The organism is uncultured Alcanivorax sp. (assembly GCF_947258575.1).
Taxonomy (GTDB): Bacteria; Pseudomonadota; Gammaproteobacteria; order Pseudomonadales; family Alcanivoracaceae; genus Alcanivorax.
Window position 1 is genome coordinate 395215 of the sequence record NZ_CAMYIV010000012.1, and the last position, 109823, is coordinate 505037.

113 protein-coding genes, 1 tRNA gene, 2 pseudogenes and 1 riboswitch (2 of these 117 only partly in view) are annotated in these 109823 nt (G+C 59.5%); of the genes and pseudogenes, 40 read left to right on the plus strand and 76 right to left on the minus strand.

Translation table 11 applies throughout. The features are described from left to right. On the plus strand, positions 1-38 hold the end of the coding sequence (locus Q0Y02_RS15300) for a DUF2214 family protein (RefSeq protein ID WP_297770366.1). The gene continues 421 nt to the left of window position 1, outside the view; 38 of the gene's 459 nt are visible here — the last part of the coding sequence; its start codon lies beyond the left edge, outside the window; its stop codon occupies positions 36-38. Continuing rightward, positions 35-637 (plus strand): flavin prenyltransferase UbiX, encoded by a 603-nt coding sequence (locus Q0Y02_RS15305; RefSeq protein ID WP_297770369.1) that lies wholly within the window; start codon positions 35-37, stop codon positions 635-637. The genes Q0Y02_RS15300 and Q0Y02_RS15305 overlap by 4 nt, the downstream gene beginning before the upstream one ends. Before the next feature lie 181 nt (positions 638-818). Here Q0Y02_RS15305 and Q0Y02_RS15310 read toward each other — a convergent pair whose 3' ends face one another. The 23 genes from Q0Y02_RS15310 to Q0Y02_RS15420 form a co-directional block, all read right to left on the minus strand. Further along, positions 819-1538 (minus strand): divalent cation transporter, encoded by a 720-nt coding sequence (locus Q0Y02_RS15310; protein ID WP_297770372.1) that lies wholly within the window; start codon positions 1536-1538, stop codon positions 819-821. 114 nt (positions 1539-1652) lie between these two features. Beyond that, on the minus strand, positions 1653-2387 hold the full coding sequence (locus Q0Y02_RS15315) for an energy transducer TonB (protein WP_297770375.1): 735 nt from the start codon (positions 2385-2387) through the stop codon (positions 1653-1655). Further along, complete coding sequence (locus Q0Y02_RS15320; RefSeq protein WP_297770839.1) at positions 2384-2794, minus strand: biopolymer transporter ExbD; 411 nt, start codon at positions 2792-2794, stop codon at positions 2384-2386. Before Q0Y02_RS15320 ends, Q0Y02_RS15315 begins: the two co-directional genes overlap by 4 nt. After that, positions 2794-3174 (minus strand): biopolymer transporter ExbD, encoded by a 381-nt coding sequence (locus Q0Y02_RS15325; protein ID WP_035250138.1) that lies wholly within the window; start codon positions 3172-3174, stop codon positions 2794-2796. Before Q0Y02_RS15325 ends, Q0Y02_RS15320 begins: the two co-directional genes overlap by 1 nt. Beyond that, positions 3164-3835, minus strand: a complete 672-nt coding sequence (locus Q0Y02_RS15330; RefSeq protein ID WP_272974393.1) for a MotA/TolQ/ExbB proton channel family protein — start codon at positions 3833-3835, stop codon at positions 3164-3166. Before Q0Y02_RS15330 ends, Q0Y02_RS15325 begins: the two co-directional genes overlap by 11 nt. Before the next feature lie 374 nt (positions 3836-4209). Continuing rightward, positions 4210-4647, minus strand: a complete 438-nt coding sequence (locus Q0Y02_RS15335) for a copper resistance protein NlpE (protein WP_297770380.1) — start codon at positions 4645-4647, stop codon at positions 4210-4212. A gap of 331 nt (positions 4648-4978) precedes the next feature. Continuing rightward, entirely contained in the window at positions 4979-5644 is a 666-nt protein-coding gene (locus tag Q0Y02_RS15340; protein ID WP_297770383.1) for a class I SAM-dependent methyltransferase, read from the minus strand. An 8-nt stretch (positions 5645-5652) separates the two neighbouring features. Continuing rightward, the gene (locus tag Q0Y02_RS15345) at positions 5653-6321 is read right to left on the minus strand and encodes a glutathione S-transferase (protein ID WP_297770385.1); all 669 of its coding nucleotides are present in this window, start codon (positions 6319-6321) and stop codon (positions 5653-5655) included. Between the two features lie 151 nt (positions 6322-6472). Further along, the gene (dacB, locus tag Q0Y02_RS15350) at positions 6473-7981 is read right to left on the minus strand and encodes a D-alanyl-D-alanine carboxypeptidase/D-alanyl-D-alanine-endopeptidase (RefSeq protein ID WP_297770387.1); all 1509 of its coding nucleotides are present in this window, start codon (positions 7979-7981) and stop codon (positions 6473-6475) included. 149 nt (positions 7982-8130) lie between these two features. Further along, positions 8131-9111, minus strand: a complete 981-nt coding sequence (gene lipA, locus Q0Y02_RS15355; RefSeq protein WP_297770390.1) for a lipoyl synthase — start codon at positions 9109-9111, stop codon at positions 8131-8133. A 16-nt stretch (positions 9112-9127) separates the two neighbouring features. Beyond that, positions 9128-9817: a lipoyl(octanoyl) transferase LipB gene (lipB, locus tag Q0Y02_RS15360; RefSeq protein WP_297770393.1), complete on the minus strand. Its 690-nt coding sequence runs from the start codon at positions 9815-9817 to the stop codon at positions 9128-9130. Positions 9818-10304: 487 nt separating this feature from the next. Then, a complete protein-coding gene (locus tag Q0Y02_RS15365; RefSeq protein ID WP_297770397.1) occupies positions 10305-10607 on the minus strand; it encodes a hypothetical protein in 303 nt (100 codons plus the stop codon). Positions 10608-10839: 232 nt separating this feature from the next. Next, the gene (locus Q0Y02_RS15370) at positions 10840-11109 is read right to left on the minus strand and encodes a DUF493 domain-containing protein (protein ID WP_297770400.1); all 270 of its coding nucleotides are present in this window, start codon (positions 11107-11109) and stop codon (positions 10840-10842) included. A 3-nt stretch (positions 11110-11112) separates the two neighbouring features. Then, positions 11113-11985, minus strand: a complete 873-nt coding sequence (locus Q0Y02_RS15375) for a D-amino acid aminotransferase (protein ID WP_297770403.1) — start codon at positions 11983-11985, stop codon at positions 11113-11115. Between the two features lie 70 nt (positions 11986-12055). After that, positions 12056-13216 (minus strand): D-alanyl-D-alanine carboxypeptidase family protein, encoded by a 1161-nt coding sequence (locus Q0Y02_RS15380; RefSeq protein WP_297770406.1) that lies wholly within the window; start codon positions 13214-13216, stop codon positions 12056-12058. 184 nt (positions 13217-13400) lie between these two features. Continuing rightward, on the minus strand, positions 13401-14273 hold the full coding sequence (locus tag Q0Y02_RS15385) for a septal ring lytic transglycosylase RlpA family protein (protein WP_297770408.1): 873 nt from the start codon (positions 14271-14273) through the stop codon (positions 13401-13403). Then, positions 14270-15316: a lytic murein transglycosylase B gene (mltB, locus tag Q0Y02_RS15390; RefSeq protein WP_297770411.1), complete on the minus strand. Its 1047-nt coding sequence runs from the start codon at positions 15314-15316 to the stop codon at positions 14270-14272. The genes Q0Y02_RS15385 and mltB overlap by 4 nt, the downstream gene beginning before the upstream one ends. 142 nt (positions 15317-15458) lie before the next feature. Then, complete coding sequence (gene rodA, locus Q0Y02_RS15395; protein WP_297770413.1) at positions 15459-16604, minus strand: rod shape-determining protein RodA; 1146 nt, start codon at positions 16602-16604, stop codon at positions 15459-15461. Further along, entirely contained in the window at positions 16601-18487 is a 1887-nt protein-coding gene (gene mrdA / locus Q0Y02_RS15400; RefSeq protein WP_297770416.1) for a penicillin-binding protein 2, read from the minus strand. Before mrdA ends, rodA begins: the two co-directional genes overlap by 4 nt. A gap of 27 nt (positions 18488-18514) precedes the next feature. Continuing rightward, positions 18515-18985, minus strand: a complete 471-nt coding sequence (gene rlmH / locus Q0Y02_RS15405; protein WP_297770418.1) for a 23S rRNA (pseudouridine(1915)-N(3))-methyltransferase RlmH — start codon at positions 18983-18985, stop codon at positions 18515-18517. Next, on the minus strand, positions 18985-19341 hold the full coding sequence (gene rsfS / locus Q0Y02_RS15410) for a ribosome silencing factor (RefSeq protein ID WP_035250109.1): 357 nt from the start codon (positions 19339-19341) through the stop codon (positions 18985-18987). The genes rlmH and rsfS overlap by 1 nt, the downstream gene beginning before the upstream one ends. Continuing rightward, a complete protein-coding gene (nadD, locus tag Q0Y02_RS15415; RefSeq protein WP_297770419.1) occupies positions 19331-20014 on the minus strand; it encodes a nicotinate-nucleotide adenylyltransferase in 684 nt (227 codons plus the stop codon). The genes rsfS and nadD overlap by 11 nt, the downstream gene beginning before the upstream one ends. Continuing rightward, positions 20014-21270, minus strand: a complete 1257-nt coding sequence (locus Q0Y02_RS15420; protein WP_297770421.1) for a glutamate-5-semialdehyde dehydrogenase — start codon at positions 21268-21270, stop codon at positions 20014-20016. The genes nadD and Q0Y02_RS15420 overlap by 1 nt, the downstream gene beginning before the upstream one ends. A 496-nt stretch (positions 21271-21766) precedes the next feature. Here Q0Y02_RS15420 and Q0Y02_RS15425 point away from each other — a divergent pair, with 496 nt between their 5' ends. Then, positions 21767-23056, plus strand: a complete 1290-nt coding sequence (locus Q0Y02_RS15425) for an alpha/beta hydrolase (RefSeq protein ID WP_297770423.1) — start codon at positions 21767-21769, stop codon at positions 23054-23056. Positions 23057-23212: 156 nt separating this feature from the next. On the opposite strand, the gene Q0Y02_RS15430 is transcribed toward Q0Y02_RS15425, so the two are convergent. The 4 genes from Q0Y02_RS15430 to leuS form a co-directional block, all read right to left on the minus strand. Next, positions 23213-24073: a class I SAM-dependent methyltransferase gene (locus tag Q0Y02_RS15430; protein WP_297770425.1), complete on the minus strand. Its 861-nt coding sequence runs from the start codon at positions 24071-24073 to the stop codon at positions 23213-23215. Positions 24074-24441: 368 nt separating this feature from the next. Beyond that, on the minus strand, positions 24442-25443 hold the full coding sequence (gene holA, locus Q0Y02_RS15435) for a DNA polymerase III subunit delta (RefSeq protein ID WP_297770428.1): 1002 nt from the start codon (positions 25441-25443) through the stop codon (positions 24442-24444). Next, positions 25443-25952: an LPS assembly lipoprotein LptE gene (gene lptE / locus Q0Y02_RS15440; RefSeq protein ID WP_297770432.1), complete on the minus strand. Its 510-nt coding sequence runs from the start codon at positions 25950-25952 to the stop codon at positions 25443-25445. The genes holA and lptE overlap by 1 nt, the downstream gene beginning before the upstream one ends. Positions 25953-25961: 9 nt before the next feature. Further along, on the minus strand, positions 25962-28409 hold the full coding sequence (gene leuS / locus Q0Y02_RS15445; RefSeq protein WP_297770434.1) for a leucine--tRNA ligase: 2448 nt from the start codon (positions 28407-28409) through the stop codon (positions 25962-25964). Between the two features lie 140 nt (positions 28410-28549). Here leuS and Q0Y02_RS15450 point away from each other — a divergent pair, with 140 nt between their 5' ends. Further along, positions 28550-29164 carry a YdcF family protein gene (locus tag Q0Y02_RS15450; RefSeq protein WP_297770436.1) on the plus strand — a complete coding sequence of 205 codons (615 nt, stop codon included), beginning with the start codon at positions 28550-28552 and terminating at the stop codon, positions 29162-29164. A gap of 123 nt (positions 29165-29287) precedes the next feature. Here the strand turns inward: Q0Y02_RS15450 and sulP (Q0Y02_RS15455) are convergent, their stop codons facing one another. The 6 genes from sulP (Q0Y02_RS15455) to lnt all read right to left on the minus strand — a co-directional run bounded on the left by sulP (Q0Y02_RS15455) (position 29288) and on the right by lnt (position 36960). Then, complete coding sequence (sulP, locus tag Q0Y02_RS15455) at positions 29288-31033, minus strand: sulfate permease (protein WP_297770438.1); 1746 nt, start codon at positions 31031-31033, stop codon at positions 29288-29290. A 2-nt stretch (positions 31034-31035) separates the two neighbouring features. Next, entirely contained in the window at positions 31036-31464 is a 429-nt protein-coding gene (locus Q0Y02_RS15460; protein WP_297770440.1) for a TIGR01244 family sulfur transferase, read from the minus strand. A gap of 37 nt (positions 31465-31501) precedes the next feature. Beyond that, complete coding sequence (gene sulP / locus Q0Y02_RS15465) at positions 31502-33250, minus strand: sulfate permease (RefSeq protein ID WP_297770442.1); 1749 nt, start codon at positions 33248-33250, stop codon at positions 31502-31504. Positions 33251-33276: 26 nt separating this feature from the next. After that, positions 33277-34500, minus strand: coding sequence for an FAD/NAD(P)-binding oxidoreductase (locus Q0Y02_RS15470; RefSeq protein ID WP_366516929.1), 1224 nt, complete (start codon positions 34498-34500; stop codon positions 33277-33279). 12 nt (positions 34501-34512) lie between these two features. Further along, positions 34513-35379: an MBL fold metallo-hydrolase gene (locus tag Q0Y02_RS15475; protein ID WP_297770446.1), complete on the minus strand. Its 867-nt coding sequence runs from the start codon at positions 35377-35379 to the stop codon at positions 34513-34515. Between the two features lie 93 nt (positions 35380-35472). Then, positions 35473-36960 carry an apolipoprotein N-acyltransferase gene (gene lnt, locus Q0Y02_RS15480; protein ID WP_297770448.1) on the minus strand — a complete coding sequence of 496 codons (1488 nt, stop codon included), beginning with the start codon at positions 36958-36960 and terminating at the stop codon, positions 35473-35475. Between the two features lie 186 nt (positions 36961-37146). On the opposite strand from lnt, the gene Q0Y02_RS15485 reads away from it, so the two are divergent. Next, positions 37147-38523, plus strand: coding sequence for a B-box zinc finger protein (locus Q0Y02_RS15485; RefSeq protein ID WP_297770450.1), 1377 nt, complete (start codon positions 37147-37149; stop codon positions 38521-38523). Positions 38524-38887: 364 nt separating this feature from the next. Here the strand turns inward: Q0Y02_RS15485 and Q0Y02_RS15490 are convergent, their stop codons facing one another. From Q0Y02_RS15490 to Q0Y02_RS15505, 4 genes are read right to left on the minus strand one after another with little or no spacing between them, the layout of a single operon-like run. Beyond that, a complete protein-coding gene (locus tag Q0Y02_RS15490) occupies positions 38888-40201 on the minus strand; it encodes a rhomboid family intramembrane serine protease (RefSeq protein ID WP_297770454.1) in 1314 nt (437 codons plus the stop codon). Between the two features lie 40 nt (positions 40202-40241). After that, positions 40242-41123: a transporter associated domain-containing protein gene (locus Q0Y02_RS15495; protein WP_035249251.1), complete on the minus strand. Its 882-nt coding sequence runs from the start codon at positions 41121-41123 to the stop codon at positions 40242-40244. Continuing rightward, a complete protein-coding gene (ybeY, locus tag Q0Y02_RS15500; protein WP_297770456.1) occupies positions 41123-41632 on the minus strand; it encodes an rRNA maturation RNase YbeY in 510 nt (169 codons plus the stop codon). The genes Q0Y02_RS15495 and ybeY overlap by 1 nt, the downstream gene beginning before the upstream one ends. Further along, on the minus strand, positions 41604-42608 hold the full coding sequence (locus tag Q0Y02_RS15505; protein ID WP_297770457.1) for a PhoH family protein: 1005 nt from the start codon (positions 42606-42608) through the stop codon (positions 41604-41606). The genes ybeY and Q0Y02_RS15505 overlap by 29 nt, the downstream gene beginning before the upstream one ends. Positions 42609-42904: 296 nt before the next feature. Between Q0Y02_RS15505 and Q0Y02_RS15510 the strand changes: the two genes are divergently transcribed. The 3 genes from Q0Y02_RS15510 (at position 42905) to Q0Y02_RS15520 (ending at position 46276) form a co-directional block, all read left to right on the plus strand. Next, on the plus strand, positions 42905-44905 hold the full coding sequence (locus Q0Y02_RS15510) for a hypothetical protein (protein WP_297770459.1): 2001 nt from the start codon (positions 42905-42907) through the stop codon (positions 44903-44905). 130 nt (positions 44906-45035) lie between these two features. Then, entirely contained in the window at positions 45036-45590 is a 555-nt protein-coding gene (locus Q0Y02_RS15515) for a sigma-70 family RNA polymerase sigma factor (protein WP_297770461.1), read from the plus strand. Further along, entirely contained in the window at positions 45587-46276 is a 690-nt protein-coding gene (locus tag Q0Y02_RS15520) for an anti-sigma factor (RefSeq protein WP_297770465.1), read from the plus strand. Before Q0Y02_RS15515 ends, Q0Y02_RS15520 begins: the two co-directional genes overlap by 4 nt. A 22-nt stretch (positions 46277-46298) precedes the next feature. Here Q0Y02_RS15520 and miaB read toward each other — a convergent pair whose 3' ends face one another. Beyond that, positions 46299-47636: a tRNA (N6-isopentenyl adenosine(37)-C2)-methylthiotransferase MiaB gene (gene miaB, locus Q0Y02_RS15525; protein WP_297770468.1), complete on the minus strand. Its 1338-nt coding sequence runs from the start codon at positions 47634-47636 to the stop codon at positions 46299-46301. A gap of 91 nt (positions 47637-47727) precedes the next feature. On the opposite strand from miaB, the gene Q0Y02_RS15530 reads away from it, so the two are divergent. From Q0Y02_RS15530 to Q0Y02_RS15550, 5 genes are all read left to right on the plus strand, one after another. Then, positions 47728-48294, plus strand: coding sequence for an SCO family protein (locus Q0Y02_RS15530; RefSeq protein WP_297770470.1), 567 nt, complete (start codon positions 47728-47730; stop codon positions 48292-48294). Beyond that, positions 48275-48721 carry a copper chaperone PCu(A)C gene (locus Q0Y02_RS15535; protein ID WP_297770474.1) on the plus strand — a complete coding sequence of 149 codons (447 nt, stop codon included), beginning with the start codon at positions 48275-48277 and terminating at the stop codon, positions 48719-48721. The genes Q0Y02_RS15530 and Q0Y02_RS15535 overlap by 20 nt, the downstream gene beginning before the upstream one ends. Positions 48722-48804: 83 nt before the next feature. After that, positions 48805-50043, plus strand: coding sequence for a hypothetical protein (locus tag Q0Y02_RS15540; RefSeq protein ID WP_297770476.1), 1239 nt, complete (start codon positions 48805-48807; stop codon positions 50041-50043). Between the two features lie 12 nt (positions 50044-50055). Then, on the plus strand, positions 50056-50463 hold the full coding sequence (locus tag Q0Y02_RS15545) for a hypothetical protein (protein WP_297770478.1): 408 nt from the start codon (positions 50056-50058) through the stop codon (positions 50461-50463). A 138-nt stretch (positions 50464-50601) separates the two neighbouring features. Then, positions 50602-51540: an endonuclease/exonuclease/phosphatase family protein gene (locus Q0Y02_RS15550; RefSeq protein WP_297770480.1), complete on the plus strand. Its 939-nt coding sequence runs from the start codon at positions 50602-50604 to the stop codon at positions 51538-51540. 148 nt (positions 51541-51688) lie between these two features. On the opposite strand, the gene Q0Y02_RS15555 is transcribed toward Q0Y02_RS15550, so the two are convergent. From Q0Y02_RS15555 to Q0Y02_RS15565, 3 genes are all read right to left on the minus strand, one after another. Beyond that, positions 51689-52363: a TorF family putative porin gene (locus tag Q0Y02_RS15555; protein WP_272963317.1), complete on the minus strand. Its 675-nt coding sequence runs from the start codon at positions 52361-52363 to the stop codon at positions 51689-51691. Between the two features lie 217 nt (positions 52364-52580). Beyond that, the gene (locus Q0Y02_RS15560; RefSeq protein ID WP_297770483.1) at positions 52581-53051 is read right to left on the minus strand and encodes a hypothetical protein; all 471 of its coding nucleotides are present in this window, start codon (positions 53049-53051) and stop codon (positions 52581-52583) included. Positions 53052-53197: 146 nt separating this feature from the next. Beyond that, positions 53198-54244: a M14 family zinc carboxypeptidase gene (locus tag Q0Y02_RS15565; protein ID WP_297770485.1), complete on the minus strand. Its 1047-nt coding sequence runs from the start codon at positions 54242-54244 to the stop codon at positions 53198-53200. A 464-nt stretch (positions 54245-54708) separates the two neighbouring features. Here Q0Y02_RS15565 and Q0Y02_RS15570 point away from each other — a divergent pair, with 464 nt between their 5' ends. Beyond that, complete coding sequence (locus Q0Y02_RS15570; RefSeq protein WP_297770489.1) at positions 54709-55455, plus strand: YiiX/YebB-like N1pC/P60 family cysteine hydrolase; 747 nt, start codon at positions 54709-54711, stop codon at positions 55453-55455. On the opposite strand, the pseudogene Q0Y02_RS15575 reads toward Q0Y02_RS15570, so the two are convergent. Then, positions 55430-55792 (minus strand): annotated as a pseudogene (locus Q0Y02_RS15575) (methyltransferase); the annotation flags it as partial. The gene Q0Y02_RS15570 and the pseudogene Q0Y02_RS15575 sit on opposite strands and share 26 nt — an antisense overlap. Before the next feature lie 326 nt (positions 55793-56118). Between Q0Y02_RS15575 and Q0Y02_RS15580 the strand changes: the two are divergent. After that, positions 56119-57585 carry a PhoH family protein gene (locus Q0Y02_RS15580; protein ID WP_297770492.1) on the plus strand — a complete coding sequence of 489 codons (1467 nt, stop codon included), beginning with the start codon at positions 56119-56121 and terminating at the stop codon, positions 57583-57585. Positions 57586-57731: 146 nt separating this feature from the next. Here the strand turns inward: Q0Y02_RS15580 and Q0Y02_RS15585 are convergent, their stop codons facing one another. Further along, entirely contained in the window at positions 57732-58742 is a 1011-nt protein-coding gene (locus tag Q0Y02_RS15585; RefSeq protein WP_297770495.1) for a hypothetical protein, read from the minus strand. 141 nt (positions 58743-58883) lie between these two features. Here Q0Y02_RS15585 and Q0Y02_RS15590 point away from each other — a divergent pair, with 141 nt between their 5' ends. Both Q0Y02_RS15590 and Q0Y02_RS15595 read left to right on the plus strand, forming a co-directional pair. Further along, positions 58884-59378: an OmpW family outer membrane protein gene (locus tag Q0Y02_RS15590; protein WP_297770498.1), complete on the plus strand. Its 495-nt coding sequence runs from the start codon at positions 58884-58886 to the stop codon at positions 59376-59378. A 4-nt stretch (positions 59379-59382) separates the two neighbouring features. Continuing rightward, positions 59383-59568 carry an OmpW family outer membrane protein gene (locus Q0Y02_RS15595; protein ID WP_297770501.1) on the plus strand — a complete coding sequence of 62 codons (186 nt, stop codon included), beginning with the start codon at positions 59383-59385 and terminating at the stop codon, positions 59566-59568. A gap of 153 nt (positions 59569-59721) precedes the next feature. Here Q0Y02_RS15595 and glpE read toward each other — a convergent pair whose 3' ends face one another. Together glpE and rhlB are read right to left on the minus strand one after the other, a co-directional pair. Next, a complete protein-coding gene (glpE, locus tag Q0Y02_RS15600; protein ID WP_297770504.1) occupies positions 59722-60042 on the minus strand; it encodes a thiosulfate sulfurtransferase GlpE in 321 nt (106 codons plus the stop codon). Next, on the minus strand, positions 60017-61273 hold the full coding sequence (gene rhlB, locus Q0Y02_RS15605; protein WP_297770507.1) for an ATP-dependent RNA helicase RhlB: 1257 nt from the start codon (positions 61271-61273) through the stop codon (positions 60017-60019). Before rhlB ends, glpE begins: the two co-directional genes overlap by 26 nt. A 111-nt stretch (positions 61274-61384) precedes the next feature. Between rhlB and Q0Y02_RS15610 the strand changes: the two genes are divergently transcribed. Next, on the plus strand, positions 61385-61645 hold the full coding sequence (locus Q0Y02_RS15610; protein WP_052042996.1) for a DUF1145 domain-containing protein: 261 nt from the start codon (positions 61385-61387) through the stop codon (positions 61643-61645). 8 nt (positions 61646-61653) lie between these two features. Here the strand turns inward: Q0Y02_RS15610 and Q0Y02_RS15615 are convergent, their stop codons facing one another. The 4 genes from Q0Y02_RS15615 to Q0Y02_RS15630 all read right to left on the minus strand — a co-directional run bounded on the left by Q0Y02_RS15615 (position 61654) and on the right by Q0Y02_RS15630 (position 64932). Beyond that, positions 61654-62244, minus strand: coding sequence for a DUF938 domain-containing protein (locus tag Q0Y02_RS15615; RefSeq protein ID WP_297770512.1), 591 nt, complete (start codon positions 62242-62244; stop codon positions 61654-61656). Then, the gene (locus tag Q0Y02_RS15620) at positions 62244-63083 is read right to left on the minus strand and encodes an SDR family NAD(P)-dependent oxidoreductase (RefSeq protein ID WP_297770514.1); all 840 of its coding nucleotides are present in this window, start codon (positions 63081-63083) and stop codon (positions 62244-62246) included. Before Q0Y02_RS15620 ends, Q0Y02_RS15615 begins: the two co-directional genes overlap by 1 nt. Before the next feature lie 301 nt (positions 63084-63384). Next, positions 63385-64128 (minus strand): lysophospholipid acyltransferase family protein, encoded by a 744-nt coding sequence (locus Q0Y02_RS15625; RefSeq protein ID WP_297770516.1) that lies wholly within the window; start codon positions 64126-64128, stop codon positions 63385-63387. Between the two features lie 96 nt (positions 64129-64224). After that, the gene (locus Q0Y02_RS15630; RefSeq protein ID WP_297770519.1) at positions 64225-64932 is read right to left on the minus strand and encodes an START domain-containing protein; all 708 of its coding nucleotides are present in this window, start codon (positions 64930-64932) and stop codon (positions 64225-64227) included. 244 nt (positions 64933-65176) lie between these two features. Between Q0Y02_RS15630 and Q0Y02_RS15635 the strand changes: the two genes are divergently transcribed. Both Q0Y02_RS15635 and Q0Y02_RS15640 read left to right on the plus strand, forming a co-directional pair. Continuing rightward, positions 65177-66472, plus strand: a complete 1296-nt coding sequence (locus Q0Y02_RS15635; protein WP_297770521.1) for a sialidase family protein — start codon at positions 65177-65179, stop codon at positions 66470-66472. Next, positions 66462-67112 carry a hypothetical protein gene (locus Q0Y02_RS15640; RefSeq protein ID WP_297770524.1) on the plus strand — a complete coding sequence of 217 codons (651 nt, stop codon included), beginning with the start codon at positions 66462-66464 and terminating at the stop codon, positions 67110-67112. The genes Q0Y02_RS15635 and Q0Y02_RS15640 overlap by 11 nt, the downstream gene beginning before the upstream one ends. On the opposite strand, the gene Q0Y02_RS15645 is transcribed toward Q0Y02_RS15640, so the two are convergent. Together Q0Y02_RS15645 and Q0Y02_RS15650 are read right to left on the minus strand one after the other, a co-directional pair. Then, a complete protein-coding gene (locus Q0Y02_RS15645) occupies positions 67064-68608 on the minus strand; it encodes a sodium:solute symporter (RefSeq protein ID WP_297770526.1) in 1545 nt (514 codons plus the stop codon). The genes Q0Y02_RS15640 and Q0Y02_RS15645 overlap by 49 nt on opposite strands. Positions 68609-68684: 76 nt before the next feature. Beyond that, positions 68685-69281, minus strand: coding sequence for a cold-shock protein (locus Q0Y02_RS15650; RefSeq protein WP_297770529.1), 597 nt, complete (start codon positions 69279-69281; stop codon positions 68685-68687). A 268-nt stretch (positions 69282-69549) separates the two neighbouring features. Here Q0Y02_RS15650 and Q0Y02_RS15655 point away from each other — a divergent pair, with 268 nt between their 5' ends. Beyond that, complete coding sequence (locus tag Q0Y02_RS15655) at positions 69550-70596, plus strand: GNAT family N-acetyltransferase (protein ID WP_297770531.1); 1047 nt, start codon at positions 69550-69552, stop codon at positions 70594-70596. Between the two features lie 340 nt (positions 70597-70936). On the opposite strand, the gene Q0Y02_RS15660 is transcribed toward Q0Y02_RS15655, so the two are convergent. The 8 genes from Q0Y02_RS15660 to Q0Y02_RS15695 all read right to left on the minus strand — a co-directional run bounded on the left by Q0Y02_RS15660 (position 70937) and on the right by Q0Y02_RS15695 (position 78430). Then, positions 70937-71302 carry a hypothetical protein gene (locus tag Q0Y02_RS15660; RefSeq protein ID WP_297770533.1) on the minus strand — a complete coding sequence of 122 codons (366 nt, stop codon included), beginning with the start codon at positions 71300-71302 and terminating at the stop codon, positions 70937-70939. A gap of 194 nt (positions 71303-71496) precedes the next feature. Further along, positions 71497-73404 carry a M48 family metallopeptidase gene (locus Q0Y02_RS15665; RefSeq protein WP_297770536.1) on the minus strand — a complete coding sequence of 636 codons (1908 nt, stop codon included), beginning with the start codon at positions 73402-73404 and terminating at the stop codon, positions 71497-71499. A 10-nt stretch (positions 73405-73414) separates the two neighbouring features. Then, positions 73415-74002, minus strand: a complete 588-nt coding sequence (locus tag Q0Y02_RS15670) for a LemA family protein (protein ID WP_290510005.1) — start codon at positions 74000-74002, stop codon at positions 73415-73417. Positions 74003-74377: 375 nt separating this feature from the next. Further along, positions 74378-74833: an Mpo1-like protein gene (locus Q0Y02_RS15675; RefSeq protein WP_297770540.1), complete on the minus strand. Its 456-nt coding sequence runs from the start codon at positions 74831-74833 to the stop codon at positions 74378-74380. A gap of 229 nt (positions 74834-75062) precedes the next feature. After that, positions 75063-75974 (minus strand): heme o synthase, encoded by a 912-nt coding sequence (cyoE, locus tag Q0Y02_RS15680; RefSeq protein WP_297770543.1) that lies wholly within the window; start codon positions 75972-75974, stop codon positions 75063-75065. Positions 75975-75976: 2 nt separating this feature from the next. Next, entirely contained in the window at positions 75977-77047 is a 1071-nt protein-coding gene (locus tag Q0Y02_RS15685) for a COX15/CtaA family protein (protein WP_297770547.1), read from the minus strand. A gap of 13 nt (positions 77048-77060) precedes the next feature. After that, positions 77061-77675, minus strand: coding sequence for a hypothetical protein (locus Q0Y02_RS15690; protein WP_297770550.1), 615 nt, complete (start codon positions 77673-77675; stop codon positions 77061-77063). Continuing rightward, positions 77675-78430, minus strand: coding sequence for an SURF1 family protein (locus tag Q0Y02_RS15695; protein ID WP_297770553.1), 756 nt, complete (start codon positions 78428-78430; stop codon positions 77675-77677). Before Q0Y02_RS15695 ends, Q0Y02_RS15690 begins: the two co-directional genes overlap by 1 nt. A 161-nt stretch (positions 78431-78591) precedes the next feature. Between Q0Y02_RS15695 and Q0Y02_RS15700 the strand changes: the two genes are divergently transcribed. Continuing rightward, on the plus strand, positions 78592-78849 hold the full coding sequence (locus tag Q0Y02_RS15700) for a twin transmembrane helix small protein (protein WP_052042991.1): 258 nt from the start codon (positions 78592-78594) through the stop codon (positions 78847-78849). Positions 78850-79322: 473 nt separating this feature from the next. Here Q0Y02_RS15700 and Q0Y02_RS15705 read toward each other — a convergent pair whose 3' ends face one another. Further along, positions 79323-79652, minus strand: coding sequence for a DUF1820 family protein (locus Q0Y02_RS15705; RefSeq protein ID WP_297770556.1), 330 nt, complete (start codon positions 79650-79652; stop codon positions 79323-79325). A gap of 400 nt (positions 79653-80052) precedes the next feature. On the opposite strand from Q0Y02_RS15705, the gene coxB reads away from it, so the two are divergent. The 4 genes from coxB to Q0Y02_RS15725 are packed head-to-tail and all read left to right on the plus strand — an operon-like array spanning position 80053 to position 84394. Then, positions 80053-81261: a cytochrome c oxidase subunit II gene (gene coxB / locus Q0Y02_RS15710; RefSeq protein ID WP_297770559.1), complete on the plus strand. Its 1209-nt coding sequence runs from the start codon at positions 80053-80055 to the stop codon at positions 81259-81261. 14 nt (positions 81262-81275) lie between these two features. Beyond that, positions 81276-82883 carry a cytochrome c oxidase subunit I gene (gene ctaD / locus Q0Y02_RS15715; RefSeq protein ID WP_035249166.1) on the plus strand — a complete coding sequence of 536 codons (1608 nt, stop codon included), beginning with the start codon at positions 81276-81278 and terminating at the stop codon, positions 82881-82883. 27 nt (positions 82884-82910) lie between these two features. Continuing rightward, on the plus strand, positions 82911-83486 hold the full coding sequence (locus Q0Y02_RS15720) for a cytochrome c oxidase assembly protein (RefSeq protein ID WP_277673012.1): 576 nt from the start codon (positions 82911-82913) through the stop codon (positions 83484-83486). Between the two features lie 29 nt (positions 83487-83515). Then, positions 83516-84394: a cytochrome c oxidase subunit 3 gene (locus tag Q0Y02_RS15725; protein WP_035249161.1), complete on the plus strand. Its 879-nt coding sequence runs from the start codon at positions 83516-83518 to the stop codon at positions 84392-84394. 238 nt (positions 84395-84632) lie between these two features. Here the strand turns inward: Q0Y02_RS15725 and Q0Y02_RS15730 are convergent, their stop codons facing one another. The 4 genes from Q0Y02_RS15730 to Q0Y02_RS15745 all read right to left on the minus strand — a co-directional run bounded on the left by Q0Y02_RS15730 (position 84633) and on the right by Q0Y02_RS15745 (position 90031). After that, positions 84633-85112: a hypothetical protein gene (locus Q0Y02_RS15730; RefSeq protein WP_297770568.1), complete on the minus strand. Its 480-nt coding sequence runs from the start codon at positions 85110-85112 to the stop codon at positions 84633-84635. Positions 85113-85367: 255 nt separating this feature from the next. Next, on the minus strand, positions 85368-86027 hold the full coding sequence (locus Q0Y02_RS15735) for a dienelactone hydrolase family protein (RefSeq protein ID WP_297770570.1): 660 nt from the start codon (positions 86025-86027) through the stop codon (positions 85368-85370). 250 nt (positions 86028-86277) lie between these two features. After that, positions 86278-89181, minus strand: a complete 2904-nt coding sequence (gene rapA, locus Q0Y02_RS15740; protein WP_297770573.1) for an RNA polymerase-associated protein RapA — start codon at positions 89179-89181, stop codon at positions 86278-86280. Between the two features lie 64 nt (positions 89182-89245). Beyond that, positions 89246-90031: a helix-turn-helix transcriptional regulator gene (locus Q0Y02_RS15745; RefSeq protein WP_297770576.1), complete on the minus strand. Its 786-nt coding sequence runs from the start codon at positions 90029-90031 to the stop codon at positions 89246-89248. 195 nt (positions 90032-90226) lie between these two features. On the opposite strand from Q0Y02_RS15745, the gene Q0Y02_RS15750 reads away from it, so the two are divergent. Genes Q0Y02_RS15750 through Q0Y02_RS15760 form a run of 3 tightly spaced genes read left to right on the plus strand, consistent with a single transcriptional unit; the run spans position 90227 to position 91017 of the window. Beyond that, on the plus strand, positions 90227-90574 hold the full coding sequence (locus Q0Y02_RS15750; RefSeq protein WP_297770579.1) for a DUF4345 family protein: 348 nt from the start codon (positions 90227-90229) through the stop codon (positions 90572-90574). A 51-nt stretch (positions 90575-90625) separates the two neighbouring features. Beyond that, on the plus strand, positions 90626-90805 hold the full coding sequence (locus Q0Y02_RS15755) for a hypothetical protein (RefSeq protein WP_035249151.1): 180 nt from the start codon (positions 90626-90628) through the stop codon (positions 90803-90805). A 20-nt stretch (positions 90806-90825) separates the two neighbouring features. Then, entirely contained in the window at positions 90826-91017 is a 192-nt protein-coding gene (locus tag Q0Y02_RS15760) for a DUF1272 domain-containing protein (RefSeq protein ID WP_297770585.1), read from the plus strand. A gap of 109 nt (positions 91018-91126) precedes the next feature. Here Q0Y02_RS15760 and uca read toward each other — a convergent pair whose 3' ends face one another. From uca to Q0Y02_RS15815, 11 genes are all read right to left on the minus strand, one after another. Continuing rightward, positions 91127-94717, minus strand: a complete 3591-nt coding sequence (uca, locus tag Q0Y02_RS15765) for an urea carboxylase (RefSeq protein WP_297770841.1) — start codon at positions 94715-94717, stop codon at positions 91127-91129. An 85-nt stretch (positions 94718-94802) separates the two neighbouring features. After that, positions 94803-95444: an urea amidolyase associated protein UAAP2 gene (locus tag Q0Y02_RS15770; RefSeq protein ID WP_297770588.1), complete on the minus strand. Its 642-nt coding sequence runs from the start codon at positions 95442-95444 to the stop codon at positions 94803-94805. A gap of 46 nt (positions 95445-95490) precedes the next feature. Further along, the gene (locus tag Q0Y02_RS15775) at positions 95491-96207 is read right to left on the minus strand and encodes an urea amidolyase associated protein UAAP1 (protein ID WP_297770591.1); all 717 of its coding nucleotides are present in this window, start codon (positions 96205-96207) and stop codon (positions 95491-95493) included. Between the two features lie 10 nt (positions 96208-96217). Beyond that, positions 96218-97009, minus strand: coding sequence for an ABC transporter ATP-binding protein (locus Q0Y02_RS15780; protein ID WP_035249140.1), 792 nt, complete (start codon positions 97007-97009; stop codon positions 96218-96220). 15 nt (positions 97010-97024) lie between these two features. Further along, on the minus strand, positions 97025-97843 hold the full coding sequence (locus Q0Y02_RS15785) for an ABC transporter permease subunit (RefSeq protein ID WP_035249136.1): 819 nt from the start codon (positions 97841-97843) through the stop codon (positions 97025-97027). Positions 97844-97927: 84 nt separating this feature from the next. After that, positions 97928-98992: a putative urea ABC transporter substrate-binding protein gene (locus Q0Y02_RS15790; RefSeq protein WP_297770597.1), complete on the minus strand. Its 1065-nt coding sequence runs from the start codon at positions 98990-98992 to the stop codon at positions 97928-97930. A gap of 56 nt (positions 98993-99048) precedes the next feature. Beyond that, a riboswitch (guanidine-I (ykkC/yxkD leader) is annotated at positions 99049-99191 on the minus strand. Positions 99192-99434: 243 nt separating this feature from the next. Then, entirely contained in the window at positions 99435-100220 is a 786-nt protein-coding gene (locus Q0Y02_RS15795) for a dienelactone hydrolase family protein (protein WP_297770599.1), read from the minus strand. Positions 100221-100243: 23 nt separating this feature from the next. Further along, positions 100244-100558 (minus strand): hypothetical protein, encoded by a 315-nt coding sequence (locus tag Q0Y02_RS15800; protein WP_297770602.1) that lies wholly within the window; start codon positions 100556-100558, stop codon positions 100244-100246. 78 nt (positions 100559-100636) lie between these two features. Beyond that, positions 100637-101179 carry a glutathione peroxidase gene (locus Q0Y02_RS15805; RefSeq protein WP_297770605.1) on the minus strand — a complete coding sequence of 181 codons (543 nt, stop codon included), beginning with the start codon at positions 101177-101179 and terminating at the stop codon, positions 100637-100639. Between the two features lie 71 nt (positions 101180-101250). Continuing rightward, positions 101251-101613, minus strand: coding sequence for a HopJ type III effector protein (locus Q0Y02_RS15810; protein ID WP_297770607.1), 363 nt, complete (start codon positions 101611-101613; stop codon positions 101251-101253). Positions 101614-101744: 131 nt separating this feature from the next. Beyond that, on the minus strand, positions 101745-102140 hold the full coding sequence (locus Q0Y02_RS15815; RefSeq protein WP_297770610.1) for a hypothetical protein: 396 nt from the start codon (positions 102138-102140) through the stop codon (positions 101745-101747). Between the two features lie 69 nt (positions 102141-102209). Between Q0Y02_RS15815 and Q0Y02_RS15820 the strand changes: the two genes are divergently transcribed. The 10 genes and pseudogenes from Q0Y02_RS15820 (at position 102210) to Q0Y02_RS15865 (ending at position 109216) form a co-directional block, all read left to right on the plus strand. After that, positions 102210-102530, plus strand: a complete 321-nt coding sequence (locus tag Q0Y02_RS15820) for a GIY-YIG nuclease family protein (RefSeq protein ID WP_297770613.1) — start codon at positions 102210-102212, stop codon at positions 102528-102530. Beyond that, positions 102514-103104 (plus strand): LemA family protein, encoded by a 591-nt coding sequence (locus Q0Y02_RS15825; protein ID WP_297770616.1) that lies wholly within the window; start codon positions 102514-102516, stop codon positions 103102-103104. Before Q0Y02_RS15820 ends, Q0Y02_RS15825 begins: the two co-directional genes overlap by 17 nt. Positions 103105-103370: 266 nt before the next feature. Beyond that, positions 103371-104084 carry a YgcG family protein gene (locus Q0Y02_RS15830; RefSeq protein WP_297770618.1) on the plus strand — a complete coding sequence of 238 codons (714 nt, stop codon included), beginning with the start codon at positions 103371-103373 and terminating at the stop codon, positions 104082-104084. Next, positions 104084-104695, plus strand: a complete 612-nt coding sequence (locus Q0Y02_RS15835; protein ID WP_297770621.1) for a TPM domain-containing protein — start codon at positions 104084-104086, stop codon at positions 104693-104695. Before Q0Y02_RS15830 ends, Q0Y02_RS15835 begins: the two co-directional genes overlap by 1 nt. 280 nt (positions 104696-104975) lie before the next feature. Continuing rightward, positions 104976-105188: a hypothetical protein gene (locus Q0Y02_RS15840; protein ID WP_035249117.1), complete on the plus strand. Its 213-nt coding sequence runs from the start codon at positions 104976-104978 to the stop codon at positions 105186-105188. 164 nt (positions 105189-105352) lie between these two features. Next, the gene (locus Q0Y02_RS15845; RefSeq protein WP_297770624.1) at positions 105353-105880 is read left to right on the plus strand and encodes a hypothetical protein; all 528 of its coding nucleotides are present in this window, start codon (positions 105353-105355) and stop codon (positions 105878-105880) included. Positions 105881-106771: 891 nt separating this feature from the next. Further along, positions 106772-107011, plus strand: coding sequence for a helix-turn-helix transcriptional regulator (locus tag Q0Y02_RS15850; protein WP_297770627.1), 240 nt, complete (start codon positions 106772-106774; stop codon positions 107009-107011). Beyond that, complete coding sequence (locus Q0Y02_RS15855; protein WP_297770630.1) at positions 107004-108242, plus strand: type II toxin-antitoxin system HipA family toxin; 1239 nt, start codon at positions 107004-107006, stop codon at positions 108240-108242. The genes Q0Y02_RS15850 and Q0Y02_RS15855 overlap by 8 nt, the downstream gene beginning before the upstream one ends. 50 nt (positions 108243-108292) lie before the next feature. Continuing rightward, positions 108293-108472: pseudogene (locus Q0Y02_RS15860) on the plus strand (tyrosine-type recombinase/integrase); the annotation flags it as partial. Between the two features lie 21 nt (positions 108473-108493). Then, the gene (locus Q0Y02_RS15865) at positions 108494-109216 is read left to right on the plus strand and encodes a hypothetical protein (protein ID WP_297770633.1); all 723 of its coding nucleotides are present in this window, start codon (positions 108494-108496) and stop codon (positions 109214-109216) included. Between the two features lie 80 nt (positions 109217-109296). Here Q0Y02_RS15865 and Q0Y02_RS15870 read toward each other — a convergent pair. Continuing rightward, positions 109297-109373, minus strand: a tRNA-Met gene (locus tag Q0Y02_RS15870). A 215-nt stretch (positions 109374-109588) separates the two neighbouring features. On the opposite strand from Q0Y02_RS15870, the gene iscR reads away from it, so the two are divergent. Continuing rightward, on the plus strand, positions 109589-109823 hold the 5' portion of the coding sequence (gene iscR / locus Q0Y02_RS15875; protein WP_297770636.1) for a Fe-S cluster assembly transcriptional regulator IscR. 230 nt of this gene lie beyond the right edge of the window; the window shows 235 of its 465 coding nt (coding positions 1-235); its start codon is at positions 109589-109591; its stop codon lies off the right edge, out of view.

Consider the following 109823-nt stretch of genomic DNA (forward strand, 5'->3'; position numbering starts at 1 on the left):
CGGCGTTGATGGCCCGTGGTGTAGGAATGGGTGTATGAGCAAACGAATAACCCTGGCTTTTACCGGCGCCTCAGGGGCGCCCTATGGACTGCGCCTGCTGCAGTGCCTTCTGCAAGCGGATTGCGAAGTGTTCGTGATTCTCTCCAAGGCGGCGCGGGTGGTGATCGGCATGGAAACCGAGCTGAAGCTGCCGGCCGGCACCGGTAAGGCCGAACAGGCCCTGCGCGACTGGGTGCAGACTGGCCGTGGCACCCTGGTAGTGTGCGGGCTGGAGCAGTGGACCGCTGCGGTGGCATCCGGCAGTGGTGCACCTGCCGCCATGGTGGTGTGCCCGTGCTCCACTGGCACCCTGTCCGCCATCGCCTGTGGCGCCAGTGACAATCTGATCGAGCGGGCGGCGGACGTGGCCATCAAGGAAGGGCGCAAGCTGATTCTAGTGCCCCGGGAAGCGCCGTTCTCCCCCCTTCATCTTGAGAACATGCTCAAGCTGTCCCGCCTGGGCGTGACCATCATGCCCGCAGCGCCGGGCTTCTATCACCAGCCGCAGACGGTACAGGATCTGGTGGATTTCATCGTCGCCCGGTTGCTGGATCATCTGGGGGTAGAACAGACGCTGGTAAAGCGCTGGGGGGAGTAACCCTCCGCACCGATGAATGCCCCTGTAGGAGCTATGCTTGCATGGCGAACGGTAACGTTCACAGTCTGCCAGCCAGTTTTCTGGAACCTGTCGATCACTGAAAGTCCTGATCACCCTGCGGGCGATTTCCGCGCAAGCGCGGTTCGCCATGCAAGCATAGCTCCTACAGCGCCGTTACCCCTCAATGCACCAGAAGATGCCCCACCAACCCCAGCGCAAAGCCGGCCACTGCGCCCTGGGCGGGCGCCCAGTGTTTCTTCAGGGGCACCTGTGGGGCGATGTCCTGGAACACCAGATAGAGAATCCCGCCGCTGGCAAACAGCATGATGCCGCCCAGAATCAGGGGGCTATCCACCAGCACCAGAAAACCGAGGGCGGCGCTGGCCGGGCCGAGCAAGGCCAGGGCGGCGAACGCCAGGATGATCTTGCCAGAAGAGAGAGTGTTGCTCTTGCTGTTGCGGATTTCCCGGTAGGCGTTAAAGCCTTCCGGCAGGTTCTGCATGCCGATCAGGAATGCCAGCAGGTAAGCCTGGCCGCCACCCACTGCCAGTGCTGCCCCCAGGGCGATGGCTTCCGGGATAAAGTCCAGCAGCATGGCCAGCAGTTGGGACATGGCACTGCCATGGGCCGCCAGGGCTCGATCCACCACCATGAAAGCAACGCCGCCGCCAACAAACAGCAGGGTGGCGGATAGGGGGTTATGGTGCTGGGCGCCTTCCGGCACCAGCACCAGGGCCACCGCCGCCAGCAGGGCGCCGCCGCCGAAGGCGATAACCGTATGGCGGACTTCCTGTTCCAGCCAGCCCCGGGCGATGTGTTGTTTGACGCCGATAAGGGCGCCGATGGCCATGCTCAGGCCAGCGGCCAGACTGAGCAGTAACGCGAGGCTCAGAGGGCTCATGGGGGGAATCCTTTCTGTAGAAGTGGGGCAGGAAAGGGAGGCCTGCCATTGGTTCAACCTGATCCGTGTGGCAATCACCGGTCAGGTTGAACATAAGGGCTGGCAGAGCAGGGATCAACTATTGCTGAGGTCGTAATCCACTGGGGCGAGGATTTCCACCGGGATGCTGTCCAGATTTTTGGGTGGGGCATCAAAGCGCAGACGGGAGACAAGCTCCTGGGTCGCCCGATCCAGGATACGACTGCCGGAGCTTTCTACCACGGCCACTTTTTCCGCCCGCCCGGCGGCGTTGATCCAGAACGACACTTTTACCGTGCCCTCCTGGCGACGCATGCGGGCGCGGTGCGGATACTGCTTGTTGTAGTCGATGGTATCGCGAACCTTGGCCAGGTACTTGTTCAGGGCGTTTTCCGTGTCTCCGGATTGATGCACCCCTTCGCCCGGATCACCGGCCATGCCCTTGGCGCCTACGGGCTGCGTTTGGCTGGCGGCCTGCTCACTCTCGGTGTCTTCCTGGGTGTCCTGTTCCTCTACGACGTCGCTCTTGGCCACCACAGGCTCGGGCTCGGGCTCCGGCTTTGGCTCCGGTTTGGGTTTCGCCACCGGTTTCGGTTTTGGCTTCACCTTGGGCTTGGGTTTCGGCTCGGGTTTGGGGGCCGGATCCGGTTTCGCCGGAGCGGGCGGCGCAGCAGGCTTTTCCGCTGGCGGCGCAGACAGGTTCACTACCATTTCGGTGACGCCGGGTTTACTCGGGCGTCCGCCGGCCAGGGTCAGTGCGCCTACGGTGACCAGCACGCTGGCATGAATCAGGGCAGAGGCGACCCAGGCAAACAGGGTACGGGATGTCATTGGCCTCCCCCGTCATTACGGGTCACCAGGCGCACCTGTTCCACGCCCAGGCCCTGCAGGGTTTCCAGACGTTTGCGAAGGGTGGTCATGGTGACACCGGCATCCGCTTGCAGACGCACTTGCGCACCCTCCTGGCGTTCACTCAGGTACTCCTGCAGGGTGGCTTTGGTGAGTGCGGTGTCGTTATCTTCGGCGAACCACTGGCCATCCTGCTGCAACACCAGCAGCAGTTTGTCACGGGCTTCGGGGCCATTGGCGCTCTGGCTCAGTGGGGTATCCACAGACACGGTGGGGCTCTTGGCCAGCTGGCCGGCCAGCATGAAGAAGATCAACAGCAGAAACACCACATTGATCAGCGGCAGCACCGGTTCCAGCGGCGGGCGACGGGAAGAGGTTTCCATGATCATCACGGCAACAGCTCCAGTTGTACGTCCTTGACGCCGGCGGCCTTGATGGCGTCCACGGCGGCCAGGGCCTGCTGCAGGGTGGCGTCGGCGCTGACGGTGACCCACACCTTGCTTTTCTGGGTGTCGAGTCGATCGGCTACCGCATCAGGGGTAAAGCTGACACCGTTCAGGTTCAGGTCGCCATCGGCTTCCACTTCGATCACCAGCCACTTGTCATCGGGTTTGTTGATGCTGTCTGCGGGCTGTACGTTCACCGGCAGGTCGTAGAACTGCCCGAAGCGGGTGGCCAGCATAAAGAACACCAACAGAATAAATACTACATCAATCAGTGGTGTCAGGCTGATAAAGGGCGTGCGGTGACGCTCCGGTTCAATATGCATGCGCCACCGATGGGTCGCGGTCCTCTTCCAGGGGCTCGGATTCCGCGTGATTGTTGCGCAGTACCTTGAGACGGGACAGACGGTCCTGCATTTTCTCCCGGCACAGTTCAAGACTGCGATCCGCCCAATGGAAGGCGGCCAGCGTGGGAATGGCTACGGTCAGACCGGCAGCGGTGGTCAGCAGGGCTTCCCAGATACCGCCAGAGAGGATAGAGGGGTCGACCTGAGAACCGGCGGTTTCCAGGGCCTGGAAGGCGCCGATCATGCCGAATACGGTGCCCAGAAGGCCGAGCAGGGGTGCCACGGCGCTGATCACTTCGAGGATACGCAGGCCCCCGCGCAGGTTATCCAGTGAGCTGCGTGCCAGGCGCAGGCTTTCTTCCTGCCAGGCGGCTTCTTCCAGCTTGCTGTTCTGCCAGCATTGCCATACCACCTGGTCGATGGGGCTGGTCAGTTTGCCGGGTTTGCCGGGCTGCTGACCCTTGGCCAGGGCGTCCAGCAGACGGTCTGCCTGACGAGCACTGCCTGGGCGGACGCGGGCGAATTGCAGAATCTTGGAGATCAGAGTGGCCAGGGCAATGACGGACATGAAGGCGAGGACCCACATGGTGGCGCCGCCGCTGACAAACCAGTCGGGCAGGTGCAGGGAAATCGGGGGCATGGAAACACTCCTGCTGCGGGCGAATCAGTTGAAGGCCCGGTCATTAATACAAAAAAGCGTGCGTAGAGTCTGGCACGCGGTTGTGGCATCCCGGTGACTGAGAAAGGAACCGGGAAACACAGACTTGTGGCCCTCAGCGCGAAGGCCCGAATTCGGTTCGCAATAATAGGTTCATAGGCTTCTTAATGCAAGTCATTCCTATTTGCGGTCTATTCACGGTAATGGCCCTGCGCACTAGCGAACAGTGGGTTTTGGTTACTGGGGGTAAGGGTAATTACAAGGGCAGAAAGCAGGTGTGGTGGGGCAGGATATTGGTTGGCAGGCGGGTAGCGCTTGCCCGGCATGGCAGAGGGCGCCGAAGCGCCCTCGCAGGCTTACTTGAGCAGCAAGCGATAGTTCATGTTGGATTCGATGCGGTTACCGCTCTGGTCCAGTTGTTCAATGGCGTTGACGGCATCCTTGATGTACTGGCGATCGGCATCCGGGTCGTCAGGATTGATCGTGTAGACGTCGTATTCCATGTTGCCTTGCAGGCGCTTTTCGGATTCCCAGCTGCCTCGCTCCGAGGCGCTCAGCTCCACCTTGGATCCGCTCAGGTATTCTTCGCGCAGTTCAAAGCGGGAGGGGTTGTCGTACTGATCCCGATACAGCGTCAGGGTGGTGCGGATACCTGAGCAGTCAGCGCAGGGCAGCATGCCGCTGTAAATGATTTTCTGGGCAGTGGGGTTAATGGGTTCTTCCGGTTGCTGGCTCTGGCAGCCGGTAACGAGGACGGCACTACCCAAGATGGCGGCGGCGAGATAAGTTTTCATGTCGTTTACTCCCTGACAGCTCCTGTAAAGATACTGCTTAGAATAAAGATTTTGTGTTTGGTTCGCCGTTTTAACAGTTTTTGATAATTCTATCGTGTGTTTGCGCGTTGTTCTGTAGACAGGATGCTCTCGGCGCCAGCCGCTGAAGAGAGACTGTGACGAGCGTCGATCCGGCGAAAAACCCACTGCATGATTGCAAGAAAGAAAACAAACACAATCAGGAAATAAAGAAGAATCATGCCTCATCCACCCTGTTTTTGTTGTGCCAACAGGCTAGGGCTGGATCCTGGTTTCAACCAGCAACACTTTGTTATCAGTTGTTGGTTTACTGTTATTGATGGTCGGCGACAGCGTGAAAGATCACCGATACCGGCAGCTTTTGTTGCGGGTCCAGGGGTTCTTCCAGGTTGACCCGGTAGCCCGCGCGCTGAAACAGGGCGAGCCAGTTTTCCAGAGTCCGAAAATACCAGGGTGGAGCTGCACCGAAATCGCTGCCGGACCCGGGCCAGCGGGTTTCCCGCCAGCCACTCCGGTAGTCCCCATCACAGGCCATCAACGGGTGCAGGGTTTGTACCAGTAGCACCCCGCTGGGGGTCAATCGTGTCTTCAGGGTGGCAAGCAACTGCTCCACGGATCGTTCGCCGAACAGGGAGAAGTTGCAGACAACCACACCGAAGGATTCGGTGAGGCCGGTGTCCAGTTCGCTGAATGACAGACAGCGGTAATCCCCGTCCGGGTGTTGCTGGCGGGCGCTGTCCACCAGTGAGGGGACGGCATCAATGCCGGTGGTGTGAATGCCCCGGGCGGCCAGGCGGCGGCAAAGCCAGCCTTCGCCGCACCCCACATCCAGAACCCGGTCTGTCTGCCGGGCGATGATGGCCCGTTCAATGGCCGGATCGCTGGTGCGGCGGCTGGCAATGCCCTGTTGCTGTATCAGACGAATCCAGGGCAGGGCATTGTCATGCCAGCTGGCAAGGATGCGTTGTTCCGGTGTCATGGTGCCTGTTAGCGCATTGGGGTCAGTGGGCCTGCCCGTTCCACGGCGCGCTGGTAGGCGGGGCGAGCCTCCATCTGTTGCAGAAAACGCTGTATGGCGGGTAATTGGCTGAGGTCTGCACGGGCGGAGGCCGCCTGCAGCGGGAAGCTCATGATGATATCCGCTGCGCTGGGGGTGTCGCCGGTAAACCAGCTCTGGGTGCCCAGGTGTGCCTCGATAATGGCCAGCTGGGTTTCCAGTTGCGGGTCGATAAAGGTGCCGATGACCTTGCCGCTGATGCCCTTGGCAACCGGGCGGGCGATAAAGGGCATGGGCGATTTGGGAATGCGGCTGAATATCAGCTTCATCACCAGCAGGGGCATCAGCGAGCCTTCTGCATAGTGTAGCCAGTATCGCTCCTGCACCCAGCGTGGATCGTCGGCGCTGATTTTCCAGCTGTCGTTGCCGTATCGCTGTATCAGATATTCGATGATGGCGCCGGACTCAGGCACGGTGATGTCACCGTCGGTGATCACCGGGGATTTGCCCAGGGGATGCACTTGTTTGAGTTCCGGCGGTGCCAGCATGGTTTTGCTGTCGCGGGCGTAGTGGCGAATTTCGTAGTCCAGCCCCAATTCTTCCAGTAGCCAGACGATGCGCAGGGAGCGGGAATTTTCCAGGTGGTGAAGGGTGATCATGGGCTGCCTCGCTAATACGATGTTGCCGGGCAGCATAGCAGACTTGGAAAGAAAGGAGCGTTTGGTGCCGTAGCCCGAGCGTCTGGCTGAAAACGTGCGCAGGGTGCGGTTTCGTGTTCATTGCACCCTGGACAGATTATAGGGGGATATTTTAATGCCCGGCTGTATCGATACTGGGTGGGCGTGCTGCCAGATGCACCTGTTCGATCACCGAGTCGAGAATGGTTTCCGTACGCCAGGCCTGACTGTGGTTGACCATGGCTACCACAGCCCAGGTGGTGTTGTTTTCGTCACGGGTGAAGCCGGCAATGGAGCGAACATCCCTGAGCGATCCGGTTTTTATATGGCCCATGCCGGCCATGCCCGCCTTGCCAAGCCGGCGGCGCATGGTGCCATCCATAGCCACCAGCGGCAGGGATGCAATCAGCTCGGCGGCAAAGCGGCTTTCCCAGGCTTGCTGCAACAGGCTGGCCATCTGACGTGCGGAAATGCGTTCTATCCGGGAAAGGCCGGAACCGTTTTCGAAAACGATACCCTGGCTGTTGATCCCCTTGGTTTCCAGCCACTCCCGGATGGTTCTTTCCGCTGCGGCCAGATCATCCCGGTCGCCGGGTTGGCGGTGTTTGGCGCCCAGGCTGAGGAACAACTGACGCACCATCACGTTATTGCTCCACTTGTTGATGTCGCGAACCATGGTCACCAGGTCCCGTGAGGACGTGGTGGCCAGCAGTTCTGTGCTGGTGTCGCGGGGGCGCAGGCCCTGGCGGATCTGACCGGTGAGAGTGCCACCCAGCTGCTGCCACAGGCTGGTGAGCAGGGCGCCGGTGTAGTCGCCCTGATCCATGACAGACAGGTAGCTGCTGGTGGAGCAGCCCTTGGGCAGAACGCCGGTGAGCGTGATGCGGGTATGGCCGCTATCGGTAATCGTCGGTTGGTAGTCAAACTGGTAGCGGCGCGGGCAGTGACCATAGTCCTTGAAGACCATACGGTTATCGATGTCCACACCGTTGAGGGAGGGTTCGGTCCAGGTATGAATGCCACGCTCATCGGCCCGGGATCGGATACGCAGTACGTTCAGGTTAGTGAGCAGGGCATGGGGCTCCACCAGAAATGGCGCGTTGGGGTTGTCGCCGTCGTCGTCGAAATCGGGGATGCCGTTAGGTAAATTGAAGGCGCTGGCATCCAGCACCAAGTCCCCCTGGATGTGGGCAATGCCCATGGCGCGCAACTCGCGCATCAGCAGCCAGAGTCGCTCTTCAGTCAGTTTCGGGTCGCCACTGCCAACAAAGTAAAGATTGCCGTGCAAGGTGCTGCCACTGATCTTGCCATCAGTGTACAGGCGGGTATGCCACTGGTAGGTGGGGCCGAGCAGTTCCAGCGCCGCATAGGTGGTCACTACCTTCATGATCGAGCCGGGATTGAAAGGCATATCCGCATTCAGGAAGCGGGCTTCCCCAGGGCCGTTCAGGGGGATGGCGGTGACTGCCAGATGCTCGTCGGCCAGTTTCAGGTTTCTGGCGGCCTCCAGTACCGGCGCCAGCAAGGGCGTGGGCGCACCGGCATGGAGCGGCGTGACGGCCACGGCACCCAGCAGGATGAGGCATGACAGAGCGGGGAAGAACTGGAGAAAGCGCGCCCTGGAGGCAACTGGGTGAGACATTAGCGGACCTGGCCACGCAGTGGCAGAAAGTAGAACAATACGAAAAATAATTGCGTCTAGACTAAACCAAAGCCGTGGCCGGGTCAGTGGGGAGAGCAGCGATGAAATGTAAATTTCATCGCCTGTTGCGTACTCGTGATGGTGAGGGATCAGCCGGGCTTATGCATGCCGACATCAATACCCTTGTGTTGCAGGTCCGCATGGTAGGAGCTGCGCACCATGGGGCCGGAGGCTACGGAGCGAAAACCCAGCTCGTTGGCGACACGGGCATAGTCGCGGAATTCGTCCGGGTGGACGAAACGGTCCACCGGAGCATGGTGTTTGCTGGGCTGCAGGTACTGGCCGATGGTCAGCATGTCCACATCGTGGGCGCGCAGGTCCTTGATGGTGTTGATGACCTGCTCGTAGGTCTCGCCCAGGCCCACCATGATGCCGCTTTTGGTACTCACGTCCGGGCGCCGTGCCTTGTAGCGCTGCAGCAGGTCCAGCGAATGCTGGTAGCGGGCGCCGGGGCGGATGTGTTTGTACAACTCCGGAACGGTCTCGATGTTGTGGTTGAACACGTCCGGGGCAGTCTCCACCAGAATATCCACGGCAGTATCCAGGCAGGGACGGAAATCCGGGGTGAGGATTTCGATCTTGGTCTGCGGGGTGCGGGCGCGAACCTGGCGAATGCATTCGGCAAAGTGCTCGGCGCCACCGTCGGCCAGGTCGTCCCGGTCCACGGAGGTAATCACCACATACTTGAGGCCAAGGTTGTCCACGGATTCTGCCAGATGCAGCGGCTCTTCCGGGTCCAGCGTGTTGGGGCGGCCGAAGCCCACATCACAGAAAGCGCAACGACGGGTACAGATGTCACCCATGATCATGAAGGTGGCGGTGCCGCCACCGAAACACTCTGGCAGGTTGGGACAGGCGGCTTCCTCGCAGACCGTATGCAGCTTCTGTTCGCGCAGCATCGACTTGATGCGCTGGATTTCGCCGTTGGCGGGAACGCGTACGCGAATCCAGTCCGGTTTACGCTGGTAGCCGGTCTCATCATTGACCATGGGAATGGTGCGTACCTTGTCCGCGCCACGCAGCTTGTCGCCGATCTGAACCTTGCGCTTGGCCTGTGCCTGCTCGCTCATGGGGTGTCCGTTACTGTCAGGGTGCCGGGCTGTGTTGGGCCGGCGGAAATTCGGAAATGTCATTGTACCAGTCGGGCGCGGGCGCTGTCCGTGGCATCAGGCCCAGACGTTTGGCTAATAACGTCACCAGTTGCTGTTCCATGGTGTGGCGATCCAGCACCACGCCCTGCTCGCTGAGGGTGGTCATGGGTTGGCCCACATGGCCGCAGGGGTTGATGCGCTGCCAGGGTGACAGATCCATGTCCCGGTTGATGGCCAGGCCATGGTAGCTGGCTCCCCGGCGGATGCGCAGCCCCAGAGAGGCGATCTTGGCACCGTTGACGTAGACACCGGGAGCATCGTCCCGGTTCGCGGCGTTGATGCCGTGGCTGGCAAGAAAATCGATGATGCCCTGTTCGATGGCGCTGACCAGCCCCCGACTACCGAGCCCCAGGCGTTTGATGTCCAGCATCAGGTAGACCACCGTCTGCCCGGGGCCGTGGTAGGTCACCTGTCCGCCCCGGTCGCTGTTGACCACCGGGATATCCCCGGCATTGAGCACATGTTCCGGCTTGCCGGCCTGACCCAGGGTGAACACGGGGGGATGTTCGAGCACCCAGAGCTCGTCGGCAGTGTCGACGGTACGGCCATCGGTCAGCGTGCGCATGGCCTGCCAGCAGGGTGTGTAATCCACCCGGGGGAAATAGCGAATCAAGGCGTCGTTCATGGGGGAAGTATAAAGGCAGCTACAAGCTACAAGCTACGCTTGTTGGATAGGGAAAGGCCTGAACCTCGGCATTTCTGCGAAGCCGCTGTAGGAACGGAGCGTAGCGGAGTAACGCACGTAGTTCCGTGCGGCCCGAAGGGTGAGCGCAGCGAATAACACCTCTTGAGGTGCGAACCGCGCTTGCGCGGAAATCGACCGGAGGGCGATCAGGAATTTCAGAGCTCGGCAGGTTTCAGAAAAGAATGGAGTAACCCGTGTCTCTCTTGCCTCGCTGCGCTCGGTTCGTCCCTCAAGAGGAACTCCTACAGATGGCTTTCATGCTGGCAGTGCGGTGTCCTGTGGGAATTCATGAGGCACAGGAGCTTCTTCGCGTTGCAGCTTGACGCTTGTCGCTTGTCGCTTGAAGCTAACATAAAAAAAGCCCGGCAAAGCCGGGCTTAAGGCAGACCCCTTACGGGGTAACAACGATCGAACCAGAATAACTAGCCTATATCAGGCGATTCCCTGTCCTCTGGTTTACCAGATGCAGATTCAGTTCCTGAACACTGATGCCGAACTCGATACCGTCCTGGTCCTGCTCGCGGAGTTTGATGGTTTCAAAGGCGTCGAAATGAACGGGGGTGCCATGCACGCTTTGCTGGATGTGCGGGCTGCGCGGCATGGTCGGAATAATGTCCGCAGAATTGGGCATGGTGGAGGTATGGACAACCTGGGAGGTGTGGCTCGGTAGATCAGCTGCGACCAGAATAAGCAAGCAACTGCACAAGCACAGCAAGGTCAGCATTTTCATTTTTGTGATCCCGTTACGTTCTTCTTATAAGAATCACGATACGGGCACGCAGGTGCCAAACCAATGGTGGCTTGGTGAGGCTTGCGTGTCGGGCTGTGACCGAGGGTTAATTTGTGTAATGAGGACGATGGCCAGTCACAGGTAAAAAGGAGCGAGAAGCGAGTAGCGGGTGACAGGTAACGCCGTCATGGCTTGCACCCGCTCTTTCAGGAATGGCTATCGTTTGCCGGAATCAGAGGCTCATCTTCACATGGGGGCACTCATTGAGCGCTTTATAAATCGCTTCCACCTGTTCGCGGTTGCGCATGGTCACCTGGGCGGTGATCGAGACAAAGTTGCCTTTACTGCTGGGTTTGCTCGCCAGATGTTTGTCGGCGTCAAAATCCTCCAGATGCATTTCGAGAATCTCGATCACTGCGGTTTCCAGCGGTGAGTCCGTCAGGCCCATGACCTTGAGCTGCATGTCGTGGGGAAATTCCCAGAGGTGTTCCTGAATCGCCATTGGTTACTCCTGCTCCAGGCCGCACAGGCGGCGTTTGAAATCCACATAGTGGCGGGCCACTGTTTTCCACATGGCGCCAGGCTTGCCATCGCCAACCGCCGCCTCGTTCAGTTGTGTGATCGGTACGACTTCCCGGGTGGAGCTGGTAATCCAGATCTCATCCGCCTGACGCAGTTCTGCCTCGGTGATTTCCCTTTCCGCGAAGGGCAGGGCATGTTGTCCGCACAATTCTACTATCAGGTCGCGGGTGATGCCGCCCAGAATGGCATGATTTTTTGGTGGGGTAACGATCACACCGTCGTGCACGATGAAGACATTGCTGGCGGAGCCTTCGGTGACGAAACCATCGTGCAGCAGAATGGCTTCCATGGCGCCGGCCGACACGGCCTGTTGACGCAGCAGGCTGTTGGGCAACAGCGAGATGGATTTGATGTCACAGCGGGCCCAACGGGTGTCATCCCGGGTGATTGCCTTGCCCCCGCTGGCGGTGTCCGGGCTGTCGGCGGCGGGCACGGCAATGGGACTGGTCATCATGAAAACGGTGGGGGCAACAGGCGGCTCGGGAAAGGCATGATCGCGTTTTGTGGCGGCGCCCCGAGTGATCTGTAGATACACAGACAGGTTGCCGCCGCCATTGCGTGCAATCAGTTCCTCGCACAGAACCTGCCACTGCTGGCGGTCATGGGGATTACTGATTTCCACTTCCCGCAAGGAGCGTTCCAGGCGTTCCAGGTGTTCGTCAAAACGGAACAGTACGCTGTTGTAGGCCGGAACCACTTCGTAAATGCCGTCCGCAAACAAAAAGCCCCGATCCATTGGGGAGATCCGTGCCTCTTCCAGCGCCATGAAAGCGCCATTGAGATAGACCTGGGACATGTCGTTTCCTTTGACGAGTCTGACACCCGGCGCCGCCAGCGGGGTGTCAGGCGTCGAGCGTCAGGCGTGCTTAAAACAACCCCTTGAAGAACAGCAGAACATGATGCCAGAGCTTGGTAAAGATGCCGGCTTCTTCGATGTTCTCCAGGGCCACCAGCGGCTTCTCCATCAGTACATCATTGTTCTGGCGTACCGTCACGGTGCCGTACTGCTGACCTTGCGCGATGGGGGCTTTCAGTTGCGGGTTCACGGTGATTTCCGCTTTCAGACTTTCATGGCTGTCACGGGGAATGGTCAGAACCAGGTCTTCGGCCAGGCCCAGGCGCAGCTGTTTGCTCTCGCCCATCCAGACATCCACGGTGTCGAGGATGTCTCCGGCACTGTAGGCCTTGTAGGTCTCAAAGAAGCGGAAACCGTAGGTGAGCAGTTTCTGGGATTCCCGTGCGCGGGCGGATTCGGAGTCGGTGCCCATGACCACGGTAATCAGACGCATGCCGTCTTTCTTGGCGGAAGACACCAGGCAATAACCGGCTTCCTCGGTATGGCCGGTTTTCAGGCCGTCCACACTGGGGTCACGCCATAGCAGCAGGTTACGGTTCTGCTGGGTGATCCCGTTGTAGGTATATTCCTTTTCCGCGTAGATGTCGTAGTGTTCGGGAAAGTCGCGAGTAATGGCGCGAGCCAGAAGGGCCATGTCGCGGGCGGTGGTGTAATGGTTCTCGGCGGGCCAGCCGGTGGAATTGACGAAGTGGCTGTCATTCATACCCAGGCGACGGGCGTGCTGGTTCATCAGATCGGCGAAGGCATCCTCTGAGCCGGCGATGAACTCCGCCATGGCCACGCTGGCATCGTTGCCGGACTGGATAATGATGCCGCGCAGCAGCTCGCCTACGGACACCCGGGTGCCTTCGCGGACAAACATCCGGGAGCCGCCCATTTTCCAGGCCTGCACGCTGATGGGCGCCATATCCTGTTCGGAAATGTTGCCTTTCTGCAGTTCTGCTTCGGCAATATAGGCGGTCATCATCTTGGTCAGACTGGCCGGGGGCAGGCGCTGGTCGGCATTGTGCTCGACGATGATGTTGCCACTGGCGGCATCCATCAGCAGATAGCCACGGGCATCAATCTGCGGTGCGCGAGGCACGGTGTTTGCCTGAGCCTGCACGGAAATCAGGGTGCCGATGAGGGCAAATACGATAAAGAAGGTGGAGCGAAACGACTGGGGGCGCATGGATTTCCTGCCTGTTGTGTCCTTGTCGGCCTGAAAATTCAGGGATTTGTGAGTCGGGGGGAAGCCCTGAGCGTCTTAGACAGAGATAAGGGCAAAAAGTCCCCTGACATCACGGGATGGCTGCATTCTAGAGGAGCGCAACCGAGCTGTTAACCGGAGGAACGGCTTAGTTTGCGTAAACCGATCAGGGCGTGACCGGCACGGGCCGCTCAAAACCGGCGTCGGCCATGCTCTGGCGCACCTGTTGGCGCTGCTGATCGTCTGCATAGGGGCCGATCCAGACCCGGTGTAGCTCGTTGATTGAGCGAATTTCACTGCCTAGCCCCAACTGTTCAAGCAGGGTCTGCTGCATCCGCTCGGCGGCAGCACGGTCCTGAAAGGCCCCCGCTTGCAGAAATAGCCGGGTAGTACTGGCGGCGTTCGGAGGCGGGCTGTCCACGGCGGCGCGGACCGCGGTGGGAACCTTGCTGGAGGGTGTGTTGGGGGCCGGTGTGGCACTGATGGTCTCCACCCTGACTCGGCCGGTGCCGGCGTCTTCTATGCCCAGCCGCACGGCCGCCGCCCAGGACAGATCGATGATGCGATCTTCATGGAAGGGGCCTCGATCGTTGATCCGGACCACCAGGCTTTTGCCGTTATCCAGGTTTGTGACGCGGGCATAGGTGGGTAGCGGCAGGCTGCGATGGGCGGCGGTGAACCGGTACATGTCGAAAGATTCCCCGCTGGAGGTGCGGTGTCCATGGAATTTTTGTCCATACCAGGAGGCCAGACCTTCCGCGTGGTACCCCTCGGCGCTGGGCAGTACCCGATAGGTCTTGCCCCAGACACTGTAGGTGTCCGGGTTGCCGTAACGGCTGCGTGGCTCGTCCCTGGGTACCGGTTCCGGCAGTTGCGAGATGTCGCGCCGTTCTTCGGGCGGGGTGTCCTGGGCCATGCTGTAACGGTCCGAGCCCGGCGCACCGTTATTAACCGGGCCTCCGGACGAGGATGGCCCGGGGCTGGTGGCGCAGGCGCCCAGCAGGGCGCAGGTGGCTACGGCACAAGCCAGTCGCATCATTGTGGGCTCTCCAGGGCTGCCGCGATGTCTCGGGACAGTTGTAGCACGGCCATGGCATACAGGCGACTGTGGTTATAGCGGGTAATCACATAGAAATTATCAGTGGCCAGCCAGAACTCGGTGCCCTGCAGGCCCTCCAGGTCCAACAGGGCGACGCGGGTGTCTCCTGGCAGATCAAAACAGTATTCGCTGATCACGCCACTGCCCTGACAGCTGATTGCCGTCACACCCGCCTGGCCAGCGCGGTCCAGATTGAAGGAGGGCTTGTAGCCTTTTTTCGCCAGTGGCTGATAACCGTTCCCTTCCACCCGGGCGCGGGCGGCCACGGGGTGACCCGGCTGCCAGCGATGCTCATGGAAATAGTTGGCCACCGAGCCGATAGCATCCACCGGGTTGTTGACCAGATCGGTGATCCCGTCATTGTCGAAATCTACCGCATAGGCCTGGTAGCTGGTGGGAATGAACTGTCCGTAACCCATGGCGCCAGCATAGGAGCCGGTAATGGTGTCGGCGTCGATATGGGCCTGCTGTTCCAGTTCGAACAGGGCTTTCAGCTGCTTGCGGAAGAAGCTGGCCCGGGGCGGATAGTCAAACCCCAGGGTGGCCAGGGCGTCGACAACACGATAGGTGCCCATGTGCTGACCGTAGCGGGTTTCCACCCCGATGATGGCGAGAATAATTTCCCGGGGGACGCCGTAGGTTTGTTCTGCACGGGCCAGGGTGTCTGCGTGCTGGCGGGAAAATTCCACCGCCTTTTGCACGCGGCTCTCTTGCAGAAAGATTTTCTGATAGGTGGCCCAGGTATGGGTTCTTTCTGCCGGGCGAGCGATGGATTCCAGGATCTTGGGCTGGCACTGGGCGCTGCCCAGCACCTGGCGGATGCGCGCTTCATCGCCACCCTCGGAAACCAGCTCGCGGATCATGGTCTTGGCCAGATCTCGCTGCAGGTAATCATTGTTTTCCGGGCAGGTGTGCTCTGCCAGGGCTGGCAGGGACGTGAATGACAGTGCTGCGGCCAGAATGGCCTGGTAGGAACGACGCAAAGGGTGATCTCCTGTTTTCATTATTCCCATAGACCGTGTCAGAGCGGTTTGGTGCCCGGCTGAATGCAAAAGGCGAGAAACGCGTTGCCAGTTGAAAGCAGCGAAGAGCAAAACCATCTTTTTTAGGGTTTGCTCCTCGCGGCTAGTAACTCATCAGCCGCCGATGGGTGTGGATCGACATCAGCATGCCGAAGCTGGCCAGCAGGGTAACGATGGAGGTGCCGCCATAGCTGATCAGGGGTAACGGTACCCCCACCACGGGCAAGAGTCCGGACACCATGCCTATATTCACAAAAATATAAATAAAAAATGTCATCGTCAGGCTGGAGGCAAGCAGGCGTGAAAAGGTCTCCTGTGCCTGCCAACTGATAAAGAAGCCTCGCCCGACAATCACCAGGTAGATCATCAGCAGAACGCTGACACCCACCAGGCCGAATTCTTCGCTCAGTACTGCCAGGATAAAGTCGGTGGAGGACTCCGGCAGGAAGTCCAGACGCGATTGGGTACCGTCCAGCCAGCCCTTGCCATCCACGCCACCAGAGCCAATAGCGGTTTTTGACTGGATGATGTTCCAGCCGGTTCCGCGCGGGTCTGCTTCCGGGTTGAGGAAGGTATCGACCCGGTTGCGCTGGTAGTCGTGCATGACAAAGAAATACATCAGCGGTGCGGCGGTTACTACCAGAAGTACCGCCACGGCAATCAGTCGCCAGGACAACCCGGCCATGAACAGCACCACCAGTCCGCTGGCGGCAATCAAAATGGCGGTGCCGAGATCCGGTTGCATGCCGATCAGTGCTGCCGGTACACCGAGTAGCGCCAGGGCAACCAGCACGTCCAGCAGTTTGGGGGGCAGGGTGCGCTCACTGAAATACCAGGCCACCATAGCGGGTACGGCCAGCTTCATGGCTTCTGCTGGCTGGAAACGGCCGATGCCGGGAATACTGAGCCAGCGCTGGGCGCCTTTGGCCTCGGTGCCGGCAATCAACACCAGCACCAGCAGGCCCAGCCCTCCGCAATAAAGGAAAGGAGCCCAGAAGCGGTAACTGCGCGGCGGAATCTGGGCCAGCAGGAACAGAGCGGTCAGCCCTGCGCTGAAACGAACGCACTGGCGAATGACCATTTCCAGGCTTTCGCCGCCGGCGCTGTACAGCACCGCCAGCCCACCCAGCATCAGCACGAACAGGCCGGCCAGCAGAGGCGCATCCAGGTGCAGGCGCATGGCCAGCCCCGGGGAGAGGGTGGCGCCGGTCTGGCCTGGCATCTGACGGAGGTATTCGCGCTGACTCATGGACTGACCTCGGCGGGAGGTGCGGGGTGTTCTTCAAACACCGGCGGGACCTCCAGCTCTCCGTTTTCATTCAGCAGCCAGGCATCCATGACCTGGCGGGCCACGGGACCGGCGGTGGAGCCGCCGTGGCGGCCGTTTTCCACCAATACGCCCACAGCGATGGCGGGCTGTTCAGCAGGGCCGAAGGAGACCATCAGGGCATGGTCGAGCATTCGCTCGGCCAGTTCGTCCTCGTTGTAGGTTTCGTCCTGCCCTACGGAGAAGACCTGGGCGGTGCCGGATTTGGCGGCAATGGCATATTGGGCGTCTACGGCCATTACCCTGGCGGTCCCTCTGGGGCCTGTGACGGCGACCATGGCGTCGGTCATTTTTTCCCAGTTGCTTTCATCATTCAGTGTGATGCCGGTGCGTTCCACCGATTGTTTTTCACCGGCAATAGACGGCACCACCTTCTTGCCATGGCTGGCGGTAATGGCGGTGGCGGTGGCCAGCTGCAACGGTGTGGTGAGCACGAAACCCTGGCCGATGCTGGCGTTAATGGTATCGCCATGAAACCAGGGCCGGTTGCGATAGGCGCGCTTCCATTGCTTCGAGGGCATGATACCGCTGGATTCGTTATACAGGTCGATGCCGGTCGGTGCCCCCAGGGAAAACTGACTCATGTACTCATGCATGCGGGCAATGCCCAGCTTGAAACCCATATCGTAGAAGTAGGTGTCGCAGGATTGAACCACCGCTTTGTGCAGATCGACGCGGCCATGGCCCCAGCGTTTCCAGTCCCGGTAGCGGTGCGGATCGTTTTCCAACTGGTAATAGCCGGGGTCCGAGATGGTGCGTTGCCAGTTGGTGACGCCGGCATCCAGGCCGGCAATGCCCAGCATCGGCTTGATAGTGGAGCCGGGTGGGTAACGGCCCTGCAGGGCGCGGTTAAACAGCGGGTTGTCAGGGTCGCTCTGGTAGGCGGAGTAATCCTTGTAGGAAATGCCGGTGACTAACAGATTGGGATCGAAACCGGGACGGCTGACAAAGGCCAGTACGCTGCCATCGCGTGGGTCGATAGCCACCACGGCGCCACGCCGATCGCCCAGCGCATCGTAGGCCGCCTTTTGTACGCGCATGGACAGGCGCAGGCGCAGGTCTTCGCCCGGCACCGGGGGTTGTTCTTCGAGGACACGCAAGATGCGCCCCCGGGCATTGGTCTCCACTTGGCGATAGCCCACCTGGCCGTGGAGCTGGTCCTCGTAGAAACGCTCGATACCGGAGCGACCGTAGAAGTGGGTGCCGGCGTAGTCGCGCTGTTCGTCCAGGGTCATGGCCTCCAGATCCTGGGCGTTGATCCGGTTTACATAGCCCAATACGTGGGAGAACAAAATGCCATGGGGGTAATGACGGATCGGATCGGCGGAAATGCGGATGCCGGGAAGGCGATGCTGGTTGACGACCAGTCGGGCGATTTCCTCTTCGCTGAGACGGCCGCGCAGTGGCACCGGTTCCCAGGGACGGCGCGCTGTCAGGCGGCGTTTCTGGAAGCGTTCCAGATCGCCCTCGTCCAGCTCGATCAATTTGCCCAGCTCGCCGATAAGCTGGTCCAGCTCACCGGCCTGCTCAATGATCAACTCCAGGGAAAAGTCGGGCCGGTTTTCGGCCAGAATAACGCCGTCCCGGTCGGTGATCAGCCCCCGCGGTGGTGATACCGCCAGGGTCTGTACCCGGTTGTTATCACTGAGGGTGGTATAGCGGCTGTGCTGGATCACCTGCAGCCAGATCATCCGGCTGATCAGAATCAGGGTCAGCAGCAACACCAGAAAGACAGCCACGACCAGGCGCACGCTGAAGATACGCTGTTCGTGGTGGTGGTCTTTCAGTGTTAACGGTCGGCGCATGGTGGCGTCTGTGTCAGGGGGCGAAGGTCAGCGATGATAGGGGTGCCCGGTGAGCAGCGTCCAGCCCCGGTACAGCTGTTCGGCCAACAGCACCCGCACCAGCGGGTGGGGCAGGGTCAGGGTCGACAGGCTCCAGCGCTCGTGGGCGCTGGCGGACAATTGCGGGCACAGGCCGTCTGGCCCCCCTACCAACAGGACCAGATCCTGACCCAGATCTTTCAGTTCGCCCAGTTTACGGCTGAGTGCTGGGGTGTCCAGCGCTCGCCCGTTAACTTCCAGTGCCACGATTTTGGCGCCGGGGTACTTTTCCAGGCGTTTGCGGATGGCGTCAGCCTCGCTGCGAACCTGGCTGGCGGTATCCCCCTTGCTCCGTTTCGGCAGGGGGATTTCTTCCAGTTCCAGACGCATGTCCGGGGGCATGCGTTTCTGGTATTCGGCAAAGCCCTCGGTGATCCAGGCGGGCATGCGGGTGCCCACCGCCAGCAGGAAAAGACGCATTACTCTTTGCTTTCACGGTCCGGGTGATGCTGGGGATTGCGCCACAGGCGCTCCAGGTCATAGAACTCGCGGGTGGCGGGCAGCATCAGGTGCACGATGACATCGCCCAGGTCCACCAGAATCCACTCGCCGGTGTCCTGGCCTTCGCTGCCCAGAGGCTCGTGACCCGCTTCTTTTGCGGTTTCCAATACATTGTCTGCCAACGCTTTCACGTGGCGATTGGAGGTGCCGCTGGCAATGACCATGTTGTCGGCCACACTGGTGATTTCACGCACGTCCAGTTGGGTAATGTTCTGGGCTTTGACTTCTTCCAGTGCGTCAATAACCAGTTGCAGTAGCGGGGTGTCAGCGCTCATGAGGCCTCGTGTCTGATTCGGGGGAAGAGGATTTCGCCACATTATACAGATGGTGGCGGTGAATATGGGCAACAACTGCCGGCTCCAGGGCCGGGCAATCGCCTTTTTCTGCCAGCGCCTGACGAATGGCGGTGGCGGACACATCCAGAAACGGCCCATGCAGCATCAGGCGCAGACCGTTGGCGTGACGCATCAGGCGCTCGGGTTGCGTTTCCGGGAAGGTGGCCAGCACCGTGTCTGTTGCCTGCGGGCTATCCGGGCGCGGTACCACCGCCAGGTGGCACAGGCCTGCATAGTCCTGCCAGCGGTGCCAGTGATGCAGGCTGGCAAAGCTGTCGGCGCCGATCATGAAAACCAGCGGACGATTACCGATCTGCGCACGGTAGTGTTGCAGAGTCAGCAGGCTGTAACTGGGGCCGGATTGTTGCAGTTCCCAGTCGTCGGGAATCAGGCAGGGGTGGTCCGCGCAGGCCAGCTCCAGCATGGCCAGACGCTGTTCACCATCGGCCAGGGGTTGCGGGCGATGCGGCGGCACCGCGTTGGGGAGCAAATGCACGGGGGCATTGCCGAGCACCCGGGACACCGACCGGGCCGCACTGATGTGGGCCCGATGGACGGGGTCGAAGGTGCCGCCGAACAGCACCAGCGGTGTGGTGTCGTGAGTGGCGCGCACTACTGGCGGATGTGGCCGTCGCCCAGCACCACCCACTTCTGGCTGGTCAGGCCTTCCAGTCCCACCGGTCCACGGGCGTGGATCTTGTCCGTGGAGATACCGATTTCCGCGCCCAGCCCGTATTCGAAACCGTCTGCGAAACGGGTGGAGGCATTCACCATCACTGAGCTGGAATCCACCTCGGTGAGGAACTGCCGCGCCCGGGTGTAGTTTTCGGTGACGATGGCTTCGGTGTGGCCGGAGCTGTAACGGTTGATATGATCAATCGCCTCGTCCAGATCCTTGACCAGCTTCACCGCCAGAATCGGCGCCAGGTATTCCTCGCCCCAGTCGGCCTCGGTGGCTTCCTGGATACCCTCGACAATGCTGCGAACGTTCTCGCAACCGCGTAGCTCCACACCGGCATCGCGGTATTTGGCAGCCAGTTCGGGCAGTACCTGCTGGGCGATGGCGTTGGCCACCAGCAGCGTTTCGGTGGTATTGCAGGTGCCGTAGCGCTGGGTTTTGGCGTTGTAGGCCACGTTGATGGCCTTGGTAATATCCGCCTGGTCATCAATATAGGTGTGGCAGTTGCCATCCAGATGCTTGATCACCGGTACCCGCGCCTCATTGCTGATGCGCTCGATCAGGCCCTTGCCGCCTCGCGGTACGATAACGTCCACATACTCGGGGTGGGTGATCAATTCGCCCACCGCTGCCCGGTCGGTGGTTTCCACTACCTGTACCGCAGTATCCGGCAGTCCGGCTTCGCGCAGGCCCACACGGATGCACTCGGCGATGGCCTGGTTGGCGTTGATGGCTTCGGAGCCGCCACGCAGGATGGCCGCATTCCCGGATTTCAGGCACAGAGCTGCCGCATCAATGGTCACATTGGGGCGTGACTCGTAAATAATGCCGATGACACCCAGCGGCACACGCATTTTGCCAACCTGAATCCCCGACGGGCGATAGGCCAGGTCGGTTATCACACCCACTGGGTCGGCCAGAGCAATGATCTGTTCCAGGCCTTCCACCATGGCGTCAAAACGAGCCGGTGTCAGTTCAAGGCGATCAAGCAGGGCGGCATCCAGGCCGCTTTCGCGTCCCTTATCCAGATCCTGCTGGTTGGCTTGCAGTACCGCATTGCGGTGGCTGCGCAGGGCGCCGGCGATGGCAGCCAGGGCCTTGTCCTTGTCACCGGAACTGGCCCGGGCCATGGCGCGAGAGGCCGTACGGGCCTGTTCGCCAAGACGTTGCATGTATTGCTGGATATCCATAATTCTCAAAGCTGAAAGTGGTTAAAGAGCCTGTTTGCGATCTACACACCGCTGCGCCGGAGACCATTTTTTCGTCAGGTTGTGGCGCCGCAGATGCAGTGTAGTCCTTCTACATCAATCACCGGCAACGCAGGCTGGCGGAAAATGGTCCCGGCCCTTCGGGTTGCGCTGCAAATGGCGTCAGGCGGTGTTGCGGCCCTTGAGCTTGGCCCACCAGGCCCTGCGGCCCGCGCCTAGCCTGACGCCATTTTCAGCGGCAACGCAGTGGTGTCTAGACCACAAGCAGGCTCTGAAAGGTGGATTATAACGACAACCGGCTCTTTACGCTTGCACACAAATGGTGAAGAATTGAAAACCTTTGCTACACAATAGGGCCTAAATCCTTGATTTTGTGGTACGAATGTACTGTTTGTGTGGCGCAACACGGACTGCCTCATCCTGACGGGTAAAGGGTAGCCGATACAACAAGAAAAAACTTGAACGGAGCCAGACACTTATGGCCATTCGCTACCAGGAATATACCCGCTCCGCCATTAAAGCCGCCCCGTTTCAGCTCTGGGTAGGTCAGTGGCGTATTGATTACCTGGCGTTCTCGCATCCGGACAATGCCCACAAACCGCCGTTGCTGGTGGTGGGTGGTGCCTTCCAGAATTTTACCTCCTACAAATATTGTGTCGAACGCATCTACCAGGATTTTCCGGTGGTGCTGGTGGACTTGCCATCCCTGGGCAACAACACACAGATCGCCCCGGACCTCAGCATGGAGGATCTGGCAGACCTGCTTTACGAATTCACCTGCCAAACCGGCTTGAAAAAAGTGCACCTCATGGGGCTGTCGCTGGGCTCTGCGGTGGCCAGTACTTTTGCCTACAAGTATCCCGAGGCCACCGATAAGCTGATCGTGGCAGGTATCGTCACCCGGCCGCGCAAAAGCTGGCGCATGCTGGTGGAGGAATCTGTGCGAGTCCTGGAACAGGGTCGCATGGATGAGTTCAGTCAGGCAGTGGTGCTCTATCTGGTCAACTACGACAAGATGAAGGAAACCGGTATTACGCCCACCGCCCGCAAGCTGTTCTATCGGCAGATGAAGCGGCTTTCCGACAACGAGCGCGAGCGCTACAAGATCAATGGCCGCCGGCTGTTGTCCGTGGAAGGTCTGCTGGGCTATCCGGAGTGCGATACGCTGGTCACCACCGGTGAGTTCGACAGTTTTACCCTGCCCTGGGAAAACGCCTCTTTCGCTGAAAAATGTCCCAATGCCCAGTTCACGCTGATCAAGGGAGCGGATCATTTGCCGCAGCTGGAAAAGCGGGAAGTGTCCCTGGATCTGTTCTCCACTTTCCTGCGCGGCGAATCACTGGACACCGTGCAAGGTATCCGTCGTTTCGGCAAAGGCGAGTACAACCGCATCGAGCGGCGCCGTGCCGAGCGGTTGGTGCCATGCAACAATCATGGCCACGTGACCAGCGAATCCCGGGTGGGCGACCGCTTCCGGTTCAACAAGCCGGTGCAGGTGGTAGATATCAACTTCTTCGGCTGCCTGATCAAACTCAGCGAGCCGGGCTTCTCCATTGCCGACCACGCCCGTGACTGCACGCTCTACATGGAGAGTCCGGAGCTGAAACTGGAGCTGCTGGTATTCGATTACGATGGTGCCGGCTACCTGCGCTGCCTGTTCAAGCACGGCAACATCCAGGCGGCAGAACGTTTCACCGAGCTGCTGAAAAACGGCGAGTATTTTCTGCGTCAGGACAACGAGGGGAATGTGCATCGGATCTACGGATAAGAGGGAAGCAGTGAACAGTGAACAGTTAATAGTTAACAGCTAAAAAAGATAAAAACGAAATAGGCCGCACCCAAAGCATGGGCGCGGCCTATTTGTTGTTGGCTATGAAGAAACCAGCTCGCGAGCTGTTAACTGTTCACTATTAACTGTTCACTATTAACTGTTAACTGCCCCAACAGTTCCTTCCATGATCCTAACCATCGGATTGCCCCGCGTCTTCGGTATCGGTAGCTGGTCGTAGTAGTCGGTCGGGTTGTGGATGGTCAGGCTGTGAAAGCCAAGGCTATGGAAATGATCCACGGCTTCCATGTCGGAGTGGAAGTGAAAGCCGACCTGGCTGCGGGACACGGTGCCCAGCATGTTCCCCAGCACCTTGAGGGTCCGGTAGAAGGGCATGCCTTTGTAGAGTGGGTAGTTATCTGTCAGGTAGGTGCCTTGGGGGAATGCTTCCAGGGCGCTGGCCAGTTTGCGCCAGAAGTCGGAAATCACCGCCAGCGGGAAGTAATTCACCAGCCCTTCGGTAATCACTACCACAGGTTTGCTCTGATCCAGCTGGGCCAGCACATGATCCAGACTGAGTTCCCCGTCTTCGGCGAAGATGTTGATAGGCTGTACGCGATGGCGCTCGCTCAGCACGCCGTGTTCTTTCAACAGTTGCTGCTTGCGCAGGGCCATGTCCGGCAGGTCGGTTTCGATGTAGGTAAGTTGCGGGTACTGCTCACAGAAACGGTGTCCCCGGGGTGACAGGCCGCAGGCGATTTCCACCACCTGGGTCACGCCGTCGTCGATCAGTTGATGCAGCCGGTGGTCGATCAGGTGGTGGCGCTGCAACAGAAAGGTGCGGATGTTGCCACCGACGATATGCCGGCCCACGTACTCGAAGGGGGCCAGGGCGCCATACAGGAAGGCACCGCCTTTGGTGCGGAAGAAGGGCGCGGAGATGCCGTCACGGGTCCACACGTGGCCGGTGTAGAGGGCGGTAAAACTGATCGATGAAGTATCCCGGGGTTCACTCATTGTTGTTCTGGCTGGTTGTGACTGAGGCCTGACAGGCTAGCAGAATTATGCCATTGGGTGATGGCAATTTGTGCCAAATTGCCGGTGGGGGCGATGCGGGGGTTGGGGTATTCGCGGTCGAACGACCGCTCCCACTGTGGTGGTGGATATCACTGCGGAAATCGACCGCAGGGCGATCAGGAATTACCGAACTCGACAGGTTTGGCTGATCGGCAAATACGCACCCGGAACAGGCGCCTGAATCGCGCCGCGAGCGACGCTCCTACGCCGACTTTCGGGGTACAGTGCTATTGGTTGGCACGACTTCCCTGTCTTGTGTTGCCGTTTTTTCCGCTATTCACTGTTAATTATTAACTATTCACTGCTTTTCATCGTTCCATGCTACGCGGTAGCGGATGCCCTGCAAGGCGCAGTGCCAACGAGGTGATGTACTGCCAGGGGTCACCTTTGGCCATGCCTTTGACGCACTGGTCGGCGCGGATGGCGCTGGCCTGGGCGGCCTTCAGGTGTTGCGGGTTGAGGCGCTGGGCCTGGGCCTGCATGGCGCGTACCCGCTGGGGGGGCAGGCGCGGTGGCGGGCCGCCGCTGAGCATGCCGTCGAGGATACGGATGTCGCGGCTCAAGGCCCATAACAGGACGGGCGGTTCCACCCCTTCAGCACGCAGGGTCTGGATGATGTGCAGCACCCGCTGGGCGTTGCCCTGGGCAGTGGCTTCGGTAAGGTCGAAGGGCGAGTAGCGGCTGGAGTCGCCCACCGCCTGTTGTACGTCTTCCGGGCCTACCTGACCGTCTTCCACCAGCAGGGTCAGTTTGTCCACTTCCTGGGCGGCGGCCAGCAGATTACCTTCGCTGCGTTCGATCAGCAGGGCCAGGGCGTCTTCGCTGGCACTGAGTCCGCGGCTGGCCAGGCGGTCCTGCAGCCAGTTGCGCAGGCCGGCGCCTTCCACCGGCCAGACTTCGATGACTGCACCGACCTCATCCAGGGCTTTGACCCAGGCGCTGTTCCAGTCCTTGCGACGGTCGAGTTTGGAGCAGCGGATCAGCAGCAGGGTGTCATCGGCGGGGCTGGCCAGAATGTCGCGAAGGATCTGGCTGCCGGCCTTGTCCGGGCGCTTGTCGTTGAGTACCAGTTCGAGAATCCGCCGACCACCGAACAGGCTCATGCTCTGGGATTCGTTGAGCAGGGAGTTCCAGTCGATACCGGTGTCGGAAGAGAAGCGATGACGTTCGTCAAAGCCCTGATCGCGGGCGGCGCGGCGCAGGTCGTCGAGCAGCTCGCCCTGTTGCAGCGGCTCATCACCGGCCACCAGGTAGGCGGGCAGCAGGCGATCCGCCAGGTGTTTGCCGAGCTGCTCCGGGCGCAGACGCATCAGTAGGTCTCCCAGCCCTCGGAGGCAGCGGCGATCTGGTTGATCAGCCGGTAGGCCATGTCCAGAAACAGGTCGTCACGGACCAGTTGCTCCTCGTCGGAGGAGGCGGTGGCGTTTTCCGGGTACCAGGGCAGGTTGCGCAGGGTCATCATGCGCGTTGGCGTGGTCAGCAGGGCGCCGCTTTTGCGGTCCTTGATGTGCCAGCGCAGGGTGTAGCGCAGTTCGATTTCCGCCTGGCGACCCTGGGCATCCACCGCCGAGGTGCGGCGCATCCAGTCTTCGTCATCGATGACCAGGATGTAGGGCGCCTCGTTGTGTACCAGCACGCCCTGGTCTTCCAGCTCGTCTTCCAGGGTGTAGCGCAGCTCCGTGGAGGCGCCACTGACCGTCAGGGTTTCCATGGACGGTGTGCTGGTGGTGCCACGCAGTTGCCAGCCGCAGGCACTGAGGACAAACCCCAGCACCAGCAGCAGGGTCAGACGGGATGTGGCGCGCAAGCTGGATGTCATAACCGCCTCTCAGTTGGCAACGATGTTGACCAGTTTACCCGGCACAACGATCACCTTGCGGATGGTTTTGCCGTCGGTGAATTTCTGCACATTGGGCTCGGTCTTGGCCAGGTTTTCCACGGTGTCCTTGTCGGCGTTGGCGGGGACCTCGAGCTTGGCGCGTACCTTGCCGTTTACCTGTACCACCAGTTCGAGACTGTCCTTCACCAGCGCGCTTTCATCCACCTGGGGCCAGGCGGCGTTCAATGCCGCCTCGTCGTGACCCAGGGATTGCCACAGGCTGTGGGAAGCATGGGGGGTAATTGGCGACAGTAGCAATACGGCGGCTTCCAGGGCTTCCTGGCGTACGGCGGCGGCCTGATCGCCCTGAGCGTCAAAGCGGCTCACCTCGTTGATCAGTTCCATCACCGCGGCGATGGCAGTGTTGAAGGTGTGGCGGCGATGGAAATCGTCGCTGACCTTCTGGATGGTTTCGTGGGTCTTGCGACGCAGGGCCTTGCCGGCGTCATCCAGAGAGGCCGGATCCAGGGTGCCCGCATTGCCAGCTTCCACGTGCTCGGCCACCAGGCGCCACAGGCGCTTGAGGAAACGGAAGGCGCCTTCCACACCGGAGTCGTTCCACTCCAGGGATTGCTCCGGCGGCGCCGCAAACATCATGAACAGGCGTACGGTATCGGCACCGTATTCCTCGATCATTTCCTGGGGGTCCACGGTGTTGCCCTTGGACTTGGACATCTTGGCGCCGTCTTTGAGCACCATGCCCTGACACAGCAGTTGCTTGAAGGGCTCGTCGGATTCCACCAGGCCGGTGTCGCGCAGCAGCTTGTGGAAGAAGCGCGAGTAGAGCAGGTGCAGGATGGCGTGTTCAATGCCGCCCACGTATTGATCGACGGGCAGCCAGTAGTTGGCGGCTGCCGGGTCCAGCATGGCCTGGTCGTTCTGCGGGCAGCAGTAACGGGCGTAGTACCAGCTCGATTCCATGAAGGTGTCGAAGGTGTCGGTTTCGCGCAGGGCGGGTTGACCGTCAAAGGTGGTCTTGGCCCACTCCGGGTCAGCCTTGATGGGGCTTTTCACGCCGTCCATCTCTACCTCGGTGGGTAGCACGACAGGCAACTGGTCTTCCGGGGTGGGGTGCAGTTCACCGTCTTCGGTTTCCACCATGGGAATGGGGGCGCCCCAGTAGCGCTGTCGGGAGACACCCCAGTCGCGCAGTCGATAATTCACTTTCTTCTCGCCCAGGTTGCGCTCGCTCAACCAGGTGGCGATGGCGTCAAAGGCCTCGGCGGAGGTCTTGCCGGTGAATTCCCCGGAGTTCACCAGTTTGCCTTTTTCGGTGAAGGCTTCGCTGTCCAGATCAATGGACTCACCATTGGCCGGTTCAATTACCTGCTTGATGGGCAGGCCGTATTTGCGGGCAAATTCGTAATCCCGCTGGTCATGGGCGGGCACGGCCATGACGGCACCGGTGCCGTAGCTCATCAGCACGAAGTTGGCTACCCAGACCGGGACCTGTTCGCCGCTGATCGGGTGAGTGGCGGTAAGGCCGGTGTAGATGCCTTTCTTTTCCATGGTGGCCATATCGGCTTCGGCCACCTTGTTGTGCAGGCACTCTTCCACAAAGTCCGCCACTTCGTGGTTGGCGGCAGCGGCTTTTTTCGCCAGCGGGTGAGCGGCGGCCACGGCCACGTAGCTGACGCCCATGAGAGTGTCCGGGCGGGTGGTGTAGACGCGCAGGGACTCTTCGCCCTGTATCGCGAATTCCATCTCCACCCCTTCGGAGCGGCCGATCCAGTTGCGCTGCATGGTCTTGACCTGTTCCGGCCAGCCATCCAGTTGATCCAGGTCGTTGAGCAATTCATCAGCGTAGTCGGTGATCTTGATGAACCACTGGGGAATCTCTTTCTGTTCCACCAGGGCACCGGAACGCCAGCCGCGGCCATCAATGACCTGCTCGTTGGCCAGTACGGTCTGATCGATCGGGTCCCAGTTCACCGTGGACATCTTGCGATACACCAGGCCCTTCTCGTAGAGCCTGGTGAAGAACCACTGTTCCCAGCGATAGTATTCCGGGGTGCAGGTGGCCAGCTCACGATCCCAGTCGTAGCCGAAGCCCAGGCGCTGCAGCTGCCCGCGCATGTAGTCGATGTTCTCGAAAGTCCACTTGGCCGGCGCCACCTTGTTCTTGATGGCGGCGTTCTCGGCGGGCAGGCCGAAGGCGTCCCAGCCCATGGGCTGCAGCACATTCTTGCCCAGCATGCGCTGGTAGCGGCTGATCACATCGCCGATGCTGTAATTGCGCACGTGGCCCATGTGCAGTCGCCCGGACGGGTAGGGGAACATGCTCAGGCAATAGAACTTTTCCTTGCCGGGCTCTTCGTTGACCTTGAAGCTTTGGTTATCCTCCCAGTACTGCTGGGCTTGGGCTTCGACTTGATCGGGGCGATACTGTGCGTCCATCGGCTCTCTACTGATCAAAAAAACTTACGGGAACATCGCGGTTGCGAAGGGGACATAGGATACATGAGCTCAGCCCGGATTTCTCACTGGTCTGCACCGCGAAAGTGTTGGCTGAATAATCACCGCAAACGGGAGTGCCGATGGCGTTGACCTACCTGGTGCTGCTGGTGCTGGTGGGGGGAACCCTGCCGGCAGTGGTCCGCAGCCTGTTGCCGCCCCTGCCGCGACGCAATACCGGGATTACTCCCCAGGCGGTAGTGGTACTGGGGGCCGGGCGGCGACAGCGTGATGGTCAGTTTTCCCTGACCACCCGTGGCCTGCGGCGGTTGCAGCTGGCCGCGGAGCTGGCCCATGAGCATGGTTTGCCGCTGCTGGTCAGTGGTGGCATCAGCACCACTCCCCATGCCGATAATGAGCCTTCCGAAGCACAGTTGATGGCGGACCTGGTGCGCCGACGCTGGCCGACCATGACGGTGCTTGAGGAAGGGCAAAGCCGTAATACCTGGGAAAATGCGGTGCACAGCGGCGAGCTGCTGGCCCAGCGTGGCATCGACGAGATCATGCTGGTCAGCGACCGGGCTCACCTGCCACGGGCTCTGCTGTGTTTTCAGAGCCAGGGGGTGCTGGCCCAGGCTGCCTGGCGCAAGCGACTGCCAAAACAGGAATGGGTGCCTTCTGCGGGGGCGTTATCCATGGTGCCGGAGATCTGGTACGAGTGGCTGGCGCTGGTGTGGTACCACCTGCGGTATCTATAGGGCGCCTGACGGAAAATCCTTGTGGGAAGCGATGCCTGCATCGCGAAGAAGACCCGCCTGAGCAACATCTTCGCGATGCAGGCATCGCTTCCCACAAAAGAATACAACTTTGGACGCGGGGCATCAGGTGTCAGGCTCTTCCTCCCGTAAACTCTCCGGCGCCAGTACTTCCATAGCCTGATAATGGCTCAGATATACCCTGCCGGTCAGCACCTTCTGAAAGTCGGTTTTTATCAGTACGTCCATCACCGGGCCCTTTACGTTAGACAGGTTTAGCGTCACCCCGGCGTTTTTCAATCGTTCGTTCAGGCTTTCCAGACTTTCCACGGCGCTGGCATCCAGATGATTGATGCCGGAGCAGTGCAGCACCACGTGCTGAATCTGCGGGTGGGCCTGGGCGTCGTCGTAGATGCGGTCTTCCAGGGTGCGGGCATTGCCGAAATAGAGGGATTCGTCCACCCGGATGGACAGCACCTCCTCGGTGAGTTCAACGCTATGGCGATCCATGTTGCGAAAATGATGGGTGCCGGGAATGCGGCCCAGCTCGGCCACATGAGGCTGGCTGGTGCGCCACATGAACAAGGCCACGGAAAGCACCACCCCCAGCAATAAGCCACTCTGCACATTGATCAGCAGCACTCCGGCCAGGGTGGCAGCCATTGCCAGGGCATCCGGGCGACTGAATGCCCACAGATGTTTCAGCTCCGCCAGATTGATCAGTGGCAGGATGCCGACCACGATGATGGCAGCCAGGGCCGCCAGTGGCAGGTACTGGAACCAGCCGGTGAAAAACAGGGCCACCAGAGAGATGCCGATACCGGTGAGCAGGCCGGCCATGGGGGTGCGTGCACCGGCCTCGTAATTCACCGTGGTGCGCGAAAAGCTGCCGGTAACAGCGAACGCGCCGGACAGGCCGCTGCCGATGTTGGCCAGACCCAGCCCCATCAGTTCCCGGTTGGCATCCACCCGCTCGCGCCGTTTTGCCGCCAGGGCCTGGGCCAGGGAAATGGATTCCACAAAGCCGATCAATGCCAGCAGCGCCGCCGGGGTAATCAGGTTTTGCCAGTGTTCGCGGCCCAGCCCGGGCAGGGTGAAATGGGGCAACCCTGCGGGGATCGCCCCGACCACGGCAAGGCCACGGCTATCCAGCGACAGGGACACAGTGAGCAGGGTGGTGACCAGTACGGCCAGAATTGGCCCGCACTTGCTGATAAAGGCCACCAGCCAGCCGGGTAGTCGGGTGGCCTTGAGCGGGGTGGCCAGATATTTCGGGATCAGCAGGCAGGTAATGGCGACCAGGCTGATACCCAGTGTCAGCCAGTGGGTCCGGGGCAGGTGTTGCCCCAGTGTCTGCGCCAGGCTCATCAGCTCATCCCCGGAGGCGTCGATGCGTAACAGGTACTTGAGCTGACTGGTGGCAATGAGAATGGCACAGCCGCTGATGAAACCGGTGATCACCGGGTGGCTGAGCAGGTTGGTGAGCCAGCCCAGTCGCAATATGGCCATGGCCACCAGAAACAGCCCGGACAGCAGCCCCATGCCGATGGCGGCCTGGATAAACAGTTGCGGGTCGCCCTGGGCCAGGGTGCCGGCAGCGGAGGCAGTAATCAGTGAAGTGAGGGCGGCGGGGCCCACGGACAGGGTGCGACTGGTGCCGAACAGAGCGTAGAGAATCAGTGGCAGGATGCTGGCATAGAGGCCGGTTTGTGGCGGCATGCCAGCGAGCATGGCATAGGCCAGGCCCTGGGGAACCAGCAGGATGGTGACAATGATGGCGGCCAGCACATCTCCGGCCGCCTGCTCACGGTTGTAGGTGGCGAGCCAGTCACTGGCCGGCAGCCAGCGGAACCGGCGGCCGGCATCTGCCACGGCTACTGACCCCGACGCTGGTCGAGTCGGCCGGCAAGCTGGCTTAGGTCATAGCCGGCCTGTTCAGCGGTGGCCAGGATGCTGGCATTGTCCTGCTCGTCCGCCTGGGTCAGGGCCCACAGGGTGGTGCAGCGGGTGCCGGTGCGACAGAAGGCCAGTACCGGTTGTTCTGCCAGGGAAACGATGGCATCAAAGCCGTCGATGTCCACGTCGCTGATGTTGTTACCCACGACCGGTTGATGGGCGTACTCGAGACCGGCGGCTTCTGCGGCGGCAGCCAGCTCGGCGCTGCTGGGCTGGTCTTCACTTTCGCCATCGGGGCGGTTGTTGAGGACGGTCTTGAACCCGGCCCTGGCCAGTTCGGCCATGTCTTCTGGCAGCAGTTGCGGTGCCACTGACAGGCTTTCGGTAAGGCGATTGATGGTAGCCATGAAAACTCCTTGCGAATGAACGCTCAGCTTAACCTTGTCAGACAGGGCTGCAAGGGGGAGCGGGATTTTCCTCAATGCTTTCCGGGGCCAGAGCGCGTATGGCCTGATACTGGGTGAGAAAGATCTGGCCGGTCAGTAATGCCGGCAGGGTGGTGTGCTGCAGCTGGTCCATGACCGGCCCCTTGATTTCGGAAAGGTGCAGCCGGATACCGGCATCGTCCAGACGCTGGTTCAGACTCAGCAGGCTGTCCACGGCACTGGCATCCAGATGGTTGATGGCGGTTCCCATCAGTACCACGTGCTCCGTTTGTGGGCGCAGCAGGGCGGCATCGTAAATCCGGTCTTCCAGGCCCCGGGCATTGGCAAAATACAGGGATTCGTCGATACGTATGCTCAGCACCCGGGGAGAGACGCGCACCTGGTGGCGCTGCACATTACGGAAATGCTCGGTGCCTGGCACCTGGCCCACTTCGGCCACATGGGGCTGATTGGTTCGCCATAGATAGAGCGCCAGGGAGGTGACCACCCCGGCCAGCACCCCGGCTTCCACGCCCCAACCCAGAACCCCGATCATGGTGATGGCCATGGCGGTGAAATCCAGCCGGGAAAAATGCCAGGTGTGTTTCAGCGCCGGCAGGTCCACCAGCGATAGCACAGCGACCACAATGGTGGCGGCCAGGGTTGCCTTGGGCAGGTAGGTGAAAGCGCCGGTAAAAAACAGCGCGGTGAGGGCAATGCCTATGGCAGTGAATACGCCGGCCATGGGGGTCTGTGCGCCGGCATCGAAATTCACCACGGAGCGGGAGAAGCCTCCGGTCACCGGAAAGCCGCCGCTGAAGGCGCTGGCCAGGTTTGCGCCGCCCAGCCCCATCAGTTCCTGGTTGGCATTGATGCGCTGGCGACGTTTGGCCGCCAGGGTCTGAGCAACAGAAATGGATTCCACAAAGCCGATCAGGCTGATCAGCAGAGCGGGCAGCAGTAGTGCCTGCCAGAGGTCAGCGTCAAATACAGGTAATGACAATGCGGGCAGGCCTTCGGGAATGTGACCGACAATCGCCATGCCGCGGCTATCCAGTTCCAGCATGGCCACGGCCAGGGTGGAACCCAGCACGGCGATGACAGGTCCTGCTTTACTCACCAGGTCGGACCAGAAGGCATTGAAGCCGAGTTTTTGCAGCAGCGGCTTGAGCGCCTTGCGCACCCAGAACAGGAAGGTCGTAACCAGCGCGCCGAGCACCACTGTGGGCCAATGGGTTTCAGGGAAATGCTGTGCCAGGGAGTGGCCAAGCTCTACCAGGTTATGGCCCGACAGGGGGATTCCCAGCAGATGCTTGAGCTGACTGGCGGCAATCAGCAGGCCGGAGGCACTGATAAAGCCGCTCACCACAGGGTGCGATAACAGATTGGCAATCCAGCCCAGTCGAAGCAGAGCCATCACCAGAAGAATGGTGCCGGACAGAAAAGCCAGAATAATAGTGGCTGCCAGGTATTGTTGACTGCCGGCCGTGGCTACCTGACTGGCCGCAGCAACAGTCATCAGCGAGGCTACTGCCACCGGGCCCACCGCCAGGGTACGGCTGGAACCGAGCAGGGCATAGACAACCAGTGGCAGGATGCTGGCGTAGAGACCGACTTCCGGCGGCAGCCCGGCGAGCATGGCGTAGGCCAGGCTCTGGGGAATCAGCATGATGGTGACGATCACCGCTGCCACGCTATCCCGGGCAGCGGTCTCGCGGTTGTAGTGGGGCAGCCACTGGGCGGCGCCCAACCAGGCGGGCAGTTTCATCTTGCCATCCCTTATTGTGTCACGCGTCAGAGTTTGCCTGGCCTGGCCAGCCACTCATGGCCCTTTAGCATCAGCTCGAAGTAGATCTTTGGCATGGCATGACGTTTCAGCCACCACATACTCCGGCGCGGTACGGTGGGATCGAGCGGGAAGCTGGGTTGCAGTTTGCCCTGATAGCCAAATTCGGCCAGCACGACCTTGCCTTTTTCCACGGTCAGCGGGCAGGCGCCATAGCCTTCATAGCGAGCTGTCGGCGCACGATTTTCCAGCACGGCGCAGAGGTTCTCGGCCACCACCGGCGCCTGCTTTCGCACGGCGGCGGCGGTTTTGGCATTGCTGGCCCCGCAGGCATCGCCCAGGCTGAATACATTGGCAAAACGGGGGTGCTGCAGGGTGGCTTCGTCCACGGCGACCCAGCCGGCCTCGTTGGCCAGCTCGCTGTCGCGCACAAACTGTGGGGCCCGTTGCGGCGGTACCACATGCAGCATGTCGAAGGGCTCGGTGTCATCGGTGCTGGTGCCATCGCCATTGGTACGCCGGAAGGTGGCTTCGCGGGCCGGGCCATCCACGGCGATCAGGGTGCTATTGAAATTCAGATTGGCGTTGTAGCGCTTCACATATTCCATCAGTGGCGGCACAAAATCCGCCACGCCGAACAGTACGGCGCCGGCATTATGGAACTGCACATCAATGTTGCCCAGGGTGCCGGTTTCTTCCCAGTGGTGGCAGGACAGGTACATGGCCTTCTGCGGCGCGCCGGCACACTTGATAGGCATGGGCGGTTGGGTGAACAGAGCTCGGCCACGCTGCAGGTTTCGCACGCATTCCCAAGTATAGGACGCCAGTTCAAAGAGATAGTTGCTGGTAACCCCGTGCTTGCCAAGGCTGCTTTCCAGGCCCTCGATGGCGCCCAGGTTCAGCTCCAGTCCCGGCGCAACCACCAGAAACTGGTAATTCAGTGACTGGCCGTCTTCCAGAGTTACCCGGTTGTGCGTCGGCTCCATTTCAGTCACCCGGCTGCGCAACCACTTGGCACCGTTTGGGATCAGCTTGCCGGTGGCTTTGCAGGTATTGGCCGGGTTGAAACAGCCGCCACCCACCAGGGTCCAGGCGGGCTGATAGAAGTGGCGGTCGCTGGGCTCCACGATGGCCACGGACAGGTGCGGCTTGCGCTTGAGGATACTGGCGGCCACCGCAATGCCGGCGGCACCGCCGCCGATCACCACTACATCCCACAGAGTCGGTGTCATGGTCATCGCCTCTTACAGTGCGTTCAGCGGAATTTTCAGGTAGCTAATGCCATTGTCTTCCTCGGGAGGAAGGTGGCCGGCGCGCATATTGATCTGCACCGAAGGCAGAATCAGTCGCGGCATATCCAGGGTGGCATCGCGTTTTTCGCGCATGCTGACGAACTCCTGCTCGGAAACGCCTTCGTGCACGTGGATATTGTGGCGACGCTGATCGCCCACGGTGGTTTCCCACTGGTATTCGCTGCGGCTTTCCGGCAGATAGTCGTGGCAGAGGAACATGCGGGTGTCGTCCGGCAGGGCCAGCAGCTTTTGCACGGACTGGTACAGGGTGCGGGCATCACCGCCGGGGAAGTCGCAGCGGGCGGTGCCATAATCCGGCATGAACAGGGTGTCGCCCACAAACACCGCATCGCCGATCACATGGCTCATGCAGGCCGGGGTATGCCCCGGAGTGTGAATGGCCCGCGCCTCAATGTTGCCGATCTTGTAGGTGTCGCCATCGGCAAACAGATGATCGAACTGACGGCCGTCACGAGCGAACTCGGTGCCGGCGTTGAAGACCTTGCCGAAGGTGTCCTGCACGGTGCGTATATGCTCGCCGATGGCCAGCTTGCCGCCCACTTGTTGCTGGATCCAGGGTGCGGCGGAAAGATGATCCGCATGCACATGGGTTTCCAGCAACCAGTCTACGGTAAGGCCTTCCTGTTTGACGTAGGCCACAATCTGGCGGGCACTGTCATGGTGGGTACGTCCAGCTTTGGGGTCGTAGTCCAGCACCGAATCGACAATGGCGCAGTGCCGGGTTTGCGGGTCTGTCACCACATAGCTGACGGTGTTGGTGTCGTTGTCGAAAAAGGCTTTGACGGTTGGACGAGACATGCTTGTTCCCTCCTGTGACTGGGCAGCGTTCATGCACAGTTATAGAAGGGTATCAGGGTAAAGTCAAATTAGTAATAAGCTTATACTTAAAAGTTATATAAAGGGTTGCTTCTTCTTCCTTCCCAGCATTGCGGGCAGCAACAACAGCACCGAGAGCACCAGCCAGGGCCAGACGCCCAGAGCCATAAAGGGTGTGATGCCGGTACGTGGCTGGTACTGGCTGTAAAGCACATCACGCTCGAACTGGGGCAGGGCGTCCACGATCCGGCCCTGGTGGTCGATCACGGCGGTGACCCCATTGTTGGTGCCGCGCAGCAGCCAGCGCCCGGTTTCCAGGGCCCGCAAACGGGCCATCTGGAAATGCTGAAGCGGCCCGGCGGAGGTGCCGAACCAGGCGTCGTTGCTGATGGTCACCAGCACATCGGCATCATGACTGCGGCTGGCCACCAGTTGCGGGTAGAGGATCTCGTAGCAGATAAAGGGGGCCACGGTATGGCCCATGGCCTGCAGGTTGGGCTGACTGGGGTCCCCCGGCGTAAAGCCGGACATGGGCAAGTCGAAGAAGGGGATCAGGCCGCGAATCAGCGATTGCATGGGGACGTATTCACCAAAGGGCACCAGCTTCTGCTTGTGGTAAACCCGCTCGCTGCCGTTCTCATTATCGCGAAGCGGAATGGCAGCGATGCTGTTGCGATAGGTAATGCCGGCGTCGCCGACGCTGCGCCAGGGAATGCCGGTAATCAGGGCGCCGTTTCGGTCTGCCAGTTGCTTGCCCTCATCCTCGATAAAATCGGTAATGCTCTGGTAGAACTCGGTCATGGCCGATTCCGGCCACAGCACCAGGGTGTCGGCGGGAATCTCCCGGGTCAGCTCGTGATAGATACGGCGCGTCTCGTCGCGCATGGAAATCTGCCACTTCAGGTCCTGGGGAATATTGCCCTGCACCAGCGCCACTTTCTGTTCCGGGCCGTTGGCGTGGGTGAACGTGAGGAAATGGCCAGCAGTGGCGGTGATCAGCACCAGCACTGACAGGCCGGCGGCTACCCAGCGGAGGGTGCCCGGCTGGCGAAGCTGAATCAGGGTGGCGCTGAGCAGCACCGTGGCCAGGGTCAGCAGCCAGACCCCGCCCAGTGGCGCCAGGCTGGCCAGGGGGGTATCAATCAGTGCGTACCCGGCATACAGCCAGGGGAAACCAGTGAGCAGCCAGCCGCGCAGCCAGTCCAGCAGCAGCCAGATACCGGTGAACACCAGTGCCGAGCGCCCCAGTCGCCAGCTCAGGGAAAACGTCAGGCCGTAGAACAGGGCCAGAAAGGCGGCGAAAATCGCCGTAAAGGGAATCGCCATCCATAGCGGCATGAAGCCATAGTCATGCATGGAGACATGCACCCAGGACACGCCGAAGCCGAACATGCCCAGGCCATAGAGCCAGCCGCGCAGGAAGGCTTCCTTGCCGGAGCCGGCCTGCTGCTGGCACCAGAAGCCGGCGGCGACACTGACAAATAGCAGCGGCCACAGGTCATAGGGGGCGAAGGCAAGGGGGAAAAGCAGGCCGGCAAACAGGGCCAGCAGACGGTGGCGCATGGAATTCCTCGTTTCATGATGGCGAGCAGGCCGCCTGGCTGATACGGCTAGAGTCGCTGCAAAAATACGAATAAAGTATCAATCACAACCAATAATCAAACCCGCCCTGCCAGTCGTTGGATGCGGGGCGCCGGTAGGGGGCCGTCAGGGTTGGCCGCTACCTTGTGAATGCTTGGGGGCATCATAGTGAATCGCTATTGCAAGTACCATCCGGGGACGCAAGCGCTGTGGTATTGCAGCCATGATGGATTGCATCTGTGTCAGCAATGTGTGGATGGCCGCAATGACAGCCTGATAGAGGCCCGTTGCCTGCTCTGCAACCAGGAACTGGAAAGCAGTGAGCAGGGACAGGGTGGCCCTCTGTGGCGGCAACTGGATCGTTACCTGCGCTACCCGTTTACCCCTGTGCTGTTACCGCTGCTGGTGGTGTGGGCGTTGTTGGCGTCGCTGGTGCCACCCTTGCCGGTAATGGTGCCGGTGGTGGTGTTGGCAGGGCTGCCGGCCTGGGGCTTTGCCCGGGCGGTGATGACCTTGCGCAGCCATCCCGGTAAAGCCCGCAAAAGTCATACTCCAGGCTGGGATTGTCTGTCTGATATGGCGGGCTGGAAGGCAGCGTTGTTGCAGGCTTTGCCGGCCCTGCTGGTGATGGTGCCGGCCGGGTTTGTGTTGGTGATGGTGTCGGAGCCGGTGGGGTTGCTGATCGGTGCTGTCGGCCTGTTGTTGGTGCCGGCTTTCTGGCTCGCCATTCAGGCCCAGGGACCGGAACCTGGCTCCTATGCGGCGGCACTGACCTATATCTTCTCCGCACCTCGTGATTATGCGGTGGCTGCTGTTCTGGCATCAGTGGGGTGGCTGTTGGGCGTGGCGCTGATTGCCGTGGCCGTGGATGTGATGCCGCTACCTCTTGCCCAGGGGCTGGCCGGGGCGTTAGCGGCACTCTGGTGGCTGGCCCTGGCCTGCCTGTGCGGTGATATCCTGGCCCGTCATGGCCATCTTTGGGGACTGGATCAGGGAGGCAAGAAAGTCACCGCGTCGCTGGAAGAGCGGCGCCAGCGGGTACAGCTTTGTGCCGGGCGCTTTGACAAGGTGTTGCTGAGCACAGCCAAAACCCTGAAGAACAAAAAGGCCACTGTGGCGGACTGGCAACGTTATGACCGGCTGCTGGATATTACCGACCGGGAGGATGAGCGCCGCACCGCCGCGCCGTCCTATCTGGAAATGCTGGTGGTGTCCGGTGCCTGGGCCGAGGCGCTGGCGTTGCTGGCCCGTCAGCGGGAGGTGGAACCAACCTGGTTACCCGCATCGCCCTCTCTGCGTCTGGCCCTGGCCCAGGGTATCCATGAACAGGAGCCGAAAGTTGCCGTGGGGCTGCTCAAGGATCTGCATGATCGGCACCCGGATTTCAGCGAGTTGGGTGACGCCTATCTGTTACTGGCAAAGATTCTTGCCGAGCAATTCGGACTGGCCGGCAAGGCGGAGCAGTACCTGCGCTTTGTGGAAAGCCAGTGCCGGGATGCGAAACTGCGCAAGCAGGTGGCGGACTACCGGGCCGCGTGGGGGTAGGGGCGAGCTACTCTCGTGGGATAGAGAAAGGTCCGAAAGTTCCCAACCTCCGAGTTTTCTTCGAAGCCGCTGTAGGAGTACCTCTCGAGGTGCGAACCTTGCGGAGCAAGGAAATCGCCCGCAGGGCGATCAGGCATTTCAGACCTCGACAGGTTTCAGAAAGAACGGCTGCCCCCCCCCCTCTGTTGCCTCGCTACGCTCGGTTCGCCATGCAAGCATAGCTCCTACATAAAGGAGAAACCCTCGCCAAGGCTCGAATCGCGCCGCCAGCGACGCTCCTACAGATCGGATTGTTGCGTTAAACGCGGGCAGGGCGTTATTCGACCATCACGGCCCAGTCCGCGTTTCAGCTTGGGGCTTGCCGCTACACTTCCAGCGCCTTGGCCCGGTGACCCAAACCTTCCCGATGGAGTGCATCGCGCAGGGCCTGCAGGGCAGGCTTGCGAGTGTCGTGGTGATCCAGACTGATGGCCAGTGCTTCTGCCTGGGCAAATTCACCGGCCCGGGTCAGGGTGGTTACCAGATGCCAACCAACGGAAGAGGGTAATTCGGCGCCCTGCTGCTGGCGGAACTGCTGCCAGCAACCGACAACTTGTTGGGCTTGTCCCTTTTCGCTGGCCGGGTGGGCAAACAGGCGATGGGCGATGTCGATCCAGCCGTTGCTGTCCTGGTTCATGCGGCGGGCATTGAAGAGGCCGGTCAGGGCATCAAAGTGATCCGGCTGCCGGTCCAGTACTTGCTGAAAGGCGTCGCTGGCAGCGTCCGCCTGCAGCTGGGCGAGGGCATCCCAGCCCCATTGCAGCCCCTGTTGATCCTGTGGATTCGCAGGCGTGGCTGTTTCGGTGTTCACGGACGGCTCCGCCGGGCGCATGAGCTGGATCAGCAGGGTGCCACCGGCCAGGGCCAGTACGCCGGCGGCCAGATTGGCCATGGCTGGCTGGGCTTGCCAGGCCAGTAACCCCAGTAGTGCCAGCGGCATTGCCGCCAGGGCCGGGGTGGGCAGGGTGATCGATATCCACGCCTTGCCGGGTAACCAGACCGGCAGGGAAGTGCGCCAGCCCTGCAGGCCGAGGAAGGCTCCATACCAGACCATGAGCGGTGCGACGGCGCCATGAAACGGCAGCTGCCCGCTGCGAGCCACCAGCATGTAGCCGGCACCGGCCAGCAGGCAGCCTAGCAGCCACAGAGTCAGTACCCGGCCATGGCCAAGCTGACGCTCCAGGGGGAATGCCAGTGGCACCAGCAGAAACACGGTGAGAACGGTTAGCCACAGGGAGCCACCTGCAAAGGGGGAGGTAAAGAAACGGGCCGGGCGGGGGCTGCTGTCTGGTAGCCCCCAGCGGTACAAGTTGCTGGCGGCGAGTTGATCCTGTGTTTGCTGGCGCAGGGCTTTCCACTTTTCTATCTGGGTTGCTGACCAGAAGTCCCGGGCGCGCAGGTCACTGTCTTTGACGAAGCTGGGCGACAGCAGCGCCGCGCTGTAAGCGTGGGTATCGCCGCTGGCGAGCTGTTGTTCCAGCTGGCCAGCCAGTTCGCCACGCCCGTTAAAGCGTAGCCAGGACAGGTAGTTGTCCCATTCCAGGGTTTTCAGGCCACCATCCACGTACCAGCCAAGTACTGGCTGGGGCGCGTTAGCCGGGTTGAGCAAGGCGCCGAGCAACAGGGCAACGGCAATCACGGCCGTCACCCACGGTGCTTTTAACAGGGCGGAGATGGTGTCAGCTTTCGACCTCTGTGGCAGTGGCATCCTGGTTTTCCCCCGGCGGTGTAACCCGCAGCAATCTTATTGTTCTGCCGTCGGCGCTGAGCACGGTGAAGAGATAGCCATCCAGTTCCACGCTTTCATCGCGGCCGGGTAAGCGGCCGAACTTCTGCATCACCAGCCCGCCGATGGTGTCGAATTCCTCATCGCTGAACTGGCAGTGGAAGTGCTCGTTGAAATCATCGATGGGTGTCAGCGCCTTGACGGTGTACTCCTGATCATCCAGATCCTTGATCAGGTAGTCCTCTTCTTCTACGTCGTGTTCGTCTTCAATTTCCCCGACGATCTGTTCCAGCACATCTTCAATGGTGACCAGCCCGGCCACGCCGCCATATTCGTTGACCACGATGGCCATGTGATTGCGGCTGATACGGAATTCGCGCAGCAGTGAGTCGAGCCGTTTGGACTCGGGTACCACCATAGCAGAGCGGATATGATCCTTGATGGCGAAACGGTCCATGCGGGCCGGATCGAGGATTAACGGTAGCAGGTCCTTGGCCAGCAGGATGCCGATCACTTCATCCGGGTCGTCGCCGAGTACCGGGAAACGGGAGTGAGCGCAATCAATGATGGTGGGCAGGAAATCCCGCGGGTCGGAGCTGGCCTTGATGCTGACCATCTGGGAGCGCGGAATCATGATCTCGCGTACCTGCATGTCGGCGACACAGACGGCGCCTTCGATAATTCCCAGGGTGTCCCCGTCGATAATGTGGGAATCGCGCATGGAGCGCATCAGGTCCAGCAGTTCACTCCGGTCGCCGGGCGTGGAGGAGAAAAACTGGCCGACACGCTCCAACCAACTTCGGCTGGTACCGTTATCCGAATAGTCGTCCGACATCAGGGGTGAAGCTCCATATTGGTGTGTGGCTCAATGTTGTAAGGGTCGGCAAAACCCTGTTCGTTAAGGGCGCGGATTTCCATGGCTTCCATGATCTGCGCGTCCTCGTCATCAATGTGATCGTAGCCCAGCAGGTGCAGTACACCATGGGTGACCATGTGGGCCCAGTGGGCCTGCAGGGTCTTGTTCTGTTCAGCGGCCTCCCGGCGTACCACCGGGGCACAGAGAATGATGTCGCCGAGCAGCGGCTCCATGGCATCTTCGGGAAGGCCTTCTGGCATTTCAAACGGGAAGGACAGCACATTGGTGGGCTTGTCCTTGTCGCGGTAGTCCCGGTTGAGGGTGCGGATTTCGTCTTCATCGACGATACGCAGGGTGATGTCGCCGACCACGCCGCCGGCTACCTGGGCGGCATGGCGCACCCAGTCGCATAACCGGGATTCGTCGGGGGCGTCCGGGGCGTCGCTGGCCCACTGGATATCAACGCTGGGTGTCGGTATCCCGTTCATGGCGGTCGTAGGCCTCTACAATACGTTGTACCAGCGGGTGGCGAACCACGTCGCGGCTGTCGAATCGGGTCACGCCAATCCCTTTTACGCCGTCCAGCACTTCCAGTGTATTCACCAGGCCGGAGCGTTGATGGCGGGGCAGATCCACCTGGGTTACGTCCCCGGTGATCACGGCGCGGGTCCCGAACCCGATACGGGTGAGGAACATCTTCATTTGTTCCGGGGTGGTGTTCTGGGCTTCATCCAGAATCACGAAACTGTTATTCAGGGTTCGCCCGCGCATGTAGGCCAGCGGTGCCACTTCAATCACCATACGATCCATCAGCTTGGCCACGGTTTCAAAGCCGAGCATTTCGTAAAGGGCATCGTAGAGAGGGCGTAAATAGGGGTCGATTTTTTCTGCCAGGTCGCCGGGCAGAAAACCCAGCTTTTCGCCGGCCTCAACCGCCGGTCGTACCAGCAGGATCCGTTGAATTTCCGCTTTTTCCAGCGCATCCACGGCGCAGGCTACGGCCAGCCAGGTTTTGCCGGTGCCGGCCGGGCCGACGCCGAAATTGATGTCGTGTTTGCGGATCTGTTTCACATACTCGCGCTGGTGAGCGCCACGGGGCTTGATGCGAACCCGCTTGGTACGAACGACAACGTCATCGCTGGGGAACGCCACGGTGTTGTCAGTGCTTTTTGCTGCGCTATGGTCGGCCACGTTGGACTGTTGCAGCTGCAGATGCACCATTTCCGGCGTCAGGTCTGTGCCATCGCGGGTCTGATCATAGAGCTCGTAGAGGATTGACCCGGCGGCGTCCACGGAGGCGGATGGCCCTGCCAGATGAAACTGGTTACCACGATTGTGGATATCCACATGCAGGCGCTGGGCTATCTGCTTGATGTGCTCGTCCAGATGGCCGCAGAGACTGGCCAGGCGACGGGAATCGTTGGGTTCGAGGCTGATGTGCTGAGAAGCGAGTGGTGTGTCCAAGATGGAAAACGTGGCCCCTCGGGCTGTTGCGGAGAGTTTCAGAATACCCCGAAGCGTGTTTTCGGGGAAGAAAAATTACCCGCGCAGCCTAGCCCCGGAGGGTGGCGGGCCGCAAGCGTTGATGGCGGGGTGTCGGACAACCGGTAGGGCGGCACGATTCCTGTGGCTGATACATTTCAAACGAGAATTATTACGCGCTGTTACATCCGTTTCTGTGCGGCGGCGGTATCAGCAGTAGGACGCATTGTCCTGACTGACCGGCGGAAAGCCGGCATCGCTATCCAAGGAGAGATGAGATGAATGTGAATGGCAAAGGTTTGCTGTGGCTGTCGCCACTGGCCGTTGCGGTAACGCTGGCAGCCTGTGGGGGTAATGGCAGCGACCGATCCCTGATCAATTCCCCTGGTGTGGCCCAGGGGCCGTCATTGCTGGTGATGCACAATGGTAGTGGTAATGCCGGCCAGATCGACCGCCTGAATGCTGGCCTGGAAGTGCAAGGGACTTTCAATGCGGATGCCAATGAAGGCATTGCGCTGGACCTGCTGGGCAATCTCTACGCCGCCAACGACAGTGCCGGGGCTCCCAGCACGTTACAGGTTCTGCACCAGCTGGCTGAGCGAACCGACGGCTCTGCGGCGGTGCCCACTCTGGACCGTAGTGTTGCGGCACCGGGTTCCATGACGCTGAAAGGGATTGCCATCGCCCATGAAGCCGGGCTGGTAATGGCAGCCAATATCGGCGGCAATAGTGTCGAAGTCTACGGCACTGCAGCGGGAGAAAGTGCCACGCCCCTGGCCAGTACCGCCCTGTCAGGCAATACCTGGGATCTGGCCTACGACGAAGCGGCGGACCGTTTGTTCCTGGCCATGACCAATGGCACCGTGATGGTGGTGGATGACTATGTCGCGGGAGGTTTTATGTCGACCCCCGCCCGGGTGATTACCCCGGATACGGCAGGTACCGTCTCCAATATGCATGGAATCGCCTATCGGGCTGACTCTGACACCCTGGTGGTCAGTGATGTGGGTGATGCTGCGGTGGCGGATGATGGCCAGCTGTATGTGATCGAGAATGCGTCCACTGCCGATGGCACAGTGACGCCTGCACGGACCCTGGCCGGCCCGGCGACCAAACTGGGCAACCCGGTGGACCTGGTGCTGGATGGCAACACGGTTTACATCGCGGAAAAATCCAACGATGCCATTCTGGTGTACCGCAACGTGTTTTCCGGCGGTTCAGGGGACATCGCGCCGAACCGGGTCGTCGATAGTATCAAACCGGAATCCCTGGCCATTATTAATGGGTCCGATTTGCAGCCGGGCCTTTCCGATATCGATATCGCCGGGACCACCTTCACCGGTGTTGCGGTAACCAGCAATCCGCCGGCCGCTCCAGGCGACCCGGATGTGGTGGTACTGGACCTGGATCTGGGCGCCATGCAGCGCGGCTTTTCCACAAATCAGGATCGCGAAAGCCTGGCATTCAACCAGTTGGGCGATGCCTATATTACCTACGACTCTGGCCTGGCTGTGATCAACCGTCTGGCTACGGATCGCGATGGCGAGATGTTCTCTGTGAGTCGTGACCGGGTGATTGAAGGCGCGAGCACCGGCCTGATGGCACCGAAAGGCTTTGATGTGGCGGACTCGCTGGGCTGGGTGCTGGTCACCGATAACGGTAACCCGTCCGTGCGGGTGTTCGGCGCCCAGGCCGGTGGCGATGCCGCTCCCTTGTTCACCACCAGCCTGTCCGTGGCGCCCTGGGATCTGGATTACGACCCGGATTCCGATCAGCTCTTCGTGGCCCTCACCGATGGCACGGTAGCGGTCTTTGACAGCTACAGCACGGCGCGTGGCAGCGCTGGCCCTGACCGGGTGATTACGCCTGCCGAGGCGGGTGTGGCGTTTACCGCCCCGACCAACCTGCATGGCATTGTCTATGTGGCGGAAACCGACCAGCTGATCCTGTCGGATGTGGGTAGCGGCGCTAACCCTACCGACGGCAAGCTGTATGTGCTGGACAACGGCTCCACCGCTGACGGCATCACCGATGTCACCGTGAATATCGATAACGGCGACAACAGTACGGTGGGCAACACCCAGCTCGGTAATCCGGTGGATATCGCCTTTGATGGTGAGCACCTGTATGTGGCGGAGAAATCCCAGGGCATGGTGCTGCGCTTTGACAATATCCTTGATTCTGCCGGTGGTGACGTAACGCCTTCGCAGACCTGGATGCAGTCGTCGCCGGAATCGGTGTCGCTGATTGCGGATTATCTTGGCCGCGCGCCGGAGTAAGCACGGGGGAGCGCTTTTACGGCTCCCTGTACCGGGCCGCTTCGGCGGCCCGGTTTTCCTCTTGTTGACACATTCTTCTCGTACTCTGGTGAATCATCTTCATTCTGCTTCTTACTGGATACGCAGGTTCATGGACGATTCACGCGCTGAGCTGGAAGAAGGCAATGCCCTGGTACGGGCATGTGCCAGTGGCGACCGACAGGCATTTCATCAGCTTTATCTCAATGAAGCGCCACGCATGCTGGCGTTGGCGCGCCGATTTACCGGCGAGTCATCACTGGCTGAGGATGCGTTGCAGGATACCTTTATTCAGGTCTGGGAAAATGCCAGGCGCTTTCAAAGCCAGCGAGGTTGCGCGCGGGCCTGGCTGTTCGGATTATTGCGATACCGCTTGATCAACCAACACCACCGCTCCCGACGGGATGCGTTCGAGCCCCTGCCAGGGGATCAATGGCCTGATCCGGGCCCCTCCCCAGAGCAATGCTCCGTGGAGCAGGATCAGCGACGCGCCATCGTCGACTGTCTGCAAGGTCTGCAAATGGATCGCCGCCGCCCCATTCTCATGGCGTTCTATCATGGGTTTACCTACGAACAGATTGCCGAAACCCTGGCCGTTCCTCTGGGGACGATCAAGAGCCGGGTTCGATCAGGCTTGAAAGGGCTGCAGGAGTGTCTGCGACTATGATTCCGGAACAGCCTGAAGCACAGAGTCTGTTGATTGCCGAGTATGTCCTGGGTCTGCATTCCCGTGAGCAGTCGGCAGAGATTGAGCAGTGGCTGGAACAGGACGAGGACGCTGCGCAACTGGCCGGCCACTGGCGGGAGCATTGGCTGGGGGCGGCAGAGCTGCTGGAACCGGTACCGTTGCCGCCGCGAGTATGGCGCGAGATTTCCCGGCAAACCGCTTCGGCGGATGTCCGCGGCCGGTTTGACTGGCAGTGGTTGTGGCAGAGCCTGACGCTCTGGCGCACCGTCAGTGTTGCCTTGCTGGTGGCGGTGGTATTGCTGCTGGGGCCACTGCGGGTGCCGGCGCCGGTTTATACCGTGGTGCTGCAGGCACCGGGTGAGGCCGCCAGCCCGGGCTGGAGAGTGACCGTGTCTGCGCAGGGGGACTTGCAGCTGACGCCGCTGTCGGAGAGTCAGTACCCGGCAAATCGCAGTGTCCAGTTCTGGACCCTGGCAGACCCGGCACTGGGCCCTCGTTCCCTGGGCCTGGTGCAGCCCGGCGAGCCGTTGGTGTTACCGGCCAGCCGCGTGGGCGGGGTGGAGAGTGGCCAGCTGTTCGAGCTGACGCTGGAGCCGCCGGGTGGCTCTCCCGCTGATCGACCCACCGGGCCGGTTCTGTTCATTGGTCGGGCGGTGGCGCTATAGCAGGCAAAGTCGCAACCCGGGGTCAGCCCGGGTTGCGCGGGTCGCTGCCGAGCAGGGAGTTGCTGTAGGCCTGATCGATGGTGATGTCCACGAATTTGCCGATCAGGTCGGTATCATCACTGCGGAAGTTAACCACCCGATTGTTCTCCGTGCGGCCCTTGAGCTGGCCCGGGTCTTTCTTGGAGAAACCATCCACCAGAATTCGCTGGGTGCTGCCCACCATCTTGCGGGAAATGTCCTGCACATTCTGGGTGATGCGCTGTTGCAGAATCGCCAGGCGCTGTTTCTTCACCTCCATGGGCACATCATCGGGCAGGTCTGCCGCCGGGGTGCCGGGGCGGGCGCTGTAGATGAAGCTGAAGGACATGTCGAAGCCGATGTCGTGGATCAGATTCATGGTGTCTTCGAAGTCCCGGTCGGTTTCCCCGGGGAAGCCGATGATGAAATCGGAGCTGAACGAGATGTCCGGGCGGATGCGCTTGAGCTTGCGCAGCTTGCTTTTGTATTCCAGCACCATGTGGTTGCGCTTCATCATCGCCAGGATGCGGTCGGAGCCGGACTGCACCGGCAGGTGCAGGTGATTGACCAGTTCTGGCACGTCTTCATAGACCTGGATCAGCGCATCGGAGAACTCCACCGGGTGGCTGGTGGTGTAACGGATGCGATCAATACCGTCGATGTCGCGGATCAGCCGGATCAGGTCGGCCAGGTCCAGGATGTCGCCGTCGGCGCCCACACCCCGGTAGGCATTCACGTTCTGACCCAGCAGGTTCACCTCGCGCACGCCCATTTCTGCCAAGTGCTCCACTTCTTTCAGCACGGGCTGCACCGGGCGACTGACTTCCTCACCGCGGGTGTAGGGCACCACACAGAAGGTGCAGTATTTGGAGCAGCCTTCCATGATCGACACGAAGGCACTGGGGCCGTCCACGCTGGGTTCCGGCAGGTTGTCGAACTTTTCCACTTCCGGGAAGGTCACATCGATGGCCAGTTTCCGGGTAGTGGCGGCCTGGGTGATCAGGCCGGGCAGACGGTGCAGGGTCTGCGGGCCGAACACTACGTCCACATAGGGGGCCCGGTCACGAATGGCATCGCCTTCCTGACTGGCCACGCAGCCGCCTACCGCGATCACCATGTCCGGTTTGGCGTCCTTGAGCTTTTTCCAGCGACCCAGCTGGTGGAATACTTTTTCCTGGGCCTTTTCGCGGATCGAGCAGGTGTTGAGCAGCAATACGTCTGCTTCTGCCGGATTGTCGGTGGGCTCCAGGCCGTGGCTGGATTCGAGCAGGTCCACCATGCGAGTGGAATCGTACTCGTTCATCTGGCAGCCGTGGGTCTGAATGAAAAGCTTGCGTGCCATGGGTTGCCTAACCGTTGAATAGAGTGAAAATGGGCGCGGCTGCAATTAGAGTCCGCTTAAATGGGCGCGGATTATACCAACCGGAGAGATCATGCGAAAACTGCCGTACATCCTGCCAGTGCTTCTGGCCCTTCTGGTTGCCGGCTGTGGCAAGCAGGAAAGCGACTTGCCAGTCAATACAAGGCTGGGTGGTGAGTTTACACTAACTGACCACAACGGCGAGCCTTTCAGCCAGGCACAGCTCAAGGGCAAGGTTTCCATCCTGTTCTTCGGTTACACCCATTGTCCTGACATCTGCCCGGCAGTGTTGGCCCGAGTGGCCCAGGTGTATCGGCAGTTGCAAGAGGCCGGTGAAGCAGGCCAGGTACAGCCTGTGTTTATTACCTTCGACCCGGAGCGAGATACAGCGGAGCACCTGAAGGAGTATTTGCCCTGGTTCAAGGCGGACATCATCGGCCTGACCGGCAGCCTGGCGGAAATCCGCGAGGTGGCAACGCAATACGGGGTGGTGTTTATCAAGGATCAGGCGGAACAGGACTACCTGTTCACTCACAGTGACTATATTTATCTACTGGACGACCAGGGTCGGGTGCGCAAACTGTACCCGGCGGATTTCACCATTGACGAGGTGGTAACTGATGCCAAAAGCCTGCTTTAACGCTCTGTTGGCAGGCGCCGTGCTGGCCCTTGCCGTGCCTGCTCACGCGGAGCTGACGTTTTCCGACCCCTGGTTACGTGCGGTGCCACCGGTGTCGCCGACCATGGCGGGTTATGCCACGTTGAACAATACCGGCGAGGATACCGTGATCATTACCGGTGTCAGCACCCCCGTTGCCGGCCACACCATGCTGCATGATGTGGAAACCGCCGCTGACGGCAGTCGCAGGATGGTGCACCTGCATCACCTGGCAATCCCGGCCGGAGAGAGCCTGGTACTGGCACCGGGGAACAGGCATCTGATGCTGATGAAACTCACACAGGTCCCGGCTCCCGGGGACAGTGTGGAAGTTTGCTTTCATCTGAATGGCGGGCAGGATGCCTGCGCGGCGTTCCCGGTAAAACGAGCGTCCCAATCTGACGGTTGAACCCGGTTCTTTTTTACGGATAATGCCATGCTTTATTCGTAGTCGTTATGTGATTAAAACGGCTATAAAAGCGTGGGGGATCTATGAAGAAGGTATTATCCGTGATGCTGGGTACTTTACTGAGTGCGGGCCCTGTCTGGGCCCAGACTCCGGAAGGTGATGTCCAGCAGAGGCTGCGTGATTATGAGCAGCGCCTGGAACAGCTCGAAAAGCAGCAGTTTGATAATACCCTCAGCGATGCTGCTGACCGGATCCGTATCAACGGTTTTCTCTCTGCTGGCATGTCCCGGGCCGAGGTGGACACCACCTCTGGTTCTGCCAGCTACATCGATGGCGCCAGTGATAAATGGAGCCATGATTCCCTGACTCGCGCTGGCGTACAGTTCAATGCCGAGCTCAGCGACCGGGCGGAAGCTGTGGTGCAGCTGTTTGCGTCCGGCGATGACGAATTCAACGCGGAATTGCAGTGGGCTTATCTGGATTATCAGGTCAGCGATTCTGTGAGCATGAAAGCGGGGCGTATCGTGGCGCCGTTCTACATGCACTCCCAGTACATCGATGTGGGCTATGCCTACCCGTGGGCCAGCTTGCCGGCGGAGGTGTATCAACTGGCACCGGTGAAAACCATGGAGGCGGTGGAAGCCTCCTGGCGTTTCACTAGCGGGCCTGTGTCACACCGTCTTTCCGGGTTCTGGGGTTCCAGTACCGTGGATGGCGGTGAGCGTGTGGCCAATGCCCAGTTCCAGGCCGATGACCTGAGCGGTGTGAATTTTACCAGCTACTGGCGTAACTGGACGGCGAGAGCCGCCTACACCGCTGCGGACGTTTCCGTCAGCCAGCAGGATTTGCAAGGTGCCCTTGGTTTCCCGCCTGCCGTCCTGGGGCTCTCCTTTGATGATGTTTACACCTATTTTGCGGGTGTCGGGCTGCAATACGATGACGGTAGCTGGTTTTTCTCCGCGGAAAAGGCGCGGCTGGATTTTGGTAACTGGTACCCGAGCAGCGAGAGTGGCTACGTCACAGTGGGCAAATACCTGGGCAAGTGGATGCCCATGGTCACCTGGGCAGAAGTGACGCCTCGTGATCTGGATAGCAGCCTTCCGGCTGCCCTGAATAATGGCCTGGCGGAACAACAGAAGAGCTGGACCGGTGGGCTGCGCTATTCCCTCACCGACTCCATCGCCCTGAAAGGGGAGGTGAGTTATTACTACGATTTTTCCGATAGTGATGTTACCACGTCCGGGTTCTTCTTCACCGACGGAGGCCAGCTTGAAGACGATCATGCCACGGTGATTCGCCTCAGCGCGGATCTGGTTTTTTAAGGGGGAATGGCCATGAAAAAAATACTATTTTCATTGCTCCTGATGCTGGCGGCAGCGGCCCAGGCAGAACCGGTGGTGGTGGTGTCCGCCAACAGCGGTCTCGATGCACTGACTCAGGATGAAGTGCGACAGATCTTCAATGGCCAGACCCGCCGGGTATCCGGTGCCTCGGTGAAGCCGCTGGACTTGCCGTCACGGGGCCGTGCTCGAGATAATTTTTACCAGCAGGTGCTCGGCAAGAGTGCCGAGCAGATGAAAAGTTATTGGGCGAGGATGATCTTTACCGGCCGGGGGATGCCGCCCCGGGAAGTCTCCAGTGAACAGGAGATGGTTCTGCTGGTGGGTAGCAACCGGAACTTTGTCGGTTATCTGGATGCAGCACTGGTGACCCCGGATCTGAAAGTGGTCTATCGGCCCTGACGTTTTCTGTTGTTGTTCACATACCCCTTGCCCGCCTCATTGGCGGGCTTTTTTTGTTCATCATTCTTATTGTTTTTCCTACATTAACCTCCGCGTTTTCCGGTGTTACGGATCGCTGTGCGGTCATAGACTGCCTGCATGCGATTTCTGATTATCTTGTTGTGTCTGCTGGCCGCGACAGCGCTGTCGGCGGATTGTCGAGGTCTTGCCCCGGCCCGGAGTATTCCCGCCCCGCAAGCGAATGAATGGACTCTGGCGACGCTGAACCTGTGGCGGCTTCGCGATACCCGCAAAGACAGCCGGCTGGATGAACCGCTTTCCGAGGCTGTGTTGAACAGGCGAATACAGGCGCTGGCTGGGTTTATTGCCGGCCCTTTGCAGGCGCCCCATATGCTGGCTGTTCAGGAAGTGGAAAATCGTGAGTTACTCGAGGCCCTGGCGGTACGCCTTGCCAGGCACGGCTGGCGTTACCGCGTCGCACTGAAAGAGGGCAATGACCCTTCCGGCATGGATGTGGGGCTGCTGTATCGGCAGCCGGTGCGGATTGCGTCGGTGGACCGTCTGTTTGCGGAGCAGGGCTTTCACGGCCATGCATTGTTTTCCCGTCCACCCCTGCGCGTGACGGTGCAAGAACCCCGGCAGTTGCAGTTGGTCGTTGTGCACTTGCGTAGTGCGCGAGGTCTGCACAAGTCACGGGTTCGGCAAAAAAGGCAGCGTCAGGCCGCGTTGCTGGCCAGCTGGGCCATTGAGCAAAGTGGGCCGTTGATAATGGCCGGTGATTTCAACAGCACCTGGGGCGCCGGGCGTATCTCGGCAAGCTATAGGCGTTTTGCGCAATCCGGTCTGTTCAATCTGTGGCAACGGCTGCCAAAGCGGGAACGTTACAGTTTTCGTCACCGTTGCCGACCACAGGCCCTGGACCATATCTGGGTGTCACCGGATTTGGAAACGTCTGTCATCACAATGGCGGTAAGCCGTGGCAATGCAGGTCGCTATCACAGCCTCTATGGCAGCCAGGGGGTGGCGCCGGTATCGGATCATGATGCGCTGGTAGTGTACTTTTCTGCAGAGAGGTAACGACAGGTTTGGCGTGTTGCCTGAAGCGCGGGGGATGTTGCGTGGAAGGTAAAAAGACGCCGCGGGGTTGCTTGCGTGTTTGCGAGGACCAGGGAGAGCCCCGCGGCGTTAAACAGTGGGCGGCGTGAGCCGCCCGTTTTCTTGGTGCTTAAAGCGCGAACTCGTAAGAAACGCTCATGACCAGGTCGTCGTCGTAAGTGTTGTCTTCTTCCTGATCAACGATCTTGGACAGAGTGAAGGTGAACTGATCGGTAACGGCGTAGCCCAGATCCACGTGAGTGTAATCGCTGTCGTCAGCTTCAAAGTCATAGAAGCCTACGGTGGCGGAGTACTTGTCGTAGCCGTAACCCACAGCAAAGTAATCGCTTTCGTAATCTTCATCACCGCCCTTGCCGGAGTTGCCTACACCGATGAAGGCGTCAGCGCTCAGGCCGGCAAAACCTACACCCAGGTGTACTTCCTGGAAGTCAGCGCCAGATGCAGGGTTGTCGCCTGCGGTGCCGCCAGCGGTGTAGTTATAGTCGATGTAGCTGATGTCGTAGCTCAGACCTTCAATCTCGCCACCGAAACCGGCGTACAGGTCGTACTCGGTGTCGTCGGTTTCAGAAGATGCCCAGGCACCAGCGTACAGACCGGAAGTGTGGGAGTAGTCAACGCTACCGTATACCGCAGCGCCGTCGGTCAGTTGCTGACCACGCCACAAGTACTGGCTGGAAGCGCCCAGGGTACCACTGACTTCAGCAGCAGCGATGGCCGGAGCCAGGCTGGCAGCCACGATGGAAGCGGCCAAAACGGTTTTCTTCAGACCAAATACGTTTTTCATGTGCAACCCTCTTAACAAGTCTAATTCGTTCAATGTGCGCTGGTGACGCACCGCCTTTTCGGCTCGAAAAAGATATTGCAGAGAGCGTGCCAACTATTTTTTGTTTATATAAAACAGCAGCTTGATGGTTTCGCAGGAAGAAAAAGGGGGTTTAACAAAGGGGAAACAGACAATGCGGTGCGCGAAATTGGTGCTGCGCACCGCATTGGTGCGCATATTATGGGCACTGCCAGTCCGTGAGCACGGCATCCACACTGGCGCCGCTGGCGTCTTTCAGTGACAAACCACATTGACCGTTCTCATGGACAAAGTGCGCCTGGTAGTCGCCGCCGGCCTGAGGGGCAAACTGCAGGGCTACTTTGCAGCGGTCACGGCTATTGTCAGCCTGACGGCGGTTATACATGACGCCGATGCGGGTGGCCGGGGCAATATCGACCGTAGTGGTGACCTGGGGGCTTTTCTTCATGGTTTTCAGTAAATCGTCCAGGGCTCCTCCGCTAACCGGGTTTTGCGACAGCGCGTATTCCGTTGATTTGAAGCCCTTGCCGGGCACACAGACCACCGGTTGAGCGGCTGTATTGTTGCTGGTGAAGGTGACCTGGGCGGTATCTCCACTGGTCGGTGGCTGGTAATTCAGGTGCTGACAGCCGGCCAGCAGGGCCAGGGGGGCAAGTATCAGGGCTTTCATGGTGTGTCCTTATCGAGGCGTTTGGCAAAGTGTAAGTCAGCCGGGCGGCGGACCCAATGGGCTTTTCTGTTGCAAGGTCGGGGCCATGAATGACGTCTGGCGTATCCGGCGCGCGCAGAGGGGCCGCTTTTGCACAGGACCAGCGGTTAGTCAGCATCCCCAAACCAGTGGGCAATGGCCTGCCGGGTCAGCGCCGATTTTTCCCGAGTAGTGGGTAGCCAGTTGCCGGCGTTGGCGGTCATGGCGGTGAGAAATTCGAACAGGGGCAGGTGCTGGCGCAGTACCCGGTGATGGCGGTGGCCGATTACCGGATTGAAATAGCCGAAGAAATCCAGCATCTGCCGCGGGTTCTTGCGCACCCATAGCCAGGAGCCCATTTCCAGGGTGAACGGCAGGAAGGTGTGATGCGGTGCCCGCTCCTGGGCGTCGTCGTAAAGGTAGTCCCACAGATCACCATGGGTGGTGTAGTTCACTGACTGTGGCTCGATCAAGTAGGGATGATGATGAGGGTAGGTGTCCTCAAAATGCTGTTTGAGCCGGAATACCTCGCCGATATGGGGAATGGGACGATGGCTGCGGGCGTAACAACACCAGATGCGGTCGCGCCGACCAAAGCCGCTGTGGCAGTCCAGGCTCATGGAGAACGGTGCTGGCATCAGTTTTTCCTGCACCACACGAATCACCGCCTGGGCCTCCGGTTCCATGGGCGCACCACTTTTTCCCCGGTACCAGGGCAGATGGCGACTGATGCGGTGGCCGCCTACCAGAAAGGGCACCCGGCCCATGGCATCAATAGGGGCGTTACGCATCAGATCCACGCCATTGGGGTTGCTGCGGGTGCGCTTCCAGATACCGCCCGGATTGATCATCGGCATGAACACCAGCCGCACCTGCTCCAGCCGCCGGTGGAGCTGATCGTCCCACTGCAAACGATGAATCAGACTGTGCAGCCAGGACATCAGCACCTGGCTACCGATCCGCTCTACACCATGAACGCCACCAAAAAAACCGATGACCGGCACACCGGGAGAGGTGCTGCCCATTTCGATCACCCGCACCGGCAATGACAACTCACCCATGGGCACCTCATGAACCGTGGACACGCGCAGGTGACGTTCACCATGACGAATCAGGGCATCCAGGTGCAGGAGCTCGGGCAGATGGCGTTGCAGCAGGTAGAGCTTGTCTTCCATAGGCGGGGGACGGGGACAGGCAAAGAGGATCACACAGGGTAACGACGGTAGATAACAGGAATGTGACGATGCCTGACCTGCATGTTATCACCTGGGTATCTACGGAGCCGCTGTAGGAGCGGATCTTGAGCCGCGAACCTCGCGAAGCGAGGAAATCGACCGAAGGGCGATCAGGGATTTCTGGGCTCGACAGGTTTCTCTAGAAGGAGCCGGTGGTTGCCTTGCACATTTCCTTCGCTGTCGCTCGGATTCGCACCTCAAGAGGTGTTATTCGCTGCGCTCACCCCTTCGGGGCCGCCCTGCGGGCGTTACTCCGCTACGCTCCGTTCCTACGGCGGCGCTGTAGAGAGATTGGCAGTTTTTCTTCACCAAACCGTGACGCCACTGTCAGCGAACCGTCACGTCATTTTCCTAGTGTGGCCCCAGGATAGTCCTGCAACGGATAAGAGCCTGTGGCGATGCCCATGACAATGCCTCTTGAGTCTGCTTGCTCGCTGCGAACCGGGGATTTGTTATTGTTCTCGGGTCGTGGTTTTACCAGTGAGGTGATCCGGGTCTTTACCCGTAGCCCCTGGAGTCATATCGGTATGGTGGTGCACCTGCCTGGCAATCCCGACCCTCTGGTTCTTGAATCCACCACCCTCAGTGAATCGTCGGATGTGACCCTGGGGTGCCCGGTGGCCGGGGTGGCGTTGGTACCCTTGGTGGACAAGTTGCGCGATTACCCGGGTACCGTGGCGTTGCGTCGTCGGCATGGCCCCCCCTTGAGTGACCGCCAGCAGCAATTGCTGGCGCGGATGGTAAAACGCCTGCTTCATCGTCCCTACAAGAACTACGTGCTGTGCAATGCCCTGGATGTGCTGACAGGCTTTACCCGCAAGCCGGATCAGCGTGGCTGGTTTTGTTCGGAGCTGGTGGCGGAACTTTATCGACGACTGGGCTGGTTGCCCCGCCAGACCCGTGCCAGCACCCTGGTGCCGGGGCATTTCGGATCCCGCCATATGCGACTTCAACACGGCAAGCTGGGCGCGGTGGAGTTCCTCAAGGCCGGATCGCAGGCAATCGCTATCCGCGCCCGTGTCAGTGTTACAGCCAGCGCCGTACCCGTTGCCGATAGGCCTGCCATTGCTCCCCGAACTGCTGAGCATGAAAGGCTTCTTCCGCCGCAATCACATGCTGCTGGATCACCCAGACAATCGGTACCAGCATGATCAGCATCCCTGGGCTGTGCTGGTTCAGTGCCATGGCCAGGTACAGGGCAGTAAAGCCCAGGTAGATGGGATTGCGGCTCAGCCGGAACACGCCCCGGGTAAGCAGTTGGCTGGCCGGGCGATGGGGGACCAGGGTGGTGCGTGCCAGGCGCAGCTGGATGACGGCGGCCAACACCAGGGCCGTGCCGATCACCGCCAGGGCCAGGATCACCCAGCGGGCCCCGGGAAACGTCGGGGCGGGCAGGGTAAGGGCTTGATCAATGCCATAGCCCATCAGCAGGCCGCCCAGGTATAGGGCTGGCGGCGGCATCATGACGTGCGGGTGCTCAAGGGACATGGCGATAACCTGTTGACAGAAAAAGGAGGTGAGGACAAACAACCAGTGAGAATTCTAAACGCTATGACAGCCGTCCGCCTGCCCGGTGGCAAACTTTACGAGGTTTTCTATTGATCATTTCGAAAAAGCTGGGTTATGGTAATTCGAATCCCGCCATTGCGGGAGTGATCGCGATCAAAAGCTGTTACAGCTGCTGCAACTGAACCGCCAAAAGGCTTAAACCAATGGCGGCAGGCGCAGGCGTCACTCTCGCTTTATCAGGTAAGAGCCAGATCTGACGCCCCAGCCAAATGCCGCCCGAGACGCAACCGTCACAGGGGATACGCATGGAAGAGCGCGCGGCCAGACTTCACACCCTCTCCATCAACCACGCAAGCGCCAACCAGAACGATTCAACCCTCGAGCAAGAACAGCAAAAAACCTACGTCATTGATACCAACGTGTTAATCCACGATCCGAACTCGTTGCTCAACTTTGAGGAACATCGGGTGGTGATTCCCATGACGGTGCTGGAGGAACTGGACAAGCTGAAGAGCGGCAACAAATCCCATACGGCGGCGGATTGTCGCGCGGCCATTCGGCAGATCGACCGGGTGCTGGGTAGCGCCACACCGGCGCAGGTAGAAGCGGGCATCCCCATTCCCCGCGGGCCGGAGACGGTCACCCAGGGCACGCTGACGGTGTTGATGTCGACGTCCGGGGAGCTGAATACCCCCCTGCCTAATGACCTGAACGACAATCGCATTATCAATGATGTGGTGGCCATGCAGTCCAGGCAGCCAGAGCGCCGTTTCATTCTGGTCACCAAGGATATCAACATGCGCCTCAAGGCGCGGGCCTGCGGCATCGAATCGGAGGATTACCATAACGATCAGCTGGTCACGGACATCAAGCAGCTGACCCGTGGCTATTTCGAAGTGCCCGGTTCCTTCTGGGATCAGGTGACCCAGGTGGAAACCGAGCAGGTGGGGGCGGATACCCTGCACCATCTGTCCCACGGGTTACTGGTCAGCGAGATTCTCGGTGAAGAAGTCTATCCCAATCAGTACATCATCGATGAGCAAGGGTTCGTCGGGCGGGTGCTGGATGTGGATAACGGGGTTGTGACCCTGCGGCACTACAAGGCTGACAGCTTGCTGGATCAGGAGGTCTGGGGGCTGCGGCCCAAGAATCTGCAGCAGGCCATGGCGCTGCAATTGTTGATGGACCCGGATGTGCACCTGGTGACCCTCACCGGCGCGGCCGGTTCCGGCAAGACCATTCTGGCGCTGGCGGCCGCCATCGAAATGACGGTGGAGCAGAAGCGCTACAACAAGATCATTGCGACCCGGTCAACGCCGCCGCTGGCGGAAGAGCACGGCTTCCTGCCCGGTACGGAAGAGGAAAAAATGGATCCCTGGCTGGGAGCCATCAACGACAATATAGAGGCACTGCACCTGAACGATGAAAATCCCTCGGGCAGCATTCAATACGTGAAGGAAAAGGCCAATATCCAGTTCAAGGCCATGAACTATATCCGCGGGCGCAGTTTCCAGAAATCCCTGATCCTGATCGACGAAAGCCAGAACCTGACCCCCCATCAGATGAAGGCGATCATCACCCGGGCCGGGGAAGGCTCCAAGGTGGTGTGCCTGGGCAACCTGGCCCAGATCGACACCCCCTACCTGTCACCCACCAGCTCTGGCCTCACCTACATGACCGAACGCTTCAAGCGTTTCGTCCATGGCGGTTCGGTGCAGTTGAACGGGGTGCCGAGGTCGTTGCTGGCGGAGTATGCGGAGCAGTTTCTCTGAGCGAACAGTTAACAGTGAATAGTTAACAGTTCGCGGGAAATGTCACTGTCACTTCAACGCAAGAGGCCGCGCCCAGACTTTGGGCGCGGCCTCTCAGGTTTTAAACCCCACCAAAGCAGGGTCGCGTCGCTGTTAACTGTTCACTATTAACTGTTAACTGCCTCAACGGCTTTCTTGCACGCTTCCGACTGATAAAAATCATCCAGCACCCACTGAATGAACGGTGCCAGCACGCCCTGTTCAATGAGGACGGTAGCGCCGCGGGCCAGGGCGGGGGCGGTGATGTCACGAACGTTGTCTTCGCTGATCTTCATGCCATCCAGCAGGGTTTGCAGGGGCATATCGCTGAGGGATTCAATGGCGGCGTGGATGCCTACGCTGACCAGGCGGCGGGTGTAATCCAGACGGGCCGTTTCATCGCCAATGGCACAGCTCTGGCTGATCACTTCATCAATGGTGCCGGCGGGTACCAGCTTCAGGTAGTTGGCGGGCTTCAGGGGAGCCACACGCTGATAGCCATCGCGGGCCAGTTGTTCGATGCGCTCGTTGGTGAGCTGCTTGTTCAGCCACTGTTCACCGGTTTTCAGGGTGACACGGATATTCTTTCTCAGGTAGTCGCGGATGGATTCTTCCATGCCGCCCATGGCCTTGCCCACCATGCTCTTGCGGCCCATTTTCATGACGCTGCTGACGCCGGGCAGTTTGGCCAGGGCGTTTTCTTCCAGCAGAAAATTCTTGATGCCGGTGTAGAGCATCTCGCTGACCATTTCGCTGACCAGCGGATGGCTCATGGCCGCGTGGATGGCTTTCTCGCGCAGGGTTTGCAGCTTCAGTACCTGCTCCAGGATCGCTTCGAAATGCTCTTCGCTGAGCAGCTCGCCGACAGTGGCGGGATCCTTTTCGGCAGCTTCCCAGACCGCCTTGCTGACATCGCTGACCACACCCTGTAATCCCTGGGCACTGAGTGCCTGTTGCAGCCATTGATCCACCACGGCGGTCAGGGAATCACTGTCAACCAGCTTGCCCAGCGGTACAGCTCCCAGGTTGCCGCTGGCCTGGGCCATCAGGGCATGCCAGTGCTCTTCATTTTGCAGTTGTGCACAAAGGTGTGCCTGGTGCGCATCACGCAGGGCGGAGATGAATTCGGCGGATGACATGTAGTAAAGCCTCTTTTTATTGATTTAGAACAATACCCCCGGTCGCCATCGGTCTTTCAATAGTGCCGGTGCGGTGGCCATTACAGCCCGTGTCGGGTATCGGGTCACTGCCTCTATCTTGCTGGAAGAAAGGGGAACTGTATGCAACTGCGAGGACAAGGAAAAGCGGCGCTGCTGCTAACTGGGGTGTTGATGGCCGGGCCTGCCCTGGCTCACAAGGCGGGGGATGTGATTGTGCGTCTGGGGGGGATCAAGGTTGACCCGGATGCCAGCAGTGAGACCTTCAACCCGGCGTTGCCGGCAGTGGGGGGGCTGGGTGTGGATGTGGATGACGACACTCAGGTAGGCCTGACCCTGGCCTATATGGTCACCGACTCGATCGGTGTTGAACTGGTGGGAGCCACTCCCTTTTCCCACGACATCCTTCTGGAGACCGGGGGCGGTGATGTGGCCATTGGGGAAACCAGCCATCTGCCTCCGACGCTGCTGGCGCAATACTATGCGCCACAGATCGGGCCGATGCGGGCTTATGTTGGGGCTGGCCTGAACTACACCCTGTTTTTTGAGGATCGCATCGATGATGCTGTGGTGAGCCCGCTATTGGGGGGGGGGCGATGCCGATGTGAAGCTGAGTAACTCCATGGGTTTTGCCTGGGAGGTGGGGGCTGATTTTGCTCTCGACGACAACTGGCTGTTCAACGTCAGCGTCTGGAACATCGATATTGATACCGAGGCGCGGCTGTACGTGAATAATGCCCGCGTGGACAAGATCGATGTGGAAATCGATCCCTGGGTCTACATGGTGGGGTTGGGCTACCGGTTCTAGAAGGCGCTGCACGCTTCATGCAGAGGCCGAACCTTGCAGAGGGAAAAGTGGCGGAGATGAATGGCTGCCTGAAGGCATGGGCGCCCGCAATCATCTCCGTCTGGCGTTTGCAAACCGTGTTGTATGGCGTGCCGCGTGTTACTTCTCGCGTGGTTACGCCATCTCTTCCAGCAGTTCCGGGAAGCGCTGGCGCAGGACTTCATAGCCTCCGTCCAGGCTGACCACGTCATTGAATCCCTGTTCGCTCAGCCAGTCGGCGGCGCCCTGGCTGCTGTTGCCGTGGTAGCAGTAGATCACCAGTGGCTTTTCCGCAGCGGTATCGGCCAGAAACGGTTCCACGTTGGCCTGGGTCAGGTGGACGGCGCCGCGTAAATGGCCAGCAGCAAAACTGGCCGGGTCGCGGATGTCCACGAACAGGGCATCGCCCTGCTCGAAACGGGTTTTGCCCTCATCCGGGCTGATGCGTTTTGCCATTCTCTGAGTCCTTCTCGGCGAGCAGATCCGACGGCGGGTACTCGCATTCCAGTTTCATGCCGATGGCATTTTCCAGTTCCGGCAGCAGGAAGGCATCGTCTTCACAGGCAAAGCTGATGGACATGCCGCTGGCGCCGGCCCGGCCGGTACGGCCGATACGGTGCACGTAGTCTTCCGGGTCTTCCGGCAGGTTGTAGTTGACCACGTGGGACACGCCGTCGATATGGATGCCGCGGCCGGCCACGTCGGTGGCGATCAGCACCTGCAGGTCGCCGGCGCGGAAGCGTTCCAGGGTCTTCATGCGCTGGGTCTGGGGTACGTCGCCGGAGATCAGCGACACCTTCAGGCCTTTCTTGTGCAGGCGGTCACTGACCCGGCGGGTAATGTCCCGGCGGTTGGCGAATACGATCACCTTGTCCATGTTCATGCCGGTGATCAGGTTGTAGAGCAGGGTGAACTTGTCGTCGGCGTTGGTGATGTAGACCTTCTGCTCCACGGTGTCGGTGGTTACCTGGGTGGGCTCGATTTCCACCACTTCGGCAGCTTCGGTCCAGCGGCTGGCCAGGTTCATCACATCGTCACTGAAAGTGGCGGAGAAAAGTTGGGTCTGGCGGTATTGGGGCTTCGGGGTCATGCCGACGATGCGTTTCACATCGGGAATAAAGCCCATATCCAGCATGCGATCCGCTTCATCCAGTACCAGAAACTCCACCCGGTCCAGCCACAGGTCGCGGCGTTTGGCGAAATCCAGCAGGCGACCGGGGGTGGCTACCAGGATGTCGATCAATTCGTTTTGCAGGCGTTCCTGCTGGCGGTTGAAGTTCATTCCGCCGACCACGCTCATGACCTGCAGATCGGTGTACTTGGCCAGCGCCCTGGCGTCCTTCTCGATCTGCATGGCCAGTTCCCGGGTGGGGGCCACAATCAGGGCGCGGGGCTCGCCGGCGTAGCGCTTCACCTGAATGGGGTGGCGCAGCAGGTCGTTGATCACGGTGATCAGGAAAGCAGCGGTCTTGCCGGTGCCGGTCTGGGCCCGGCCGATGGCGTCGGCGCCGGCCAGGGTGTGTTCCAGCACTTCCGCCTGGATGGGAGTGCAGTACTGGAAGCCCTGCTCGGCGATGCCGCGCATCAGGCTCAGGTCCAGATCGAAATCGTGGAAGCGGGTTTCGCCGTCTTTTTCCGGCACCGGGAACTGATCCAGGGTCCAGGTGCTTGTGTTGTCTTTTTGCATGTATTCGCTCAGTCTGAATGCAAGTGTTGGTGCCACCGTTACGGGCACCCGTTCCTGCTGAAAACGGGGTATTGTAGAAAAATTAACCAGCGCTGTCAGAGGATGTTTCGTATGGGCTTGCTTCGCGGCGTTATTGTAGTGTTTTGGGTGGCGGTAGGGTTAGCCATTTTCCTGGATCTGCCGTCCCCGTTTGATCGATTGCTGTTGGGCGCCGGACTGGTGGTAGCGGTGCTGCATCTCCTGGAGTGCATTGGCTTCATGGTGTGGATCCGTCGACGGGGCCTGTTCCACTGGCGCGATGCCCTGATGATCATGATCTTCGGGGTGGCCTATCTCAAGCCCAGAATGCGCACCATTCGGCGTACGGTATAAGCAACAGCCTAACCCCGGCCGAACACCAGTAACCGGTTATTGGCGGGCATCTCGTGGTCGGCCAGCAGGTGTCTCTGCTGGCGGGCAAACTGTTCCACCACCCATTCATGGTCGCGAATGCCGCGCTTGTCGTCCATTTCCTTCAACCATTGATCAAATTGACGGTTGGAGTCACTGGTGTACTGGCCATCGTAGTTGAACGGGCCATAGACCAGGAATTTGCCCTGATCGGTCAGTTGTCGGCAGCCCTCTTGGATACAGGTTTCCACAAGGGTTGCCGCCATGATGTGGAAGGTGTTGGCGGTAAACAGGTAATCGAAGGGGCCGGTGGGCCAGTGAGCGGCCACATCCAGTTCCACTGGCGGTAATGCCCGGCTCCCCGGGTCAATCAGCCACTGCCGTATATGGGGCAGGTTGGCGGCCACATCGGAGGGCTGCCAGTGCAGATGGGGAAGGCGCCCCGACAGCCAGGCCGCATGCTGGCCGGTGCCAGCACCGATCTCCAGCAAGGCGCCCGGGGCCTGACAATGCTGTTGCAGCACGGAAAGGATCGGGGCCTTGTTGTTTTCGGCGGCTTGAGAGTAGGGGCGCTCTGTCATTACTTCTTGTTCATGAACTTCTGGCCCATCACCATCAGACGCTGGTAGCTGGTGGGCATCAGGCGCTGCATGGTATCGATGGCCAGGGCGTCAGAGCCGATCAGTACCCGACGCTTGTTCTGGCGAACCCCCTTGAGGATGGTGCTGGCGGCTTCTTCCGGTGTAGTGCGGAACATCTTCTCGAAATCTGCCTTGGACTGTTCCGGATTGGAGCCGGTGATGGCGGCCACATCATCGCTGATGCGGGCGGCCTTGGCGATGTTGGTCTTGATGCCGCCGGGGTGAATGGAGGTGGCGGATACACCGCATTGTTCCATTTCCAGTTCCAGGCGCAGGGATTCGGTAAAACCGCGCACGGCAAATTTGGCCGCGTTATAGGCGGACTGGGTGGGAATGCCGATCAGGCCAAACACGGAAGACACGTTGATGATGTGGCCTTCGCCGGCTTCCTTCAGGTAGGGCAGGAATGCCTTGGTGCCGTAAACCACGCCCCAGAAGTTGATGTTCATCAACCACTCGAAATCGTCGTAGTTCATTTTCTCTACGGTGGCGCCCAGTGCTACGCCAGCGTTGTTGAAGATCATGTTGGCGTAGCCGAAGTGGTTGACTACATCGTCGGCAAAATCATAAAACGCCTGGCGGTCGGCCACATCCAGTTTGCGGGTCATCAGCCGGTCTTCACCCAGCCCCAGCAGGTCGGCGGTTTCCTTCAGCCCGGTTTCATTGATGTCGGACAGGGCCAGTTTGGCGCCGGCGGACGCCAGTTCCTGAGCCAGAGCACGGCCAATGCCGGAACCAGCACCGGTGATAACGGCAACTTTGTCTTTAAAATTCTTCATGATGACTCCTGTATCCGCTAATTCAGTGGCAAGTTGAAAGTTCAAAGTTTCAAGGCGCGGGCAGGCTTGTTTGAAACTGATATGCCCTGCCCGCGCAACAAAGTTGTAGCAGCGCGGGGGCAGAGGTTTTCAGTTGGCACTGCCGGCGCCTGCACTTTTCAACTTTGAACTTTCAACTTGCAACTCGATTTGGCGACCGAGTGTAGACACTTTGTCACTTCAGAATGGGCCAATCTTGTCAGACAAGGAAAGGCCAGCGTGGCGATGGCGCCGCCCAGAGGTGGCGCTGAGGATAACCGGCTCAAAGACTGAGTTGCGGGCAGGCCTCGCCAAGTGGGGCGGCAATGGCTGCCTGGCTCTGGTGTATCAGCTGCACCAGTTCAGCCTCGCTGGTGCCCACCGGGACAATGGCTGGGTGCAGGGTGATCTGCGCATGCTGGCCGGGACGGAGCCGTGCGGTCCCCGGCGGCAATATCTCGAATGTCCCGGTTAGAGTGACGGGAAGCACCGGTAGTTGCAGATCCTGGGCCATCTTGAAGGCGCCTTTCTTGAACGGCTTGAGCTGCCCGGTACGGCTGCGGGTGCCCTCCGGGAAGAACAGCACACTGGCGCCGTTGGCCAGACGGGCGCGAGCCTGTTGGAGGCTGGCAATGGCTGCCTGGGTGTCGGAGCGGTTGATGAAGATATGACCGAGCTTTTCGCAGCAGATACCGATTACCGGCATCTTTCGCAGTTCGTGTTTCATCACCCAGCGGAAATCCACCCCGAGATAACCATAGAGCACAAAAATATCGAACTGACTGAGGTGATTGGCGACGATCACATAGCTCTGACCCGGCTGCAGGTGTTCGCGGCCATCTACATCCACGCGCACACCGCTGTAAAGCAGGCACAGCCTGGCCCAGGGCACAGCGGTAAGGCGCGCTACCTGGTCGGCGGGCAGAAAGGGCACCAGCAACAGGCACAGTGCTCCGAATAGCAGAGTGGTGGCTGCCATCAGCGGAACAAAAACCAGCCAGCTATAAAGGAAGAAAAACAGCCGCATGGGGATAGAGCTCTCCGTACCTGTTCAGGTCTTTCTTTATGGTAAGGGAGAGCTGGCCGAAAATGACAGACTGATAATCACTTTGTTACGTTTTGGTTATTTGCTGCTGTCCAAAACGGCCGCCGGGCGACCCGGCCCGTGCAGGTCCAGGTAGTCGTAGTAATGATTCTGGTATTCCGGCTTGCTGACGATGCGGCGTAACCGCTCCAGGGTGAAGTAGGGGGCGTCACGCAGCAGGATGTTGGCGATCCAGGCGGGAATGTAGCCGCCGGGGTCGAGAATCAGCTCGTAGGTCATTTCCACTTTCTGGTCGCCCAGGCGGCGAAAGCCCAGTTTTCCGGTCATTTCCGGGAAACGGATATATTCATTGTTGGGGGGCAGGGCATCAGGGCGGTTGATCAGGTCCACCATCACCGATTCTTCGTCTTCAGTCAGGGTCTGGGTGACCTTGGCCCGCAAAACGGCTTCACGATCTGCCAGTGGCCAGGGAAGCTGCGTGGTAAAGCGCAGGGAGCGATCCAGCGGGCTGATCCGGTTGAACTCTTCCGCACTGTCTACAAAATGCAGCCATTTGGGATAGGACGGATAATCATTGAGCAGGGCGACCAGGGAGTATTCATCCGCCAGCGTAAAGCGGGTCACGCCGCGGAAGGTCTTCAGTCGGGACTCATCCCGGTGCTTCATATAGACCTGAATGTCGTTGCGGTCGCTGACCAGCTTCCAATCCTGGAGTTCGTCGCTGTCGGCAGCTCGGGCAAAGATGGCAACAAAGAGTGCCAGAAAGAGAACAATGAGTCTGTCCATAGAAAAGGGGGTGTCCTTGCATGCCTGTTATTGGAATAAGGTGCGGCGGCATTATGCCATTATTGAGATACCGCTGAACATATTTTGACCGTTGCCGTATATTTCTGCCGCACGCTTCGGACAATCGGTTGCCATTCGGCGCTTCGATGGCAGGCAATTTTATGCTGTTTTGCTAGACTTGCCTGCCGCAGGTCGGCGCACCCGATTCGCTGACGCAATAAAAATGGTTTTTGGCCAGCTATCTATGCTTAAACGTGCATTTCATCTATTTGTTGGGGCTGCGTTGGTGGCGGGGTATTTTGCCGCTTCGCCGTCCCATCTCTGGCAGCCCGGCCCAACCATGGTGGTGGAACCACAGGGCAAGGTGCCGGACAACTCCCAATGGCGTAGCGCCTTCGTGTCCGACGGGGATACCCCGTTGGTTCATGCCGCTTCCATGGTGGAGTTGCCGGATGGCACCCTTCGCGCCTTCTGGTTCGCTGGCAGCCGTGAAGGGGCGGCGGATGTGGCCATCCACTCCTCGGTGTTCGATCCGCAGTCGGGTTCCTGGTCCAATGAAGAGCCGGTCATCACCCGGGAGCAGATTGCCCAGGGGTGGGGGCGGCATGTCCGCAAGCTGGGCAATGTGGTGCCGGTTCTTGATGAAGATGGCCGTATGCGCCTGTTTGTAGTGGCGGTCAGTTTTGGCGGCTGGGCAGCAAGTCGGCTTGTGGTGATGGAATCCTTTGATCAGGGAAAGAACTGGCGCTTCGATCAAGCGCTGATCACCACTCCCTTCCTCAATATCAGCACCCTGGTGAAAACGGCTCCCATTCGTTATAGCGATGGCACCATCGGTCTGCCGGTTTATCATGAGATGATTGGCAAGTTCGGCGAAATCCTGCGGCTGAACAAGGACAGTCAGATTCTCGGCAAGGCCCGTATCGGCCATGGCCGCAAGGCCATCCAGCCTCTGGTGCTGGTAGACAGTCCTACCCATGCGGTTGCTTTCCTGCGTAATGAGCATGAACCCAACAACGGCTTTCTTTATCAGTCAGAAAGCCACGACGGTGGCTGGCAATGGGAGGCACTGGAATATTCTTCCCTGGAAAACCCCAGCGCAGCGTTGAGCGGTCTGGCGATGGAAGAAGGGCACTGGCTGGTAGCCGCTAACTGCAATCGTCTTGAGCGGGACGATCTGTGCATACGGGAAACCCGTGATGGTGGCCGAAGCTGGCAGGAACGCTGGACTTTCCATGACCGGGAGCGCTGGCGTGGTGAGGAAATGACCGAGCAGCAATTCAGTGCGTTGATTGAGCCGGAGCTGGACAGTGATGTCTTGCCGGAAGAAGAGGAGCAGCTGCTGGATCGGGCTCGTCACAACAAGTGTGACGGTCGACTCGGCTGTGAATTCCAGTACGACTACCCCTACATGATTCGTTCCCGTAATGGTGATCTGCACATGGTGTACACCTGGAACAAAACCGCGATTCGCCACGTCTGGCTGAAAGCGGATTCTCCCAGCAAGAACATCGGCAAGGAGCAGAATAATGACGCTTGATATTCTGGTCTGCGCCCTGGTGCTGGTGGCGGTACAGTTGCGTATCAGTGCATCGCTGTTATCCGTGCGCGGGCGGATCATTCTGTCCGTGGTGGTGTTCGTCTGGGCTGTACTGCCATTTCCCTGGGGGCTGGCCCCGTGGGTGATCAGCTACCTGGCAGGCTTCAGTATCACATCGGGCCTGCTGGCAATCCTGGCGATCCAGCATCGCATTGCCGGTCATTACTGGCTCCCCCTGAAACAGCTGAGGGGCGCCTGCCTGATGCTGGTATTGATGGCGTTGTGGTTCTACCCGATGAGCATGGGGTCCAGTTATGCCGACCCCTATGCCCTGGGCTTTGGCAATTTCGGCTTCAGTACCGCGCTGTTGCTGCTGGGATTGCTGGCCTGGGTGCTGCGCGCTTATGCCACCTGTTTGATCCTGGTGGCGGCGCAACTGGCCTTTGGTGCCGATCTGCTGGTCAGTGACAACCTGTGGGACTATCTGATTGATCCCTGGTTGGTACTCTGGGCGGCGGGCTGGCTGATCCGGGATCGGCTGTTGCAGGCGCGGGCCATGCCTGCCCCGAAACAGTCATCCTCTGAGGTTAATCAGCCCCGTGAATCGGCCGACAAATCTGATGCTCTGGCCGGCCAGTAGCTGGCCGCCAGATACCCCACCACAAACATCAGCAGATTGCCGATCAGACCGGTGTAGTAGAGATCGAAGGGGGCGCTTAGCGCCTCCGGCAACACCCCCTTGTTGGTCAGCACAGTCCAGCCGGTGAACACCAGTGTGCAGGCAATCCCGCACCAGGCTGCCCTGGCATCTCCCCGGTTGCTGAAAAAGCCCAGCAGATACAACCCCAGCATGCCGCCGCCCAGCAATGACACCAGAATGGTGGAGGTGTCCTGCAGGGTTTTGGTGTCCGCCTTGTTCAGCCACAGTGCCCCGGCAATCATCAGGCCGGTGACGGCCACGGCGATGCCCCAGGCGACTTTCAGGTAATGGCGGTCATCCTGGCCGGGGTTGAAGTGGCGCCGGTACAGATCTACCACGCTCACCGTGGTCACCGAGTTGATGCTGGAATCCAGTGAGCTCATGGCAGCCGCCAACGCCGCCGCAATTACCAGACCGGCAACGCCTGCGGGCAGGTAATTGGTGATGAAGTAGGGCATCAGGGTTTCGGCGCGGGCCTCGCCGCTGAGAATGGCGCCGGCCTGCACATCCGGGTAGACCTGAAAGAAGACCCACAGGGCGGTGCCCAGAAACATGTAAAAGGCCCAGATCGGCAGGGCAGTGAACAGGTACACCCACAGCCCCTTGCGGGCTTCGGCGGTGGATTGGGAGGCACAGTAACGCTGCACGGTATTCTGGTTGCTGGAATATTCAGTGAGCCAGTTGGTCAGGCCGATCAGCAACATCATGGTGGCGGTCTTTTCGCTCAGCGACAGCGACCAGGAGGTTTCGCCGGGGGCGCCATCCTCCCAGGGAGCCAGGGCAAATTTACCGGCCTTGCCGGCCTGATCAACAATTTGCCCCAGTCCGCCGGGGAGCGCATCGAGTATCACCCACAGGCACAGCAGGCCACCGAGTAACAGCACCACAGTCTGCAGCACGTCGGTCCAGATCACCGCATCGATCCCGCCAATCACCGTGTACAGCCCCACAAAGAGGCCGCCCAGCACAATGGCGGTGGGGGGAGACAAGTCGGTGACCTGCTGAATCAGCAGGGACAACAGCCACAGGATCATTGCCAGGCGCACCACCTGTGCCACCAGAAAGGCGACCGCGCCATACACCCGGATCGAGGGTCCGTAGCGTTGTTCCAGAAATTCGTAGGCGCTGGTCATGTTGCCGCGCCGGAAATAGGGCAGGAAGACAAAGGCCGCTACCAGCATGGCCGGCAACAGGGCCAGGTTGGGCAGATAGCGTAGCCAGTCGGTCTTGAAGGCGTCGGCGGGGTAGGCCAGAAAGGTAATGGAGCTGATGGAGGTACCCACCAGTGACAGCCCAATGACCCAGCCGCGAAAGCGACGGCCGCCAACGAAATATTCCTCGGTACTGGTATTGCGTCGGGAAAAGTAGATACCGATGCCCAGTACGATACACAGGTAGCCTGCCAGGACCACCCAGTCAGCCGTTGCCAATGTCATTATTATTTTCCACTACAGGCAGCATGCTGCACGCAACACACCACCGCGTGCGGCATGTTGCGTGTGGCGTGATGCGTTACTGTTCGATGTAGACGTTATCGGCCTGTTCGCCGCGGTCGGACATGCGGGTATCAAAGCTGACCCGGGTACCGGTGCGCAGGCTGCGACGGCCGCCGTTCTGGACTGCCTTAAAGTGCACGAACAGTTCCTCGCCACTGTCGGTGAGGATAAAGCCGAAGCCCTTGTTGGGGTTGAACCACTTCACTTCGCCGCGTTGCTGGCCGTTACCGCCCAGAGGCAGTTTGGCCGGTATCAGTTTACCCAGTGGCAATAGCGGCAGCAGGTAGGCCAGTACCGGCAGCCACAGCCACCACTGCTCTGCAAACACCACGCTGCCATGGCTGGCTACCAGGCCGGCCAGGTAGAAAAACACCGCCACATGCAGGGGCAGGCGCTGGCCACCGCCAAGCAGGCAGACCAGATTTACCACCGCGGCCAACAGCAGGCCCAGGCCGGTTTGCTGACTGTGAATGTTGGAAATTTTCACCACGGCGAGATTCTCGTGGAGGGTGACCAGTGCCATTTCCGGAGCGAACAGCAGCCAGGCGCCAGGAATGGCCAGTAACAGGGCTGCAACGACATAAAAAACGGTCAGGGGTTTGGAGACATTCATGAAATTGACGTTACCTTGTTGAGCAATGAGTGATAAAAGTAGCCGCTTCTGGCCATTACGCCGCTGCTTCGCGAAGAATATGCGGTCACAATGGGTGGCGCTGGCCTGAAACAGTCTCAGTAAACCGCCGGAAAACGAGGCGGTATTGCACGGCGCCACTGTTTGCGACGAGATCCCAGCCGTCGGCACAGGTTATCGAGCCGTACAATTCGCGCATTGTACCCAAGCCGGCGGCGAAACTCATGCGGCATGCTCATTTGGAGTGACAGTGTCTGTTTATCCGTTCCTCAGCGACGCCTTTTTCGATGCCCTGCAAGGCTGTGGCGCCGTTACCCCTAAAACCGGCTGGCAGCCTTGCCACCTGGAAACCGCTGCCGGCTGGATGCCTCTCTATGCGCGCAGCCATTCCCGGGGCGAGTATGTGTTCGATTACAGCTGGGCGGACGCCTATCAGCGCCATGGCCTGGATTACTACCCGAAACTGGTGACCTCAATACCCTTTACGCCGGTCACGGGTCCTCGCTGGCAGGGTGACATTTCTACGGATTCGCTCTGGGGTGGGGTGCAGGAGGCGCTGAGAGAGCAGCAGGCCAGTGGCTGGCACCTGTTGTTTCCGGATACGGCCTGCCGGGAACAGTTACAGGAACTGCCGCTGGTATCGCGCCAGGCCTGTCATTTTCGCTGGGTTAACCGGGATTATCGGGATTTCGATGATTTTCTGGGCCAGTTTCAGTCCCGCAAGCGCAAGAACCTGCGCAAGGAACGGCGTCGCGTTCAGGAACAGGGGCTGACCATTACCCGTCATCAGGGAGGGCAGATCAGTGCCAGCGACTGGGCATTCTTCTACCAATGCTACGCCAGCACCTACCTGAAACGGGGTCAGCTGCCCTATCTGAACGAGGCATTCTTCTCCACCGTGGGCGAGCGGCTGGCGGGTCAGCTGATGCTGGTGCTGGCTCGGGATGGAGACCGGCCGGTGGCCGCGGCGCTATATTTTTTCGACGCAGATTGTCTTTACGGGCGCTACTGGGGATGCCTGGAGGAGCGTGACGGCCTGCATTTCGAGCTGTGCTATTACCAGGGCATCGAATTTGCCATCGAGCGGCAGCTGGCGGCGTTTGATCCGGGGGTGCAGGGGGAGCACAAGATCCTGCGCGGCTTCGAGCCGGTGATAACCTGGTCCATGCACTATCTGCGTGAACCGGCTTTTCATGACGCCATTGCGAATTTCTGCCGGGAAGAAGCGGCGCACGTGCAGCGTTACCGGGAAGAGGCCATGACCCTGCTGCCGTTCAGAAAAGGGGGCGGAGACTAGCTACGAGCTACGCTGGTTGGGTAGGGAAATGGTGGAAAGTTCCTCAGACCTCGGCATTTCTACGAAGCCGCTGTAGGAGCTATGCTTGCCCCCAGGGGATCTGCGACATGCGAACCGCGCCTGCGCGGAAATCGCCCGCAGGGCGATCAGGCATTTCAGAGCTCGACAGGTTTCCGAAAGCAGGGGACAGACTTTGAACTTTACCCCCTCGCTACGCTCGGTTCGCACCTCAAGCGGTGCTCCTACATTGAATCTTCAAATCCTCGCAAAGGCTGGAATCGCGCCGCCAGCGACGCTCCTACGGAAAGCGGGATTCTGCCCGACGGTTTCTTCCTTGGCGTCAGGCCGCCACTTGCTGCTCGCGCTGGTAGTAAAGTGCCATGGTGACCAGGTCGCAGAGATCGGCGTTGGGGTGGTCCGGGGATTTGGGGCCCAGGCTGGCGGTGACATCTTCCAGGTCTGAACCTGCCGGGTCATTCAGGTCTGCCAGAAACTCCCAGGCATGGCCGTGGTGATCCACCAGGGTGCCGGTATAAATCCCGTCGTCAAAACGGCAGACGCTGGAAAAAACCGTGCTATTGATGTTGAACCCTTGGGTTTTCACCCAGGCGGTCAGGGCAGGGTCCAGGCTGCCGTCTCTGAGTTGCGTGGTAGTGCTGGCGACGGCATCCCAGGCATTGCGGGTGCTGGCTTTGTTCGGTTCCATGGCGTCTTCCTCGGCCTTGCTCTTGGATCGTCCCTGAATCATCACTGCTTATCACACCCCCTGCGACCGGTGGCAGGATTCTGGCGATGACTGCATTTTGCCTGCAATCTCAGGCAAACACAGAGGTGATTTGCTGCAAAGAGTGTAGGAAATATCGCACAAATGAACATTATTCATTTTTTTGATGTGCGCATTTATCGGTGTTGATTGCCAGCAAAAAGCGGCGGTAGCGGGCACTCCATCAAGGCTGCCATGGCGCGCAGCATCTCGGCTTCACTCACCTGCACCTTGCCGTCAGTTAGCACCAGGTCCGCCAGCCCGTCGATCACCGGGCCCTTGAGCAGGGGAGACAGGTCGGCAAGCCGATCCAGCGCCTGCCCCAGGCGCTGACTGCTGCACTGGGACAGTGGCAGCAAGGTACGGGCCTCGGGCAGCAGCCCATGGCTGGCTTGCCGGAACAATGCCCGGGCCTGCTCGTCGCGAGCGCCGCTGGCCCAGGTCATCACCGAAAACGCCAGTTGCAGTTCGCCGGCTACCGCGCGGTAGCGGTGGAAACGGGTATGGCGATTGCGCCGTGCATGGTCGTCGAGTTGCTGGCGGGCCAGGGCCACCAGTGCCCACTCGAACAGGGTGGTGCGCTGGTCTGCCCGGGTCAGAGTGGCCAGTCGCTCCAGAATCTCCCTGCGCTGGGCCGAGGGTTGTCCTTTAAGTGTGGGGAGTGCCAGATCGATGATGGGCAGACGCAGGCGGCTGCCCAGATCGGACAACTGCTGGCTCAACGATTGTAATGCAGGCAGGTGCTCACTCATGCCGGCGCTCTTGAGCAGGCTTTGCGGATCGCTGTCCGAGCTGCTCATGATCAGGGCATACAAGGCCAGTTCTGCCTGACCGGGGTTGTGAAGCTTCTTGTGCAGATCTGCGGGAATGGCTTCCAGCAGCGAGCGGGCATAGCCCACATCGGCCTCACTGACGGTGCCCACCCGGCGGGAAGGTGCCGGGCCGGCCCCGGCCGAGTCACTGCTGTTGGCTTCACTGCCGCCACTGAACGCAGCCACACCTTCCGGCACAGACGCCGAGGGGGCAACATCCGACTGACCGCCACTGCGCGCCCGTGTGCGTGCCCGGGCCACCCAGTCGTTGCCCAGGGCGCCGAGGCGTTCGTCCAGCGGTGGATGAGTGGCCAGCAGATTGCGAAAGCGAAAGCCCAGGGTTTCTCCGAAGCACATATGGCTCATGTCTTCGGCGTGTACGGAATCCAGATGGGAGCCATTGCCGTTACGGATCTTGATCAGCGCACCGGCCAGCCCGGCCGGGTTACGGGTGAACTGCACCGCCGAGGCGTCAGCCAGCAATTCCCGCTGTCGGGAAATGGCGGCCTTGATCAGCCGCCCGAAGAACAACCCCAGATAGCCCACCACCACCAGCGCCAGGCCAACCAGCACCAGGCTGTTACCCTTGCGATTGGATGTGCTTCGCCGGGAGGAGCCGCGCAGCATGAATTCGCCGATCTTGCCCAGCGCCAGAATGCCTGCCAGCACGGCAATCAGGCGCAGGTTGAGGCGCATGTCGGCATTGAAAATATGGCTGAATTCGTGGGCGATGACGCCCTGCAGTTCGTCCCGGTCGAGTTTCTTCAAGGTGCCGTGGGTAACCACCAGCACGGTTTCGGAAGGGCGAAAGCCGGCCACAAAGGCGTTAATGGCCTCTTCTTTGTCCAGTACATACAGCTGCGGGGCGGGGATGCCGGAGGCAATGCTCATTTCCTCCACCACATTGATCAGTTTCTTTTCGTCGCTGTGGCGGGTGTCCGGGTCAATCGGGCGAGCGCCCAGCATGGCGGCCAGGCCCTTGCCGCCCCTGCGTAATTTCCAGCTCTTGAACAGGCAGCCGCACAGCATCACCAGTAGGGTGAACACGCTGATCCCCACTGTCATGGGGTGCGTGAGCCACTGGCCGAGAGGGAGTTGCACGTCCATCCAGGCAAATGCCAGCAGTAGTGCCAGATTCACACAGACCAGAATGGCAACAACGGCCAGGAAAAAATACAGGACCAGCAGCCCGGTCTTGCGGCGAGCCCGCTCCTGATGCTGAAAGAAATCCATGGTCGCCGACTCAGAAGCTGACTTTCACTGCTTTGCGGGCTTCCTCGGTCTCGATTTTCAGCAGCTGGGCTTCCTTGAAGCTGCCGAACAGGCCGCCAATAAAGTTCTGAGGGAACTGTTCGCGATAGGTGTTGTAGTTCATCACCGCATCATTGAATGCCTGACGGGCAAAGCCGATGCGGTTTTCCGTACTGCTCAGCTCTTCCATCAACTGGGCCATGGTGTCGTTGGCTTTCAGATCCGGGTAGTTTTCGCTGAGCGCGAAGAAGTTGGCGAGGGAGCCGGATAGCAGGGATTCAGCCTTGCCCAGATTGCTTACCGCGCCACCATCGTCAGGGTGTTCCGCCGCCGCTTTCTTGGCACTCACTGCCTGATTACGGGCCTCGATCACCTGGGTCAGGGTGTCCTTCTCGTGGCTCATGTAAGCCTTGGCGGTTTCCACCAGGTTGGGGATCAGATCGTGGCGGCGCTGCAGCTGCACATCAATCTGCGCAAAGCCGTTCTTGAAACGGTTCTTCAGGGCAATCAGGCGGTTGTAGACGGCAATGATGTAGATGATAACGGCGACGATAACGCCGATAAAAATAAGAGTCCCCATGACGATAGCCTTCCCCGTGCAGTTTTATTGTGGCTATAAACTACTGCAAAACTCGTAGAGGGGAAAGAAGGGACTACGAAGCCGCTGTAGGAACGGAGCGTAGCGGAGTAACGCACGTAGTTCCGTGCGGCCCGAAGGGTGAGCGAAGCGAATACACCTCTTGAGGTGCGAATCTGAGCCCTGGCGAGGTGATCCTTGCTTCAATGCTTTATCAATAAAATGCTTTTGGTGGCGCTAACCTCTAACGCATCCCTCGCTATCGCTCGGTTCGCACCTCGAGAGGTATTATTCGCTTCGCTCACCCTTCGGGCCGCACGGAACTACGTGCGTTACTCCGCTACGCTCCGTTCCTACAGTGGTTTCGTAGAGAGGCTGTCAGTATTTGATACCCCACTTGCGATACAGGAACCCCATGATCCAGGCCGGGCCGATCATCAGGTACTGGATGTCCTCGAAGAAGGAGGGTTTCTTGCCTTCCACCTTGTGTCCCCAGAACTGGCCGATCCAGGCGACCACGAACAGTACCAGGGATACCCAGAAGACGCTGGCACCGCTAGCGGCTATCAGGGACAGGACGAACAGGCAGGCCAGACTGAAAATCAGCATGCCCAGGGCAATGGGGCGGGAAAGGCGAGCATAGTAGAGGGTAACGCCAACCAGGGTGAGAAAAGCCCAGAAGCCGGCAAAGAAGGGGGCCGGGATGGCCCACAGGAAACCCACGATGCTGAAGAAAATGACTGGTACACAGACAAAGTGGACTTTCTTGTTGGTGGGGTTCTGGTGGCTTTCGCCGTAGGCGTCCAGCCACTCATCCATGGTGCGCGTTGTCATGAGGTCCTCCCGGTTTGTCGTTATACAGCCAGTATAACGCCAACAGGTGGGCGGGATGCGAGGGGCAATTGATAGTGGATAGTTGAGAATCGATAACGGCGCGGATGGGCTGCTCCGTAGCCTGAAAGCAAAGAGGCCGCGCCCAGACATTGAGCGCGGCCTCCTGGGTTGGAGAATCTCAAAATCTGGCTCGCGCCAGTTATCAATTCTCCATTCTCAATTGGTCTTTTTACGCTCCCAGCCACCCGGCCACGGTCTGTGGCGTCACCGGCAGATAGTGGTCGACCAGCAGCGCGGTAAACAGCGCAAAGAGATAGGTAATGGAATAGCCGAAGGTTTTCATCGGCAGCTTGGGGTCTGTGGAAAACCGCAGCCGCACTGCATGGTAAAGAAACACCAGCCCCAGAATCAGCGCGCTGAGCAGGTAGATCAGGTCGCTCATGCCGGTCAGATAGGGTAGCAGGGTGCAGATAAACAACAGGATGGTGTAGTACAGCACCGACTCCCGGGTGAACGGGATGCCGTGGGTCACCGGCAGCATGGGAATGTCGGCCTTGGCGTATTCGTCGCGACGGTGAATGGCCAATGCCCAGAAGTGCGGCGGTGTCCAGACGAAGATGATCAACACCAGCAGCCAGGCATAGGGATGCACCTCGCCGGTGACAGCGACCCAGCCCAACAACGGCGGGATGGCGCCGGCGATACCGCCAATCACGATGTTCTGTGGTGTGGCGCGTTTGAGATAGAGGGTATAAATGAAGGCGTAGCCGACAAAGCCGAACAGGGTGAGCCAGGCGGTAATCGGGTTGACCAGAAAATACAGCATGACCATGGAGGCCGCCGCCAGCAGTATGGCGAAGGCAATGGCCGCTTTCGGGCTCAGCTTGCCGGCCACCAGCGGGCGCTTCTCGGTGCGCTTCATTATCGCATCGATTTTCTGGTCCATGATCTGATTGATGGCCGCGGACGACATCATCGCCAGAGTCAGCCCCAGAAAGGCCGGGATGAAGATGTGCATCGGCACCATGCCGGCCGGCTCGGTGGCCAGAAACATGCCGGCCACGGCGGTCACCATCAGCAGCATGACAACCCCGGGTTTGGTCAGGGCCAGGTAGTCGCGCCAGGTGGCGGGTTGGCTCATGGTCACGCTCCTTGCGCTTTGGACGATGTGGACGGAGACGGTTGGCTCTGGCCGCATTTCACATTAATTGCGCGGATGAAGAGTACCAGACTGGCGAGCAGCAGTACGGCCACAAAATTGTGGGCTACAGCCACATCCAGAGGCACGGCAAACATCACATTACTCAGCCCCAGGGCGATTTGCACCACCAGCAGGGCGAAGATCCCCAGTGCGAAATTGCGGAAGAATACACTGCGTGCGCGGATCAGAATCTTGGCTACCAGTGCCAGCACCAGCAAGGTCACCAGCAAAGCGCCAAAGCGATGCATCACGTGGATGGTGGTGCGGGCATCGTTATCCAGCACGCCGAACTCGTAGTCCGGCTTGTCATGTTCGTGGCCCCAGAAAATAAAGGCCTCGTCGAAATCCAGGCGATCCTGCCATCCTTCTTCGCACACCGGCAGGTCGGTACAGGCCACCGCCGCGTAGTTGCTGGCGGTCCAGCCGCCCAGGGCGATCTGCAGGATCACCGCGACCAGGGTGATGGAGGCAATCGGCTTGAGCATGCGCACGTCGCAATCATTGAGAAAGCGGGGCCAGCGGTAGAGGCGGGCAGTGAGTAACACCAGCAGGGTAAAGGTGGTGAAGCCGCCCAGCAGATGCAGCATGACGATGGTGGGCTGCAGACCCATGGTCACCGTCCATTTGCCGAGAATGCCCTGGAAGATCACCAGCACTACCAGAAACAGGGGTAACTTGAGCGGCTGCTTTTCCTGCTTGCGGTTAATGAAGGAGAGAGCCGCGATGATCAGTATCACCAGGCCCAGGGTAGAGGCGAAATAGCGGTGCACCATTTCCGGCACGGTCTTGTGGGCTTCGCGCAGGCTGCCGGGCAGGGTTTCGTTGGTGGTATTCACATGGTCGATGGCCTTGCGGACATCCAGGTGACCATAGCAGCCGGGCCAGTCCGGACAGCCCAGACCGGCATCGGAAAGGCGGGTCCAGGCGCCGAGGATAATCACTACGGCAACCATGAAAACGGCCAGCAATGACAGCCGGCGCAGCCAGATTTGTGAAGGAGTAAGCGCTTGCATAGATAGCGTTCCGTTAACCGATCAGAGACCCTTTCAGGGTGCGTTTGAGATCGACGCGGATGTTTTCCGCCTCTTCCAGGGTGGCATCCATGTTCTCGTGCGTGGGGTAACGCATGAAGATCTGGCCGTCCGGGCTGACCAGGAAAATATCGCCAATCGGTTCACCGGCGGTGGTTTCATACACCGGCGCCAGGGCGTTATTCACGGTTTGTGGTTCGGCATAGATCGATACCATGCCTTTCACGTTGTTGTTGAGGAATTCGTTGAGGGAGTCCCCTGCCGGAGCGGTATGCAGGATGACCCGTCGCACCCGGTCTACGTCTGCGCCGAGCGTCTGGCGCACCTGGCGCATCTGGTAATACAGGCCGTTCTTGCAGCGGGTGTCGCACTCGCTGCCAGCCACATAAAGGATAGTCCAAAGGCCGGTCATGTCGTCGCCGGTGTAGGCGTCGCCATCGTCATTGGCCGCTTTCAGGGTGGCCATGTCGATATGGGGAATCAGTAGCTGCCCCTTGTTTTCCCGCGGCAGTTCCCACGGATCGATCAGAAAGCGGCCCGCCAGAAAGAACAGGACAAAAGGAGCAACGATCGCCGACAGGGTGGCAATGTTCTTGGTGCGTGGAGACATTAGGCGTGTTCCTCTCGCGTCTTTCGCCGGTTGCGCACGGCGGCGGCAACATATATCAGCAGGGCTGCCATTGCCAGCGCAAACCACTGCAGCGCATAAGCCTTGTGCTTGTCCGGGCCCATGGGGGCGATGTCCTGCCAGGGGCGTGGCAAGGGAGGGTGACCGCCCAGAGCCAGATCCGGGCGCACCCGGATTTCGAAGGGCGCCAATTCTACCCCAAGTTTTTCGCCAATGGCGTCAAAATCCACTTTCTGTACCCGTAAAGGCCACTGATTGTCTGGCAATGGAGCGTTCTGGAGCACAAATGTCTCCCGGGAAGGGCGATATACCGTCCCTGCCACGGTTATCCGGCCGTTGATGGCGGGGATCTCGGGTAATTGTTCCCGCCGGGCTCCGCGAGGCAGCCAGCCCCGATTGATCAGTACCCAGTGGTTGTCCCGGGTCTGCAAGGGCGTTAACAGGTGATAGCCGGCTATGCCGTTGCGGATGCGGTTGTCCAGCAGCACGTTATGGGTGTTGTCCAGCTTGCCGGAGACGGCGGCTTGCCGGTGCAGGGGCGCCGGGTCGGCCAGCAAGGCAGACAAATCTGCCGCAGGCTGACGGGCTTTCTCTTCCTGAGCGGCCAGCCACAGCCGCTTTTCCTCTGCCCGCTCCAGTTGCCACCAGCTCAGCCGCAGGCAAAGGGCGACAACCGCAAGGGTGGCCAGAAAGGCGATCCAGGATAGAACCGGGTTGCGGCTCATGGTGTTTGACATGATCTTTGCTCTCGCGGCTGCAGCATCCGTTCTGAACGGGGTGCAGCGCAATAGTGCGTGCACTGGCAGGTGCGGCCATTACAATGGCGGCACATTGTACATAGTAAAACCCGATTTGCCGCCAAGTGAGGGTGAAGGGGCCATCGAGACGGAGTGATTTTATGTGGTGGGTGAAACTGATTGTCATCGTGCTGTTGATTGCGGCAGTGGTTTCGCTGGGGCGGGCCCTGTTCTCCCTGGTCAAGGACGACGGCAAGTCCGGCAAGACCATGCGTGCCCTGGCCTGGCGGGTAGGCTTTTCGGCGGTGATCTTCCTGTTCATTCTGCTGAGCATGGTGATGGGCTGGATTCAGCCCCATGATGTGAACCCCACCAAGCGTTATGGCCAGCCCATCGAGCAGACTGACCAAGCGCAATAGCCGCTTCTATTAATAGAAGGCGGTTGTAAAAGTCAGGTAAAAGCGCGTTACCACCTCGAACTTATCCCCTCGGCAGGCCTCTGACCTGCTGAGCCCGCCGGGTGCGGGCAAATGTGGTGAAGGGTCAGTTAAGGATGACCAGGGAGCAGGATGCGCTTCACCCCACCCCCTAATTGTCTGGAGGCTGCGTTATGGAATGGATGACCCGAGTCATGGTGGTTCTGTTCGTGCGGCTGCTGGCCCGCGCCGAGCAGGTGGCGCTGAATACCGGCGAGCCGTTGCGGGATTCGTTCAAATCCCGGGTTTGAGGCCGATAGTGATTTTTTTATCCGCTGACGGAACCTTTATCGTTCTCGCCGGACAAATCATGTAAGCAAGACACGTTTTCTCCTCTTGTAACATCAGGCAACCCTCGGGGCGTTCAGCGAGACTGGCGCCCTTCTTTTTTGCCTGTTGCCCATAGAGGAGGGGTCTTACTTCTTCGGTGCCGGCCCGGGGGGCATGGGGAAGGCCGTGATGTTGCCGCCACTGGATTCGATGATCTTGCCTACACCTTCCTTTTCTACCTCATCGATACGGATGACCGCGTGCAGGGGAATAAAGGAACGCATCACGTCGTTGAATTCCCGCTTCAGCTTTTCCTCTCCCGGGTCCACCACCAGGCTGGCCCTTTCCCCGAAGAGAAACTCCTCAACCTCGACAAACCCGTACAGGTCGCTTTGGTATATCTGCGAGGCATAGATCTCGTACACATGACCCTGATTCTGGAATATCACCCGGTAGATTTGACGTCGTTTTGACATGGATGTGGTACAAGCTGTGTGTGGTAAAGGGGAGCGGAGTCTAGCACGATGAGGAGGGCTCGTATCTGCCTGAAAGGCTTGATAAACCCTACCTTTCGGCTGGACTTTGGCCAAGCGAATGACTAGAGTTGGCGCCCATATATGCAGTGGGGCAATTTGCCGCACCTGTGGCGATCTGGTGAAATCGACCGTGCTGATTTCTAGCTATTTGATTTTATTGGGTTTTGCCGTCCGCACGATCCCTGTTAGTGGCCGCCCCCTTGGTCACTGAGGTCTGCGTGACAAGGCGTTGGCTGCGGCTCCACGGCATCATCCTGAAACTTCGCTTTCCAGGTGCCGGTGACGGCAAAGAACAAGCGTGCCCTACGAGGCCATGCTGGGGAAAACAGGGAGCAAACGCATGCAGTCAACTCTGTTCCACCGCGCGGCGGTTGGTCTGACGTCACTGATGATCAGTGGTATGACCTTCGCCAGCGACTGGACCGAACGTTCCGAACTCGACCTGCGACCAGGGGTGACCCAGGTCAGTCAGGATATTCAAGATCTTCACACCACCGTTCTCTGGATTGTGACCGTCATTGGTCTGCTGGTGTTTGGCCTGATCGTGTACTCCATGATCCGCCACCGCCGCGCCAAGAACCCCAATCCGTCCTCCTTCCATGAAAACGTATTCCTGGAAGTGCTCTGGACCGTGATCCCCTTCGTGATTCTGATTGCCATGGCGGTGCCTGCTACCCGCGTTCTGGTGCAGATTGACGACAGCGCCGAGTCCGAGCTGACGGTGAAGGTAACCGGCTACCGCTGGAAGTGGAGCTACGAGTACCTGACCTACGAAGACGATAACGATATTGGTGTGTCGTTCTTCTCCAACCTGGCCACGCCGCCGGAGCAGTACAACAACCCGGTTCTGGCCGGCGGTTTGTTCCCCTATGGCACCGCGAAAGAGCTGGTTGGTAAGGAAGCTCCCGAGAAAGATCACAACTACCAGCTGGAAGTGGATAACAAACTGATCATCCCGTCAGGCCAGAAAGTTCGCTTCCTGGTGACCTCTGACGACGTGATCCACTCTTTCTGGATCCCTGATTTCGGCGGCAAGAAAGACGCTATCCCCGGTTTCGTCAATGAAATGTGGGCGCTGGTGCCGGAAGGTAAAGAAGGCACTTACTACGGTCAGTGTGCGGAATTGTGTGGCAAGAACCACGCCTTCATGCCCATTGCTGTAGAGGTAGTCACTCAAGACGAGTTCAAGACCTGGGTTGCTGAAGAGAAAGAGAAAGCCGCTTCCGGGCCGGATCTGACACCCTTCACCGGTCTTGATCAGGCCATGGAAGAAGGTAAGCAGACTTACGCCAGCGCCTGTGCCCTGTGCCACGGTGCCAATGGTGAAGGCGGTATCGGTCTGCCGTTTGCGGGCACTGACTTCGCGACCAAGCCGGAATACCTGAACGAACACATCGATGTGCTGGTCAATGGCCGTGCTGCCATGCCCGCATTCAAGGCTCAGTTGACCCCGCGCCAGATTGCGGCAGTGGTCACCTACGAGCGTAACGCTTTCGGCAACGATACCGGCGATCTGATCCAGCCCGCCGACGTTAACGACCACGAATAAGGGAGGGGATAGCAATGTCTACTGCAGCTGCAACCCATGATGATCACCACGATCATCACCACGCCCCGACCGGCCTGAAACGTTGGCTGTTCAGCACTAACCACAAAGATATCGGTACTCTGTACCTGTGGTTCAGCTTTGCCATGTTCCTCGCTGGCGGCTTCATGGCCATGGTAATCCGTGCCGAGCTGCTCGAGCCCGGCATGCAGTTTGTCGATCCGGAATTCTTCAACCAGATGACCACCGTGCATGGTCTGATCATGGTGTTTGGTGCGGTAATGCCCGCCACGGTTGGCCTGGCCAACTGGATGATTCCATTGATGATCGGCGCGCCGGATATGGCGCTGCCGCGGATGAACAACTGGTCCTTCTGGATTCTGCCGTTCGCCTTCACGATTCTTATTGGCTCTGTGCTGATGAGTGCCTTTGGTGACGGTAACCCCAGTGCGCCGAACTTCGGCTGGACCTTCTACGCACCGCTGTCCACCAAATATGGCCCGGATTCCACGGACCTGTTTATCCTGTCCGTTCACATGATGGGTATTTCTTCCATCATGGGCGCCATCAACGTGGTCGTTACCGTCTTCAACATGCGTGCCCCGGGCATGACTCTGATGAAGATGCCGCTGTTCGTCTGGACCTGGCTGATCACCGCCTTCCTGCTGATCGCGGTAATCCCGGTACTGGCCGGTGCAGTGACCATGATGCTGACTGACCGTCACTTCGGCACCAGCTTCTTCGATGCCGCCGGCGGCGGTGACCCGGTACTGTTCCAGCACGTGTTCTGGTTCTTCGGGCACCCCGAGGTGTACATCATGATCCTGCCGAGCTTCGGTATCGTGTCAGCGATCATTCCGGCCTTTGCCCGCAAGCCGCTGTTTGGTTACGCCTCCATGGTGTACGCCACCGCGTCCATTGCGCTGCTGTCCTTCGTGGTATGGGCTCACCACATGTTCACCGTAGGCATGCCGCTGGCCGGTACCCTGTTCTTCATGTACATGACCATGCTGATCTCCGTACCCACGGGTGTGAAGGTGTTCAACTGGGTGGCTACCATGTGGCGCGGCTCCATGAGCTTTGAGCTGCCAATGAAGTGGGCGATTGCCTTTGTGGTGCTGTTTACCTGTGGTGGTCTGTCCGGCCTGATGCTGGCGATTACCCCGGTGGACTTCCAGTACCACGACACCTACTTCGTAGTGGCTCACTTCCACTATGTACTGGTGACCGGCGCCATCTTCTCCATCTTCGCTGCTGCCTACTACTGGCTGCCGAAGTGGTCCGGCGTGATGCCCAACAAGACCCTGGGTGAACTGCACTTCTGGAACTCCCTGATTTCCGCCAACCTGCTGTTCTTCCCCATGCACTTCGTGGGTCTGGCCGGCATGCCGCGTCGTTACGCTGATTACGCGCTGCAGTTTGCGGACTACAACTTCTGGATTTCCATTGGTGGCTTCTGGTTCGGTCTGTCCCAGCTGCTGTTCCTGGCGGTCGCCGTGCTGTGCGCTATGAAGAAAGGCGAAAAAGCAGCGGCCAAGCCGTGGGATGGGGCCGAAGGTCTGGAATGGGAAGTGCCGTCTCCGGCGCCGTTCCACACCTACGACACCCCGCCGGTGGTCAAATAAGTCCGGTAACGGGCAGGAGCGGGCACCATGAGTGAAAAACAGCTCAGCGTGGAAGAACGCAACAAGCGTACGCTGAAAAAGCTGTTGATCTGGGCGGTAGCCATGTTTGGCTTCGCCTTCCTCATGGTGCCGTTCTATAACGTTATCTGTGACATCACCGGCCTGAACGGCAAGACATCCAGTACGGCCGCCACCGACGTTCCCGAACAGGTGGTGGCGGATCGTACCGTGACGGTGGAATTCATTACCCAGAAAGGCGACGGCATCAGCGGTGAATTCACCTCTGAGACCAAGCGGGTCAAGGTGCACCCGGGGGAAATTACCCTGGTACATTTCTATGCCAGCAACCCGACCTCAAAGGACATGATTACCCAGAGCATTCCTTCCGTAACACCGGGGGAAGCTGCGCGCTACCTGCACAAGACCCAGTGTTTCTGCTTCGACCAGCAGACCCTGGCCGCAGGGGAGCGTAAGGACATGCCGATGATTTTCTATCTGGACCCGGAAATTCCACGTCATATAAACCAATTCACTCTGTCCTATACGATCTTCGATGTGACAGAGCGGGTCGCCGGTAAAAATAACAGCGTGGCTGTGAACTGATAACAGCCGGTTGTAGAGGAGATTTTCGAATGGCTACTGACAAGTATTACGTTCCCGAGAGCAGCCCCTGGCCGTTGACCGCGTCCATCGGCTTGTTCCTGACCGCCATTGGCGGTGCCAAGTTCATCCAGCAGAGCACCATGGATACCATGGAGCCGAACTTCTTCGGCAAGCCGCTGTTCTTCATCGGTCTGGCCTGGTTGCTGCTGGTGATTGCCGCCTGGTGGCGCGATACCATCAAGGAATCCGTGGGCGGTCTGCACAGCAATCAGCTGGGCGGCTCCTATCGCCAGGGCATGTTGTGGTTCATCTTTTCCGAGGTGATGTTCTTTGCCGCCTTCTTTGGCGCCATGTTCTACACCCGCTGGTTGATCATTCCGTGGCTGTCCGGGGAAGGCTCCAACGCCATGACCCACGAAGTGCTGTGGCCGGGTTTCCAGGCCATGTGGCCGCTGACCGTTACCCCGGACGGTACCACCACCACCCCCATGGGTGCCTGGGGTCTGCCGGCGATCAACACTGCCATCCTGCTGGTCAGCTCCATTACCCTGACCATTGCCCACCATGCCCTGCTGGAAAACCAGCGCGGCAAGCTGATCATTTTCCAGGCCATTACCGTGGTACTGGGTGTTATCTTCCTGGGCCTGCAGGGTCTGGAATATGTGCACGCCTATGACATGGGCCTGACCCTGGATGCGGGTATCTACGGGAGCCTGTTCTTCCTGCTCACCGGTTTCCACGGTGCCCACGTGACCATCGGCACCATCTTCCTGTTCATCACCCTGATCCGTGTTATCAAGGGACACTTCAGCCCGGATAACTGTTTTGCCTGGGAAGCAGGTGCCTGGTACTGGCACTTCGTTGACGTGGTCTGGCTGTTCCTGTTCGTGACCGTTTACTGGTTGTAAGCAGGTCGCAGCAGCACGCAACACGCTGCAGGTAACACGAAAAAAGCCGCGCTCAGAAAGGGGCGCGGCTTTTTTAGTTGAAAGTTCAAAGTTGAAACGCGGGCCAGAGACTCAGGCGCTACCAAGTTGTCGCCGCGATTAACGGTAATTCGCGGGCACGGAACTTCAGAACAAAACCCGCCGCCCCGCGCTTTTCAACTTTCAACTTTCAACTTTGAACTTTAAACTGATCACGGCGTTAACGAATCCCGAACACATCAATGATGGTCTGGGTGGCGTCCATGATTCTCACTGCCTCATTGTCGATGATCACATCAGTCACCCCGTCAATACGGCGCATGCCGTCGTACACCGGCAGACGCTGCCCGTGGTAGTAGAGATCATCGGGCAGGGTGCGGCCAACCTGGAGTTTCTTCTGCCAACCCGGCGGCAGCTGGCCGCCGCGGGCCACTTTCTTTTGTAGGCCCGGCGGCAAGGACTGGTAATCCCTGTTGCTCAGATGGCGTCGCAGAGCGTCGCGTTCACGGTCGCTGTAGCGGTAATCGCGGTAATCCCGGTGGCGGTCATCACGGCGGTATTCCCGCTCGTGGCTTTCCTGTTGCTGTCCCGCCGGGCCTTTTCCCTTGCCGGCCCAGGCCGGTGGCTGCGCCAGGCTGGCCACTGGCAAACTCAGTGCGCTGCCCAGCAGTAACAGCTTGGGTAATGTGGTTACGTTCATCGCTATTCCTCACTTATACGACAGGCTTGTGTCTATCTGACAACAACACGCGGCGTTTTGCTGTGACAAGCGTTGTTTGAAGCGTAAAACGTCGTAACGCCTGGCGTCTGTGGGGCATGGCGGTCGTGAAAGGAGGGAATGCAATAAAATGCATTTTTGAGGAGGCGTTTGCACGGGCTACTGCAGGCTATAGCGATCCCCGCAGTCGCCATGCGGGCAAAGCGACTGCGGGGAGGGGATATGCAGTGGTGATGGTCAGGCCGCGAGGACCTTACTCAGCCATTGCCCGATATCACGAATCTGCTCCAGGCAGACCATATGCTCCATGGGGTAGGTGAGGTACTCCGGTGCATAACCCAGGCTGGTCAGGGTGTCTGCTGCCCGGCGGCCGAGCACTTCCGGCACCATGGGGTCCTGGCTGCCGTGGCAGATCATCACCGGCAGGGACGCATTGGCGGTAGAGGGGGTGACCGGCATGGCCATATAGGTGGACAGGGTCAGCAGGCCGGCCAGCTGTTGTGGGTAGCGCAGCGCGGCCTGATAGGCCACCGCACCGCCCTGGGAGAAGCCGGCGATGACGATCCGGTGGGCGGGAATGCCACGCTGTATCTCCCGTTCGATCAGGGCATCCACGGCATCCGCGGACGCCAACACCCCGGCCTCGTCCACCTTGCGGTCGATATCCATGGCGAGAATGTCGTACCAGGCGGGCATCACCATGCCGCCGTTGACGGTGACGGGAATCTCCGGCGCATGGGGAAACACAAAACGCACATCCAGCCCGGCGGGCAGCTGCAACTCCGGCACGATGGGCTCGAAATCATGACCACTGGCCCCCAGGCCATGCAGCCAGATCACGGTAGCCGTGGCGTCGCCTGCCGGCTCGATTTCCACACACTTCAACAGTTCGCTCATGCTTTGTCCTTGTCTGGTCGGAGGGGAATTTCCCGCCCGGCGAATGAGTGACATTGTAGGAGCTATGCTTGCATGGCGAACCGGCTAGCGGGCCGACCTGCGGTCGGGTTCGCCATGCAAGCATGGTTATTCGCTTCGCTCACCCTTCGGGCCGCACGGAACTACATGCGTTACTCCGCTACGCTCCGTTCCTACGATAGAGGCATTGGGTAGCGCGGTGGTGTCGTTGGGGCAGCGCAACAGCCTGTGCTTAAACCCCGCCGGCCACAATCACGCGCACGGCTTCCAGCTGACAGCGGGCTTCGCCGAGCACTTTCTCCAAGGCTTCAGTCTGGGCTTCCAGGGCCTGGATTTCCTCGTCTCGCACCGCCGGGTTCTTGGCCTGCAGCGCCTTCAGGCGAGCCAGTTCATGGCCCTGTTCCAGGCGCATTTTTTCCAGAGCCCCGTCGATGGTGCCGCGGGCTTCTTCGGCGGCGCGGGCTTCATCGGCCTTGAGCAGTTTATCCAGTAGCGGTTTCTGGCTGCCGACGATCTTGCGGCTCAGCGGCTTGTCCATCTTGTGGCACTGCTGGCTGAGCCCGTCGTGGCTGATTGCCTGGCTGATGTTCTTGCCGTTGGCATCGAGCAGGTGGCGAATCACCGAGGTAGGCAGGAAGCGGTCCGCCTGCAGGTATTTAGGCGCCACGGCATCAATGGTGTAGATGGCCTCGATCAACAGGGTGCCGGGGTTGATCTTGGGGTTCTTCAGCAGGCTCACGGCGGCCTTGCCACGGTGTTCGGTGAGCAGCATTTCCAGGCTGCCGGTGACCATGGGGTGTTCCCAGGTGAGGAACTGCATGTCATCCCGAGCCAGGGCCGTGGCCCGGCTGTCGGTCATGGTGATCCCTTCTTCCGGAAGCCCCGGGAAGGCATCACGCATGTGCTGGCCGGGCTTGAGGATCACGGCGGTGTCGGAATGGTCTTCCTGATCCACACCATAGCGGTCGAATACGCGTTGCATGAAGGGCAGGGGGCTGTCGTCGTCACAGTCCGCCAGGGCCTGTTTCAGTTGTTCGGCCCGCTCGCTGTCAAAGGAGCTCAGTTCCAGCAGCCGGTCGCGGCCGGTTTCCATCAGGGTGTGCAGCTCATCGGCAACGGTGCGGGTTTCCGCCACCAGGGCATCAATGGCGGTGTATTCCGGGTCGCCACACAGTAGTGGCTCCAGAGCATCGCGGCTGCGCAGGTAGATATCGTGGCCAGCCGGGTTGGTGTGTTCGAAGGCGTCCATGCCTTCGTGATACCAGCGGAACAGCACTTCCTGGGCGTGGGCCTCGAAGTAGGGCACATGGATCTGGATGTCTTCGGTCTGGCCGATACGGTCCAGCCGGCCGATACGTTGTTCCAGCAGGTCCGGGTTCAGCGGCAGGTCCAGCAGTACCAGATGGTGGGCAAACTGGAAGTTACGGCCTTCGGAGCCGATTTCAGAACAGATCAGCGCCTGGGCACCATCCACATCATCGGCGAAGAAGGCGGCGGCGCGGTCGCGCTCGATCAGGTCCATGTCTTCGTGGAACATGGCCACGTTCATGCCCAGCTTGTAGTTGCAGTGAGCATGCAGATCGGTGGCGGTGTGCCGATTGGCGCAGATCACCAGCACCTTCTCTTTGCGGTGCTGTTTGAAGAACTGCTCCAGCCAGTTCACCCGCGGGTCCAGGGTGCACCAGCGATCGTCATGGAACAGGGTTTCCGGGTGCAGGTGACCTTCCCGCTCCTCGTCGCTTTCGTAGTGGTACTCCTCCGGCAGGGGAAGCGGAATGCCGTGGACGTGGCGCGCCGGGAAGCCGGCAATATTGTGGCGGGTGTTGCGGAACATCACCCGGCCCGGGCCGGAGCGGTCCAGCAGTTCGGCCAGGATCGCCTCACGCTGGTCTTCGCTGATGGTCATGTCCGGCAGCAGGCGGGCCGCTTCGGCTTTCAGGTCTGCGGACCAGCTGGCCTCGTCATGGAGCTTGCCGGCCAGGCTGGCGATTTCCTGGTAGTGAGACTGCTCCTCGCGGAAGGCGTCCAGGCTCGGGTAGCGATCCGGGTCCAGCAGGCGCAGGCGGGCATAGTGGCTTTCCAGGCCGAGCTGTTCCGGGGTGGCGGTGAGCAGCAGCAGGCCGCGGGCCTGGCGGGCGATGGTTTCCACCCGCTGGTAGTCGTCGCTGGGGGCATCCGGTGCCCATTCCAGGTGGTGGGCTTCATCCACTACCAGCAGATCCCAGTCCGCTGCCGCCAGCTGGTCGATGTCGCACTCGGCAAGAAAATCGGTGCTGCACAGGATCAGCTGTTCACTGAGGAAAGGGTTGTCCCAGGTCTGCTGCGCGTCTTCTTCGTTATCCTCGTCCTCGCTTTCCGCCGCCGCTTTTTCCTCTTCGATAATCTGCGCCAGCATGTCCTTGATGCTGGTTTGCGGCTGCAGAGCGTTGAGCCGTTCCGCATCGAAAATGGAAAAGTGCAGATTGAAACGACGCACCATTTCCACAAACCACTGGTGCACCAGCGGCGAAGGCACCACCACCAGCACCCGTTTGGCGCGGCCGCTGAGCAATTGCTGATGGAGAATCAGACCGGCTTCGATGGTCTTACCCAGGCCGACTTCGTCGGCGAGTAGTACACGGGGAGCGAAGCGATTGGCCACCTGGTCGGCAATGTAGAGCTGGTGGCCGATCAGGTCGATGCGCGGGCCACGCAGCCCCTTGATGGTGGACTGCTGTTGCTGGCAGTGCGCGTTCAGCGCATCCACACGCAGTTCAAACCAGCGATTGGAGGACAGCTGGTTGGACAATAGGCGGTCCAGCGCGGTGGTCAGGCGCAGTTTGTGGCCCAGATGGGTTTCCGGCACCGGCTGTATATCTTCCGGCTGGCCCAGCGGGTGAGCCATGTAGACCTTGAGGCCGTTGAGTTCGTTGACCTCGGTAACCACCAGCTCCAGTTCGTCGGCGGTGCGGATGGTGTCGCCGGTGCTGAAGATGACCCGCGACAGGGGCGCATTGTTGATGGCGTAGGTGCGCTCCTCTTCTACCGCCGGGTAGCCCACGGTGACCAGTCGGTAATCCAATTCCTTGATGATGCCGAGGCCCAGTTCGGTTTCGGATTCGCTCAGCCAGCGCTGGCCGGGGGTAAAATCAGTCATTATCACTGCCGGTTGATTCTCGGGGGGCGAATTATACGGGTTTGCGCCTGCCCCTTCGATGGGCTTATTGAATCTGCTTGCGAAACCAGCGGCGGGTGGCGTCATCGGCGGGGAAATAATGCTCGATACGCAGCTCTTCCATCACCACATCCAGAGCGGTGCCGAAACTGGCCAGGGTGGAGAAACTGCGCAGGCGCTGCCCGGCCAGGTCAATCTCCAGGGCCAGCATGGGCTCACTGCGGTCACCGGGCGGCTCCTGGTGGAGCAGAGCCTCCACATCTGCCAGTTCACCCAGGCGTTTGAGTAGGCTAGCCAGCCGCGGATCCGGTCTCGCCTGGTGGTCCCGGTGCAGGCGCCGTAACAGAAAGCTCGCCACGTCCTCCCAATTGACCAGAAAGGGCCGGTAGCCCTGGGGGTGAAACACCAGCTCCACCACATTGGCGGTCTGTGGGAAGGGGCCGCGCTCCTGCATCATCAGGCTCATCAGTTGTTGCTGGGCCTGATTGGCCATCAGTACATTCCAGTGGGCATCGAGCACCACGGCAGGGAAGGGGTTGTGATTGACCAGCATGATCTCCAGCGCCTGGCGCACTGGTGCCATGGCGTCGCTGTCCAGATCGGTGTTGCTGAAGGCCGGAGCATAGCCGGCGGACAGCAGCAGCCGGTTGGTGTCCCGGCAGCTCAGCTCCAGCTCCATGGCCAGCCGCTTGAGCATAGGGGCGCTTGCCTGGCTGCGGCCGGTTTCGATAAAGCTCAGGTGACGGCTGGACACCTCCGCACGCAGGGCCAGATTCAGTTGGCTCAGTCGCCGTGTCTTGCGCAGTTCAGCGAGTATCTGTCCGGTTTGCATGGGCTCTCCTGGAGCGGGGTTGTCTGAGTTCCGGTTAAGCATGAAAGAGGGCGGCAGGCTTCACCATTACCTCTGAGGTAATTGTTTCTCTTCCCTGATCAGCGGACTCTGATCTGAATCTATCCTAACCATACCGGCGGCGCACTCTGTCTGGACGTGCTTCCGGCTACCGCTATCTGAATAGGGGAATTACCGATGATCCTGATTACTGCAATCGCCTTTCTCGCCATGGGCCTGCTGGCGCTGATCGCTCCGCAAAGAATAACCGGAATGGTGGATCTGCCCACATTACCCATGGCCGCGCGCAACGAGGCCAGAGCCGTGTATGGAGGGTTTGGTGTCGCCATGGGCGCCCTGCTGTTATTGAGTGGCCATTGGCCGCACTGGCAGCCGGGGGTGGTGTTGACGGTCGGTGTGGCCCTGTTGGGCATGGCGGTGGGTCGTCTGGTTGCCTGGGGGGTTGATGGTCGGCTGGAGCGGTTTCCGGCCCTGTTTCTTGTCGGCGAGGTGGTGCTGGGGATTGGGTTATTGCTGGCGCTTTGAACGGGAAATTACGCTATCCTCGGTGGATCGTTATCAAGATGTAATGTGGTCATGGGCGATATTCTGCCGTTCAAAAAACCGGAAAAGAAAACCCCGCGCAAAGGCATGTGCCAGCATGGCTTTCATAAGTGGGTGGTGTGCAAGGACAAGCAATTCGATGTGAAGCAGGGAAAGCTGGTGACGGTGTATCGTTGCGAACGCTGCAACAAACAGAAAGTGAAGGCGCATTAGCAGCCTGCAAGGACGTTCCCATGCTGAAAATGAAAACACAGTGCGAGACCTGCCAGCGTTCCCTGCCGGCCCTGGCAGAAGCTTACATCTGTTCCTACGAATGCACGTACTGTGTGGATTGTTGCACCGTTCATGCCAGCCGTTGCCCCAATTGCCGGGGGGAACTGGTGCGCCGCCCCCGTCGTCAGGAGGCCAGTAATGAAGGCGGTTGAACCGGTCTGGCTTGGTGCGAATGCTGCGATGGTAATGGCCGGGCACCGAGCCTGATCTTCAATCCTTCCCTCTCCGCCCTTGAGAGGAGACGGGGGATGTCTGATCGCTTCAGTCCAGCACCATGATCGCCTGGCCGGCATTGATCTGCTGGCCTTCCTGCCGGGTGATGGCCACCACCTTGCCGCTCTGCGGGGCACTGATCTCGATTTCCATCTTCATGGATTCAAGCACCGCCACCACATCGCCTTCCTGCACGGTATCGCCTTCGGCCACGTTCAGCTTCCAGATGTTGCCGGCCACTGGGGATTCCACCGGGGTGCCTTCCACCGGCTCGGCGCTGTTGTCCGCATCCAGATCCTGCTCGGACTGGAAGTTGATCTGGCCGCTGGCCACCCAGCGTTGCAGTTCTTCATCGAAGGCCCGATTGCGGGCGTCGGTGAAGGTGGTGATGTCCTGCTGGTTGTCATCAAGAAACTGCTGGTAGTCCTTCTGGCTGAAGGTGGTCTCTTCGATGCGGATCGGGTACTGGCCCTTGGGAAAATCCCGACGAATCTGATTGAGTTCCTCGTGGCTCACCTCGTAGAAACGAATCTGATCGAAGAAGCGTAGTAGCCAGGGCTGATCAAACGCTTCGGTCTGCCGGTAACGGTTCCACATCTGCAGGGTGCGGCCGACAAACTGGTAACCGCCGGGACCTTCCATGCCATACACGCACAGGTAGGCGCCGCCGATGCCCACGGAGTTTTCCGCGGTCCAGGTGCGGGCCGGGTTGTACTTGGTGGTCACCAGCCGGTGGCGGGGGTCGTAAGGGGTTGCCACCGGCGCGCCCAGATACACATCGCCCAGTCCCATCACCACATAGCGGGCACTGAACAGGATCTCCTTGACGTCATCGATACTGTCGAGGCCGTTGATGCGGCGAATAAATTCCAGATTGGACGGACACCAGGGCGCATCCTTGCGCACCGACTGCATGTATTTTTCGATAGCCTGATGGCAGGCCTGGTCATCCCAGCTCAACGGGATATGCACGATGCGCGAGGGCACCTCCAGATCGTCCTGCTGTTGCAGGGCATGTTCTGCCTGGGCCAGCTTTTCCAGCAGATCAGTGCGGGGCAGTTGTCGCGGATCGAAATGAATCTGCAGGGAGCGAATGCCCGGGGTCAGTTCGATGACGCCATCGAGTTGCTGTTCCTGCAGCCATAGCATCAGCGCATGGGCACGGAATCGCAGGCGCAGGTCCAGCACCAGGGGGCCGTATTCCACCAGCAGGTAACGGTCACCGGCGGCCCGGTAGACCACCTCCACGCCGGCGTCGCTTTCGCTCAGACGATTAAGAATCGGGGTGGTGATCGGGGCCGGGCTGACCTGTTGTTGCGGTGCGCTCAGGGCGGCCACACAGGCGTCCTGTTCTGCGGCCAGCGCATCCGCATCGGCCAGACTGATAGCCTCAAAGCGCAGGGTGTCGCCGGCCTTCAACTGACCCAGTTTCCAGCGGTCCGCCAGGATCACCGTGGCCGGGCAGACAAAGCCGCCCAGGGAGGGGCCGTCCGGGCCCAGGATCACCGGCATGTCACCGGTGAAATCCACCGTACCCACGGCGTAGGCATTGTCATGGATGTTGGACGGGTGCATGCCGGCTTCGCCGCCGTCACTGCGGGCCCAGCCAGGCTTGGGGCCCACTAGGCGCACGCCGGTGCGGCTGGAGTTGTAGTGCACCTGCCAGTCGGTGCTGAAGAACATGGCCATGTCGTCGTCGGTAAAGAAGTCCGGCGCACCGTGGGGGCCGTAGATCACGCGAAGGGTCCACTGGTTGTTCAGCGCTGGCTTCAGATTTTCCGGCACCACAAGATCGCTGCCGGCGCCGTTGTCCGGGGAGAAGTGCAGCACATCTCCGGTGCGCAGGGCGCGACCCCCATGGCCACCGAACTGACCCAGGGTAAAGGTGCTGCGCGAGCCCAGATAAGGGGAGCACTGGATGCCACCGGCAATGGCCAGGTAGGCACGGGCGCCTTCGCCGACCACCTTGCCCAGCTTCAGGGTCTGGCCCGGCTGTATGGCAATGGCGGTATAACCGGGAACCGGGTTGCCATCCAGGGTTGCCTGCATGTCTGCCCCGGTGAGGGCGATGCGGGTGACCTGATTAAATTTCAGGGTCGGGCCGTTGAGAGTGAACTCCAGCCCCGCCGCCTTTTCCTCGTTGCCCAGCAGGCGATTGCCCAAACGAAAACTCAGGGCATCGAAAGGGCCAGACGGCGGTACGCCCACCGGCCAGTAACCACTGCGCCCGGGGTAATCCTGCACCGTGGTCAGGGTGCCGCCGGCCAGCACGTCCAGAGTGAACGGCTGGTAGGTGAAGTCGTTCAGGTAGCGGGTGGTCATCTGGCCGTCGGCAAACACCGGGTCGGCAAGAATGCTGCGCAGATAATCACGATTGGTTTCGATGCCTTCGATACAGGTTTCTTCCAGGCTCTTGTCCAGGGCGGCCAGCGCCGCGTCGCGGCTGGCTTCATGAACAATCACCTTGGCCAGCATGGGGTCGAACAGAGGCGAGACGGTGAGCCCGGCTTCGATCCAGTGATCAATACGCAGTGCCTGGCCGTCGGCCTGGGGAAAGGTGACGGCGGTGAGCAGCCCGGCGCTGGGCTGGAAATCCTTGTTGGGATCTTCCGCATACAGCCGCGCCTGGATGGCATGGCCGCACACGGTCAGGTTGGCGGCCAGGGTATCCAGCGATGGCAACTCACCGGCGGCCAGTTTCAGCATCCATTCCACCAGGTCTACGCCGTAAACCTGTTCGGTGACGCCGTGCTCCACCTGCAGGCGGGTATTCACTTCCAGAAAATAAAAGGCGTTGCTGTCCTGGTCGAGAATGAATTCCACGGTGCCGGCATTACGGTAGCTGACTGCTTCCATCAGTGCCTTGGCGGTGGCCTGCAGTTCGCTGCGAACCGCATCGGGTAGGTTGGCGGCGGGGGTTTCTTCCAGCACTTTCTGGTGGCGGCGCTGGGCGGAGCAATCGCGCTCGCCGAGGGTGACCGCATGGCCCTGACCATCACCGAAAACCTGCACCTCGATATGACGGGCACGGGCGATATATTTTTCGATAAAAACGCCATCGTTGGAAAAGTTGTTGGCGCTCAATCGGCGCACCGTGTCCCAGGCCTTGTCCAGGCTGGCGGCGCTTTCACAGATCTGCATGCCGATGCCGCCACCACCGGCGGTACTTTTCAGCATCACCGGATAGCCGACATTGTCTGCGGCTGCCAGGGCCGCCTCTTTGTCGGTGAGCAGATCGGTACCGGGCAGCAGGGGGACGCCGGTGTTTTGCGCCAGCGCACGGGCAGTGTGTTTCAGGCCGAAGGTGTCCATCTGTTGTGGCGTCGGGCCGATAAAGGCAATGCCACGGGCTTCGCAGCCCTGCACAAAATCCGGGTTTTCACTGAGAAATCCGTAGCCGGGATGCACCGCCTCGATGCCGTGCTGTTCCATCAGGGCAAACAGGGCATCCTGATTCAGATAGGTGTCGCGGGCACTGCCTTCACCCAGACAGTAGGCCTCGTCGGCCTGGGTCACATGCAGGGAATCCCGGTCTGCTTCCGCATAGACGGCCACGGCGGTAACGCCGATTTTTTTCAGGGTGGCAATAACACGGGTGGCAATGGCGCCTCGATTGGCAATCAACACTTTGTTGAACATGGCGATGTCTCTTTGACGGCTGACGGGTCGTCCCGTCATGGCATTCTCTGGCCGCCGGGGTCGTCCCCGGGGAAATGCGGATAAATCAGTGATTCCAGATCAGCACTTCAATGGGTGTGGGGTTGTAGCCGTTGCAGGGATTGTTGAGCTGCGGGCAGTTGGAAATCAGCATCACCACATCCATGCAGGCGGTCAGTTCCACATATTTTCCCGGGGCGGAAATGCCGTCCTCGAAGGTGAGGCCGCCGTCGGCGGTGACCGGCACATTCATGAAGAAGTTGATGTTATGGGTGATGTCCCGTTTGCCCAGATCAAACTCCGGGTGCTGGTTGACGGCCAGCATCCAGCTGTCCCGGCAGGCATGCATGCAGCGCTTTTCCAGGTCATAGCGCACGGTGTTGCTTTCCGTGGCGCAGGCGCCGCCGAGGGTGTCGTGGCGACCACAGGTATCGGCGACGATTTCCAGCAGCGGGTTGATGCGGTTGGACATCAGCACGCTACCGGCGGTGAGGTAGACGTTGCCCTGCTCGCGAATGGTATCCATGGCGCTGTAGCGTTCCGCCGGATCGGCGGCGCTGTAGAAAAGGGTGTCGGCGGCCTGGTTGCCTTGCAGATCGAGCAGGCGAACGGTCTGGCCTTTTTTTACCGTGTGAATGAAGTAATCCCCGGCGGCGACCACTTCACGGAAGCTGGCCTGTTCCGGTTGCCTTGGGCTTTCTTTGATCATGTTTCTCTCCTCTGGATCGCGCCGCCAGGGACGCTCCTACGGCGGGTTACAAACCGAGGTGGTACAGGCGATTGTTTTCAAAGGCCCGGCCGTTTTCCGGGCGAAAGTGTTTGCAGTAATCGTCGTCGGCCAGCGGGGCGGCTTTGAGCATTTCTACCTGTACCGGTTTCATCGGATAGTCTGCCGCCGGGTTCAGCGGGTGCGGGCAGGTATGCAGGATCACCAGGGTGTCCATCTCGAAGCGCAGGGTGACGCTGGCACCGGCGCGGGCGGCGCTGGCATCGAAGATCAGGTTGCCGTCATCGTCGGTGATGACTTTGGAAAAAAGATTCAGGTTGGCGGCCAGGTCCCGTTCGCCCAGGCCGTACTTGGCCAGTTCGGTAAGGAAACTGTGTTCGCCACTCAGGGTCCACTGGTTGTGACAATCCTGGTAGGAGCGCACCTGATATTTTTCCTTCAGACTTTTTTCGCTGAGCGTGCCGCAGACGGTGTCGTGCCAGCCGAAATCATCGTCGACCATGGAGGCAAACACCCGGCCCATGTCCGAGTAGAGGCAGTTGCCCCGGGTCAGCTTGAAGGTGTGCTGGCCTTTCAAGGTGTCCGGGGCGTTGTAGCGTTCCAGCAGGTCTTCCGGGTTGTACATCAGCAGGGACAGGTTGGCGCCACCTTCCACGTCGGTAAATCGCAGTTGCATGCCACGGCGTACCCGCATCGACCAGTGGGCGCTGCCGGGCAGGATGGTGGTGTAAAGACTGTCGCTCATCAGGCGCTCCTTAGAGGATGTCGTGGAGAACGCGGCTGGTATTGCCCACGCTTCGATTTATGTTTGTCAGGGTGCCGCTTTCGCAATCACCCACCGGCAGGTCGTAGGTCACCCGGGCGCCATAGGCACCGGGGGCCTGCGGGTCCAGGCGGGGCTTGTCGAACACCCACAGCCGGGTACCCAGGTAAAAGCCTTCGTTGATGTCATGGGTGATCATGAACACGGTGAGTCGCTGTTCTTTCCACAGCGACAGCACCAGCTTGTGCATGTCGGCACGAATGCCCGGGTCCAGGGCGCCGAAGGGTTCGTCCAGCAGCAGGATGCGGGGTTTCTTGATCAGCGCCTGAGCCAGGGCCAGGCGTTGTTGCATGCCGCCGGAGAGTTCATGGGGGTATTTGTCCACGGCGTGGCTGAGGCCCACGCTTTCCAGCATGGCCAGGGCGTCTTTTTGTAGTTGCTTGCGACGCTTGCCAAAACTGAAACCCAGCCAGGGGCTGTGCTGCAGTTCGCCGCCGAGCATGACGTTTTCCAGGGCGGTCAGATGGTTGAGTACCGAGTAGCGCTGGAACACGATGCCACGACTGTCGTCTGGTTCGCCGGGCAGGGGCTGGCCATCCAGCAGCAGTTCACCACGGCTGGCCTGTTCGGTGCCCAGCAGCAGTTTCAGGAAGGAGGTTTTGCCACAGCCGGAGGCGCCGACGATGGTGACGAACTCACCTTCCTGGACGGTGGCGTTGAGGCGTTCCAGCACTACCTGGTCGCCGTATTCCTTCCACAGGTTTTTCATTTCGATGATAGCCATTACCACGGATCTCCCTTAATGAGCCTGTTGATGGAACCAGGGGTAGCGCCATTGCGAGTAACGACGCAGAAGAAAGTCGATGGCAAAGGCCAGCAGGGTGATCCACACCACATAGGGCAGAATCACATCCATGGCCAGATAGCGCCGTACCAGGAAGATGCGATAGCCCAGCCCTTCGGTGGCGGCGATGGCCTCGGCGGCGATCAGGAACAGCCAGGCCGGGCCCAGGGACAACCGCACGGCGCCGATCAATCGCGGCATCAGTTGCGGCCATACCAGGCGGGTAATGATCTGCCAGGTATTGGCGCCCAGGGTTTGTAGCTTGATGATCTGCTCTTCCGGAATTTCCAACGCCCGTTGCTGCAGATCACGAATCAGAAAGGGGGTAATGCCGATGATGATCAGCATTACCTTGGCCAGTTCACCCAGGCCGAAAATAATGAACAGCACCGGCAGGATCGCCATGGGCGGTACCAGTGACAGGCCGGTCACCAGCGGTGACAGGGTCGAGCGGATATAGGGAATGGTGCCGTTGCCGATCCCCACCACCAGGGCAACCAGCGCACTGATGGCCACGCCGATGCCAAGCCGTTGCAGGCTGGCCAGGGTGTCGTTCAGCAACAGATAGTCGCCGCTGCGCTTGCTGGGTTCGAATGCCATACGCTGGATGGCGTCCACAAAACTGCCCAGCGCCGGCAGCAATTTGTCGTTGGGGTTTTCCGTCAGGCGTGCATCGGAGGCCACCATATAGACAATCAGCAGCAGCACGAAGGGCAGCAGGCCCAGTGCCCAGGCACCGACACGTCCCGGTTGACGGTTGATCAGTTTTTTCATGGCAATTCCCGGTGATTGAATTCGCAACAGGCCGGACCCCGCACGCTGGCGTGGTGCGTGCCAGCGTGCGACGTGTTTGCGGTGTTACAGCTTTCCTTCTGCTGCCATGGCCATGTAATCCGGGATAAAGCGCAGCGTTACATTGCTGTCGCTGCCATAGATGCCCGCCGGGGTTTCGATACCCACAAAGCCGGCATCCGGAGCGCCTTCACCCAACAAACCGTGCTGGAAGGAAAATTCCGCCACCTTCTGCATGGTGTCTTTCAGTGCCGGGCTGTTGACGAAGGCCACGGCCTCGGCGGGCTGGTAGAACATGCGGGTGGAATCCAGCTGGGCTTCATAGCCGGCCAGGTCGGTACCGGAGGCATTGGCCATGAAGGTACGGGCGGCCTTGCCGGCCTCATCATCGGCGGACATGGTGGCCATGATCTCGTACCAGGCACCGGTGAGCGCCTTGCCGAAATCCGGGTTGGCTTCCAGAGTGTCGGTGTTGACCACCATCAGGTCGATGATTTCACCGGGGATCTGCGCGGAGTCGAACACCTTGTGGCTGTCCGGCATGGCGGTGATTTCGCTGAGCAGCGGGTTCCAGGTAGCCACGGCGGTGACGCCTTTGGTGGTGAAGGCGGACACCAGATCTGCGTCCGAGGTATTCACCACGGTCAGGTCGCGCTCAGTCAGCCCCACGGTTTCCAGGGCACGGGCCAGCAGGTAGTGGGAAACGGACAGTTCTACCAGGTTGACCTGCTGGCCCTTGATGTCGGCCAGCTTGTCAGTGCCCTTGAGCACCACGCCGTCGTTACCGTTGGAGAAGTCACCCACGATCAGGGCGGTGGAATCCACGCCGCCGGCAGCGGGAATGGTCAACGCATCCATGTTGGTCATGGCGCAGCCGTCATAGGCACCGGCGGTGTACTGGTTGATGGATTCCACGTAGTCGTTGATCTGTACCACATCAATCTCGATGTCGTACTTGTTGGCCCACTTGTCGACGATCTTCTGTTGGGCGCCGTAATCCCACGGCATCCAGCCCACATAGATGGACCAGCAGACGCTGAAGGAATCTTTGGCCAGTGCGGTGACCGGCATCAGGGATGTGGACAGGGCAAGTGCTGCAACGGCAGCGGTCTTACGTACGGAAAGGGTCATCTCGGACCTCCTTGGCTACGGACGATGAGGAATCCAATGACAACGCGGTCATCGTGTCCTCCCGGGCTTTTGTCCCGCCGTGTAACCTTCAGCCGCATGTGCTGCGAAACGACTGCAAGAAGGTCGACTGCTCTCGGACCAGGCATCGGCTGCGCGCGGTTTGTTGGCGCAGGCGACCGGAACCCTAGCGGTCTATTGGTGCAACTTGTGTTGAGTTGGGAGCCTCTGAATGACCCCTTAAAGACTGAGCATCCAAGGAGTCACTTAGAGGCTCCCTAATGGCAACGTGGCCATTCGATTCCTCTTCTTTTGGTAAAGCAAAGGGGATGCCAAGTGGTGAGGCTGAGGAAAATCAGGGGGTTGGCGCAGAAGGAAAACGAATCGGGCAGAAAGGTGGGCAGTGACGGGGCATTGCCAACGGCAATGCCCCTAACTGGTGCGGTTATTCCGCGTGGGATTTATGTTCGATGAAATCCACCAGCGCTTTCCAGCTTACCTGGTCCGCATGGGCATCGTAGCCCACCGGCATGTCGAAGCGTTCCGCTACCGCATCCGCCTTCGGGTTGGTGAAGCTGTGCTTGACGCCGGGGAAGCTGAGCAGCTGGAAGTCGGCGCCGGCCTCGGTCATTTCCTTGACGAAACCGGTGACCTGTTCGGCAGGAATCATCGGGTCGGCCTGGCCGGTGGCGGCAAGAATGCGCGCCTTGATGTCACCCGGCTGGGCGGGAGTGTCGGTGCCCAGGGTGCCATGGAAGCTGGCCACGCCGGCCAGGTCGGTACCCATGCGGGCCTGGTTCAGTACCACGCCACCGCCGAAGCAGTAGCCGATGGCGAACAGACGGCCTGCTTCTACCTGCTGCTGTTTCAGCATCATCTTGCGGGCGGCTTCGAAGCGGGCGTTCATCTTTTCCGGCTCGGCCATGGCGGATTTCATGAAGGCTTCCGCATCCTTGGGGTGAGTGGCTACCTTGCCGGTGCCGTACATGTCCACCGCCAGGGCGGTGTAACCGGCCCGGGCCAGCATGCGTGCGCGATCGCGGGCGTAATCGTTCAGGCCCCACCATTCGTGGATCACGATCACCCCGGGCCCGGGTTTTTTCTGTTTGTCATTCAGGTACATGACGCCGGTGCCCAGATCGTCGGGCAGGGTGACCGGGGTTTCAATGATGTCGCTGAACGCGGTCTGACTCATCATAAACAGGGATACCAGCAGCAAAAGCCGTTTCATTGCAGATCCTTCTCAAGGTGTTATCAGTCGTGCCACACCCAGCGTAGCGGTTCGCCGAAATCATCATAAATCAGCTTGCGGGTGGGGCGGTTGGTGAGTCGTTGGCGGCGGGGTTTGTGCTTGCGCGCGTCGATGGTGGCGGCCACCTGGCTCAGATCGGTGCGCGGGGGCTGGCGGGGGCCGTTGAACAGCACAGTCTGGTGCCCTTTGCCGTGCACAGGATCGGTACCACTGACGCCACGGGGGATCTCCTTGATCTCTCCGCCCTTGGACAGATAGCGCTCCATATCGCGCTCAAGCTGATGGCGTTGCTGTTCTTTACTGCTGCGAACCTTCACAGGACTCACCGCCGGGTAATAATGGGTGACCGTTCACAATATCAGCCTCCGCCGGAGGCATCTACCTCCTGGCTGAGGTCACCGGTTCAATGCATCGCGGATGGCCGCTTCCAGCTCACCACCGCGCGGCTCCGCCGCTGCCGGGAAATGCCGAATAAGGGAGCCGTCTGCCGCTATCAGGTACTTGTTGAAATTCCAGCCCGGCGCCTGGGTGGCGGTGCCAAGGGCCTGGAATACCGGGTTGGCATTGTCGCCCTTTACCGAACTGGTGGCGGCCATGGGGAAGGTCACGCCGTAGTTCACATAGCAGACTTCCGCGGTATCGGACTCGCTGTTCAGCTCCTGGCGGAAATCATCCGAGGGGAAGCCCACCACAATCAGCCCCTGTTCCCGATAGCTCTGGTACAGCGCCTCCAGATCCTTGAACTGCGGGGTGTAGCCACACTGACTGGCGGTGTTCACCACCAGCGTCAGCTTGTTGCGGGTCAGGGCACACAGATCCAGCGTCTGCTGGGAATGCAGCTTTCTGACGGTGGTATCCAGAGCGTCGGCACAGCCGTCCGCCGCGTGAGCCACGGGGGTCAGTAACAACGCAAACAGCAGGCCCAGATAGCGCGCCATGATGATCTCTCCATGAAATTGTCTGCACAGGATTCACGAAAGCTGATCAAGATGGCGCGAAGGGGGTCACATTATCGAGGAACGAGGGCGTCGCCATCGAATTGCACCTGGCTCAGGCCGTGGCGCATGAAGGTGCGGATATTGGCGTGATCGGTGCCGTCCGGGTTGCCCTGAACGTCATGCCGATAGAAATGCCCGAAGCAGGCCAGGGTCTGGGCGTCTGACAGCTTGTTGAGTTTGGCGAAGGCAAAAATCTTGCAGGATCCCTCGTTGCTGCCGGCCTCATTCACCACCTGGTCACCGCCACTGCCGTTGGTAAAGCGGGTAGGGGTGTAGGTGTAGTGCTCGGCAATCACCTCTTGCACCTGCTCGAAGGCGACGGCATCGGGTACCAGGTTCAAGGCAAACATCAGGGTTTGAAGGGAATTGCTCATGGGGCGTCCTGTTCCGGTCAGTGAAAGGCGGAAGGGTAGCCGCATCATCGGAACAGGGGAAGGGGGCGGAACCGAAGCGGCTATCTGTGGAGCTGCATTCGCTGGTGGTCCCGCCCTCTACTGAGAGGCGGTTACTTAAGCGCCGGGTCTTTCGGCAGCACCATGCCGGTGCCCTGCAGCGGGTCACAGTTCTTTAGCACGACCTTGCCTTCGAGCATGTTGCCCCGGGAATATTCCTGGAAGATGCACTCGTTGGTTTGCGGATCGTAATTCTGGATCCACAGGTTGTCGCCCTTCCAGGTGGCACCGATGTGGTACTGCTCTTCAGGCACCTTGATGTTCATGGTGCCGCCAAAGCGTTTCACAAAAATCTGTTCCAGCCAGAAGTAGTAGGCCAGCGTGGCTACCAACCAGATCACGGCGGCAATAATCAGCGCCGGCTTCCATTTGCCCAGCCGCACGCCGATGCCAAACAGGGCACCGATGACGAGTACTGCAACGAGAAACCAGTAAAGGTAGGTAATCATTTTTTCATCCTTGTTGTCTTGAACGTCTCTGGCATCATAGCAGCCAGTAAAAAGTGGGATGTAAAAACCATGCAAGAGTGGTGGGTGTATATGCTGCGCTGTGCGGACCGGACGCTCTATACCGGTATCAGCACCGAGCCGGCTCGACGCCTTTACGAGCACAACCACAGCCCGAAAGGTGCACGTTACACCCGTGCCCGCCGGCCGGTACAGCCGGTGCTGCTGGTGCCCGCCGGTGATCGGGCCTCGGCCTCGCGGCTGGAAGCCCGCCTCAAGCGGTTGACCCGTGGCGAAAAACAGCAGTTACTGGCGAGCCTGCGCGACGACAAGCGCAAGGAACCGCTGTCATTCTGGATTGAAGGAGCAGAGAACCATGACACTTTGGCGTAGCCTTTTTCTGGTCATGCTGGCCGGCTGGCTCAGCGGCTGTGGCATCAACAACATTCCCACCTACGACGAACAGGTAAAAGCCGCCTGGTCACAGGTGGAAAACCAGTATCAGCGCCGGGCAGACCTGATCCCCAACCTGGTCAACACCGTGAAGGGCTATGCCAGTCACGAGAGGGAAGTGCTGGTGGACGTGACCGAGGCCCGGGCCAAGGTGGGCTCCATCCAGGTGGACGGCAGCATGCTCGAGAATCCGGAAAAACTGAAACAGTTCGAGCAGGCCCAGCGCCAGCTCGGCTCGGCCCTGCAACGGTTGATGGTGGTGGCGGAACGCTATCCGGACCTGAAAGCCAACCAGAATTTCCTGGCGCTGCAATCGCAGCTGGAAGGCACGGAAAACCGCATTAGCGTGGCGCGCCGTGATTACATCGCCGCCGTGCAGCAGTACAACACCGAAATCCGGACTTTCCCCGGGCGGCTGTGGCACAGCTTCCTGTACAGCGACATGGAAATGCGCGACACCTACGAAGCCACCGCGGAAGATGCGGATCAGGCGCCGGCGGTGAACTTTAACTAGGGCCTGCTCCCGCTATTTTTGTGGCCCCTGTTGCGGCCCAAAACGTGCCAATCTAGACGTGAGGAGAGATGTTTGGTTTTTCCAAATGAACGACGAACAACGCCGAGTGGCGCGTTTTGGGCCACAACCCGAAGGGCTGGGCCCTTTTCCGCCCAGCGAGCTGCTATCGCTGCTTATGTAGGCTGGCTACACGGCACAACGATAGCAACTCGCTGGACAAAAAATGACACCAGCAGGGGCTACAAAAATAGCGGGAGCAGGCCCTAATGCGCTTATTTACCCTGCTTATACTGCTTCTGTCGTCGCCCCTGTGGGCGGCGCCGGAATTTCCCGAACTTACCGGCCGGGTGGTGGACAACGCCAACCTGATGACCGCTGCCCAGCGCCAGAGCCTCACCCAGGCACTGGCCTCGGCGGAACAAAACACCTCCAACCAAGTGGTCGTGGTGACCCTGGCGGATCTGCAAGGTTATGAGATCGCCGATTATGGTTACCAGCTGGGCCGCCACTGGGGCATCGGCAGCAAGGAATCCGATAACGGCGTCCTGCTGATTGTGGCTCCCAAGGATCGCAAGGTGCGGATCGAAGTGGGTTATGGCCTGGAAGGGGTACTCACCGATGCGCTCTCCAGTGTCATCATCCAGCAGGAAATCCTGCCCGCCTTCCGCCAGGGGCAGTTTTATGGCGGCATCCAGGCCGGTGTCACCGCCATTCAGTCGGCCATCAAGGGCGAATATCAAGGCGAACGCCAGCCCCGCAACAAACCCAGTGGCCTCAAGGCCCTGCTGATCCTGATCGGCATGGTGGTGGTTACCTTCCTGCTGTCCTTTGGTGGCGGCGGAGGCCGGGGTGGCCGTCGTGGCGGTATGTTCCTGCCGGTGCCCATGGGCGGCTTCGGCGGCGGTGGTGGTTTTGGTGGCGGCGGCTTCGGCGGCGGCGGTGGTGGATTCGGAGGCGGTGGCGCCTCGGGAGGTTGGTAATGTTGCTGGATAAAAACGCACAGGAAACCCTGTCCCAGACCATCGGTGAACAGGAAAAACGCACCGACGCGGAGCTGGTTACGGTACTGGCTCGCCAGGCCGACGATTACCGCTACGTGACCCTGCTGTGGGCAGCGCTGCTGTCCCTGCTGGTGCCGGTGGCTTTGCTGTTCCTGCCGGTCTGGCTGACTCCCTTTGAAGGTCTGCTGCTGCAATGGGGCGTGCTGCTGGTGCTGGCGGTACTGTTCCGGCTCAAGCCGGTGCAGTTCCGGGTGGTGCCGCGTCGCCTGCAACGCATGCGCGCCGCTGGCCTGGCCCGGCAGGCGTTCCTGGAGCAGGGCCTGCACCGCACCCGTGGCGGCACGGGTCTGCTGATCTTCGTCAGCGAAGCGGAACACTACGTAGAAATCCTGGCGGACCAGGGCATCGCCCGTCATGTGGACGACAGCGAGTGGCAGACCATCGTGGATGCCTTCATCGCCCGCGTGAAAGCCGGCCGGGTGGCCGAGGGCTTCCAGGAATGCGTGGCCGCCTGCGGTGACAAACTGGCCACCCATGTGCCTGCCACGGAACAAAAAAATGAGCTGCCAAACCACCTGATCATGCTCTGACCGACGAATGGTTAACCCCTTAATTTTCCTGATAAAAGCCTGCCCTGTGCAGGCTTTTTTACTGTTAAATCAGGCATTTGACCGAATTCGCATTTTCTTGAATATGAGCAAACAGGGTTATTGCACCTGGTAAAGGCTTCCGGTAACAAGAGAGAGCAAAGGTAAAACGCACGAATAAAAATACCGGCTCACCCCGAACAAGGACTGAGCGGTCGTCACCTCAAAGCAGGGTCGCCATGGGCCTTGATGTAGCTGCTTTGACACAGCGAGGAGAGAGACGATGAGACTGTTTCGCGAAAAGAGCGCTGCTGCCATCCCCCCGGTGTTGATCACCGAGTCCAACGACGTGGAGCGCCTCAAAGCCATTGCCCGCAACACCGCCGCCTTCGATCTGGGCGTCCAGGATGTGGAGTGGGAGAACGACCTTCCCGATGATCATGGCTGCATGAGGCTGAAACTCAGCGGCGATTACTACTTCGTGATCCGCCCCTGAGAGTATTGTTGATCTTGCGACATACCCTGACGTCTGCAATCGGAGAGCAGTAACCCTTCATAGGCGAACACTCAGGCGCCCGCAGTAGCATTTGTCCCTCTGGCATCCTTCCTGCCTCGTGATAAAGTCGTACCTGAATCAATAATGATCGCAGGGAGCGACACATGAAAACCCCTTTGCTTGCTACCACCGCCATCCTCGGCGCTATCACTCTTTCCACCCCAGTCTTTGCTTCTCACAGTGTCTATGGCGTCCTCAAGGGCGGCTGGACCGACCTGGATGACCGGGATCTGCCCTCCGACGTCGACACCACCGATTACACCTTTTCGCTGCTGGGTGGCGTCAGCTTTCCCCTGGCACGCGATACCTTCTCCGTCGGCGTGGAAGGCGGCGCGGTGTGGCTGGGTGACTATGGCGACAGCAATGAAGTCGGTATTTCCGGCATCGAAGCCGCCGCCATCGGCAAGGCCCGCATCGCCACCGGCACCGACCTGTTCCTGCGCGCCGGCAGCCTGGCCTGGGACGCAGAATTCGACCACGGCACCGACGAAGACGGCGTCGACGCATTCTGGGGCGCCGGCTTCACCTACGGCCTCGACAACCTGAAATTCCGCGGCAGCGTGGACCGCTATTCACTGGATGAGGTGGATGTGGAGGCGTATACGCTGGGGTTGGAGTATCGGTTTAACTGAAAGCGGGAACGGCTTTCCTCTCTAAAATGAGAAAAGATGAGGCTGACGTTTTGTCAGGTTCCCTTTTTAATCTGGTACCTAATGAGGGCTCGCTAATAGGAGTCATAGTCATGGCTTAAGTCTGGCTCACTAGCGCCAGTCCAGAGTGGCTCTAGCCTTGACTGACCCATCATCATATTCAATGAATACATTTCCAGACAGCGATTGAGAAGTAACTGGTATGCAATTTTTGTCTTTTGGGGATGGTGCTGGGTGCGGCAACGCTAAGAATGAGGAGGGAAGGGCAATTGTGAGTACCAAGATGACAAGCTTGAGTCGCCAAACGGGCTTTGCATTATTTCGGCAGAACTGATTTTCGGGGAATTCACTTGTCCCTGTAGGCTTTATCCGAGGTGTTGCTTGAATCAAGTGAGGTTTCATATCTGGATCTCTTTGGTTGCGTTTCATGCATCAGTAACCTCCCTAAATCTCCTTGCCTTACTCATGTTGTAATTCTTGAGTAACTTATCTCTTATTTCCAAATGATATTAAAATGATTCTATTAGATCAATAAGTAATTGATTGTTATTTGATCAATCGTGATGTTGCCCTTTAGAGGTGGTCTCCTGGGCTGGGCTAGATCTCGGGTTCATTGACTGGATGTCTGCTAGTAGCTCCAAGTCAGGCGATAGTAGAGCTATGAGTGATAATCATGGGGATATGCATGGAAAGCTGCGGACTTCCTTAACGATTGGCTTCATCGTTGGCGCTAGGGTATCGGCTGATGAGGTAAGGTCATGTTTAGGTCCATGGGGCGGAATAAGGCTGGAGGAAAGCTATATTGTTACTCATATATGAGTAAATTGACGCATTTATATTGATAATTACTCATATATAAGTAATTATCTGTCCATGGAAACCATTTCCCAGATAGGCCAGAACCTCCGCCTGGCGCGCCGCAAGTCATACCCCGATGACACCCTGGAGGACTTTGCCCTGCGCATTGGTGTGAGCAGGGCCACGCTGCAGCGGATGGAGAAGGGGGATCTCAGCGTGTCTTTGGGCAAATACTTCCAGGCGGCAGCGCTGCTGGGCCTGGATACGCCTTTCCATACCTTGTTGAAGCCAAAGCAGAGTCTGTTCGATGATTAGGCAGCGCTATGACCTGTACCTGAATACCCGGCAGACCGGCATCGTCCATGCCGCTGACGTGGTGCTGGTGGAGGAATCCGGTGTCCTGACCCGGGTGGGTTTCAGGTACCGGCCGGATTATCTGGGCGAGCCCACGGCGTTCCCTATCGATCCGGTTCAGCTTCCCCTGCAAAGCGCCCCTTTTGAATTCGAATGCCACAGAGGGGCAAGCCCTGCCTTTCTGGACGACTACCTGCCGGATAACTGGGGCCGCAAGATTCTGGTGCAGCTGGCGCTTTTCAGAGACAAGGAGAAGCTCAATGCCTACAGCGTCATTGATACGCTGGCGATGCTGGGCAGCAGCCGCATCGGCGCCATATCACTGGTCAGACAGGGCGAGGCCCCGCACTTTGATTCGGGCTATGCCATTGAGCAGTTGGGTGCTGCGGAGCAGGCGGCTCAGCAGATCGATCAGATAGACCTGGGTGGTGTTGATCTTGATGAAATGAGCCTGCTTTACCTGGCCAATGCGGGGACCGGCGTGGGCGGCGCCCGCCCGAAAGCCCTGTTGTTTGATGACGGGGGGCAGTACCTGGCCAAATTCAATCGCATCACCCATGACAGCTATAACAATGCCCGGGTAGAGCTGGCTTGCCTGAAGATGGCCCGTGCGGCGGGCATCCGGATGCATGACGGCAAGATCATTGAAGGGATCAATGGCCGTGAAGTGTTGTTGCTGGATCGTTTTGATATTGATGGCCCAGCGAGAAAGCACCTGATTACCGTCAATGGTCTTCTCAAGGAGCCTGCCTCCCAGATGGACCTGGGCCAGGCGTTCCGTTACGACCATGTCAGCGACCTGATAAAGAAGTATTCCTGCCAGGTGGAAGAGGATCTGATACAGCTGCTCAAGCTCATGCTCTTCAATCGCGCTATCAACAATACCGATGATCACGAGCGCAACTTCAGCCTGATGCACAGCGAGCAAGGCTATCACCTGGCACCGGCCTATGATCTGGTGCCGAGCCTGACCACCAATATGCATCACGCTGCCAGCTACCAATATCAGGCTTACCCGCCTACACCTACCGAGGCTCTGAGAGAGGGGAGAATTTTTAAATTACCTCGGAGCAAGGTGGAGAAGGCAGCGCAAGAGGTGATCGGTGCTGTTGAGCGGTGGAGTGAGTTTGCGGCAGATGTAGGGGTGGCTGATGAGGATATTGAGAAAGTGTCCCGAGCCATTAAGGTCTAGGCTTGGGAAGTAGGTGAATTTATGGGTGTCCCTTCTTTCGTTCGCCCCAGCAAATGACCCACATCCTCCGCCACACCTTTGCCAGCCATTACATGATGAATGGGGGCGATATTCTTTCCCTGCAACGAATCCTTGGGCATGGCAATATCACAATGACAATGAGGTATGCACATTTGAGTGTCGATCATTTAAATTCTGTAATAAGGTACGGGCCTGTTATTAATTTATAAGTAATTTGATTGGGGGTGCAGGTGCTAAATATCAGTTGGAAAAGGGTTGCTTGTGCCTTACTTTTCGCTGTTTTTCTATTTATTTCTTCGTGGACATTCTTTGAAGCTATAAATCTTGCTTTTCAAGATAGAATAGATTTATACCTTGGTGCCTTCTCGGTTTTCTCTGGTGCTTATGTGGCGTTTTTGTTTAATCAATATCAGGAAAGAGAGAAAGAAAGCGAAGAACTAAAGAAAAGCCTGTCCCTCGCTCTTTATGTTGTTTCGGCTCAGCTGAATGTCGTTGCCAACTTGAAAAAACGAATGGATGAATATGGCCATCTCAACGCTTTTAATATGAAGCCCTCCTTGGTTATAGATTATCCAGATTTAAGGCATGACTCTTCTGCCCTTTCATCTGTACTTATGAGTAACACTCCGTATTTGTTAGGCGAGTTAAATTTAGAGCAGCAGGCATTTGAGCTTGTAGTGGCAGCGGAGAAAAGGCGTTCTGAGTTCGTAATTAATGAGCTGCAGCCGAAGTTTGAGGAATTAGGCCTGAAATATGGCTTCGTCCGATTGCCTGGCCTAGAAGAAAAAATCGGTCCTCGCTTATTTTATACATGTGTTAATGAGTTCCAACAGCTTCACCTTTTGGCTGCTGAAACATGTACCGGTCTAGAAAAAGCCTTCTCTAATTTGAGGGAGTACGCAGTTCGTGAATTTCCCGGCCACCCATTCATAAAACTAAAAGTTGCTGTTTGAGGCAGTGTGGTCAAAAGTTGGTCAACTTGTAGGCAACCACAAAAAAAGGGTTAGAGATTGCTCTCTAACCCTTTGTATTTTGGTAGCAAGGGGCGGACTTGAACCGCCGACCCCAGCATTATGAGTGCTGTGCTCTAACCAGCTGAGCTACCTTGCCATTTGAGGTCGCGAATTTTCCGCGAGGGAGGGGTGGGTGTCAAGCGCTGGGTGCATGTGTGGGCAATGTTTGATCAGTTGTTGGCAGAGAAAGGGGATATCTGCCATAGTTGCGGATCAAATGAAAATGATTCTTAATTGTTATCCGTTAATACTTGACCAAATTGCTCAGGATTACTACGCTTCACGTCAAATACACGCAATAAGGGTGTGGATATGCGGTTGACTACAAAAGGTCGCTACGCGGTGACGGCGATGCTGGATCTGGCATTGCATGCGGCTTCGGGCCCTGTGTCGCTGGCGGATATTTCCGATCGTCAGGGTATATCCATCTCTTATCTGGAGCAGTTGTTCGCCAAGTTGCGCCGTAATGGCCTGGTGAACAGCGTGCGCGGGCCGGGCGGGGGCTACCAGCTCAGCCGGGCCAGCGAGGATATTGATGTGGCGGCGG

What these genes read in the sequence shown, in the direction of transcription:
- lptE (WP_297770432.1), bottom strand. Translation starts at nt 25,952, where the DNA reads ATGACATCCAGCTTGCGCGCCACATCCCGTCTGACCCTGCTGCTGGTG.
- Q0Y02_RS15660 (WP_297770533.1), bottom strand. Translation starts at nt 71,302, where the DNA reads ATGGAACCGAACAAAGCCAGCACCCGCAATGCCTGGGATGCCGTCGCC.
- Q0Y02_RS15510 (WP_297770459.1), top strand. Translation starts at nt 42,905, where the DNA reads ATGAATGTGAATGGCAAAGGTTTGCTGTGGCTGTCGCCACTGGCCGTT.
- Q0Y02_RS15580 (WP_297770492.1), top strand. Translation starts at nt 56,119, where the DNA reads ATGGAAGAGCGCGCGGCCAGACTTCACACCCTCTCCATCAACCACGCA.
- Q0Y02_RS15430 (WP_297770425.1), bottom strand. Translation starts at nt 24,073, where the DNA reads ATGAGTGAACCCCGGGATACTTCATCGATCAGTTTTACCGCCCTCTAC.
- Q0Y02_RS15495 (WP_035249251.1), bottom strand. Translation starts at nt 41,123, where the DNA reads ATGTCGGACGACTATTCGGATAACGGTACCAGCCGAAGTTGGTTGGAG.
- Q0Y02_RS15540 (WP_297770476.1), top strand. Translation starts at nt 48,805, where the DNA reads ATGAAGAAGGTATTATCCGTGATGCTGGGTACTTTACTGAGTGCGGGC.
- Q0Y02_RS15370 (WP_297770400.1), bottom strand. Translation starts at nt 11,109, where the DNA reads ATGGCGATTCAGGAACACCTCTGGGAATTTCCCCACGACATGCAGCTC.
- Q0Y02_RS15315 (WP_297770375.1), bottom strand. Translation starts at nt 2,387, where the DNA reads ATGACATCCCGTACCCTGTTTGCCTGGGTCGCCTCTGCCCTGATTCAT.
- Q0Y02_RS15320 (WP_297770839.1), bottom strand. Translation starts at nt 2,794, where the DNA reads ATGATCATGGAAACCTCTTCCCGTCGCCCGCCGCTGGAACCGGTGCTG.
- Q0Y02_RS15830 (WP_297770618.1), top strand. Translation starts at nt 103,371, where the DNA reads ATGCGCTTATTTACCCTGCTTATACTGCTTCTGTCGTCGCCCCTGTGG.
- Q0Y02_RS15570 (WP_297770489.1), top strand. Translation starts at nt 54,709, where the DNA reads ATGACAATGCCTCTTGAGTCTGCTTGCTCGCTGCGAACCGGGGATTTG.
- Q0Y02_RS15590 (WP_297770498.1), top strand. Translation starts at nt 58,884, where the DNA reads ATGCAACTGCGAGGACAAGGAAAAGCGGCGCTGCTGCTAACTGGGGTG.
- Q0Y02_RS15425 (WP_297770423.1), top strand. Translation starts at nt 21,767, where the DNA reads ATGGCCATTCGCTACCAGGAATATACCCGCTCCGCCATTAAAGCCGCC.
- Q0Y02_RS15630 (WP_297770519.1), bottom strand. Translation starts at nt 64,932, where the DNA reads ATGGACAGACTCATTGTTCTCTTTCTGGCACTCTTTGTTGCCATCTTT.
- Q0Y02_RS15585 (WP_297770495.1), bottom strand. Translation starts at nt 58,742, where the DNA reads ATGTCATCCGCCGAATTCATCTCCGCCCTGCGTGATGCGCACCAGGCA.
- rhlB (WP_297770507.1), bottom strand. Translation starts at nt 61,273, where the DNA reads ATGCAAAAAGACAACACAAGCACCTGGACCCTGGATCAGTTCCCGGTG.
- dacB (WP_297770387.1), bottom strand. Translation starts at nt 7,981, where the DNA reads ATGTCTCACCCAGTTGCCTCCAGGGCGCGCTTTCTCCAGTTCTTCCCC.
- Q0Y02_RS15520 (WP_297770465.1), top strand. Translation starts at nt 45,587, where the DNA reads ATGATTCCGGAACAGCCTGAAGCACAGAGTCTGTTGATTGCCGAGTAT.
- Q0Y02_RS15305 (WP_297770369.1), top strand. Translation starts at nt 35, where the DNA reads ATGAGCAAACGAATAACCCTGGCTTTTACCGGCGCCTCAGGGGCGCCC.
- rodA (WP_297770413.1), bottom strand. Translation starts at nt 16,604, where the DNA reads ATGAGTCAGCGCGAATACCTCCGTCAGATGCCAGGCCAGACCGGCGCC.
- Q0Y02_RS15325 (WP_035250138.1), bottom strand. Translation starts at nt 3,174, where the DNA reads ATGCATATTGAACCGGAGCGTCACCGCACGCCCTTTATCAGCCTGACA.
- Q0Y02_RS15620 (WP_297770514.1), bottom strand. Translation starts at nt 63,083, where the DNA reads ATGAAGAATTTTAAAGACAAAGTTGCCGTTATCACCGGTGCTGGTTCC.
- sulP (WP_297770442.1), bottom strand. Translation starts at nt 33,250, where the DNA reads ATGAAACTGCCCGCCTGGTTGGGCGCCGCCCAGTGGCTGCCCCACTAC.
- Q0Y02_RS15550 (WP_297770480.1), top strand. Translation starts at nt 50,602, where the DNA reads ATGCGATTTCTGATTATCTTGTTGTGTCTGCTGGCCGCGACAGCGCTG.
- Q0Y02_RS15720 (WP_277673012.1), top strand. Translation starts at nt 82,911, where the DNA reads ATGAGTGAAAAACAGCTCAGCGTGGAAGAACGCAACAAGCGTACGCTG.
- Q0Y02_RS15565 (WP_297770485.1), bottom strand. Translation starts at nt 54,244, where the DNA reads ATGGAAGACAAGCTCTACCTGCTGCAACGCCATCTGCCCGAGCTCCTG.
- coxB (WP_297770559.1), top strand. Translation starts at nt 80,053, where the DNA reads ATGCAGTCAACTCTGTTCCACCGCGCGGCGGTTGGTCTGACGTCACTG.
- Q0Y02_RS15615 (WP_297770512.1), bottom strand. Translation starts at nt 62,244, where the DNA reads ATGACAGAGCGCCCCTACTCTCAAGCCGCCGAAAACAACAAGGCCCCG.
- rlmH (WP_297770418.1), bottom strand. Translation starts at nt 18,985, where the DNA reads ATGCGTCTTTTCCTGCTGGCGGTGGGCACCCGCATGCCCGCCTGGATC.
- Q0Y02_RS15385 (WP_297770408.1), bottom strand. Translation starts at nt 14,273, where the DNA reads ATGATGCGACTGGCTTGTGCCGTAGCCACCTGCGCCCTGCTGGGCGCC.
- Q0Y02_RS15640 (WP_297770524.1), top strand. Translation starts at nt 66,462, where the DNA reads ATGACGCTTGATATTCTGGTCTGCGCCCTGGTGCTGGTGGCGGTACAG.
- Q0Y02_RS15460 (WP_297770440.1), bottom strand. Translation starts at nt 31,464, where the DNA reads ATGGCTACCATCAATCGCCTTACCGAAAGCCTGTCAGTGGCACCGCAA.
- Q0Y02_RS15595 (WP_297770501.1), top strand. Translation starts at nt 59,383, where the DNA reads ATGGGTTTTGCCTGGGAGGTGGGGGCTGATTTTGCTCTCGACGACAAC.
- Q0Y02_RS15420 (WP_297770421.1), bottom strand. Translation starts at nt 21,270, where the DNA reads ATGGATATCCAGCAATACATGCAACGTCTTGGCGAACAGGCCCGTACG.
- Q0Y02_RS15825 (WP_297770616.1), top strand. Translation starts at nt 102,514, where the DNA reads ATGACACTTTGGCGTAGCCTTTTTCTGGTCATGCTGGCCGGCTGGCTC.
- Q0Y02_RS15450 (WP_297770436.1), top strand. Translation starts at nt 28,550, where the DNA reads ATGGCGTTGACCTACCTGGTGCTGCTGGTGCTGGTGGGGGGAACCCTG.
- Q0Y02_RS15675 (WP_297770540.1), bottom strand. Translation starts at nt 74,833, where the DNA reads ATGACAACGCGCACCATGGATGAGTGGCTGGACGCCTACGGCGAAAGC.
- Q0Y02_RS15820 (WP_297770613.1), top strand. Translation starts at nt 102,210, where the DNA reads ATGCAAGAGTGGTGGGTGTATATGCTGCGCTGTGCGGACCGGACGCTC.
- Q0Y02_RS15775 (WP_297770591.1), bottom strand. Translation starts at nt 96,207, where the DNA reads ATGAGCGACAGTCTTTACACCACCATCCTGCCCGGCAGCGCCCACTGG.
- Q0Y02_RS15650 (WP_297770529.1), bottom strand. Translation starts at nt 69,281, where the DNA reads ATGAATGTCTCCAAACCCCTGACCGTTTTTTATGTCGTTGCAGCCCTG.
- Q0Y02_RS15695 (WP_297770553.1), bottom strand. Translation starts at nt 78,430, where the DNA reads ATGTCAAACACCATGAGCCGCAACCCGGTTCTATCCTGGATCGCCTTT.
- lipA (WP_297770390.1), bottom strand. Translation starts at nt 9,111, where the DNA reads ATGAGCGAGCAGGCACAGGCCAAGCGCAAGGTTCAGATCGGCGACAAG.
- lipB (WP_297770393.1), bottom strand. Translation starts at nt 9,817, where the DNA reads ATGAACGACGCCTTGATTCGCTATTTCCCCCGGGTGGATTACACACCC.
- Q0Y02_RS15335 (WP_297770380.1), bottom strand. Translation starts at nt 4,647, where the DNA reads ATGAAAACTTATCTCGCCGCCGCCATCTTGGGTAGTGCCGTCCTCGTT.
- Q0Y02_RS15700 (WP_052042991.1), top strand. Translation starts at nt 78,592, where the DNA reads ATGTGGTGGGTGAAACTGATTGTCATCGTGCTGTTGATTGCGGCAGTG.
- Q0Y02_RS15545 (WP_297770478.1), top strand. Translation starts at nt 50,056, where the DNA reads ATGAAAAAAATACTATTTTCATTGCTCCTGATGCTGGCGGCAGCGGCC.
- Q0Y02_RS15750 (WP_297770579.1), top strand. Translation starts at nt 90,227, where the DNA reads ATGATCCTGATTACTGCAATCGCCTTTCTCGCCATGGGCCTGCTGGCG.
- Q0Y02_RS15610 (WP_052042996.1), top strand. Translation starts at nt 61,385, where the DNA reads ATGGGCTTGCTTCGCGGCGTTATTGTAGTGTTTTGGGTGGCGGTAGGG.
- Q0Y02_RS15645 (WP_297770526.1), bottom strand. Translation starts at nt 68,608, where the DNA reads ATGACATTGGCAACGGCTGACTGGGTGGTCCTGGCAGGCTACCTGTGT.
- Q0Y02_RS15725 (WP_035249161.1), top strand. Translation starts at nt 83,516, where the DNA reads ATGGCTACTGACAAGTATTACGTTCCCGAGAGCAGCCCCTGGCCGTTG.
- Q0Y02_RS15475 (WP_297770446.1), bottom strand. Translation starts at nt 35,379, where the DNA reads ATGTCTCGTCCAACCGTCAAAGCCTTTTTCGACAACGACACCAACACC.
- Q0Y02_RS15375 (WP_297770403.1), bottom strand. Translation starts at nt 11,985, where the DNA reads ATGTCCCAGGTCTATCTCAATGGCGCTTTCATGGCGCTGGAAGAGGCA.
- Q0Y02_RS15330 (WP_272974393.1), bottom strand. Translation starts at nt 3,835, where the DNA reads ATGCCCCCGATTTCCCTGCACCTGCCCGACTGGTTTGTCAGCGGCGGC.
- Q0Y02_RS15730 (WP_297770568.1), bottom strand. Translation starts at nt 85,112, where the DNA reads ATGAACGTAACCACATTACCCAAGCTGTTACTGCTGGGCAGCGCACTG.
- mrdA (WP_297770416.1), bottom strand. Translation starts at nt 18,487, where the DNA reads ATGCGCCGACCGTTAACACTGAAAGACCACCACCACGAACAGCGTATC.
- glpE (WP_297770504.1), bottom strand. Translation starts at nt 60,042, where the DNA reads ATGGCAAAACGCATCAGCCCGGATGAGGGCAAAACCCGTTTCGAGCAG.
- Q0Y02_RS15635 (WP_297770521.1), top strand. Translation starts at nt 65,177, where the DNA reads ATGCTTAAACGTGCATTTCATCTATTTGTTGGGGCTGCGTTGGTGGCG.
- Q0Y02_RS15855 (WP_297770630.1), top strand. Translation starts at nt 107,004, where the DNA reads ATGATTAGGCAGCGCTATGACCTGTACCTGAATACCCGGCAGACCGGC.
- Q0Y02_RS15560 (WP_297770483.1), bottom strand. Translation starts at nt 53,051, where the DNA reads ATGAAAGCCCTGATACTTGCCCCCCTGGCCCTGCTGGCCGGCTGTCAG.
- Q0Y02_RS15795 (WP_297770599.1), bottom strand. Translation starts at nt 100,220, where the DNA reads ATGAAACGGCTTTTGCTGCTGGTATCCCTGTTTATGATGAGTCAGACC.
- Q0Y02_RS15365 (WP_297770397.1), bottom strand. Translation starts at nt 10,607, where the DNA reads ATGAAAATGCTGACCTTGCTGTGCTTGTGCAGTTGCTTGCTTATTCTG.
- rapA (WP_297770573.1), bottom strand. Translation starts at nt 89,181, where the DNA reads ATGACTGATTTTACCCCCGGCCAGCGCTGGCTGAGCGAATCCGAAACC.
- Q0Y02_RS15805 (WP_297770605.1), bottom strand. Translation starts at nt 101,179, where the DNA reads ATGGCGCGCTATCTGGGCCTGCTGTTTGCGTTGTTACTGACCCCCGTG.
- Q0Y02_RS15840 (WP_035249117.1), top strand. Translation starts at nt 104,976, where the DNA reads ATGAGACTGTTTCGCGAAAAGAGCGCTGCTGCCATCCCCCCGGTGTTG.
- cyoE (WP_297770543.1), bottom strand. Translation starts at nt 75,974, where the DNA reads ATGAGCCAACCCGCCACCTGGCGCGACTACCTGGCCCTGACCAAACCC.
- Q0Y02_RS15850 (WP_297770627.1), top strand. Translation starts at nt 106,772, where the DNA reads ATGGAAACCATTTCCCAGATAGGCCAGAACCTCCGCCTGGCGCGCCGC.
- leuS (WP_297770434.1), bottom strand. Translation starts at nt 28,409, where the DNA reads ATGGACGCACAGTATCGCCCCGATCAAGTCGAAGCCCAAGCCCAGCAG.
- Q0Y02_RS15670 (WP_290510005.1), bottom strand. Translation starts at nt 74,002, where the DNA reads ATGGGGACTCTTATTTTTATCGGCGTTATCGTCGCCGTTATCATCTAC.
- Q0Y02_RS15310 (WP_297770372.1), bottom strand. Translation starts at nt 1,538, where the DNA reads ATGAGCCCTCTGAGCCTCGCGTTACTGCTCAGTCTGGCCGCTGGCCTG.
- miaB (WP_297770468.1), bottom strand. Translation starts at nt 47,636, where the DNA reads ATGGCACGCAAGCTTTTCATTCAGACCCACGGCTGCCAGATGAACGAG.
- lnt (WP_297770448.1), bottom strand. Translation starts at nt 36,960, where the DNA reads ATGCGCCACCGTCTGCTGGCCCTGTTTGCCGGCCTGCTTTTCCCCCTT.
- Q0Y02_RS15555 (WP_272963317.1), bottom strand. Translation starts at nt 52,363, where the DNA reads ATGAAAAACGTATTTGGTCTGAAGAAAACCGTTTTGGCCGCTTCCATC.
- ybeY (WP_297770456.1), bottom strand. Translation starts at nt 41,632, where the DNA reads ATGAACGGGATACCGACACCCAGCGTTGATATCCAGTGGGCCAGCGAC.
- Q0Y02_RS15625 (WP_297770516.1), bottom strand. Translation starts at nt 64,128, where the DNA reads ATGCGGCTGTTTTTCTTCCTTTATAGCTGGCTGGTTTTTGTTCCGCTG.
- uca (WP_297770841.1), bottom strand. Translation starts at nt 94,717, where the DNA reads ATGTTCAACAAAGTGTTGATTGCCAATCGAGGCGCCATTGCCACCCGT.
- Q0Y02_RS15685 (WP_297770547.1), bottom strand. Translation starts at nt 77,047, where the DNA reads ATGCAAGCGCTTACTCCTTCACAAATCTGGCTGCGCCGGCTGTCATTG.
- Q0Y02_RS15760 (WP_297770585.1), top strand. Translation starts at nt 90,826, where the DNA reads ATGCTGAAAATGAAAACACAGTGCGAGACCTGCCAGCGTTCCCTGCCG.
- Q0Y02_RS15785 (WP_035249136.1), bottom strand. Translation starts at nt 97,843, where the DNA reads ATGAAAAAACTGATCAACCGTCAACCGGGACGTGTCGGTGCCTGGGCA.
- Q0Y02_RS15770 (WP_297770588.1), bottom strand. Translation starts at nt 95,444, where the DNA reads ATGATCAAAGAAAGCCCAAGGCAACCGGAACAGGCCAGCTTCCGTGAA.
- Q0Y02_RS15780 (WP_035249140.1), bottom strand. Translation starts at nt 97,009, where the DNA reads ATGGCTATCATCGAAATGAAAAACCTGTGGAAGGAATACGGCGACCAG.
- ctaD (WP_035249166.1), top strand. Translation starts at nt 81,276, where the DNA reads ATGTCTACTGCAGCTGCAACCCATGATGATCACCACGATCATCACCAC.
- Q0Y02_RS15790 (WP_297770597.1), bottom strand. Translation starts at nt 98,992, where the DNA reads ATGACCCTTTCCGTACGTAAGACCGCTGCCGTTGCAGCACTTGCCCTG.
- Q0Y02_RS15845 (WP_297770624.1), top strand. Translation starts at nt 105,353, where the DNA reads ATGAAAACCCCTTTGCTTGCTACCACCGCCATCCTCGGCGCTATCACT.
- Q0Y02_RS15755 (WP_035249151.1), top strand. Translation starts at nt 90,626, where the DNA reads ATGGGCGATATTCTGCCGTTCAAAAAACCGGAAAAGAAAACCCCGCGC.
- Q0Y02_RS15835 (WP_297770621.1), top strand. Translation starts at nt 104,084, where the DNA reads ATGTTGCTGGATAAAAACGCACAGGAAACCCTGTCCCAGACCATCGGT.
- Q0Y02_RS15535 (WP_297770474.1), top strand. Translation starts at nt 48,275, where the DNA reads ATGCCAAAAGCCTGCTTTAACGCTCTGTTGGCAGGCGCCGTGCTGGCC.
- Q0Y02_RS15690 (WP_297770550.1), bottom strand. Translation starts at nt 77,675, where the DNA reads ATGTCTCCACGCACCAAGAACATTGCCACCCTGTCGGCGATCGTTGCT.
- Q0Y02_RS15345 (WP_297770385.1), bottom strand. Translation starts at nt 6,321, where the DNA reads ATGATCACCCTTCACCACCTGGAAAATTCCCGCTCCCTGCGCATCGTC.
- Q0Y02_RS15380 (WP_297770406.1), bottom strand. Translation starts at nt 13,216, where the DNA reads ATGCGCCCCCAGTCGTTTCGCTCCACCTTCTTTATCGTATTTGCCCTC.
- Q0Y02_RS15705 (WP_297770556.1), bottom strand. Translation starts at nt 79,652, where the DNA reads ATGTCAAAACGACGTCAAATCTACCGGGTGATATTCCAGAATCAGGGT.
- Q0Y02_RS15810 (WP_297770607.1), bottom strand. Translation starts at nt 101,613, where the DNA reads ATGAGCAATTCCCTTCAAACCCTGATGTTTGCCTTGAACCTGGTACCC.
- Q0Y02_RS15745 (WP_297770576.1), bottom strand. Translation starts at nt 90,031, where the DNA reads ATGCAAACCGGACAGATACTCGCTGAACTGCGCAAGACACGGCGACTG.
- Q0Y02_RS15735 (WP_297770570.1), bottom strand. Translation starts at nt 86,027, where the DNA reads ATGAGCGAACTGTTGAAGTGTGTGGAAATCGAGCCGGCAGGCGACGCC.
- Q0Y02_RS15515 (WP_297770461.1), top strand. Translation starts at nt 45,036, where the DNA reads ATGGACGATTCACGCGCTGAGCTGGAAGAAGGCAATGCCCTGGTACGG.
- rsfS (WP_035250109.1), bottom strand. Translation starts at nt 19,341, where the DNA reads ATGAGCGCTGACACCCCGCTACTGCAACTGGTTATTGACGCACTGGAA.
- Q0Y02_RS15340 (WP_297770383.1), bottom strand. Translation starts at nt 5,644, where the DNA reads ATGACACCGGAACAACGCATCCTTGCCAGCTGGCATGACAATGCCCTG.
- holA (WP_297770428.1), bottom strand. Translation starts at nt 25,443, where the DNA reads ATGCGTCTGCGCCCGGAGCAGCTCGGCAAACACCTGGCGGATCGCCTG.
- Q0Y02_RS15815 (WP_297770610.1), bottom strand. Translation starts at nt 102,140, where the DNA reads ATGATTACCTACCTTTACTGGTTTCTCGTTGCAGTACTCGTCATCGGT.
- Q0Y02_RS15530 (WP_297770470.1), top strand. Translation starts at nt 47,728, where the DNA reads ATGCGAAAACTGCCGTACATCCTGCCAGTGCTTCTGGCCCTTCTGGTT.
- Q0Y02_RS15665 (WP_297770536.1), bottom strand. Translation starts at nt 73,404, where the DNA reads ATGGATTTCTTTCAGCATCAGGAGCGGGCTCGCCGCAAGACCGGGCTG.
- Q0Y02_RS15470 (WP_366516929.1), bottom strand. Translation starts at nt 34,500, where the DNA reads ATGACACCGACTCTGTGGGATGTAGTGGTGATCGGCGGCGGTGCCGCC.